Origin of the sequence: Sphingomonas pseudosanguinis (assembly GCF_014196255.1) — a bacterium.
GTDB classification, from domain to species: Bacteria; Pseudomonadota; Alphaproteobacteria; order Sphingomonadales; family Sphingomonadaceae; genus Sphingomonas; species Sphingomonas pseudosanguinis.
On record NZ_JACIDH010000003.1, the window covers coordinates 56146 to 171488 of the forward strand.

The window sequence follows — 115343 nt, forward strand, 5'->3', positions numbered from 1 at the left end:
GCCACCAGCCAGCCCTTGATCGGCCGCAGCGGCAACAGACAGCCCAGCAGCATGAACGGCAGCGACATGAACAGATGCACCCACCAGGGCGGATCATAGGCGACCTGCAACCAGACCACCACGAAGGTCAGCGGAAAGGCGACGATGCACAGCGAGAAGAAGGCAGGGCCGTCATCGGGCGCGGCAAAGCGATAGTCGAGCCCGCAACATTCGCATCGCGGCGCGATCTTCAGCCACGAGGTGAACATAGCCCCCTTGCCGCAACGCGGACACAGGCCCTTCAGGCCGCTTTCGATGATCCAGCGGAACTTGCTGGAATGCGAATCGGGGAGCATGTCGGCACCTCTACAAAGCCTGATGCATACATAATGTATTTTGCATGCATTGCCAAATCATTATGCATGGATAAAGTGCGTCACTTTCCCCTTCACCGTCATCGCCTCGACGGGTATCGCGGCGATGGACAGTCAACCACAGGATCAGGACCATGCCCCATATCACCGTCGCCGCGCTGCAAATCGGGTCGGACTATGCGGGCAAGGCCACCACGCTGGCCAATATCCTGCGCCATGAGGAGGCGATCGCCGCATCGGGCGCGCAACTGGTGGTGATGCCCGAAGCGGTGCTGGGCGGTTATCCCAAGGGCGAGCATTTCGGCACGCGCCTGGGCTATCGCCTGCCGGAAGGGCGCGAGGCCTTTGCCCGCTATCATGCCAATGCTGTCGACCTCGACGGTCCGGAAATCGCCGAGTTGGCCGACCTCAGCACGCGCACCGGCGCGACGCTGGTGCTGGGCGTGATCGAACGGGCGGGCGCCTCGCTGTTCTGCACGGCGCTGTTCATCGAGCCGGAGCGCGGGCTGGTCGCCAAGCATCGCAAGCTGATGCCCACCGGCACCGAGCGGCTGATCTGGTCGCAGGGGGACGGTTCGACCATGCCGGTCGTCGACAGCCGGGCGGGCAAGCTGGGCGCGGCGATCTGCTGGGAAAACCACATGCCGCTGTTCCGCACCGCCATGTACGCCAAGGGCGTCGAAATCTGGTGCGCGCCGACCGTCGACGAACGCGACATCTGGCGGAGTTCGATGCGGCATATCGCGCATGAGGGCCGCTGCTTCGTCATCAGCGCCTGCCAGGTTCAGCCCTCCCCCGCCGAACTGGGCATGACGATGGAGCATTGGGATGCCGATCGCCCGCTGATCGGCGGGGGCAGCATGATCGTCGGGCCGCTGGGCGATGTGCTGGCCGGGCCGCTGGAGCGCGAGACGGGGTTGATCACCGCGTCGATCGACATGGAGGACGTGATCCGCGCCCGCTACGACCTGGACGTGGTCGGCCATTATTCGCGGCCCGACGTCTTCAGCCTGCATGTCGACGAGCGCCCGCGCAGCGGTGCGGTGTTCACCGGCGGCGAATGACCGCGAACGGGTGGGAACCGGTGACACCACCGCTTCCCACACCGCCAACCTATCTTAGACGCGCTCAAGCAGCGCGGCGATCCCCTGCCCGACGCCGATGCACATGAAGACGAGCGCACGGCGACCGCCCGTCCGGTGCAGTTCCTCGACCGCGCTCATCGCGATCCGCGCGCCCGACATGCCCAGCGGATGCCCCAGCGCGATGGCGCCGCCATTGCGGTTCACCCGGTCGTCGGCGGGATCGATCTCCAGATCGCGCAAGGTCGCGATCGCCTGCGCGGCAAAGGCCTCGTTCAGCTCGATCACATCGATGTCCGCCATGCGCAGCCCGGTGCGCGCCAGCAGACGGCGGGCGGCGAGGACCGGGCCGATGCCCATGACGCGCGGCGGCACGCCCGCCGCCGCCATCGCCACGACCCGCGCGCGCGGGGCCAGTCCGTGGCGGACGGCCGCCTGTTCGGAGGCGATCAGCATCGCCGCCGCGCCGTCGTTCAGTCCGGAGGCATTGCCCGCCGTCACCGTCCCGTCGGCGCGGACGACCGGCTTCAACCGGCCGAGCGTCGCCATGTCGCTGGCGCGCGGATGCTCGTCGCGGTCGAAGACGATCGCCTCGCCCTTGCGCTGCGGGATGGTGACGGGGACGATCTCCGCCGCCAGCCGACCATTGGCCTGCGCGGCGGCGGTCTTCTCCTGGCTGCGCAGCGCGAAGGCGTCCTGCTCCTCGCGCGTCACGCGCCACTCGGCGGCGACATTCTCCGCCGTCTCCGGCATGGTATCGACGCCGTAAGCCGCACGCATCGCCGGATTGACGAAGCGCCAGCCGAGCGTCGTATCCTCGATCTTCTGCGCGCGGTCGAACGGCGTCTGCGCCTTGCCAAGCACATAGGGCGACCGGGTCATGTTCTCGACCCCGCCCGCGATCATCAGGTCCGCGTCGCCGCTGCGGATCGCGCGCGCCGCCGATCCGATCGCGTCCAGCCCCGATCCGCACAGTCGGTTGACCGTCGAGCCCGGGACGATATCGGGCAGGCCGGCGAGCAGCACGGCCATGCGGGCGACGTTGCGATTGTCCTCGCCCGCCTGATTGGCGCAGCCCAGGATCGTGTCGTCGACCGCCTGCCAGTCGACCTTCGGATTGCGCTCCGCCAGCGCCCGGATCGGGATAGCGGCGAGGTCGTCGGCGCGGACGCTCGCCAGGCTGCCGTTCAGCCGCCCGATCGGGGTGCGTACCGCATCGCAGATGAAAGCCGCGCTCATGCCGCCATCTCCAGATCGACGGCGAAGTCCGCGCCCGTCTTCGCCCGCACATCTTCCACGCTCACGCCGGGCGCCAGCTCGATCAGCCGCAGCCCCGGCTTGTCGCAGGCCATGACGCACAGGTCGGTGACGATCAGGTCGACACAGGCCTGCCCGGTCAGCGGCAGGGTGCAGGCGGGCAGGATCTTCGGGCTGCCGGTCTTGCTGGCGTGATCCATGACCACGACGATCCGCTTCACCCCGGCGACCAGGTCCATCGCGCCGCCCATGCCCTTCACCATCTTGCCCGGGATCGTCCAGTTGGCGATGTCGCCGCCGACGGAGACCTCCATCGCGCCCAGCACCGCCATGTCGATATGGCCGCCCCGGATCATCGCGAAGCTGTCGGCGCTCGAAAAGAAGCTGGAGGTCGGCAGGGTCGTGACGGTCTGCTTGCCCGCATTGATCAGGTCGGGGTCCGCCTCTCCCTCATAGGGAAACGGCCCGATGCCGAGCAGCCCGTTTTCCGACTGGAGCGTCACATCGACCCCGGCGGGGACGTGATTGGCGACCAGCGTCGGAATGCCGATGCCCAGATTGACGTAATAGCCGTCCTGAAGCTCGCGGGCGGCGCGGGCCGCCATCTCGTCGCGCGTCCAGCTCATGCCGCATTCTCCCGGTTCCGCACCGTCAGTTTCTCGATCCGCTTCTCGTTGATCGTACTCTTCACGATCCGGTCGACATAGATGCCGGGCGTGTGGATGGCATCGGGGTCGAGCGCGCCGGCCTCGACGATCTCCTCGACCTCGACGACCGTCACCTTGCCGGCGGTCGCCATGTTCGGGTTGAAGTTGCGCGCGGTCTTGCGGAACATCAGATTGCCTGCGGGATCGGCCTTCCACGCCTTGATGATCGACAGGTCGGCGCGCAGCCAGGTTTCGCGGACATAGTCCTGACCCTCGAACGTCTCGACCGGCTTGCCCTCGGCGACCACGGTGCCGACGCCGGTCCGGGTGTAGAAGGCGGGGATGCCCGCGCCGCCTGCGCGGATACGCTCGGCGAGCGTGCCTTGCGGGTTCAGTTCCAGTTCCAGTTCACCCGACAGATATTGCTGCTCGAACAGCTTGTTCTCGCCGACATAGCTGGAGATCATTTTGCGAACCTGCCGGCTTTCCAGCAGCATCCACAGACCGAACCCGTCCGCCCCCGCATTGTTGGAGATGACGGTCAGCCCCCGGACCCCGGACTGGCGGATTTCGGGGATCAGGCTTTCGGGATTGCCCGACAGGCCGAAGCCGCCCGACATGATCGTCATGCCGTCGAACAACAGTCCGTCGAGCGCCGCCGCCGGAGTGTCGTAAATCTTACTCTTCATCGTAACGCGTTTCCCATTCTGATCACTGGTCGGGCCCCCAATTGCGGCTCAGCGCGGCCCGAAGGTCTTGCGGGCGAAGGCCGCGATCGCGTCGGCCATGCGGTCGGGCTGTTCTGGGGCCATGGCATGGCCCGATCCGGCGATCTCCTGCACCTCGACCCGGTCGCCCAGCAGCGGCTTCATGACGTTCTTGACTACCACCGCATCATGCTGGCCCTGCAGGTCGAGGATCGGCACGGTGTTGCCCGCCGCATAATAGCTGTCGATCGGCGTGACGTTGCGGGCGTGCGCCTGCGCGTCGTGCGTTTCGGGATACCATCCGCCCAGCCACACCGACGGGTCGTTGCCCAGCGCGAAAAAGGCCTGCCGCAAATAGGTCAGCCGCTGTTCGCGGGGCAGCGCCATGTTGCCCGACCCGTCGATCGCCTCGCGCAACCGGCCATAGGGCTTTTCGGTCGAGCCGGGCGGCAGCTTGCCCGCCGAGGCGGCGGCCATCACCACGCCCTTGACCAGATCGAGGCGATCCACCGCCAGCATCCGCGCCGGCTGGCTGCCCCAGGCATGGCCGACGATGATCGCGGGGCCGGTCTTCTCGCGGTCCATCACCATCGCGACATCGGCGGCGAAGTCGTGCAGCGTCAGGCCCTCCATCGGCCCCTTGCTCCCGCCGATCCCGCGCGGCTGGGGACGGATCACGCGAAAGCCCTGTGCGGCCAGCCGGGCGGCGACCCGGTCATAGTCATGCGCGCCCCGCCCCAGCGACGGCAGGATGACGATGGGCCGGCCCCGCCCCTCGACGAGCGCCTCGATCCGAACGTCGCCCTTGCGGACCAGGGTCGTCCTGGGCGCAGCCGGGGCGGCCGTCGCCACGTTCGCCGTGCCGATCATCAGGACACAGGCGGCCAAGGACAGCCCGCGCAGCGTGGTGGACATGGTCATATCTTTCTCCCGGTGGTGAAGGGGCCGATCAGAACTGGACCTGCAACCCCAGGTTGAGCGTCTGCCCGCTGTCGACGCTGCCCGGCGCATCGCCGGGATTGGCGATGTGCCAGTCGGTGGCATCGAGCAGGACGCGGGTGATCTTGTTGATGTACCAGGTGCCGCCGAGCGTAGTGGAACGGCCCAGCCCGCCGAGCGGCAGGCCACGATAATCGGCCTCCTGATAGCGAGCGCGCAGCGCCAGCGCGCCCCAGCCGCCGGCGGTCACCGGATGGTCGATGCGCGCGCGCGCCCAGGTGCCGCGCCGCGCGTCGTAGGGCGGGGTCGAACCGAAGACGAACCAGCCGGCAGACAGGGCGAAGGCGTCGTGCGTATAATCGCCGCCCGGCCGGTGGAGCACCCGCCGCCCCCACTCGTTCTGGGTCCAGAACTTGCCGGCGATCAGCGCCAGCTCGGCACCATAGCCGGTATCGCTGGTCACCCCGGTGACGGGGCCGGGCCGCGCGCGGACCAGCGTGTTGAACCCGCCCGCGATCGCGCTCGACCGGACCAGCGATCCGGTTTCGTCGCCCAGCCGCTCATGAAAGCCCCAGCCGCCCAGATGCAGGGTCAGCCCCTTCGACAGGGTCGGCGCCCAATGCGCGCGCGACACGACGGTCAGCCCGTCATCGCCATCGCCGATATTGTTCGGGTCCTCACCGGTCACCTGTACCGAGGCGTGCCAGTTCTTCGCATAGAGCCGTTCCTGCACGCCCACGCCCCAGAAGCCGCGGCGGGGGATGATCGTCGCGGCGACCGTGTTGAAATCGGTGAAGGGCGTCGTGCCCAGCCCGACCGACCCGTCCATCGTCCGGTCGTTGAACCGGTTGCCGATCGCGGCATCCGCCTCCACCCCGAACAGCTTGTGCCGGATGTTGACGAAAGCGGATTTCCAGACGACCTGGTTCTCGGAGAATTCACCCTCCAGCGCCCAGGACAGATTGCCGACCGCTCCCTCCATGCCGAGGCGCGCCGAGCCGAGCGCGGTGCCGGTGATGTTGCGCCCCGGAAAGGCCCCGGCGGTGGTCGAGGCGTCGAGGAACAGGCGACCGCGCGGGCGGAACCACCAATGGCCGTCCACCGAGTTGAAGCGCGGCAGGCCGTTGACGAAGACCACCGCCGCCTGCTCGCCATTGCGTTTGGCGGGGGGCGGTGCGGCCTCGGAGTCGGTCGTCCGCTGCACGGTCAGCAGGATCGGCGGCGGCTTCACCTGGCCCTTGGTTTCCGCCACCTGCTGGTCCGGCGTGCGGACGGGCGTCGGGGACGCGGCCGGGATCGCCAACCGCGCCTCCAATATGCGCAGCCGCTCCTCCAGCGTATCGATCCGCCGCTGCTGCGTCTCGATCAGCATCTGGGCATCGTCCTTTGCGACCACCGGGGCAGCCGGCGCCGATGTCTGCGCCTCCGCCTGTGTGCCCATCGCCAACGCGCACGCACCGACACCGACCGCCGAGCGGCGGACGAAAAATTCCAGCATGACCTGTTCCCATCGTGACGGCGTCGCGCCGTCGACCTGTGGGCGGGGCGCGGTCACGGCCGCCGCCCCGCCATCCCTGTCGTTACTTGGCGTAGACCCGGCGCGCGAAAGTCGCGATCGCATCCGCCATCGCCTGCGGCTGTTCGGGGGCCATGGCATGGCCCGCATTCTTCAGCACGACGACCTGCACCCGGTCGCCCAGCATGCTTTTCAGCACACCCGAGAAGCGACGCGGCGCGACCGTGTCGTTCTCGGCCTGAAGGTCGAGGATCGGCGCGGTGCCGGCGGCGAAATAATCGTCGACCGGCGTGTTGTTGCGGGCATAGCCCTGCGCGTCATGCGTCTCCTTGTGCCAGCCGGTCAGCCAGACGCGCGGATCGTTGCCGGGCGCGAAGAACGCCTTGCGCAGATATTCCAGCCGCTTTTCCTCGGGCAGTTCGGTGTGGCTCGGCCCGTCGATCGCCTCGCGCATCTCGGCATTGATCGGCTTTTCCGTCGAACCCGGCGGCACCTTGCCCGCCGAGGCGGCGGCCAGCACGACGCCGCGCACCAGATCGGGGCGGTCGGTGGCCAGCTGGCGCGCGGGGAAATTGCCCCAGGCATGGCCGACGACGACCACGGGCCCGGCCTTTTCATGCTCGACGACCTTGGCGATGTCGCGCGCAAAGTCGTGGATCGACAGCTTCTCCATCGGCCCCTTGCTGCGACCGATGCCGCGCGGTTCGGGGCGCAGCACGCGGAAGCCGTCCTTCTGCAGATTGGCCGCGACCTTGTCATAGTCGCGCCCCGAGCGGCCCAGCGAGGGCAGCATGACGATCACGGGGCCACGCCCCTGGCTCATCACCTCGATCTGGACATTGTCGTAACGGACCAGATCGCGCTTGACGGTCTGCGCCATGACCGGTGCGGCGGGGGCGGCGACCGTGGCCATCACCACCATCGGGGCGGCGAGGTGCCGCATCATCTGGGTCATCATCGTCTCTCTCCTGTCCTGTTCTGTTCTGTGTCAGCGCGACTTGGGCGCGGCGATCGGCTCCAGCCCACTCGCCTCGATCAGCGGGCGCGCCTCCTTGCTGGCCAGATAGGCCAGGAAGCCGCGCGCGGCCGCCGCATGGCGGCTGTCCTTGGCGACCATGCCGGCAAAGCGGCTGACCTTCTGGATCTCGGCGGGCAGCGGGCCGAGATAGTCGACGCCCGGCGTCACCTTCAGCTCGCTGACCTGCTGCATCCCGATATCGGCCTCACCGCGCGCCAACAGCGTGCCGACCAGTTCCTTGCCCTCGGCCACGACGGTCTTGGCGGCGACCTGATCGGCGATGCCCAGCTTGGGCAGCAGGGTGGCGCGGATATAGACGCCGCTCGCGCCTTGCGAATAGGCGACCTTGCCCGCCGATAGCAGCGCCTGGCGCACCGCCGCCACGGTGGTGACGTCGGGATGCGGGCGGCCCTTGGGCACCGCGATGCCGATCTGCGACAGCGCCACCGCCTTGCGGCTGGCGGGATCGAACACGCCCGACCTGGCGACCGCGTCTAGCGTCTCCTCGGTGCCGATCGTCACGTCCATCGGCTCGCGGGCGCGGATACGCTCGGGGATGGATTCGGGGGAGGTGCCGAAGGACGGCCCCCAGGCGATGACCAGCGTGTTGCCTGTCTTCTTCTCATAGGCGGGCTTCAGCGTCTTCATCGCGCCCTGTAGCGCGCCGGTGGCGATCACATGGATCTCCTCGGCCGCCACGGCGCCCGGCAGGGCGAAGCCGCCCGCCGCGACCGTCATCGCCATGACCTTCACAATATTCATGCATCCTCTCCCGGATCGGATGCCCATGGGGCACCTCGCGTGTTGACGTAGAGCGCGTAGAGCGAGCCGGTCGCCGCCATGAACAGGCGGTTGCCGTGCGCGCCGCCGAAGCACAGATTGGCGCAGCGTTCGGGCAGGTCGATATGGCCGATGGCGGTGCCGTCGGCCGCGAAGATCCGCACGCCGTCCAGCCCTTCGCCGCCGCCCCAGCCGCACCAGAGATTGCCGTCCGCATCGATGCGCAGGCCATCGGGCCGCCCCGCCCCGGCATCGACCAGCAGCCGCCGGTTCGACAGCGTGGCATCGGCCCCGACATCATAGGCAACGATGCGGGCGGGCTGCGCGCGGGACTCGACCAGATACAGCGTCGCGCCATCGGGCGAGAAGGCCAGGCCGTTCGGCCCCTCCAGCCCCTCCGCCACACAGGTCAGTTCGCCACCCGCGTCCAGCCGATAGACATTGGCGGGCAAGGCCGCCGCACCGCGACGCCCCATATAGTCGCTCGCCAGGCCGAAGGGCGGATCGGTGAACCAGACCGCATCGTCGGCGGCGACCACGACGTCATTGGGCGAATTGAGCCGCTGTCCGTCATATTGATCAGCCAGCACCGTGATGCGCCCGTCATAGTCGGTCCGGGTGACACGCCGCCCGCCATGCTCGCACGCGATCAGCCGCCCCTGCCGGTCGCGGGTCAGGCCATTGGCCTTGCCGGCGGGCTGGTGGAACGTGGATAGCGTGCCCGTCGCCTCGTCCCAGCGCAGGATGCGATCCTCGGGCAGGTCGGTCAGCAGCAGATAGCGGCCGTCGCCGAACCACACCGGCCCCTCCGCCCAGCGCATCCCGCCGCCCAGCCTCTCGAGCCGGGCATGCGGCAGGCGGTAGCGCGCGAACCGGGGATCGAGCACCCGCACTGCCGGATCGGGAACCCGCAGCGAAGGTGTCCAGGGAAAGGCGACGGCTGCCGTCATCAGGCGTAGAGCCGTTGCGGATTGTCGACCAGCACGGCGCGCGCCGCCGCCTCGGTTTCGCAGACGTCGAGGATGAAGCCGAGCAGCGCGGCATCGTCGGGCACCGGCCCCTTGATGTTGGGATGCGGCCAGTCGCTGCCCCAGATCGCCCGGTCGGGGGCTGCCGCAAGCAGACGGCGGGCATGATCGATCGCCTGCGGCCACGGCCCCGCCGCCCCGCCCATCGCGCGGTCGACACCCGACAGCTTGATCCAGCGGTTCGGGCGGCGCAGATGCGCCTTCAGGGCGGCGACATGGCCGGCATCGACCGGGCGGGTCAGGTCGGGCCGCGCCATATGGTCGATGACGATCGGCGTCGCGACATCGGCCATCGCGTCCAGCACCGGCAGCAGCACCGACATCTCGCCGTGCAGCAGGACGTGCCAGCCGAGCGGGCGCACCCGCTCCGCCAGCCGGGTCAGCACCGCCGGATCGCGCGCGCCGGGCAGATGCCCCATCAGGTTGAACCGCGCGCCGCGCAGCCCGCCTTCGTGCAGCATGCGCAGCTGCGCCGGGTCGGTCGCCTCGTCGATCAGGCCGACACCGCGATACCGCCCCCCGCTCTCGGCGATCGCGGCCAGGATCGCGCTGTGATCGGTGCCGTAAGGTGCCGCCTGCACCAGCACGCCATGCCCGATCCTGAGGCGTTCGTGCAGCGCCGCCAGATCGGCGAAGGGCGCAGGCTCGGGCGTATAGGCGGCGTCCTTGGGCAGCGGAAACCGGCTCCACGGACCGTAGATATGGGTATGGCAGTCCCAAGCCCCCACCGGGACGGCGCGGTCGATCATCGACAGGTCTTTCGTCAGAGGAAGGCGCGCGCAGGCCGAGGCCAGTCCGGTGACCAGCCCCGCCGCGATCAGGCGGCGGTCGGGCAGGAAGGAGGTGAGCCTGCGCATCGGATCAGTCGCAGCGCGCGGTCATGCCGCCATCGACGACGATCTCGGTCCCGGTGACGAAGCGCGCCTCGTCGCTCGCCAGGAACAGCGCGGCATAGGCGGTGTCGCGGCCATCGCCCATGAAGCCCAGCGGGATGCGCTTCAACCGGCTGTCGAGCAGCGCGTCGACATTGCCGCCGGTCCGCTGTCCGGCCAGCCGCGCCTCGACCATCGGGGTATGGAGCTGGCCCGGCACCACCGTATTCACGCGGATGCCGCGCGGCGCATATTCGACCGCCGTGACGCGGCCGAGCTGGATCACCGCCGCCTTGGTCGCGGCATAGGCGACCTGCGGCGACCCCGTGAAGCGGATGCCCGAGGTCGAGGCGGTGTTGACGATCGCGCCGCCGCCGACCTTCTCCATCTCGGGCAGCGCGTGCTTGCAGGTCAGGAACACGCTTTTCAGGTTCAGGTCGATCTGCGCGTCCCACTTGTCCTCGGACAGCGCCACCGCACCGCCCGCCGCGCTGCCGCCGACATTGTTCACCAGCACGTCGACGCGGCCATATTGCGCGGTGCAGGCCGCGACCATCGCCTCGACCGCGTGGTTGTCGGTCACGTCGCAGGCATGGGCCGTCACCTCGCCGCCCAGGTCGCGGATGCGGGCCAGCGTCTCGTCCATCGCCGACAGGTCGCGGTCGACGGCGAAGACCTTCGCCCCCGCCAGTGCGAACAGCACCGCGACGGCGCGGCCATTGCCCCAGCCGGGGCCGACGCACCCTGCGCCGGTGACGATCGCGACCTTGCCGCGCAGGCGGTCATTGGGGATGAGTTCTTCGGACATGTCCATTCCTTGTGGATCGGCCGCCATCTCAGGCGAGGCGGGTGGGCAGTTCGGGCGCGACACCGGCGGGCGGCGGCACCTCGAACACTTTGATGGTCATGGAGATCAGCGTGTAATATCCGGCGATCCCGACCAGATCGACGACCCCGGTCTCGCCCAGCGTCGCGGCCAGCGCCTGATAGAGATCGTCGGGGATCGCGCGCTCGGCATGCAGGGTGCGCACGAAGCGATGGACCAGCCGCTCGTCCTCGCGCTCGAAAGGCGGATCGCGGTCGTCGCGGATCGCGTCGATCACCGCCTCGGACAGCCCGGCCTGCAGCGCGAAGGGCTTGTGCGCGGCCCATTCATATTCGGCCAGCCAGTGCCGCCCCATCGACAGGATGACCAGTTCCGACAAGCGGGCGGGCACGCTGCTGTCATAGCGGCAATATTGTCCCAGCGCCTGCGCGGCCTGTGCCAGTTCCGGGCGGTGCAGCCAGATGGCGAGCGGTCCACGGACGCCCTTGCGCGGGCCGGTCGCGATCGCATCGAACACCGGGCGCTGCGCCTCGGTCAGCGTCTCGGGGGTGACGGGGGGCAGGCGGTTCATGCGTGACCTTTCAGGGTGGCGGCGGGGGTGGCCGGCTCGTCGGTGGCGATCGGCGCGGCGGGACCGCGCACCAGGCTGCGTCCCGGACGATGGCCGGTCTCGCGCTCGAAGGCGTCGGGATCGAACCCGCCCTCCCAGCGTGCGATGAAGAAGACCGCGATCGTGTTGCCGACGATGTTGGTCAGCGCGGTGGCGGTCGCCATGATCCGATCGATGCCGAACAGCAGGCCCAATCCGCCCAGCGGCAGCGAGCGCACCGATTGCAGCGTCGCGGCCAGCTTGATGAAGGCGCCACCCGCCACCGTCGTTCCGCCCTTCGAGGTCAGCGCCAGGATCGCGAGCAGACCGATCTGCTGCCACAAGGTGAAGGGCGTGTCGGTCGCCTGGGCGATGAAGCCGATCGCGATCGCCATGTAGATGGAGGTGCCGTCGAGGTTGAAGCTGTAGCCGGCGGGCAGGACGAAGCCGACCACGACATCGTCGCATCCGCTGCGCTTCAGCTTTTCGAGCAGGCGGGGAAAGGCGACCTCGCCCGAGGCGGTGCCGAAGACCAGCAGCATCTCGTCGCGGATCAGGCGCAGCACCGGCAGGAACGGCAGGCCGATCGACCAGGAAATGCCCCACAGCACGACGAAGACGAAGATGGCCGAGGCGAGATAATAGACGCCGATCAGCTTCAGCAGATAGAACAGCGTCGCGCCGCCATAGCTGCCCACCGCCGCCGCCATCGCGCCGAACGCGCCGAGCGGAGCGAGCTTCATCAGGAAGCCGAGCATCTTGAACAGGATCGCCTGCGCCTCGCCGATGCCGCGCACGGTCAGCGAGTCCGGGCCGCAGACCCGGTTGATCGCCACGCCCGCCAGGATCGACACCAGCAGCACCTGCAGGATGTCGCCCTTGGCGAAGGCATCGACCAGCGTGTGCGGGATGATGTGCAGGAAGAAGTCGGTGACGTTCACCTTGCCCGCCGCGACGGCGGCTTCGGGTTCGACCAGATTGGTCGCGTGCAGTCCGACGCCCGGCTGCATCAAATTGACCATGACCAGCCCGACGACCATCGCGACCGTGCTGACCACCTCGAAATAGACCAGCGACTTGATGCCCAGCCGGCCGAGCGCGCGCATGTCGGAGACATGGGTCAGGCCGTGCACCAGAGTCAGGAAGATGATCGGCGCGAGCATCATCTTCAGAAGGGCGATGAAGGCCTGGCCCAGCGGGCGGAAGGCGACCGCCCATTCGGGTGCCGCAATCCCGAGGATGACCGCCGCGACCAGCGCGATCAGCACCTGCACATGCAGCTTCCTAAGATGTCTCACGTTCGACCTCTCCATGTCGCATGCCGCAGGGGGGGGCATGCCGGCATCCATGCTTCCGGCGCATCGGTCGGCCCATGCGGGGCCATCGATCATCGGTGCTGTTATCGTATTGATCCGGGCGGCGGGTTTTCCCGATCACCTTGGACGCCATCATCCTATGGCGGCCCGGACCACATATCAAAAACCATTTTTTGATGGTCAGCCATGCCGCATGGGTATAGCTTGCCGGCATGGATATTCGCGAATTGCGTTCGTTCGTCACAGTCGTCCATGCGGGCAGCATCAGCCGCGCCGCACAGGAACTCCACATCGCCCAGCCGGCGATCAGCCGCCAGATCGCCAAGCTGGAGGAGGAGCTGAAGACCCCCCTGCTCGTCCGCCATGGTCGCGGCGTCGCGCTGACCCCGGCGGGCGGGCGGCTTCTGGAACGCGCCGAGATGATGCTGCAATATCTGGGCGACACGGTGGCGCATGTGCATGACGAACAGGCGCATCAGCGCGAGCATCTGTCGATCGGGCTGACCCCGGCGATCGGCCAGATCATCGGCCCGACCCTGATCCGCCGCTTTCGTAAGACCTGGCCGCTGGCGCAGCTTCACGCGCGCGAGGGGTTGAGCACCTCGCTGCAATCCTGGCTGCTCGACGGGCAGATCGAGGTCGCGATCGTCTATAACCAGCCCTTGATGGAGGCGTTCGACCTGTGCCCGCTGTTCAGCGAGCCGATGGTCCTGATCGCACCGCCGGGCGAGCCGGAGCGACCGATCCGCTTCGCCGACATCGTCGACCGTCCGCTGATCCTGCCCGCGCTGCCGCACAGCAACCGCCGCCTGATCGAGCAGGCGGCGGTGCAGAACGGCGTTCGGCTGAACGTGGTGCTGGAGGTCGATAGCGCGGCGCTGACCCGGCAGCTCGTCCATGACGGCGTCGGCTATTCGATCACCGCGCAGCTGGCAGTGCGCGACTTCATGAAGGCGGGGCGGCTGGTCGCCCGGCCGATCGAGCGGCCCAGCCTGCGGTCGAGCGTCGCCATCGCCACCTTGCACAATGTCCGCAGCAGCCGCTTGGCGCAAACCTGGAACGAACTGATGGTCGAGGAACTGCGCAAGCTCGTCCTGCACGGCGCGTGGAGCGACGCGGCGGACTGGTTGGGCAACTGATCAGCGCACCGTCCGGTCCAGCCAGTCGGCGATCAGCGTGGCGATTTTGCCGTTATTCTTCTCCAGCATCATCAGATGGCCGTTGCCATGGATGCCCTGATCCTCCAGCCGGACGAAGCGGACGGGCACCCCCGCCTGCGTCAGGTAGCGCGCGGTGCAATGGTCGTAAGGCGCGTGATAGGACGCCTCCCCCACCACGATCATCACGGGCGTGCGGGCGAGACGGGACAGGCGGCGCGGCGTCCCCGTCTGGAGCCAGCAGGGTAACAGGTCGGGTGCTTCGGCGACGGACTGGCGCGCGATACGCAGCTCGGCGGGATCGGCGACCGCCGGCGCATAGGTCAGCCGGTCATAGGTCGGCCCCCAGCGCCGCGCCATCTTCTCGGGCGTCTTGCTGTCGGCGGAGGCGGGATCGTAGAAGGGCGGACCGTTCGGCTCGATCGCGACCACCGCGCGCACCAGATCGGGGGCGTCGTCCGCCACCTCCCACCCGAAGGTCCCGGCGCGCGAATGGGTCAGGATCACCGCCGGCCCGATCTTCCTGAGCAGCGCGCCCAGCGCCGCGCGGACCACCGCGTCGATCCGCTCTCCCGGTCCGGTCACGGTCGGCTGTTGCGAGGTATAGAGCTGCTCGAACACCGGATCGCCCACCCGGCCGGTGCCCGGCCATTGCGTATGCTTGCGCGTCTGCCGCACCGGCGACGTCAGCGCGGGCGCGGTGAACAGCCGCTCCATCTGCGCAGGGGGAATGGTCGTCGCGGGGCCATCGATCGCGGGGTGATAGGGCGAGCGGCCGCGCATCGGCTGGTCGACGATATAGACGGCATAGCCCCGGCGAAGCAGCATGTCCGCCCACCCCTCGCGCCCGTCCGGCGTGCCGGTGAAGGCGGTGCCGTTCTGGTAATTGCCATGGACCAGCACAACCGGCGTGGCATGGGTGCGTTTGGCCGGCAGGCGATATTCGACATACATGCTGTCGACGCGCAGAGTCGCGCCATTCTGTTCGACGTCCCGCCCGCCGACATAGAAGCTGCCTTGCGCGGCCAGCCGGAGCGGGACCGACGGCGCCGGTGCGGTGGCCGCGACCAGCAACGGGAGGAGGAGCAGGGACAGGCGTCGCATCATCATGATCCTTGCGAAGGACGAAGCGGAGCACCCGCCAGCGTCAAACCATAGCCGATCGGGAACAGTGGCGCGCGGCTGTCATGCGGCAGGTCGCCTGCCTGCGCCGCGACCGCCGCCTCGGAGGAGGGCAGCTCGAACGGCAACCGGCCTTCGGGCGGTACCCGCCCCATCAGCGCGTCGAGCAATGCGGCATCGCTCGCCCCGAATTCGCCGATCAGCCCTTTCGCCAGCGGAACCAAGGGGGTCAGGATGGCCGGCCGGTCGAGATAGACCACCGCCGTCGTCGGCACCTTCGCCGCCACCGCCCGGAACGCCGTCAGCGCGGGGTCGTCCGCCGCCCAGGCGAGGCTGCCCTCATGCTGCTTCGCGCCGTAGAAATATTGGGTATGCTCGCCGCGCCAGGGTGCCGTCATGCGCACCAGCGCGCGCTCGGCCTCCTCGGGCCGGGCGACGGGGATCAGGCCCTGCGCGCGGGCGACCGCCGGATCGACGCCGACCAGATAGATGCGCGTGCCGGGCGCGATCCGCACGCCATCCGCCTTCAATACGACCAGCGCGCGTGATTGCGCCCGCAAGCCCTCGGCGCGAAAGCCGGGCGCGCCGACGATTCGCGCGGCTTGCGCAGGGTCGACATAAGGGTTCTCGAACAGACCGAGCCGGAACTTGATCGCCAGCAGACGGCGCACCGATCGGTCGATCCGTGCCATCGCCACCCTGCCCCCGCGCACCGCAGCGACGATGGGGCCGGCGTCACCCGTGCCGCCGAACTGGTCGACGCCCGCCGCAATGCCGCGCACGAAGCGGTCCTCGACGCTCGCCGTCTCCAGCCCCCAGGCGGTCGAAAAGCCCTCGCGCGTCGGCGTCCGCCCCGCCGGAAAACCGTCGCGGCACAACGGACCGCAATCCTTGGTCACGCCCCAGTCCGAGAGTACGAAACCACCGAAGCGATAGCGCCCACGCAGCAGGTCGCCGAGCAGATAGCGGCTGAACGCCGCCCCGACCGCCGGATAGCGACGGCCGTCCCGCCCGGCGATCTTCAATATGGCATAGGTCGGCATCACCCCGGTCGCCCCGGCGGCGAACGCACCGCGAAAGGCATCGGCATGGGCGCGCAGGCTCCGCACGCTCAGCAGGGCATAGCGACCATACCAGCTATGCCCGTCATAGCCCTTGTCCGACGCGCCATAGCCGACCCAGTGTTTGACGACGGTCGAGACGCCGTCAGGCATCAGCCCGTTCCCGCCATGCTGAAACCCGCGCACATAGGCGCCGACCAGCCGCGAGACCGATGCGGAATCCTCGCCGAACGTTCCGTTGATCCGCGACCAGCGCGGCTCGGTCGCCAGATCGGCCATGGGCGACAGCGCCTGATGGAGCCCGACCGCGCGATATTCCTGCCGGGCGATGTCGCCGAACCGCTCGACCAGCGCGGGGTCGCCGATCGCGCCGAAGCCAGTCGCCTCGGGCCATTTGGAAAAGCCCGTGCCCGCGACGCTGGCGCCGTCCAGCACCTGGAAATGGTGGCGCGGATCGGTGCTGATCGTCAGCGGAATGGCGATCCGCGCGCCCGCCGCGATCCGCTGAAGCGCGTTATTCTGTTCGGCCAGCACCCGCCCCGATGCGGCCAGCCGGCTGATCAGCGTGACCACATGCCCGTCGCGGATCAGCGCGCCCGCCGCCGCCGGGTCATAGCCCTGTCCGTTTGCGGCCAGGGGCGCGGCGTCATGCACCATGACCCCGGCCTTTTCCACCAGCGTCATGCGCGTCGCCAGATCGGCCGCCCGCGCCTCGGGCGTCTTGCGCCAGTCCTCGAAGGGGGACAGCCGCCCGTCGCGATCCAGGTCGCGAAACCGCAAGCCGCCGCGCAGCAGAACCGGCACATCGCCGTCCGCCAGCACGGGCTGATGGCGCATGGCGGCTCCGCTGGCGAGCGGCGTCGCGATCCCGACCAGCAGGACCGCGACGCCCACCCCGACCGAAAGGCGTGTCCCGATCAGAACCGCACTCCCAGCGTCATCCCCGCATAGCGGTCCGCATCCTTGTTGTAATTCGCGATGAGATCGAACGGCGTACCCGTCGTCGCCAGCAGCGAATTGTGCGCGATCGAGGTCAGATAGTTGGTGTCGAACAGGTTCTTGACGAACAGCGTCAGCGAATAGCGGCTGTCCTCGGTCCGCACGCCAAAGGCCAGGTCGACCAGCGTATAGGACGGCTGGGCCAGCAGCGGGTCCTGCTCCAGGGAGAAGTTCTGCGCGCTCTGGAAGTTGATCGCGGTCTGCACGAAGCCGGTCAGCGAGGTGCCCGGGATCTGGTCTTCGTAACGCGGGGTGATGTTGATGCGATAGCGTGGCGAGGCGGGCAGCGTGCCGCCCCGGACGTCCTGCAACGGCCCCGAGGTGACGGTCGTGCCCCCGACCACCGTCCGCCGGCGATAGCAGCTGTTCACCGGAAAGCCGCCGGTCAGGATCGGCGCGGCCCCCTGGAACTGCAACGGGCAGTTCAGCCCGTCGATGTCCGCCGTCGCCTCGGCATAGGTCAGCGAAGCGTTGACGGTGAAGGCGCGGGTCGGGCGCATCACCGCCTCGATCTCGAAGCCCTTGGTCTGCGAGGAGCCGGCATTGGTGGTGACGAACTGGGTCACGCCCGTCGCCGGGTCCGACCGGTTCGCCTGAACCTGAAGATTGCTGTAGTCCGACAGGAACAGCGCGGCACTGAAGCTCAGCGAACGATCGGCGGTCTGGCCCTTGAACCCGATCTCATAGGCGTTGACATGTTCGGGCTGGATCGGGTCCTGCGTGGCGAAATTGGCGGTGATCTCGGTATCGAAGCCCGGCCCCTTATAGCCGCGCGTGTACGAGCCATAGAGCTGCGCGTTGCGGCTGAACTCATATTGCAGGCCCGCCTTGCCGGTCAGCGCGGTGTCGCGGGTGCGGCGGCTGCCCGAGACGGGGCCGCTGCCGGGGAAGATCGTCTCACCGCTCGCGACCGGCGACACGCGCGTGCCGCGCACGCCCACCGTCTCGCGCTGGATGCGCAGGCCGCCCAGCGCCTTCAGCCCGCCGACGATCCGGTAATCGACCTGGCCGAAGGCGGCGATGCTCTCGCCGTCGAGATGCGCGTCGCTGCGCGCCGATTGATAGACCGGCGTCGTCGCACAGGGCTGGCCGATTACCCCGGCCGAGCAGGTCGCACGACGCCGGGTGAAGTCACGGTCGATGTTCAGGTCGGAATAGAAGACACCCGCGACATAGCTCAGGTCGCCGCCGCCGTTCGAGGCGATACGCAATTCCTGCGTGATGTTGCCGAGCTGGACCGAACCGCCGCCGAGCGGCCAGTGCGCATAGGCGAAGGTCGGGCTGACGAACCGCACCGGCAATGACGGGATGCGATCGACCGACTGGTTCGCGTCGAGACGATAGTCCTGATAGGCGGTGATCGAGGTCACGGTCGCCGGCCCCAGGTCCCAGTCGGCCTGCAGCGAGGCCGTGGTCTGGCGCGAATTGCCATAGGTCAGCGTCTCGTCGTTGATCGCACGGTTGCGGCGCGAGGCGACGACGGGCGCGGTCAGCTGCGCGATGACCGGATTGACCGCGCTGATCAGCACCTGGGCGCAGCAATCCGCCTTGGTATCGCGGTGATCGACCGACAGCAGGAAGTTCAGGTTCGACGTCGCATCCCAGTCCAGCTTGCCGCGAACGCCCCAGCTTTCCGATCCGTTGACCATCCGGTCGGTGGCGTAATTGTACGTGATGCCGCCGACATTGTTGTAAAAGCCGGTCAGCCGCGCGCGCAGCGTATCGGTCAGCGGGCCGGACACCGTGCCCTTGGCGCGATATTCGTTCTGCTCGGCGATGGTCACGTCGCCGCGCGCCTCGAAGGTCGAGGACGGACGCGCCGTGGTGATGTTGAGCACGCCGGCGGTCGCGTTGCGGCCGAACAGCGTGCCCTGCGGCCCGCGCAGCACCTCGATCCGTTCCAGATCGGCGAAATCGGCAAAGCCCTGCGCCTGGCGCGCCGCGACCACGCCGTCGACGACCACGGCGACCGCCGCCTCGACACCCTGGCTGAACAGCTGGGTGCCGATGCCACGGACGCGGAAACTGGTGTTGGACGGGTTCGTCCCCTGCTGGAAGGTCAGCGACGGCACCGCCTGCACCAGGCTCTGGGTGTCGTTGATCTGGCGGCTTTCCAGCGCGTCGCCGGTAATCGCGGTGACGGCGAGCGGCACGTCCTGGAGCCGCTCGGTGCGCTTCTGCGCGGTGACGACGATGTCACCGGTGGTGGCAAGCGAATCCTCGGCCGGGGCGGGCGCGGCCTCCTGCTGCGTGTCGGCGGGTACGCTCTGCGCCTGCGCGTGCGCCACGCCCGGCATGGTCATCGCCAGCGCCAACACCGCCGTGGAAATACGGTAGTTCATCTCCAATCCCCTCCTGAATTGATGCCACCCTGATGGATGTGCCGCCTTTGGGGCGGCGTCTTATGATTGGTATGTCTTGGTCGCATGGCAGGCGTCGGGTGGCCGTCGTTGCGGCCTGACCCGGCACCGCGATGCGGTTATGGTGTGATCAGATCGACTTCGAGGAACACGACCGGGACCTTGCCGCGATTGGCCAGCGCATGGTCCTGCGTGAAGCTGGCATTGGACCCGCCCGCCTTGATCACGCGCGGCGTCGCGTCACCCGCAACATATTCGGTCAGGACGCCGCTCAGCACATAGGACACCGAAGGGCGATCGCCATGCGCATGCATCGGCAGCCCGCCACCGGGCAGGATCGTGACCTTGCGCATCCGCAGGTTGCGCGCTTTCGCCATATCGAAACCGGCGGGCAGTTCGACCTTCGCCGTCTCGACATTGGAGACGCCGGTCTTTTCGCGGGGGAGGTCTTGGGCCGACAGGCCCGCCATGGCGGTGACCAGCACGCAGGGCATGGCGACCTTGACGGCCATGCGTCGAAACCGTGTCACGCCCATATCCACACCCCTCCTGCGCGGTCGCCGACGGTTGTTCCGAACCCCTGATCGTCCGCTTTGCGGATCGATCCCTCGGTTCGCCGTTCCTTGCGATCCACGCAGCCATACAGCCGAAAAATGTCATAGATCAAAAACTAAGATTTTATGGCTTGCCATGCCCATCCGGCATGGCGGCTGCGAGGCATGCGAGCTCATCGCCCGGCTCCGCTTGACGACCATGGGCATCCCGCCGGCAAAAGCCGTGCTTCCGGCATGCCGAGAATTGCTCTATTCAATTCCTATCCATTTGATGGATAATAAGGCTGGAGGTGCAGGATGACACGTAAGCCGAATGCCGCCCTATCCGCATGGTCGCCGGGACCCGATGCTCACCCACGGCGGTCCCTCGAATGGCCGACGCTGGCGCTTGCGCTGGTCATCTATGGCGGATGGGTGGCGCTGACGGCCTTTCATGCCGTTTTGCCGACGCCGGTCGTCGTCATCCTCGGGGCATGGCTGGTCGCATGGCATGGCTCGCTTCAGCATGAGACGATCCACGGCCATCCCACCGCATCGGCGCGGATCAACGCCGCGATCGGCGCGGTGCCGCTGGCCTTGTGGTTGCCCTATGGCGTGTATCGCGACAGCCATGTCGCGCATCATCGCAGCCCGCATATCACTCATCCCGATCATGACCCGGAATCGCGCTATGTCGCCGGGCGGGGCTGGCCGCGCCGGATGGCCGCGCTCCAGGCGACGCTGCTCGGGCGGCTCGTCTTCGGCCCCGCCCTGGCCATCCTGTCGCTGACGGTCGACGAGGCCAGGCGGCTGCGGACCCGGCCGCGTGCGGTATGGCGCGACTGGGCACCGCATCTGATCGGGGTGGCGGCGATCATCGTCTGGCTGCACGTCACGGGGTTCGGGACGGGCCGGTATCTGCTGCTGATCGTCTATCCGGCCCTGTCGCTGACGCTGCTGCGCTCCTTCGCCGAGCACCGGGCCGACATCCCCGGCCCCAGTCGCGCCGCAACCGTGGAACGCGGTGGGCTGCTCGGCCTGCTCTATCTCAACAACCATCTCCACACCGCGCATCACGACCGGCCCGACCTCGCCTGGTACCGCCTGCCCGCGCATCAGCGGCGCCACCGCGCGCGACTGGCGGCGCAGGCGGGGGCGATGCACCGCAGCTATGGGGCGATCCTGCGCCGCTATGCCTGGCGCCGTCACGACGTGCTGGTCCATCCGGATGCGGAGGCGGCGCGGTGATCGCCTCACTCGGCATGTACGACCATCCGGCGCAGCGCTGGGCCAATGACGTGCTCTGGTCGGCACTGGCCACGCGGCTGTGCCACCAGGGCATCGACGCGCCGCCGACACTCGAACACGGCCAGCCGGTGGAGACGATATGGCGCGCGCCCGATCTGCTGCTGGCGCAATGTTGCGGCTATCCGCTGGTGGCCGATGACAGCCTCGACCTGCGGGTCGTGGCGGTGCCGCATTATGACGTGCCGGACTGTACGCCGGGCCGGCACGTCAGCCGGATCGTCGCCCGTGCCGACGACCGCGCACGCGCCCTGACCGAATTTCGCGGACGGATCGCCGCGATCAATGCGCCCCTGTCGAACACCGGCGCCAATCTATTCCGCGACGCCCTCGCCGATGTCGCCGACGCCGCGCCGTTTTTCAGCGCGGTGATCACCACCGGCTCGCACCGGCAAAGCGCGCTGGCGGTCCAGGCCGGAACCGCCGACATCGCCGCCATCGATGCGGTGACGCATGCCGCACTCGAACGCTATGAGCCGGCGGCGCTGGCGGGATTGCGGACGATCGCGCTGACCCGTGCCTCGCCGACCCTGCCCTTCGTCACCGCCCGCAAAACGCCGATGGCGGTGGTCGCGGCGCTACGTTCGGCGCTGGTCGAACTGGTCCGCGATCCGGCACTGGCCCCGTCGCGAGCGGCGGTGTTTCTGTCGGACATCGTGCCCGCCGGCGGGCATCGCTACACCGCGCTGGTCGGACTGGCCCGCAAGGCCGCAGCGCGCGGCTATCCCGCGCTGCGGTAGCCGGCCCCTATCGATCGTTCGGCCTCGCCCGCCATGCGGCCAGCGCGGCGATCGCGATCGCTGCGGCACCCATGGGTCGCCCGCGCCGCAGCAGGGCAAATCCCAAGGTCGCGACCGTCCCGTTCCCGGCCCAGCTCAGGAGTGTGCCCACGCGTTCCGGATCCGCCGAGGGCGGCGGCAACGGCTCGGCCTCCTGCGGCGGGGTGGTTTCGCTGTCCGCCAACGGCCCCTCCCCCTCGACCTGCCGCTCCAACTCGGCATTCAATTCCGCGCCGAGCAGGAATACATAGGCGGTCAGCCACAGCCAGGTCAGCGTGACGATCACCGCGCTCAGCGAACCATAGGTCGCGCCGTAATTGCCGAAATTGGAGACATAGAAGCCGAACCCCGCCGTCCCCGCCAGCCAGAGCAAGGTCGCACCGATCGACCCCGGCGACAGCCAGACCCAGCGCGGATGCCGGTGATCCGGCCCGAACCGGAACAGCACCGCCGCCGCCGTAATGACGAGCAACGCCAGCACCAGATAGCCGCCGATCCGGATCGCCACCAGGATGATGGCGGGCGCATCGGGGATCAGCCCGCCCAGGAACGCCAGCAGCATCGTGCTGCCGATCGCGATGAAGATCAGCGCGACGCCGCCCGCGACGATTCCGAACTGCAACAGGTTCAGCCGGACGAAGCCCCGGCTGTCCTCCGTGTCATAGGCGACGTTCAGGCCGGTGACGATCGCCGACGAACCCTTGGTCGCGCCATACCAGGCCAGCACCAGCGCGATGACCAGTCCCAGCCCCTGCTTGTCCTTCGAGCTTTCGACCACCGTCAGCAACTGGTCGCTGATGATCGACGCGGCATCGCGGGGCAGCGAGGCGAAGACCGCCTCGACATTGCGCCGGACCGTATCGGCATCGGCGAACAGGCCATAGCTCAGCACGACCGCGCCCAGCGTCGGGACGATCGCGGCGAAGACGTAGAAGGCGATGCCCGCCGCGATGATCCCGATATTGTCGTCGCCGACCTCGGCCCAGGTGCGCTTCAGGATCGCGAACCAGCCCTGCGCAGGGACTTGCAGCGGCGAGTGGGCACCGGTGCCGGCGCGGTGATCGGCGCCGGTCATGCCGCCGCCTCCCGCTCGGCACCGGCATGGTCGAGACAGGCCTCGACCGCCGCGCCCAGGGTGCCGACATAGACGTCCGCGCCCAAAGTATGCTGGATCTCGCGATCGGTCAGTGCCGCCTCGCCCTCGGGCCATAGCCCGACCAGGATCGGCACATCGCCGACACGCGAGCGGATGCGCCGGACCAGATAGCGCAGATGCGACGGCGATCCGCCGATCTCGAGATAGGAGATGCACACCATCCGCGCGCCCGATGCGTCGAGCCGGTCGATATTGGCGCGCGATCCCGCCTCATGCGGCACGCGATTCACGCCGAAGCCGCGTTTCGCCAGCAATTGCTGCAACATGGCGGTGACCGCATCGTCGAGCACGCCGCGCCCGGCGATGCACAAGATACTGCCCCCGGCCTGCCACGCGACCGGTGCGGCGGGCAGCGAGACGGGGGCCGTCTCGTCGAACCGCGCGCCGTTATCGGGCAACGGCTTCAACATGCCGCCGCGCGTTTCCTGGTCGTTGGCGGTATCGTCCTGATACTCCAACTCGCTGACCAGCACCAGCATCGAGTCGACCACCCGCCCCGCGCGGTCGCGGGTGATCGCCCCGCGCTCGACATCCGCCGCCGCCAGCTTCAACGCGGCGAGCGCCACCTCGTCATAATAGGCGGTCAGCGAACGGTCGGCGAGCTGACTCTCCGCCTGTTCCAGCGCCTCGTCAGGGTCCTCGGCCAGCATGCGCTGATAAAAGCTTTCGACCGGGGTCAGCGCCGGGCGGTCGCCGAGCAGCACGTCGAGGAATTCCAGGCTGGGGATATGCCGCCCCAGCACGACGAGCAACAGGGTCAACGGCATCGACAGGACCAGCCCGACCGGGCCCCATATCCACGTCCAGAACACCGCCGCCAGCACCACCGACAGCGGCGACAGGCCGGTCGAATGGCCATAGAGCAAGGGCTCGATCACATAGCCGATGATCGGCTCGAGGATGATGAACAGCGCGGCGACCATCAGCATCGTCGACCAGCCCGGATCGATCCCGGCCGCGACCACCAATGGCAAGGCCGCCCCCAGCAGCGCGCCGATATAGGGCACGAAGCGCAGCACCCCGGCCAATATGCCCCATAGCGCCGGCACCGGCAGCCCGATCAGCCACAGGCCGATGCCCACGGTCAGGCCAAAACTGGCATTCACCGCCAGCTGCGACAGGAAATAACGGCTCAGCCGGCGACCGGCATCATCCATCGCCGCCGTCGTGCGATGCAGGTCGGACGAGCCGAACAACCGGATCAGCCGGTCGCGCAAATCCTCCTTCTGCATCAGGATGAAGATCGCGACGACCAGGACGATGACAAAGGTCTCGAACGGCGCGACCACGGGTTCGAGATAGCCACCCACCTGCTGCAGAACGGGCATCTGCTTTTCGATCACGCGGACGTTCAGCGGATGGGTCCGGGTCCCGCGCACGACATTGGGGTCGGCGATGACCGGCGCCGCCGTCGTGGCATGTCCCAGGAAAGGCAGCGATTTGGTCAGGAAGCCGGTCGCCCCCTCCATCTTCGCCTGGATACTGGTGGCATAGCGCGGCGCCTCGTCGGTCAGCGACGCCGCCTGCACCCCGACCAGCGTCCCGATCCCGCCAAGTGCGCCCAGCGCGCTCAGCACCGCGACGAAGACCGCCAGCCCCTTGGGGAACTTCAATCGCCGCAGCAGCAGGACGATCGGCGACAGGACGAACGATAACAGGACCGCCAGCGTGATCGGAATCAGCACGTCCTTGGCGAGGAACAGCCCCGCCACCACGACGACCGCGACCGCCAGCCCCAGCAGCCCGTCCCGGCTCGGCACCTTGGCGGCGGCCACGCTGGCCCCGGATGCGCCCTGCGCCGATCGATCATCCATCTGCTTTCCCTTCGGAAAGCGCTAACTCGCACTGACCGACTTTGGTCCACGTCGGTAAACGCAAATGGCGCGCACGGGGCTTTCGCCAACCCCATGCGCGCCCTGTCGCTGCGTCCGCCGCCGGTCGGCGGCGGGATGTCGGCGGTTACTGGCCGGTCGCGTCGCGCTGCACCGCACTGCGGCCCTTGGCGGAGACGAGGACATTGCCCTCGCCCGAAAAGTTGGCGGCCGGCAGCGTGGCGACGCGGTCGCCCACCTGCACCAGCACGTCGCGGACGCGGCCATCGGCCTCGCTGCGCAGCGACCGGACCGTGCCGATCGCGCGGCCCCGGGCATCGACGACGTTCATGCCGGGACGCACATCGAAGCTGCCCGCGCCTTCCGCCGCCGCGCTGCCGGCCAGCGCCAGCATGCCGTTGCCCGCGCCGACATTGCCATTGGCGGCACCATTGCCCGAGGCGGCAACGCCGCCCGCCGCACCGCCGACCGCATTGCGCACGCCGCCGATCGCCTCGCGGCCACGGCCGGCCAGCCCGCGCGCCTCACCGGCAACACCCCGCGCGGTCGAGCGCACCGCATCGGTGCCGATCAGCTGGGCATCGACCGCGCCCGAGGCGCTGCCCGAACCGCGCGTCTCGGTCCGGCCGCTCCCGGCGGGCGACCGGCCATCGAGCAGCGTGCCACCCTCGCCGGCGGCGCTACCGCCCGCGCGGACCCGGCCGCTGCGGGTGTCGATCTGCCGGTCGGCGCGCAGTTCGCCGGCGCCCGAACGGCCGAGCGTTCCACCTGCGGCACCGCCCAGGCTGCCGCCCAGCGATCCGCCCAGACCGCCGCTGCCGCCGAGCAGCTGTGCGGAAGCCGGAGTCGCGGCGATCGCGAGGGCAAGGGCGGCGGTGGTGAACAGAGTGCGTGTCATCGCGTATCTCCTTGTTGGTCTGTCCGGAGAACGGATGCCGCCCGACGCTTAATCCCGGCGCACGTAAATTTTTTCCTCCAGGGCCAATCGACATTCCTGTTGCCACTCCCCTGGAAAGGGGAGAGGGTTAGCGGAGCTTGCCAACGGGCTTGCTCAACCCATCACCCAGCTCCGACTAAGCCTTGGCTTTCGCAAAGACCAAGTCTGCGCAACCCTCTCCCCTCTCCCAGGGGCGAGGGAAAAGAAGGGCATGATCGAATGTCGTTCCGGCCTAGCGCCGGGTCACGCAGTCTGCACACACCAGTCCCCGGCCATAGCCGCGCCCCTTGCGGGCCTCCCGATCGACGGTCGCGCGGCCGGCGGCGGCGAGGCGCGCGGCGACCAGTGGTGCGGCGAAGGAGGTGCCGCGCACGGTCTTCATCCGCCCGGCCGCATCCGGTGCGGCGAAACCGGCGCCCGGGGCGGCATAGTCTAGATGGCTGGCGCGCCCCGCCTCGATCAGCACCCGGTCGCGCGCATCGACCCCGGTGACGGCGATGACGCCGGGATAGGAGGCGGGATAGGCCGGCGGGGCGGTCGGGCCGTCATTGCCGACGGCGGCGACGATCGTCATCCCCTTCCCCTGCGCCGCCGCAACGACGCGCGCCAGCAGCGGATTGGGCGGGCCGACCAGACTGATCGAGACGGTCGCGACCCGCTCCTTCGCCAACCAGCCGATCGCGCGGGCGATCGCCACCGCGCCGCCGCCGGCCGGGTCCTGGCCATAGACATCGGCGGCCAGCACGCGCGCGCCCGGCGCACCCCGCCCGACCAGCCAGGCCACCGCGCTGCCATGATCGCTGGCACGCGGCGCACCACTGGCGAACCCCATCTGGCGCACGGCCGCATCGCCGACGCCGCCATCGATGATGCCGATGGTCGTGCCGGCCGGCGCGGGCGGCATCTGCATGGCCGTCGCCGCGCCGACCGCCATGCCGCCGCTTTCGAAATGGATCACGTCGGCGGCGGCATCCGCCGCCTGACGCCGCGCCCGCGCCAGCGCGCGGTCCAGCCGCACGCCCTGGGGCACCGCCATGCGCGCATAGCCGACGCCCAGTTCCTCGATGCTGGTGCGCTCGATGGTGCGGAAACCTTCGCGCTCCAGCGCGGCGATCTCCGCATCGCTGGGGTCGGTCAGCACCACCTCGCCCGCGCGCGCCGCATTGCCCAGATCGTCGCGCACCACCCGGCCGCCGCTGTCACGCACCAGCCGCAGGACCCGGTCGAGCCGCGCGGCCTCGACCAGGCGCTGCGGGGTCTCGACGACGCGGTCGACCGCACCCCGGATGCCATCGGGCAAGCCGGCGACAGGGGCCGGCAACGAGGGCAGGAGCTGCGCGCCGGCGGGGGCGGCGATCATCAGGGCCAATAGGGGCGGAAATCGGATCATCACGGACCTTCTTGACATGGATTAGCGCGCTGTCACGGATGAAACGTGCGTTGGCATCCGTTTCATCCCCATTGGAAAAGGAAGCGAAGCTGAGTTTCGAAAGCGACCTGACCGCCTTGCTGCCGCGTCTGCGACGGTTCGCGCGTTCCCTGACCCATGATGCGGCGGACGCCGACGACCTGACCCAGGTCGCGGTGGAACGCGCGCTCGTGGCCCGGGCCAGCTTCGCCGCCGGAACGCGGATGGACAGTTGGATGTACCGGATCATGCGCAACGCCTGGATCGACACGAGCCGCGCCCGCACCCGCGCCGCGCAGACCTTCGTCGCGGAGGAAGCGGGGGCCGCGATCGGCGACGATGGCGACCGCGCGATGGAGGCGCGCGCCGAACTCGACCGGGTGGGGCGCGCGATGGCCACCCTGCCCGACGAACAGCGCGAGGCGGTCGCGCTCGTGCTGGTCGAGGGGCTGGCATATAAGGAAGCGGCGGCAGTGCTCGACATACCGATGGGCACGCTCACCTCGCGGCTGGTGCGCGGACGGGCCGCGTTGATGGAAAGACTGGGGAAAGCGGCATGAGCATCGATCCGGAAACGCTGATGGCCTATGCCGATGGCGAGTGCGATCCGCTGACCGCGCGGCGGGTCGAAAAGGCGATGGCCGCCGACCCCGCGATCGCGGCGGAAGTCGAGGCGCACCGCGCGCTGCGGATGCAGCTGAGCAATGCGTTCGCGCCCATCGCGGACGAGCCGATCCCGGCGCGGATCGCCGCCCCCCTGACGTCCAACGTCGTCGCCTTCCCCGGCCGCCCGCGCCGCCGCTTCTCCGCCGCCTGGGCGGGAGCGGTGGCGGCGAGCCTGGTGGTCGGGCTGGTGCTCGGGCGCGGCCTGATGCCCGCGGGACCGGTCGCGACCGGCGCGTCGGGGCTGATCGCGGGCGGTGCGCTCGCCCGCGCGCTCGACACGCAATTGGGCAGCGACGGCGCGCGTGATGGCGTGCGGATGCTGGCGAGCTTCCGCGCGCAGGACGGCGCGCTGTGCCGCGTGTTCACCGCCACCCGGACCAGCGGCATCGCGTGTCGCGACGGTCAGGCCTGGGCCCTGCGGCGCACCATGACCGGCGTCACCGAGAACGGCGCCTATCGCCAGGCCGCCTCACCGACCGCCGCGCTGATGACCGACGCGCAGGACCTGATGGCGGGCGAGCCGCTCGACACGGCGGCCGAGCGGGACGCGGTGGCGCGGGGCTGGCGCTGACGCCCGGTCAGGTCGTGGCCGTATCGATGGCCTCCGACCTGACGCGGCCGTCGGCGAAGATCAGCCGGTGGTCGTGATAGCGCAGCAGAGCGTCGTCATGGATGACGCTGATGATCGTCGTCTGCGGCAACGCCGCACCCAGACATTCGTAGAAGTGACGCGCATTGTCGCCATCCAGCGCGCTCGTCGCCTCGTCGAGGACCAGCAGCGTCGGCCGCTGGAGCAGGATGCGGGCCAGCGCGATCCGCTGCTGCTCGCCGGGTGACAATTCCTCCTGCCACAGCCGCACGCCGTGGATGTCGTCCGCCAGATGGCCCAGCCGCACCTGATTGAGCAGCGCGGCGATGCTGGCATCGTCATGCGCCTCGGGCCGGTCGGGGAAACAGATGGCGGCCTTCAGCGTGCCGAGCGGCAGATAGAGGCGCTGCGGCACGACCATCGCGCGGCTGTCCTGCGCCATCGCCACCCGTCCGCGACCATCGGGCCACAGTCCGGCGAGCGCGCGGATCAACGTCGACTTGCCCGCCCCCGAAGGCCCGCACAGCGCCCAGCGCTCGCCCACGCCGACCCACCAGTCCCCGACCTCGACCAGTGCCGCGCCATGCGGACGATGCAGCGCCAGCCCCTCGGTCATCAGGACGACGCCCGGCGGTGTGCCCACGCCCACCGCGATGCCCGCCGGCCGCGCATCGTCGATCGCGTCGTCCAGCCCCTTGATACGGTTGAAATAGCTGACCTGCTGACCGATCAGCTGATAGCTTTTGACGAAATAGCCGAGCTGCATGCCCAGCTGGCCAAAGGCGTCGCGCCCCGCCATCAGCTGGCCGAAGCTCATGCCGCCGGCGAAATAGGTCGGCACCATGATGAACAGCGGCAGGACGGTGCCCATCCGGTCATAGACGCTGCCCGCCGCCGTGATGCCCAGCGATCCGTAGAGGACCGAGCGGAAGTTCAGCCGCACCGCGTCGAACGATTGTTCCAGCGCCTGCCGCTCGGTCGCGACCGCGCCCGCCAGGCCGATCTGCGCGGCATTGCGGCGGACATGGATCAGGCCGGAGCGGAAATCCGCCTCACGGTGCTGCTGGCGCATCATCGCGCGGATGAAGGGCTGACCGATCTTGGCGGTCAGGTAGGAGCCCACCAGCGCATAGGCGGCGGCGTACCAGACCGTGCTGCCGGGGATCGAAATCGCGGTGCCGCCCAGCGAGAAGCGGATCGGCGGCGCGGTTTCCAGCAGGATCATGGCAAAGGTGACGGCGGCGACCAGCGATCCGATCAACCGCATGACGATATGCAGCGCGCCGACCGTCGTGCCCACCGCCGAGGTGATATTGTTCAGATCCTCGGCAATGCGCTGGTCGGGATTGTCGATGATGCGCAGCCGCTCGATCTCGGCATAGCGGTTGCGGCGCATCCAGCGGTCGAGATAGTCGCGCGTCAGATAGGTGCGCCAGCGGATCGACAGCAGCCCATCGATCAGATTCTCGGTCAGGATCATGACGACCTGCATCGCCATGATCCCGAGGAAGACGATCATCAGCGGCACGAGCTGGCTGGCATTGCGCTGTTCGATGACGTCGAAGAACTGCCGCTGCCACTGATTGGTGCGCAGCAGGATGAAGGCCGTGCCGAACTGGAAGAAGAACAGCGTGATCAGCGCGAACCACGCGAACTTCCAGTCCGGCGACGTCCAATAGCCGCTGGCCAGCTGCCAGGCGTCGCGCCATCGCGCCTGGCTGGACTGGGGTGGGGCGAGGCCCGTCTCGCGACGGACCTCCCCGCTCTGGCTGGGTTGCGGCATCATAGGCTCAGAGGTCCCGTCGATCAGAAGAAGCGATAGCCGACCGTCAGGCGCCAGGTGCGGGTTTCGCCCAGCGGAAGATAGTTGGTGAAGCGCGTGGGCTGATAGGTGCGGCGGTCGAACAGGTTCCGCACGCCGATATTGATGTCAAGATCGCCGACCGACAGGAAGCCGTTGAGATGCGCGAGCACCGCCGCCGGCGTCCGGTACATGTTGAGCATGTCGATCGCAGAACTCGACTGCCCAGCGACCTGCCCGCCAATGCCCGCCTTGGCCCGCTCGCCGACCTTGTGCTCATAGGATGCGTACAGGCTGTAGACATCACGCGGCTGGCCGTTGACCGTGTTGCCCAGCGTCGCCGACGGCCGCAGGAAGCGGTACTTGGTGCGGGTGAAGGCGGCTGACAGCGACAGGCCGGGGATCGGATTGCCGCTGAGATTCACGTCGATCCCCTCGCCGATCTGACCGGGAATGGCGATTTGGAAACGACGATTGATGGGGTCGGGTACCATCAAATTGGTCTGCCGGATGCTGAACCAAGACGCGTTCAGGAGCGCGTGGTTGTCGAACAGGTCCCATTTGATGCCCGTTTCGGCATTGCGCGTCTGGTTGTCGGGTAGACGGTTGCGGAACCGGTCGGTCAGGAAGTTCTGGATATAGCCATAAGCGAGTGTGCCGAACACCGAGAGGCGGTTGGTGACGTCGATGACCGCGCCGTAATTGGGCACCGTCTTGCCGCCCTCATAGGGATTGTTGGGAACCCCGTTGAAGATCGAACGCGACTTCATCTCGTTGCGACGCAGACCCGCCATCAGGTGGATCGGCCCAGACCCGACCAGATACTGGCCGTAATAGCCGCGCTGGGTCATGATCGACGTGGCGGTCGAGTTGAAATTCACCGCCAGCGGACGCAGCGCCGGTCGCGTCAGGAAGTTGTACGGGAACATGGCGCCGTCGCTGGCATAGATCGCATCCACCGTCGCATCGACATGCGTCATGCCCGCGACCAGCTTGTGCGACACCGCGCCCGTATTGAACGTGATCCGAGCGAAGGTGTCGAAGGCATCGTTCTTCGACGTCTGTCGCACGCCGCCCGTCGCGATCAGCAGCAGCCCGGCATTGTTGAGAACCACGAAGGGCGAATATTGCGCCAGCGTGAAGTGGATCTTCTGATGCTGGGCACGGCCGACGACGGTCAGCCAGTCGGTCAGCTTCTGCGTGATTTCCGCATTGAACTGCGTCGTCTCGATCTGGACGCCCTGGTCCTTGCCGCCGACCAGCGGGCGATCGAACGCCACGTCGAACGGTTGCTTGGTCGCGGTGTTCAGCACGGTATAGGGCGGCATGCCAAAAATCTGGTTGCCCAGCGTCGCCGAGACGATGATGTCGGTCGTCGCGTTCTTGTAGCGCAGGCCGGGGGCGAACAGATAATCCTCGTTCCCGCGATAGCCGCCGAAATTGCGGTCGGCGGTCGCCGCCGTCGCGACGATGCGGGCGCTGAAGCGATTGTCGTTGGACAGCGCGCGATTGGCGTCGAGCGTGCCGCGGATCAGCCCGAACGAACCGATGTCGGACGACACATGCAGCCGCTCTTCCGCATTAGGCTTCTTGGTGACGATGTTGATCGTCCCGCCCAGATTGTCACCGCCCAGCAGGATGGCGTCGGGACCCTTCAGCACCTCGATCCGCTCGATATTGGCGAGGGGCAGCGTCGTACCGGCCGCGAACATGGCGCTGGAGGCGGAAGGCAGGCCGTTGACCGCGCCGTTGGAGTCGAACCCGCGCACCGTGAAGCTGACGCCGCCCTGCACCGTCGCGCTGTTGACGACGACGCCACCGGCATTGCTCAGCGCCTCGGCCAGCGTCTGCGACTGTTGCCGTTCCAGCAGCTTGGCCGAGATCACCTGCGTGTTGCGCGGCTGATCGCGCAGCGACTGGCCCAGACGCGACGAACTGGTCGCGCCGCGCACCAGCACGCTGGTCTCCGCCTCGTTGGGGCGCGCCGTCACGACGACGTCGTTGATGACCGCGATCCGGTCATCCTCGCCGATCTGCACGGCGACGGGCAGGCCGCGCGTGGCCTGCGCCACGGCGTCGCGCGCGCTGCGCGCATTGACCACCGGCTTGGCGACGATGCCGCCGACCGCATCGGGATCGATGTCGAGCGGCGTGCCCCATTCGGTGGCGATCCGCTGCAACGCCTGGGCGAGCGGCATAGCCGGCTGCGACACGCTGCGTTCCTGTGCCCAGGCCATGGCCGGCGCCGTGGCGGTGGCCAGCGCCAGCAGGCTGGCGACGACGATATGACGAGTAACCATGAAATTCCCCCCTGGTTGGTTTGACGATCGAAGGCGGCATCCCCCCGTTTCCCCTGCCTGTTTTCTGTCAGGATGCCGCCGCTCTTCAGCGTGCCGGTTCGATCACCTCCGGCACGCCAAGCCTCACATCGCGGAACTGGTCGCGAATCCTTTGCCAGTCGCCGACCACGACCCAATGGACGGTTCCCGGATCGGCGAAGGGGGCGGCGGCCCGCTCCACCTGCCCGGGCGTCAGCGCGCGCAGCCGCGCCGGCTGGCGCACGACATCGTCATGGGGCAGGCCGACGGACCGCGCGTCCGCCATCGCGGCCAGCAGATCGCCATTGCCCTCCAGCCGCGCGGCGTTCCTGTTGGCCGCCATCGTCGCGATACGATCGAGTTCGGCCTGTTCGGGCGGGCGGGTGCCGGTCAGCGCCCGCATCTCCCGGCCCAGTTCGACGACCGACTCGCCGCTATGATCGCGATCGACCGTGCCCGCGATGGTCCAGCGCCGCTGGCCGCGTAAGTCGTACACGCCCGAGCCGATGCCATAGGTCCAGCCCTTGCCCTCGCGCAAATTGGTCCCGATGCGCGAGGTCAGGTTGCCGCCATAGACCTCGTTGACGACCCAGGTCGCAGCGGCGTCGGTGCCGTCCGGCCGGTCGGCGGCGGGAAGCGCCTTGCCCGCGATGATATAGGTCTGGGTCGCGCCGGGCTTGTCGAGCACGGTGAGCGAGGGGGCCGCGCGGCCCGCCGCCGCCGGGATCGGTGTCGCGGGTGCGGGCGCCCCTTGCGCGGTCCAGCCGCCCAGCGCCTTTTCGAGAAGCGGCTTGAGCGTCGTCATATCCGTGTCCGCCGCGACATAGAGCGTCGCCTGATCGGGCCGCAGATGCCCGCGCATCCATTCGCGGACCGTCGCCGGATCGATCGCCTCCACCTGCCGGATCGCATCGGCGGCGGTCGCCGGCGGGGCATAGGGATGCCCGGTGCCGTAGATGGCGGTGTCGAGCACCCGGTCGGCCGCCGCACCCTGGTCGATCGCCTCGGCCCGCAGCACATCGGTTCGCGCCGATTTGAGCGCGGCGAGCGCGGCGGGGTTCATGTCGGCATGGGACAGCCCGTCCCCGAACAGCGCCAGCCCCTCGGCCAGCCGCGAGGCGTCCCAGGCATAGGTCAGATCGGCATGATCCAGTTCCACCTTGTCGCCGATCCAGCCGTTCAGTGCCCCGATCCGCTCGGTCCGGGCCAGCGCCCCCGCCGTCCTCGCCTTCGACGCCAACAGGTCCAGCGCGATCGGCGCGATCTCATGCGCATCGCCCGCGTTACCGCCCCGGTCGAAGCGCAGCAGCAGCATGTCGGTGATCGTGCCGGGACGCGGGACCAGCAGGACCTTCAGCCCGTTGGACAATTGCGCCTGCTCGGTCGGGGGGAACGGGATCGGCGTCATCGCGCCGAGCGGCGGCGGTCCCTTGGCGAGGTCATAGCCGCCGGACACCGCCTTCAGCGCCGGGCGGGGCAGAATGGCCAGATGATAGCCCGGCCGGCCATAGACCGCCGCCGCCACCCGGCGCACGCTGTCGGGCGTCGCGCTCCGGAGTTGCCGCAGATAGGTCTCGGCGTAAGCGACGTCCTCATTCCGCCGCGCGCCCCGCGTCAGCAGAAAGGCCTTGGACGACGTGCTTGCCTGAAGTCCCATCAGATACTGGATGCGCGCCGCCCGCGCGCTTTCCAGTTCCTCGACCGTCGGCCCCTCGGCCACGAAGCGGGCGAGCACCGCATCGACCTCCGCCTCGACGCGCGGCATCTGGTCGGCGGGAATGCCCGCCACGCCAAAGCCCATGCGGCTCGACAATTGCCCTTCGTCGAAGGTGACGAAGGCGGACTGGGCGATGCGCAGTTCCTCAACCAGACGGCGGTTCAGCCGCGACCGCGCGCCATTGGCGATGATATGCGCGATCAGGTCGAGCGCGGCGATCTCCGGCGACCCCGCCGGCGGCGCGAAATAGGTGACGTACAGCCGCCCGTCGGGCACCGTCCGGAACATCTGGCGGCGCAGCGGGCCGGGCAACGCCATCGACCGGGTCGACAGCCGATCGACCGGCAGCCTCGGCGCCAGTCCGCCGAAATAACGGGTGACCAGCGTGCGCGCCTCGTCCGCCGTCACATCGCCCGCCAGGATCAGCGTGGCGTTGGAGGGGCCATAATAGGTGTCGAACCAGCGCCGCGCGGTCTCCACCGTCACCGCGTTCAGATCGGCCTCCTCGCCGATGACGCTGTGGTGATAGGGATGATCCGCCGGATACATGTCACCCAGGATCGTCGCGTCCAGCCCGCCATAGGGCTGGCCACCGCGTTGCCGCTTCTCGCTCAGCACCACGCCGACCTCGCGCCTGATCCGGTCCTGGGTCAGCGCGTCGCCGACATGCCCCATCCGATCGGCCTCGAGGAAGAGCGTCCGCTCCAGCGCGGCGCGCGGCACCGTCTCGAAAAAGACGGTCGTGTCCTGCGTCGTGGTCGCGTTCATGTCGGTGCCGCCCATGTCCTGGACCGACCGGATCGCCGATTGATTCCAATGCGCGCTGCCGTCGAGCGCCAGATGCTCGAACAGATGCGCATAGCCGTGCTGGCCCGGCTGTTCGTCTTTCGAACCGACGTCATAGACCATCGTCGCACTGATCAGCGGCACATGGCTGCTGGTCTGGACGATGACCTTCAGCCCGTTGGGTAGCGTGAAGCGGGTGACGGGGTCGGTGATCGCGCGTTCCGGCAATCGCGCGGCGGGCCCCGCCTTTGCGCTCGCGCCCATCGTCCGTTCACGGGAAAGCACGCCCCCCACCGGGATCACATGCATCGCGGCGGCGGCCGTCAAAGCAACAATTGCAAAAGCTCGTGCCATCCCGCGAACATTACTGATTGCCACCCGCGTTTCCTGCGGTCAAAAGCAGAAAAGATGACCGGCCTGTCCCACTCAACCGACCAGGACACTTTCGCCGCGACCGGCGGTCCCGATGCCCCGACCGGACAGACCGCGCGGGTCATCCGGACGATCGCACAGGGCATTGCCGACGGCGTGCTGATCGCCGACGAGCGCCTGCCCTCGATCCGCGTCATGGCGGACACGCATGGCGTCAGCCGCGACACCGTACAGCGCGCCTATGACAAGCTGGTCGCGGGTGGCCAGATCTATGCCCGGCGCGGATCGGGCTTCTATGTCTCGCCGCCCGCGCTGATGCCCGCGGCACCGGCGATCCGCACCGCGCCCGTCGATCTCGCGCCGTTCCAGCTGTGCCACTCCACGCTGCCGCTCGACCGCTCGCCGGGCAGCGGCGTGCTGCGCCACGAGCCATCGGCGCTGGAGGAACTGAACCGGGTCCTGAAGAGCGTGGCCTCCTCCGGCCTGCGCACCACGGGCTATGGCGATCCCGCCGGCTATCTGCCGCTGCGCGAACAGATCCGCATCAAGCTGGGGCTGGACGGCATCGACGTACCGGTCGATGCGATCATGACGGTGCCGGGCTGTATCGCCGGGCTGGGCGTGGTGATCCGTGCCTTCGTCCGGCCCGGTGGCCGGGTGCTGGTCGAGGACCCGTGCTCCTTCGCGCATGTCGCCGCGTTGTTGTCGCAGGGGGCCGAAATCCTGCACGTGCCCCGCAAGGCCGACGGCCCCGACCTGGATGTGCTGCGCCTGCTATGCGAACGCTATCGCCCGGTGATGTTCCTGATGTCGTCGCTGATCCAGAATCCGACGGGCAACTGCGTATCGCTGCACACCGCACGCCAGCTGATCGAGATCGCCAAGGAATTCGAGATGATCCTGGTCGACGATGTCGGCCAGGGCGACCTGTTGCCCGCGACCGGCGGGCGACCGGTGGTGCCGCTGCTGCTGCTCGATCATCTCGACCGCGTCATCCATGTCGGCGGTTCGTCGCGCATCCTCTCGCCCGAGGTCGGCGTCGGTCACATCGTCGCGGGGGACCGCTATCAGGACATGCTGAACCGCTTCCGCCCCCTGAACGGGCTGGGCAACCTGCAAATCCAGGAGCGCGTGCTCTATCGCTTCCTGGATGAGGGGCTGTACCGCCGGCGATGCGAGCGGATACGCGGGCAGCTCGCCAAGGGGACGATCGCGCTGCGCCAGCATTTCGCCGGCATGGGGATCACCACGACGCCATCGATGGGCGGGCTGTTCCTATGGGCCGATCTGGGCGGCGGGGTCGACACGCTGGAACTGGCCAGGCGGTTGCTGGCACGCGGTTTCCTGAGCGCGCCGGGCAAGCATTTCCGCCCCGCCAGCACCGTCGCCTCGTCGGAAATGCGGTTCAACGTCACCACCACCAGCGAGGCAGCACTCCACGCGCTGGCGGACGGCCTGTCATCGCTCAGGGAGTGAGCGGCGCGCCAAATCGCGGCGCATGCGCGAAGTCGGCCTTGGCGAAGGGGCGGTCACGGAACATGTACCCATAATAGAATTCGCGAAGGTCGCGGTGAAAGGCACGGATACGGTCTTGATAGGCCAGTTGCGCCGCCAGATCGGTCCGCGCCAGCCGCGTCAGCAACGCCTGCACCCCGACCGAGGGCAGCACCCAGCCGAGACTGTTGGCGATCGCCGCGCGCCGTTCCAGCCCTTGGCGATAGGCACGCACGCGGTCCGCCACGCTTTCGTCGCCCAGCTGGTGGAAGGCGAAATACCATTTGTAATGAAAAGCCTGCGGCAAGGGTGGCGAGTCCGCCCATTGCGGGTGGCTGGCATAGAAGCGGCGCATGGTCTCCTCGCGCGGGATTTCCCAGGCGGCATGGACCCGCTCGCGCTGGGCGAGCGCGATCTCGCTCCCCTGCCCGACCGGGACCGCGCGATTGATCGCGACATTGGCGAAGGTCGGGATGACCAGCACCAGCATCAGCCACAACCCGGCCAGGGTCGCGGCATTGGCGGTCGATCCATGCCCCAGCCGCGCGACCAGGGCCGCAAGACCGATCCAGAACAGCAGATAGAGCGCGGCCACGATGACGATCAGCAGCATCGCGCCCACGCCGACCCCGGACAGGATCGCCCCCACCAGGAACGGGACGATCAGCGCGCCGAGCAACAGCGCGAACCGTACCATCGCGCGGCGGAACCACAGCCGCCGTCCACCCGGCATCGCATCCAGCATCCGCGCCCGCCCCGCCTCGCGCTCGCCGGACTTCAGGTCGTGGAACAGCGCGATGGCGAAGAGCGGCGCCAGGAACACCAGCACGAAGGAGAAATCGAACCGCCCCGGCAAGGCCAGTTCGGGGTTGAACGTATCCCCGTCATAAATTTGCGCCTCCAGCCCCAGCGCGCGGACGCGCAGGATATAGGGCGCGACATCGCGCATCCCGATTGCCGCAAAGGCCAGCGGGGCCGGCGAATCCCAGGTCGGGTGGAAGCTGTAATAGGCCGCGCTCCCGGCATCCTTGGTGCGATCGACATAGTCGGCGACCGCGCCGATATCCTCGGCCTGCGCCGCCGCCACCGCATCGATCGCGGCATGCTGACGCGCGACCTCGGCCATGCCCGCCGCCACCGCTGCTGCGCTGAGCAGCGCCATCAGGATCAGCGCGGCCAGCGCCAGACGCGAGCGCAGGAGCAGCCGTGTTTCGTGACGCCACAGGGTCATCGACGCGCTCCGAGACGACGGGTGGCAAGGACCAGCGCCGCACCGATCACCACCAACCAGCCGGACAGGACCGCCAGCCCCGGCAGGCTGGCGCGCACCAGCGCATCGGGGCCGGCGGCGCGGAAGCCGAATTCGGGCAGCTTGCGCCAATGGTCGGCGGTGATCCGCTTGCGCTTGTCCGCCCCGGCATCCTCGGCGGTATCGTCGGCATAGGTCACCGCCTCGGCCTGCAACCGGTTCAGCCGCTGGATCAGGTCGTAGCGATAGGCCTCGGCCTGTTCGAGGAAGCGACGATGCCCCTCGAAATCGGTGCCCGCCGCCGCCATCGACGTCTGGCGCAGCGCGATCGCCGGGCTGACCAGCCCGATCGCCCCGACCAGTGCATTCTGCGCCGCCTGCGCCGCGAAGTCGCGCGCGGCATAGTGATCGAACAGCCGACTGGTCAGCGCCTCGCCCTCCAGCGCCAACAGCCCCTTGTAATTGACCGGCAGGTCCTCGACGCGGGTCACGCCGTAGCGTGCCAGCGTCGCCTTCTTGAACTCCGCGAAATGCGGATCGTCGGGATTGTGGCTGTCGCCCAGGCGGCGCAGGTCGCGCGCGATGGCGACATCGGTCTGCAACCGGTTGGCCAGCGGATAGGCGCGATTGGCGATCTCGGGCGCGACGCGCGGCAACAGCACCACCGTGACCGCCCAGACCGCCAGCAGGGCCAGCAGCGCGTCACGCCGCCGCCGGACCAGCATCGACACCAAGGTGACGATGCCGACCCACAGTGCAAGATAGGCGGCATAAGCGAGGACGATCGTCGCCATCGGCCCGGCATAGGCCCCCGCCTGCCCCGCGATCAGCGCAAAGCCGATCATCGCGGGCACCGCGATCAGCAGCGCCACCGATCCCAGCGCCAGCAGCTTGCCCAGCACGATCGCACGCGCCGACGCGCCCTGCAGCATCAACGGGCGCAGCGTGCCGCGCTCGGTCTCTCGCGCCACCGCGCCATAGCCCAGGAAGATCAGCAGCAAGGGCGCGACCGCCTGCAACACGAAGGCCGGAGTCAGCTGCCCGAAGCGGATCAACGGCGAACTCTGGCGCACATCGCCGAAATTGGCGGTATTCTGGCGATGCCCCTCCAGAAACATGCTGTTGCCGGTAAAGGCGTCGACCCCGGGATCGAAGGCGGCAAGCGGCCCCAGCGGCCGGAAGATGAAATGGCCATAATGCACGACCCGGTGCGGGTGCCGATCTGGCTGCGCCTCGAAGGCATGGTCGGCATGCGCCTGATGCTGCGCGCGTGCGGCGGCGATCCCCTGTTGATGCGTCCAGGACGTGACGACCGCGACCAGCGTCAGGATGACCAGCAGGACGACAGCGGTCACCGCCACCCGGTTGCGCCGCATCAGCCGCAATTCATCACGCGCGATCAGCGACACCGCGCTCATGCCGCGAGCGCCCGTCCGGCGAACCGATCGCGAAGGCCGCGCACGTCGAACCGCGCCGGCCCCTCCGCCGTGACCTCCTCGACGATACGCCCGCCCTCCAGAAAGCCGATGCGATCGGCGACATCGGCGGCGCTCAGCAGGTCGTGCGTGACCATCAGCACGGCGGTGCCCCTGTCGCGCACCGCATGGAGCAGCGTATTGAAATCGGAGGTCGCGCGTGGATCAAGGCCCGAGGTCGGCTCGTCGAGCAGCAATACCGGCACCTCGCGCAGCAAGGCGACCGCGATGGCGACCTTTTGCCGCATCCCCTTGGAAAAGCCGGCGAGCCGCTGGTCATAGGCGCGCTCCTGCAACCCGGCCGCCGCCAGCGCCTCGACGATCGCAGCCCGCGCACGCGGCGTGCCCGACAGCGCGAGCAGATAATCGGCATTCTCGACCGCACTCAGATGTTCGTACAGCGCGACATTCTCGGGCAGATAAGCGATGCGACGCCGTGCCCCATCGGGATCGCGCGCGGGATCAATCCCGCCCACCGCGACCCGCCCGGCATCGGCCCGGACGAAACCCAGCAGCGCCGACAGGGTGGTCGACTTGCCAGCGCCATTGCCGCCCAGCAGCGCATAGACCTCCCCGCCCGCGACGTTCAGCGACAGGCCGTTCAGGACATGATGCGAACCATAGGACAGCTGGACGGCGTCGATCAGGATTTCGCTATTCGGGTTCGGCATCGCCGTCTCCTGCATCATCAAGGGCGTCGCGCCGAAGCGCGGTGGTCGAGGCATGCGCGCCGCCCGGATGGCGACCATTCCGCAACACCTCCAGCGCGTTACGCGCCGAATGCCGGTCTTTTACCCGGCGGCGTGGGGCATGCAATAGTTACTTTGTATCATCTCATGGCCAACGATGATCCTCCCCTGTAAGGGGAGGGGGACCAGCGAAGCTGGTGGAGGGGTGTCCCCGGTTGTGAGGGTACATCCAGCTCTCCGACGGGGACACCCCTCCGTCAGGCCTTCGGCCTGCCACCTCCCCTTGCAGGGGAGGAAAATTGTCACTCCACCTCGCGCGCGATGGGGTAGCGCAGCGGATAGGGATGGCCCGGCCCCGCCTGCGCATAGAGCCAGGCCAGCCGCGCATCGGGATCGGCGGCGAAAGCCGGCTCGGCCCGCAACTTCGCCTCGAACCGTGCCTTCGCCGCCGGATCGGTCGCCAGCAGCTTGTCGCCCAGCGCCGCCAGCACGAAGGCGTCGGTATTGGGGGCCGCGCCCAGCATCTCCGGGAAGAAACCCCAGGCCAGGAACGAATCCTGGCTTTCGGGCTCCAGCAGCGCCGCCGCGAGCAGCCCCAGCGGCTGGTCCGCCGGCACGCGCACGCTGCCGGCCGGCATCTCTGTCCGAGCAGACTCATGCACGAAGCCCGCCGTGATCGGATAGCGCCCCTCCAGCGGCTGGCCGAGCTTGGGGTCGACCAGACGCACCCGATCGAGCGTCAGGGTGCGCGGTGCCGCCAGCGTCTCGAACGCGATGCCATGGACACGTAGCCGGTCGATCACCTCGGTCTGCGCGGCCGGCACCCACCACGCCTTGGGCAGGCGGACGGTTTCGGTCGGCGTCTGGCCGATGATCGGCATGCGGAAGGTGATGGGCTTGCCGTTCCAGCGCTGCTCCATCCGCCCCGAGGCGGGCGACATATAGGTATCGAAGCCCACGCCCTTGAACCGCTCGATCCAGCCGATCGGCTTGGCCGCCGGGGTCCAGCGGGTCATGAGCGTGGCCGGACGGCTCGCGCGGTCCTGCGCCTTAGCCGCCGCGATCCGGTCCGCATCGGTCGCGGCGATCCTCAGTGCGGCCTCCAGCAGGACATAGGTGCCGAGCACCCGCTGGCGATAGGGTTTGAGCATGTGGTTCTCGACCAGCACGGTCGGCATCGCGATGAAGTCGCCATAGCCGGTCGAATAGCGTGGCCCCTCGGGGCTTTGGCGGATGCCCTTGTCCGGTTGGCGCGTATCGATCGGGCTGGGATATTTGATCGGGATATGCCCCGCCGCCGTCAGCGCGTTCGTCACCGCCGGGCCGAACCGCCCCTCCAGCCAGTCGGCGGTCGCACGGTGGCGCGCATAGGTGCCCCAGCCGGCATAGGTGAAGGTGACATCATACTGCATGTCGAAGCCTTCGCTGACATGACAGTCGATATAGAGGATCGGGTCGAGCGAGCGGATCAGCCCGATCATCGCGCGCGTCTCCGGTGCGTCGATCTTGCCATAGTCGCGGTTGAGGTCGATGTTGCGCGCGTTGGCGTCGCGCCCCTTTTGCGCAGGCCCCCGGATATGCGGGAAGTTGTAGGCGCTCATCTGTTCATGGCCGTCAATATTGTAGATCGGCACGAACACCAGATCGACCGTGTCGAGCAGGTCCGCCTTCCCCCGTAGCGCGATGTCGCGCAGCAGCATCAGCCCGGCGTCCTTGCCGTCGATCTCGCCCGCATGAATGCCCGCCTGTACCAGCACGACCGGCTTGCCCGCCCCGCCCTTGCTCGCCCGGACATAGAGGAGGTCGCGCCCCTCGGTCGTGCGACCGAACGTGGCGAGTGTGATCAGCGGCGAGGCGGCGTCCAGCCGCTCCAGCCAGGCGCGCACCTCCGCATAGCGCGGCGTCGTCTTGAAACCGGCGGCCTCGGCCGGCGTGATCCAGGGATCGCCCGGCCTGGCGATCAGCGCCTCGCTCTTGCCAGACCAGGGTAAGATCGGCGGCAGCGGTGCTGGCCCATCCTGGGCGAAGGAGACGGTGGTCATCGTGGAAAGCAACAGGCCCAAAATCGGGCTAACGCGTGAAAACAAGGATCGACTTCCGATGTGATGTCCAGGGCGGCGCGCCGGGACGATCCCGACGCCACCGCACCCGTTCGACATGGTTGCGTTGCGGCAGAACCTTATTATGAGACGTTGCAACATACCGCAACCGCATGGTGTCGATCCCGTGCCATCGCCTGGAGTTCCGATGTCCCCTGTCCTGTCCCGCCCGTCGCATCGGTCGATCTCCGCCCTGGCCTGGGTGCTCGCGCTGGGTGCCCTGCCCCTCACCGCCCAGGCGCAGGAGGCGGCGGATCAGCAGAGCTTCACCGATCAGGACGAATCGCGCGGCAGCGACATCGTCGTGCTCGGCACGCGCAGCACCGTCGACCGGACCCAGTCGTCCGACCGCGTCACCGAGCGCATGTCGCAGTCGAGCCGTTCGATCGAGCGCGACATCCTCGACGCGGCGGGCACCTATCGCCTCAGCGACGCGCTCGAACTGGTCAGCGGGTTCAGCCAGCAGAACAACCGTGGCGGCGTGATCGACAATTTCGCGGTGCGCGGCTTCCTCGGCACGCCCGATGGCGGCGCGGAATATTATCTGAACGGCTTTCTCGCCAATCGCGGCATGGCCCCGCCGCGCGATCCCGCCACGACCGAGCGGATCGAGGTGCTGAAGGGCCCCGCCGGCGCACTGTTCGGCGATGTCGATCCCGGCGGCCGCGTCAACATCGTGACCAAGGTGCCGCGCTTCACCCCACATGCCAATGCGATGGTCAGCTATGGCTCGTTCAACACGCGCCGGGTCGAACTGGACGCGACGGGGCCGCTGTCGCGTACGCTGGCCGCACGCATCGTGGTCGCGGGCGAGGATAGCGACGGGTGGCGCGACACCGTCACGCTGCGCCGCCGCGTCGTCTCCCCCTCGCTGACCTGGCAGCCGAGCGAGGCGCTGCGCCTGACCTATACCGGCGAGTTCAGCCAGTTCGACACGCCCTTCGATCGCGGCATCCCCGCCATCAACGGCGATGCCAACGCGCTGCCCCTGTCCAACTATTATGGCGAGCCGTCGAACGGCATCACCAAGTCGCGTAACAACCAGCATCAGATCACCGGCCTCGCCGAGCTGGGCGGCGGCTGGACGCTGAACGGCGGCATGGTCTGGCGCAAGGGCACGCTGCGCGGCCTGTCGGCGGACCAGTCGCGCATCGTCGGCACGTCGCTGTGGCGGCAGCGCCGCTCGCGCGATTTCAGCGTCGACGATCTGTCCGCCCGGCTGGAACTGGCCGGACAGATCGGGCAGCACCGGGTCAGCGTCGGGGTGAAGGGCTATCGCTTCTTCTATGGCGAGCGGTGGATGCGCATCAATCCGTCGGCGGCGGCCCCCTATGCCATCGACCTGTTCAACCCGGTCTATGGTTCGACCGCGGCACCTTTGCGGCCCTTCACCAACAATGACGAAAGCCGCTGGGCAGGCACCTTCTATGTGCAGGACATGTGGGACGTGACCGACCGCCTGACCCTGGTCGGCGGCGCGCGGATCGATCCCTATCGCCAGAAGATCGTCAACAACAATACCGGCTCGACCGGGCGCAACATCAACGAGCCGGTCAATTTCCGGGTCGGCGCGCGCTACCGCGTGACCGACGCCATCGCGGTGCATGCCAATTGGGGCGAGAATTTCTCGCTCAACACCGGCACCGACCGCAACGGCAACGGCTTCGGCCCGGAGACCGGGCGTGGTTATGAGGTCGGGATCGCCGCCAAGCTGCCGGGCATCGACATGGCCGCGACCTGGTTCGACATCCGCAAGAAGGATATCCTCACCACCGATCCGGTCGATCCCAACTTCCTGGCGCCGGTCGGCAGCATGGTCAGCCGGGGTATCGAACTCGACGCCTCGGCCCGGCTGGGCCAGCGCTGGCAGATCGTCGCCAACTATGCGTGGCTGGACGCCAAGGCCGACGACGCCACTTTCCCGACGCCCGCCGTGCTGAACGTGCCCGAACATTCGGGCACGCTGCTGGTCGTCCACCGCGTGCCCACGCCGCGCGGTGACTGGCAGTTGAGCGGGGGTGTCGCCTATGTCGGCGACCGGGCGGGGTCGCTCACCGCCAATCCGATCATCCTGCCCGAATATGTGAAGGTGAAGGCCGCGATCGAGGCGCCGGTCGTGCAGGGCCTGCGCTTCCGGCTGGAGGCGGACAACCTGCTCGACCAGCGTTATGCCGCGAGTTCGTACAGCGCCTTGTGGATCTATCCCGGCGCACCTCGCACCGTGCGCGCCTCGCTGCGCATGGAGATCTGACGAAGAGCGCGGCTGGCTGGGCCAATGGACATTCGAACATGCCTTTCATTTCCCTCGTCCCTCTTTGAGGGAGAGGGAGAGGGCGTGGCGGCATGAATGTCGATCGCCCCTAACGGGCGGCGTTCTTCGATCCGCCGCATATTCGTCACGCAGGTGAAACCTTCCCTTCCTACTGGCCCCGCCCATGGGCGCCGAGCGAGCAGCCCCGGGGGAAGGTTTCACCATGACATTCAAGACCGCCAGCGCCGTCGTGGCGCTGCACATCCTGTTCGCGCCCGCCGCCTGGGCGCAGGTCGCGCCGACGAACGACGACGCGACGCAACAGAACCAGCCCGCCGTCGACGCCGCGACCGGCAATGACGTGATCGTCACCGGTACGCGCGAACGCGGCCGGACGCAGTTCGACACGCTGGCCCCGGTCGATGTCCTGCCCGAAACGCTGATCCGCTCGGGCGTGTCGAGCGACCTGAACGACACGCTGGCGCAGCTGCTGCCCTCGTTCAACGTGCAACGCCTGCCCGCCGCCGATGGCCAGGCCTTTGTCCGCCCCGCCACCTTGCGCGGGCTGTCGGCCGACCAGACGCTCGTCCTGATCAACGGCAAGCGCTATCACCGCTCGGCGCTGCTCGGCACGCGCGGCGCACAGGCGCCCGACCTCGCCAGCATCCCCAGCTTGGCGATCAAGCGGATCGAGGTGCTGCGCGACGGCGCCTCGGCGCAATATGGATCGGATGCGATCGCGGGTGTCATCAACGTCATCCTCGACGACACCGCCGGTATGGAAGCTTACGGCCAGTTCGGCCAATATTATGCCGGCGACGGCAATGACTATCAGTCGGGCGCGCGCGGCGGCATCGCGCTGGACGATCGGGGCGCGATCGTCTTCACCGGCCAGTTCGAACATTCCGAGGCGACCTCGCGTACCCGCCAGCGCCCCGATGCGCTGACCTTCCAGGCGGCGAACCCGACGCTTGTCGTGCCCAACCCCGTCCAGCGCTGGGGCCAGCCCGATGAGGAGCGGGTGCGCGGCGCGGTCGACATGCATTACGACCTGACGCCGGGTGCAACCCTCTATGCGTTCGGCACCGTCCAGCAGGGCGAAGGCATCACCGATTTCAACTGGCGCAATCCGGCAGGGACCGGCAGCGTCTACAACGCCAGCAGCGCCTTTCCGGGGTTCAGCTTCCGCCGCATCTACCCGGTCGGCTTCACCCCGCGCTTCGGCACCCGCTTCGCCGACATCCAGGCCAATAGCGGCGTGCGCGGATCGCTGTCCGACGCCTTCTCCTACGACATCAGCGCATCGTCGGGCCGCAGCCGCATCGACTACACCATGCGCGAAAGCCTGAACGCCTCGCTCGGCCCCAATAGCCCGACCAGCTTCTATCTCGGCCGGCTGACGCAGATCGAGACGAACCTGAACGCCGACTTCGTCTATCGCCTGCCCATCGGCGGGATCGATCCGCTCAACATCGCCTTTGGCGGCGAGCGGCGGATCGAGCGCTATGTCGTCGGCACCGGCGACCCGGCCTCCTATGCGATCGGACCGGGCGCGGCGACGGGGTTGGCGCCCAATTCGAACGGCTTCCCCGGCTTCGGCCCGCAACAGGCCGGCCGGTTCAGCCAGACCAGCCATGCCGGCTATGTCGATCTGGCGTGGCGGCCGATCCAGCTGCTCTCGCTGGGCGCGGCGGGGCGGTACGAGGATTTCTCCAGCTTCGGCGACAAGTTCACCTACAAGCTGTCGGCACGGGTCGAGCCGGTCGCATGGCTGGCGCTGCGTGGCACCTATTCCACCGGTTTCCGCGCACCGACCCCGGCGCAGCTCAACACCCGCGTCGTCAGCCAGGGGCTCGACACGCGCACGTTGCAGGTGTTCAACCAGGGTCGTCTAGCGCCCAGCGATCCGCTGGCCGTCGCGCTGGGGGCCAAGCCGCTGCGCCCCGAAACCTCGCGCAACGCCACCATCGGGCTGGCGGTGCAGACCCATGTCGGGCTGAGCGCGACGGTCGATCTCTATCAGATCGATGTCGACGACCGCTTCAGCCAGTCGGCGACCATCGCCATCCCGGCCAGCCTGCCCAACCCCAACCGCTTCACCTCGATCAGCTATTTCACCAACGACTTCAACACGCGCACGCGCGGCGTCGATGTCGTCATCGGCTATAACCGCCAACTGGGCGAAGGCCGCGCCAGCGCGACGCTCGCCTATAATTACAACCGCACGACGGTGCGCAGCGGCACCAGCGCGGCGATTGCCAATGCGACGCAGCGGCGCATCTTCGAAGAACGCCTGCCGCGTCACAACGCGACCGGCACGCTGGGCTATGACATCGGCCCGGTGGGCGTGATGCTGCGCGGGCGCTATTATGGTCCGTGGACCGACGTGACCGGCAATGCGACCGGCGAGCTGTTCCAGCGGTTCGACGGCATCGCGCTGTTCGATGCGTCGGTCACCTATCGCCTGACGCCCAATATCTCGATCCGGGGTGGTGCTGAAAATCTGTTCGGCACCTATCCCGACGAGGCGACCAACCAGGCCAATCGCGGCCTGATCTACTCGCGCAACGCCCCCTATGATACCGATGGCGGGCGTTACTATGTCCGTCTGGGGCTGACCTTCTGATGATCGATCGGCGCGCGCTTTTGGCGGCTGGCATGGCGGCCACCCTTCCCCTGCCGGCGCGCGCCGCTGGCCCCGCCCGTCCTTCGCCCGATGACGAGGCCTTTTGGGCGAAGGTCGCGGGCGAATACGACCTGCCGGGCGACGTCGTCCAGCTGGAGAACGGCAATTGGGGCGCGATGGCGCGGTCGGTGCGCGCCGCCTATGAACAGGCGGTCGCGCGGGTGAACCGGGACACCAGCTATTATGCCAGGCGCGGGATGCTCGCCGATCTGGCGGCGGCGCGCGCGGCGGTGGCCGTCGAACTGGGCGTGCCGGCGGACGAGATCGCCTTCACCCGCAACGCGACCGAGGCGCTCAAGGCGTTGATCCTGGGCTATAACCGCCTGTCGCCGGGCGATGCGGTGCTTTACGCCGATCTCGATTATGACAGCATGCAGGCCTGTATGGAGAGCCTGGGGCCAAGACGCGGCGTGCGTGTCCGCCGCATCGCCCTGCCCGAGCCGGCGACCCGCGACAGCCTGATCGCCGCCTATGCCGAGGCGATGACGGCCGAGCCTAGGCTGAAGCTGATCCTGTTGACCCATCTCAGCCACCGCACCGGGCTGGTCATCCCGGTGCGTGAGATCGCCGCCATGGCGCGGGCGCGCGGGATCGACGTGATCGTCGATGCGGCGCATAGCTGGCAACAGCTCGACTTCGCGCTGCCCGATCTGGATTGCGATTTCGTCGGGTTGAACGGGCATAAATGGCTGGGCGCGCCGCTGGGGGTCGGCATCCTCCATATCCGCCGGTCGGCGCTGGCGCGGATCGACCGCGATCCGGCGGAGGAGCCCGGTGGCCCCGATACGGTGATGGCGCGGGTGCATACAGGCACGCTCGACTATGCGTCCTGGCTGACCGTGCCCGCCGCGCTCGCCTTTCAGCAGCGGATCGACCGGGCTGCTCGCGCCACCCGCCTGCGCGCGCTCCGCGATCGCTGGGTGAAGCGGGCACGGGCGATCCCGGGCATCAGCGTCCTGACGCCCGACGATCCGGTGCTGCACGGCGCGATCACGTCGTTCCGGATCGACGGCGTGACCGATGCCGCCGGCAATGCCGCATTGGCCCGGACGCTGCTGGACCAGCACCGGGTCTTCACGGTGCACCGCACCGGCCCCGCCAAGGGCGCGTGCATCCGCGTCACGCCGGCGCTGTTCACCAGCACAGCCGATGTCGATCGCCTGGCGGCGGCGCTGCCGGACCTTTTATCCTCCCCGGCACGGGGAGGTGGCAGGCCGAAGGCCTGACGGAGGGGGGCTTCGGTATAGGACGTCCCTCGCCGCACGCCCCCTCCACCATCGCTTCGCGATGGTCCCCCTCCCCGTCCCGGGGAGGATCTATTTTGGCGCGACCCGTTCGACGATCTGGCGGATGGCCTCGCGGTCCAGCGGCTCGGTATCGATCGAATTATGGATACCGATCCCCTCGACCAACGCATCGAGCGCGCGCGCGGTCAGCGGGTCGAAGAACCGCTCCAGCGCGGCGCGGCTGTTGTTCATCCAGCGTTGCATCACCCGCGACACCGGCGGATGCCGCGCGGCGAAGGCATAAAGCTCGTAGCTGAGCAGCAACGTGCGCGGCTCCGCCCAGACCGAGCCGGCGATGATGTCGATGATCGCCGCGCGCGCGCTGGCGCGGTCGATCGCCTCCGCCATGCGCGCCCCGAACGCCGCCGAGGATTGCTCCGCCAGTTGCAGGAACGCCGCGGTCAGCAATTCCTCCAGCGAGGCGAAATAATAGGTCACCGACCCCAAGGGCACGCCGGCCGCCGCCGCGATCCGGCGATGGGTGGTGCCGGGCACGCCATGTTCGGCGACGACGTCCAGCGTCGCGTCGACGATCCGCTGCCGCCGTTCGGGGTCGTTTCGCCGTGCCACGCGATCGGCCATGCCGGAACTCCATTGCATTGCATGTGTACAAATGTACACATGCCGTCCGAACGCGGCGGACGAAAGCCCGCCCTAGCGCAAAAGAGGATGATACGCATGAAGGAGGCCACGCTGTCACGCCGGACGATCATCGGCGGTGCCGCCGCCCTGACGATCCCCGCTCTGGCGGAGGCGAAGGATGGCGGGCAGCCCACGGGCCGCACGATCCTGGGCCGGCGCGACGGCCGCTGGCTGAACGCGCCGCGCCAATGGAGCACGGACGGCAGCGGCGACCTGACGCTCACGACCGACCAGGGCACCGATTTCTGGCGGGAGACCCATTACGGCTTCACGCGCGACAGCGGCCATTTCCTGGGATTTCCGGCGGCGGACGCCTTCACCGCGCAACTCCGCATCCGGGGTCGCTATGACAAGCTCTATGATCAGGCGGGCATCATGGTGCGGGTCGACGAACGCCGCTGGGTCAAGGCGGGGATCGAGCTGTCGGATGGACAGGCGATGCTCAGCAGCGTGCTGACCGATGGCCGGTCGGATTGGGCGACCGGTCCCTATGCGCAGGATGCCAGCGACTTCTGGATGCGTGCGACCGTCGCCAAGGGCGTGTTGCGGTTGCAGGTGTCGGCGGACGGCAAGGCCTGGCCGCTCGTCCGGCTGTCCCCCTTCCCGGTCGCGTCCGCCTATCAGGTCGGGCCGATGGCCTGCACACCCGAACGCAGCGGCCTGGCCGTCCGCTTCTCCGACCTGACGATCACCGCGCCGCTCGGCAAAGACCTTCACGACCTGAGCTGATCCCTATGAGCCAGAAGCAGAAGATGTTGGCCGGCGAACTCTATGTCGCCGACGATCCCGAACTGGCCGCCGACGCCGCGCGCGCCGCGCGGTGGATGGCGCGCTACAATGCCGCGTCCGATGCCGATGGACCTGCGCGCCATGCGATGCTGGTCGAGGGGCTGGGCGAAGTCGGGAAACGGGTGACGGTGCGGTCGCCCTTTCACTGCGACTATGGCTATAATATTCGCTTGGGCGACGGCGTGTTCCTGAACTTCGGCTGCGTCATCCTGGATGTGGTCGCGGTGGAGATCGGTGCGGGTACCCAGATCGGCCCGGGCGTACAGATCCTGACCGCCGACCATCCGCGCGACCCGGCCCTACGCGCGCAGGCGCTGGAGTTCGGGCGGCCGGTGCGGATCGGGGCCAATGTCTGGATCGGGGGCGGCGCGATGATCCTGCCGGGCGTCACCATCGGCGACGATGCCATTATCGGCGCGGGCAGCGTCGTGACGCGCGATGTCCCCAGGGGCCTGACCGTGATGGGCAATCCCGCGCGCCCCACCACCCGATGAGCGACCCCCGCCCCGTGCCCGCCATCGACCGCACGGGCGACGGCAAGGCGCATTTCGAAGTGCTCGACGGGCTGCGCGGGACGGCGGCGATGCTGGTCGTGGCCTTTCATATCCAGGGCATCACCGTGCTGTTCGATCCGGCGCGGCTGATGCTGCCGCACGCCTATCTGGCGGTCGATTTCTTCTTCGCCCTTTCAGGGTTCGTCATCGGCTATGCCTATGATGATCGCTGGGACGCGATGTCGGTGCGCGGCTTTATCGGCCGGCGTCTGCTGCGGCTGCATCCTTTGGTCGTGCTGGGCACGCTGCTCGGACTGATCAGCTATCTCGGCGATCCCTTTGCCGGCGGGCGACAGGCCGCGCCGCTGCTGTTGGTGCTGCTCGCCTTTGTCGCCGGGCTGGTCGCGTTGCCCGCGCCGCCGCTGCCCAATCGGCTGGGGGACAGCCATCCGCTCAATGCGCCGGCCTGGACGCTGTTGCAGGAATATATCGCCAATCTGGCCTATGCGCTGGTCCTGCGGCGGCTGGGCGTGCGGGCGCTGGTCGCGCTGACCGGCCTTGCGGCGCTGGCATCGGCGGCGACCGCGCTGACGCTCGGCTCCTATGACACAGGTTGGGGATTGGACAATTTCTGGGGCGCGCCGGTGCGGCTGGCCTATCCCTTTCTCGCCGGGTTGCTGCTCTATCGACTCCGCGACCGGTTGCCGGCGGTGCGGCTCGGATTTCCGGTGCTCAGCCTGATCCTGGTCGCGCTGTTCGCCGCGCCGGTGTTCCCCACGGTCGGGGCGATCAAGCTGAACGGCCTCTATCAGGCGACCTGCGTGCTACTGGTCTTCCCCGCGATCATTCTGGCGGGACGACATTCGCGCGGCGGGCCGGCAATGATCGGGCTATGCCGCCAGGCGGGACGGCTCTCCTACCCGCTCTACATCACCCATTATCCGTTCGTGTATCTCTACATGAACTGGGTGGCGACCCGGCCGGCGCCTGGTGGGACGACCGCGATCATCGCCATCGCGCTCTATCTCTTCACGCTGGGCTTCGCGATCGCGGCGCATCGCTATTGGGATGTGCCGTTCCGCGCCTGGCTGAAGCGCCGGGTACGGGCCTAGCGTCGTTCCAGGATGCGCGCCGGATTGCCGACCGCGACCGCGCCGGTGGGCACGTCGTGGAGGACCACGGCATTGGCGCCTATAATGGCATCGTCGCCGATCCGGACCGCCCCCAGGATCACCGCGCCCGCGCCGACCTGTACGCGGTCGCCGAGGATCGGCGCCTCCATCGGGCGATCCTCGCTGCGATTGCCGAGTGTGACGTTCTGGCGCAGCACGCAGTCGTCGCCGATCACCGTCGCGCCATGGACGATGATCCCGCCGAAATGCTCGATACGCAGCCGCCGACCGATCGTCGCGCTATCGGGCAGCGAGATGCCGCACACGCATTCCGCCCATTTGCCGCCCAGCTTCGCGGCCCCGCCCCAGAGCGAACGGACGATCCCGCGCGGACGGGCATAGCGCGCCGCCGCCAGCCGATAAATGGCCAGCGCCCACAGGCCCTGCGCCCACCAACCTTCGCGATAGACGGCCCGATCCTCGCGAATCCGGGCGAAGGGGCCGGGCGAAGGGCTCACGCCGCCGCGACGCCGTCGGGCGCGGGCGCGCGGTGTCGCTTGGCGCCGCTCGCGATCCGGTGTCCCAGCCGGGTCAGCGGCTGTTCGAGATAGAAGGTCGACAGATGCGCTCCCGCAAAGGCCAGCACGAAGCTGCCGATCCGCTTGGTATAGCGCACGGCGACATCGCCGCTGCCCATCCATCCCGCATAGGTCAGCGGGTGCAGCACGTAGAGCGCATAGGAGATACGCGCGATATAGCGCAGCACCCCCCCGCCGAGCAGCCGCGCCAGCCAGCCGCGCTCCATCGCCAGACTCAGCCCCACGATCGACGCCGCCATATAGGGCCGCAGATAACAGATATAGGGAAAGCGCGCGACGACCGGCTCGAGCATCCCCAGCGTCAGCACCGCGACCAGCCCCAGGATCACGACCGGCCGCGCCGCCCAGGCGGACGGGCGCCAGCCATGATGGATCGCCAGCGCCATCGTCGCCCCGGCCATGATCTCGTCGATACGGTCCAGCGTCGCCACCCCGAATGGGACGTGGTGCACCACTCTATAGGCCGTCACCGCCAGCGCCAGGGGCGGCAGCAGCCACAAGGCCCGCCGCCCGCCCAGGCCCACCAGCACGGCGACGAAGGCATAGAATTGCATTTCGAGCGACAGGCTCCAGAAATGCGGGGCATAGGCCAGCGTGGCCTCGCTGGCATTGGCGTAGAACAGCAGATTGGGCAGGATCACCGACCAGGGCGCACCCTGCCCCGCGATGACGAGCAGGATGTACAGCCAGGCCAGCGGCAGGATGCGGAAGACGCGCTTGATGACGAACGGCACGACCGCGTCGTCGCGCAGCAGCGTTCTGGTGATCAGGAACCCCGACAGGGTGAAGAACAACGCCATACCCGTCGCCGCGACCGCGACATTGCCCCCCCAGGCGACCGGGCCGAGCGGCAGCATATGGCCCGCCATCACGCCCAGGATCGACAGCCCCCGCCAACCATCGAGCGCCGCCAGATGCGCGCGCGCCTCGGGCCGGGCGGGAGGAACGGCCCGCGACGCGGGTCCGTGCACAGGGTCATGCATCAAGCCCACTCCGATCCTGGTCGCCTGATACACGCACATAACCCATTCGGGACGATCCTCCTGTCACCGGACAGCCAGCCGCTATCGGGTTCCCCGCACAGGATAAAGCCGGACGAATACGGCCCGCCGTCATGCCTGACCCGTTATGACACGGTGCAGCAATAACAGGCATTGCACGGACAAGACCGCTTCGACCAAAGCCATGCTGCCTTGACGATGCTTGGGGGTTCCGTTGGCGATCGGCTATTTCATCAACCAGTATCCGAAGGTGAGCCACAGCTTCATCCGGCGTGAGATCCTCGCGCTCGAGGCACGGGGTGAGACGATCCATCGCTGGGCGCTGCGGGGCTGGGACGCCGATGTGGTCGATCCCGTCGACCTGGCCGAGCGCGACCGCACGCGCTATTTGCTGCAAGGCGGCGTGGTGCCGTTGCTGGTCGCCGGTCTCGTCATGCTCGTGCGGCATCCGGGACGCTGGCTGGCCGCGATGCGGCTGACCGCCAAACTGTCGCGCCGCACCGACCGCTCGATCCCGCATCACCTGATCAGCTTCCTCGAGGGCGCACGGCTGGCGCGCGAGCTGAACGCGGCGGGCATCCGTCACCTCCACACCCATTTCGGCACCAACGCCGCCGAGATCGCGATGCTGGCCGCCACCATGGCCGGCATCCCCTACAGCATCACCATTCACGGGTCGGAGGAGTTCGACCGGCCGGTCCAGATCAAGCTGGGACTGAAGGTCGAACGCGCGGCCTTCGTCGCGGTGATCACCGAATTCTGCGCCTCGCAGGTCTATCGCTGGTCACGGCTGCAGGACTGGGCCAAAATCACGGTCGTACGCTGCGGCCTGCTCGCCGACTTTCTGAAGGCCCCGCCCGCCCCGTCGGTCGAGGCGCCGCACTTCGTCCATGTCGGGCGGCTGTCGGGGGTGAAGGGCCAGCTGCTGATGCTGGAGGCGCTCGCCGAAACCCGGCACCAGGGCGTGCCCGCGACGCTGACGCTGGTCGGCGACGGCGAAATGCGCGCCGATGTCGAGGCGGCGATCGCGCGGCTCGGGCTGACCGATCATGTCACCATCACCGGCTGGGCCGACGAGGCCGAGGTCCGCGCCCAGATCGTACGCGCCCGCGCGATGGTGATGGCCAGCTTCGCCGAGGGACTGCCGATCGTCATCATGGAGGCGCTGGCACTCGGCCGCCCGGTGCTCGCCACCAATGTCGGTGCCATCGCCGATCTGGTCCGCACCGGCGAGACCGGCTGGCTGTACAGTCCCGGCTCGGTCCACGCGATGGCCGATGCCATGGTCGCCTGCGCGCGCGCTGATCCGGAGACGCTGGCGCGTATGGGCGCGGCCGGGCGGGCGCTGGTCGCCGAACGCCATGACCAGATGCGCGAGGCCGAGAAGCTGCACGCGCTGCTGCGCGCCAGCACGGATCGCCCGAAGGTGGCGGCATGATGCCCGCACGGGCCTGTTCGGAAATGGGACGAATCCACGGCGAACCGCGGGTCGGCGCGGCGCGCAACCACCCGGCCCGCCGATTGTTCGAGGCGCGCCGGACAGCGTATACGATACCGGTTGTATCAGGGGTTTGGGTACATGCGTAAATTCTGGTTCTGCCTGGCGATGCTGGCCGCATCCGCCGCTGCGGGCGCGCAAACGGGCGCCCCGTCGTCCTCGGCCAAGCAGGCCGCTACGACGACGGCGACCGCCACGGCCACCGCCGAGCCGATCGCCGACTATAAGCTCGGCGTCGCCGACAAGGTGCGCGTCATCGTGTTCAACGAGGAAACGCTGTCGGGCGAGTTCACCGTCAGCGACAGCGGCACCCTGTCGCTGCCGCTGATCGGCGACGTCAAGGCGACCGGCCGGACCCCGCGCGAGGTCATCCGCGACATCGAGGCGAAGCTGGCGGACGGCTATCTGCGCGAACCGCGCGTCAGCATGGACGTGCTGACCTATCGCCCCTTCTACATCATGGGCGAAGTCACCAAGCCGGGCGAATATCCCTATTCCAACGGCCTGACCGCGCTCAACGCCGTGGCGCGTGCCGAGGGATTCACCTACCGCGCCAACAAGCGCAAGGTCTTCATCAAGCGCTTCGGCGAGACCACCGAACACCAGTATAAGATGGACCCCAACGTCGTCGTCTATCCGGGCGACACGGTGCGGATCGGCGAGCGTTACTTCTAAATCATCGCCCGTTGGGGAACGGGACAACAGGGGACACCATATGTCGACGAACGTGCGAAAGATGCTGGCGATCGCCGCCATCGGCGCAGGCCTGACCGCGCCTGCGGCGGCGCAGCAGCAGGCAGCGGCCCCGGCGCCGGCCGCCACGGGCACGCCCGCACCCGCGACGGCGGAGCCCGATCCCGCCGCCGTGCAGCGCGTCGTCGAGGCGGTCAACGCCGCCATCGCCGCGCAGCCCGCGACCGCCACCGCGCAGGACATCGAGGCGGCGGTGATGTTCGCCATCTCGCAGCAGCAGCAGCCGCCCCCCGTGTCGCTCGCCGCGCTGAACTTCGTCGTCAATCAGCAGGGCAATGCCGCGCGCAAGGTCAAGGTCGCGCTGGTCAATGCCCGCGCCGCCGTCCGGCGCGGACAGGCCGGCACGGGCGGCACCGGCGGGGCGGCGGGCAATGCCGCCAGCCTGGCCGCCGGGCCCAGCGTCGGCGGTGGCGGCGTCGGCGTGAACTACACGACCCAGAATTAAGACCAAAAAACCATAACAGACATGAGCCGGATCTTCGGGGAGCCGGTTCCAACTCATGGGGACACCAATGTTTCGCTATTGGATGGCGGGCGCGGCCGCTTGCGCGCTGATCCTGCCGGCTGCGGCTCAGGCACAGATGAATGGCAACGCCATCGAAACCGTGGTTCCGATCAGCTTCGATCGCGGCCGCAACGAAAGCGTGCTGGAGCGTGGCCGCCCCGAAACCAACCCCATCGGGTACAAGCTGGGCGGCTTCACCGTCCTCCCGTCGCTCGACACGCAACTGGGCTATACCGACAACGTCTATCAGACGACGTCGAACGAGACGGCGGACGGTTTCCTGCGCCTCGTCCCGCGCGTCACCGCCCGGTCCGACTGGTCGCGCCACAGCCTGCAGCTGAACGGCTCGGCCGACATCTACCGCTATCTCGACGCCAAGCCGCGCAACCAGGACGGCTGGTCGATCGGCACGATCGGGCGGCTGGATGCGACCAGCGACGTCGCGATCACCGCCGCGCTCGACACCGCGCGCCGCTATGAATCGCAGTTCTCGGGCGCCGCGCTGGTCAATGTGCGCAGCGTCACCCCCTTTCAGCAGAGCCAGGCGCGCCTGATGGCGGAAGGGCGCGTCGCCCGCGTCCGGATCGTCGGCAGCGCCGATTACGCGAAATACGACTTCCAGTCGGTCCGCACGCTGAGCGGCTTCCTGGTCTCGCAGGACAATCGCGACCGCGACGTGGCGCGCGGGGCGGTGCAGCTGGAATATGGCCTGACCCCCGATACCGGCGTGTTCGGCCAGGTGACCTACACCGGCACCAGCTATGACCAGGCGCTGGCCCCCGGCATCGCCAACCGCGATTCGAAGGAAGTCCGCGCGCTGGCCGGCGTCTCGCTCGACCTGACCGCGCTGCTGCGCGGATCGGCCGGCATCGGCTATATCGATCGCCGCTTCACCGCACCGATCTACCAGAATATCAGCGGCTTCTCGTTCGATGCGAAGATCGAGTATTTCCCGTCGCAGCTGACCACCGTCACCTTCAACGCGTTCCGCGACATTCAGGATTCGACCTTCGGCGGCAGCGGCTTCTTCAACACGGGCGCGGCGATGCGGTTCGATCATGAACTGCTGCGCAACCTGCTGCTGTCCTACGGCGTCTCCTATGCCCAGAACGATTTTATCGGCGTGCGCGGCAAGGCGCGCGTGTCGCAGGTGTCGGGTGGCGCAAACTACCTCGCCAGCCGCCTGCTGACCGGTCGCCTCGACCTCAGCTATGCGCGGCGCAGCAGCGACTTCATCGGGCTGAACGGCCCCGCCCTCTCCGAATTCCGCGCCCTCGCCGGCGTTTCCATCCATCCGTAAGGCTTTGAAGACCATGCTCATGGACCATAGCGCAGAGCCGTTCGCCGATACGGCCCCCTCCACCGGCCCGGGGGTCGTGCGCGCGCTGTGGAGCGCGACGATCAGCATGTTCCGTCGCCGCTGGCGCATCTTCGCGGTGGTGGCGATCGTCACCTTCGTCGTGGCCGCCGCGCTGATCCTGATGATGCCCTGGAAATATCAGGCGGTGGCGCGGGTGAAGATCGATCCCTCGACCAGCGCCGCGCTCGGCCAGATGAGCGGCGAGCGGCCCGACCAGAACATCTTCGACACCGAAGTCAACGTCATGCGCTCGCGCAACATTGCGCTGGCGGTGGTCGACCGGTTGAAGCTGGCGAGCGATCCGGCCTTCACCAAGGGGATGAAGCCGCTGCCCGCGACCGCCACCCCGGCGCAGCGCGAGAAGCGCGACACCGAGCTGGCCGACCGTCTGCTGGGCAAGCTGAGCACCGCGCGCGACAAGATGACGTACATCGTCAATGTCGGCTTCACCGCCAGCGATCCGCGTCTGGCCGCCGATGTTGCCAACGCCTTCGCCAACGAATATATCGCCTATAGCGTCGGGCGCCGCACCGGCACCGCCAGCCGCGAGACCAGCTATCTCGATCAGCGGCTCGCCGCGCTGAACCAGCAGGCGATGCAGGCCGATGCCCGGCTGGCGCAATATCGCGCGCAGACCGGCATCGTCAGCGGCGGCGACGCCACCGTCACCGACCAGCAGATCAGCCCGCTCGCCTCGCAGCTGGCCACCGCCGAGTCCGAGGCCGCCGCCGCCCAGGCGCGGCTGCGCGTTGCGCGCGCCCAGATCGCCTCGGGCGGGATCGATGCGGTGTCGGCCGTGCTCAATTCGCAGGTCATCGCCGATCTGCGGTCGCAGCGTGCGCAGGTGATCCAGCGCCAGGGCGAAGTCTCCGCCCGCTATGGTCCGCGTCACCCCGAGACCATCAAGGTCAACGAACAGCTGACCGCGATCGACCGTCAGATCAAGGATGAGGCCAGCCGCATCATCGGCGGCCTGGAGAGCGAGGCCAATGCGGCCCAGGCGCGCGCCGCCAGCCTGCGGGGCGACATGGGTCGTCTGCGCGGGCAACAGTCGACCGACACCCGCGCCAGCGTGATCGCCGACAATTACCAGCGTCAGGCCGATGCCGCCCACGCCGCCTACAACAAGCTGGCCGAACAGGCGCAGCAGATGAACCAGGTCGCGCGCAGCTCGCTGAGCCAGGCGCAGGTCATCGAGAGCGCGGTGACGCCCGAGGCGCCCTCCTCGCCCAATCGCCGCATGCTGCTGATGCTGGCGGGTCTGGGTGCGATGGTGCTGGGTGCGATGTCGGTCGTCACGCGCGAAGTGCTGGCCAGCGGCATCTACTCGACCCGCGATGTCGAGGCGCTGGGCCTGCCGGTGCTGGCGAGCGTGCCGCGCATCCGGTCGAGCAAGCTGCGCAACGCCGCCGGCGAACGCTGTGCCGCCCCCGCCCTGCTCCTCGAAAAGCCGATGAGCTCCTATGCCGAGACCTTCCGCGTGCTGCGCCACGCCTTGTCGTCCGGCCCCGCGCGGCAGGGCGCGCGCGTCGTCGCGCTGCTCTCCAGCCTGCCCGACGAGGGCAAGACCAGCAGCGCGCTGGCACTGGCGCGGATTTGCGCGCTGGCGGGCGAGAAGGTGCTTTTGATCGACACCGACCTGCGTCGTGCGGGCATGCTGGCCGCCGCCAATATCCGGCCCGAGGCGGGGTTGATCGAGGTGCTGACCGGCCAGCGTCCGGTCGATGAGGTGATCATCCCGGATCAGCTGCCGGGCCTCGACCTGCTGCCGGTCGCCAGCAACTCGTTCATGGCCGAGGACCTGTTCAGCGGCGAGGGCATGCAGGCGCTGCTCCGCGACATGGCCGCCCGCTATGACCGCATCATCCTCGACACCGCGCCGCTGCTCGGCGTGGCGGAAAGCCGGACGATCGCCCGGCTGGTCGATGCCGCCATCCTGGTCATCAAATGGGGCGACACGCCGGTGAATGCGGTGAAGTCGGCATTGAACGGGCTGGCGCAGGACGGCGTACCGCTGATCGGCGCGCTGTTCTCAATGGTCGATGCCGGCGAGGAAGCGTACGGCGCGCTATATTATTCGTCCAAATACAATGCCTATTATCGCTCGGAATGAGCGGCGGCCCGCCATCGCCCATGCGGCCAATGCCGCGGCGATGGCGGCGCTGGGCGCGGCGCTGGTCTTCACCGTCTCGACATTGAGCAGCGAGGCGCGTGTGGTCCGCACTCGCGAGGCGTCGGTCCGGCAGGCGGCGGGGCTCGCGACCGAGGCCGACGACCAGGACTATCTGCGATCGAACGTCCCCGCGAAGGACCTGCCGGCCCGCGCCGCGCTGCTACGCGGCGTAATGCGTGCCCGCGCCGCCGCTGCCGACCCCGCCGGGGCGGCAGGGATGCTCGATCAGGCCCGCGCGGACATCGCGGTCGCACGCGCCAGCCGGCCGATCTGGGGCGAGGCGGAGGTCGCGCGCGCCTATCTCGAACTGCTGGCGCACGGCGCGGAGTCGCCGCAGGCGATCCAAGCGCTGGCGCAAAGCTATACCGCCGCGCCTTATCTGCGCGACAGCGCGCCGTGGCGCATCCGTTTCGGCGTGACCGTCTGGCCGCGCCTGGATGCCGCCACGCGCGATCATATCGTCAACGAGACCGCGTGGCTGGCCCAGGCCTCGGGCCGCAACTATGCCTATGCGCTGGGGCTGGTCGCCGGCTCGCCCGCCGAGGCGTTGGTCAAGAGCCGCATCCCCGCCTGATCCTCCGCCGCCTCCTCGACGAAGCGCGAGGCGCGGCCCCAGACCAGCCCGGCCAGCACCGCCGCCGCCGAGGCGAGCGCGGGCATGTCGAGCGCGACATCGGTACTGGCGCACACGACCATCATGCCCAGCGCCGCGACCAGCGCGACCACCACCGGCTCGCGCAGCCGGTGCGCACGACGGAAATAGGGGAAGAACAGCGCGACCACGAGCAACGCCATGATCGCCAGATAGGGGTAACCGCCCGTGATCAACAGCGACAGCACGATGTTGTGGGTCGAATGGACGAACCAGGCGATATGCGCCTCATGGATCGAGGCGAAGCCGTGCAGCGCCGCATCGTCCAGCCCGCCGGGACCATAGCCCAGCGGCGCGGCCGCGACGAGGCGGGAATAGAGGTTCCACAGCTCGGTCCGCTCGACCCAGTCGCCCTGGATGTCCGCGACCCGGTCGAAGGTGGCATCGCCCAGCAGGCCGAATACCACCACCAGCACGCCGATGATGCCGGCGCCGACGATCAGCCCGCGCACCGCCCCCCGCTGCCGCCGCAGCCAGAGCCGCCCGAACTGCCAGGCCAGCAGCGCCAGCGCGATCAGCATGACTAGCAGCGCGGTGCGCGATCCCGTGATCGCACAGGCGCCGATCCCGCCGAGGAGCGCGATGGGCGCGACGATATGAATGATGAGCGGCGCCGACATGCTGCGGTCCAGCGCCAGCGAGAAGCCGCGTCCGGCCGCGAGCACCGCCAGCACCGCGAAATAACAGGCCGCCGAATTGGCGTTGAGGAAGGTCCCGGTGAAACGCTCGCGCAGATCGCCCTTGTCGATCCCCCACACCGCGTTCGGATCATAATGCCGGAACGCCAGCGCGATCGCGATATTGACCAACCCGAACAGCAGCCAGCGATCGACCGTCAGCCGGACGCCGCCGCGCCGCCAGCCGATGGCGGCGGCGGCGGTCATCAGGGCCAACCCGCCCAGGAAGCGCGCGCTCGCCTGGGGCAACAGGTCGGGCGCGCTCCAGTGCCGGCCAAAGGGATCGGCCGCGAACCAGCTCGGGCTGGCGATCCACGCCCAGGCGAGCAGCCCCAACCCGAGCGGAACCGCGAAACGTCGCCAGAAGGCGGTGCTCGGCCATAGCAGCGCCAGGATGACGAGGCCGCCGACCAGCTCGACCGCCGCCGCGATGGTGGCGAGGAACGGGCCGTCGACGCCGAGTGCCACGACCTCGGCAAAGATGATGGCGGCCAGAAGCGTGCCGGCGACCCTGATCCTGTTGTCCGTCGCCGTCATCACCCGTCCCCAGCACGCCCCGCCGCCCGACCCGGCGGCGGGGCGGTGCGTCAGGGGTTTTCGAGGTCCTCGACCGTCACGACATCGATCACCGCCCGATTGGCATCGAGATAGGCCATCAGCTGGTCGAAGGCGGGCTGCCAGTTGGACAGCGCGCCGCTCAGCCCGTCGTGAAATACCAGGAACCCCACACCTTTTTGCGCCATGGCGCGATCGACATGGTTTTTCCAGTAGCTGGTATAGATTGACGCGTTGTTACCCCATTGGAATTCCCCCGCGCCCATCGCGCGAATGCGCATCGGATCGCCCCAGGGATAGGTTTCGACCTGCCCGAACTCGCCGAAATAATAGGCGCGCATCGACCGGAACGCCTGGCGGAACATCGGATAGGCGATCATGTCGGTCACGCCGACATTGCTGAAATAGCTGCCATGCCCGCCGCCGGTCAGGCCCAGCGCGTTCTGCCAGTTGCGCAACCGCGCCATCTCGGCGGTGCGCTGGTCGGCGGTGATCACGTCGATCCCGCCGGGGCCGCTATTATTCTCGGTCGACCAGGCCTGGCTGGCGATCTGCCACCCCAGATTGTCGTGCAGGGTCTTCAACTGCGCGACCTGCAGCTTGCCCGCCTTGCCGGTGTCGGTCGCCGCCGAGACATAGAGGACCCCGCGAAAGCCATAACGCGCCATCGCCCGCGCGGCATAGTTGACGGTGTTGGGATATTGATCGTCGAACGCGATGATCATCTTGGCCTTGGTCAGCGCGTTGGCGACCAGCTCGACATTGCCGACCGCCATGGTCATGCCCGCCGAGTTGTTGGGCGCGGCCTCCACCATCGCCCAGGTCAGCGCGGTCAGGTCCGCGCCGCTACCGACCGGCGTGAAGGCGCTAACCGGAATCGTGAACGATCCCCAGCGCTGCTCCTTGTCCTTCTGCCCCTCGCGGATCAGGCCCGCCGCGTTGAACTCGTGATAATTCGCACCCGGATTGGCGGGACCGCCCGTCGAATAGAGGCGGATCTTGTAGGTGCCGAGGCGCGGATCGACATTGGCGATCGGCTTGGTCCAGATGCGGACCAGCTGGCCGGTCGCATTGACCGGGCCGGCCATCGTCGTCAGCGGCCGCAGCATCCGCGATCCGAACCCGTTCATCGTCAGCGTCAGGCGCGTGTCGCCATAGAGCGGATCGGCGGCGACATCGCTGACATCGGAAGGCGCCCCCGTAAGCCGGCCGACCTGATCGAACGAGGCCAGCACGGCGGTCGGCGTCGCGATCCGATAGCGTTGGTGGATACGCCCGCCGACCGGCGGGGCCTTGTCGCCATCGGCCGGCTGCTGCGGCCAGTCGGGGCTGGGGATGGCGGTGAGCGGCGCCGTGCCCGGGGCCAGGGTCTGGGCAAGGCCGGGCGGGGTCGCCGAGGCGGTGAGCAGCGCCAGCCCGAGGAGCAGCCGCTTCATGCCGGCACCCGCGCCAGCTGCGCGTTGCAGCCGGTCGTCCCGGACAGGCTGATGTCGACCACGGCCCCCGCGCCCAGATAGATGTTGGTGCCGCCGCCCGTGTCGGACGCGGTGCGGGTCAGCAGCGGCAGCATGGTGACGCCGTCCGCCGCCAGATAGCGCAGCGTCAGGCTGCCATAACCGCCGCAGCTCTGGTTCAGGATGTACAGCCCGCCAAGCGCCGTGACGGGCGCGGCCGCGACATTGTTGCCCGCCAGCACCAGCCGCTCGGCACGCGTGGCGACCGGCATCGGCGTGTCGCCGGACACGGCGGCGCAACGCCCATCGGCTTGCGACGTGCAGGGTGCGGTCAATGGCGCATAGCCCGCCGGCGCGGCCACCTGCTGCGCGTGTGCCGTCCCGGCCGAACAGCCGAGCAGCATCGCCATGATGCCCGCCGCCCCCATTCGGGTCTTCGTCCTCGTCATGCTTTCCTCCCACGATCAGGAGTTCGCGATATGTTCCAGATTCGACGCTGTAGGACAGCCCCAATCCGACATTTCTACAGCGCCGCCGTCATCGGCGGATCGACGCGCGCGACGGTGCCGGGCAGGCACTGATCGGCCTTGTCGCGCCGGATGCGGGCGCAGTCCCACATCGCCTTCTGCTCGTCGCCACGATGGCTGAACGAGAACAGCACACCCGCCGGCCGCGCCTCGGTCACCGCGACCGGCACGCGCTCGGGCTTGTCCCAGCCATAGACGAGGCAGGTCTGGCGCTTACCGCATACTTCCACCGCCTTGATCGCGAACCGGCCGGGATAATCGGCGGGGTCGAGATAGAGATAGAAGATACCGCGCCATTCGTCCGACCGGACGATGGCGCCGCTCGCAACGACAGGGACCGCGGCGTCGGCCGGCATCGCCGCCACGGCAGTCGCCGGATCGGTCGAAACCGTCGCCACCGGCGCCTCCCCCTTGGCCATCATCGCCGACAGCGCGGCCAGCCCGCGCGGTGCCTCGCCGGCCTGCGGTCGTGCCTGGAGCATCGCCGGTGCACCGGCGGGCCCGCGCCAGCGGAAGAACAGGTGGCGATGAAAGGCGAGCACCTTGTCCATCGCCCCGCTCCAGCGCGGCACGACATAATCGGCATGATAATGGGTCGCGCCGCCGACCGCACGGAACACGCCGCCGTTCAGGGCCCAGCGCGCGGTCGCCTGCGCCATCGTCAGCGCGGCGGGCGACGGCACTCGGCGGTGAAGCGAGCCGTCGCACATGAAGCTGAACTGGCATCCCGTCGACCGCTCGGCCCCTTGCGTCACGACGCCGCACACCGTTTTGGGAAAGGCGGGGTGGCGCACCCGGTTCAGCACGACCTGCACGACCGCCGCCTGGCCCAGCGGATCGCTGCCCGCCTCATAATAGGCCGCCGCCGCCAGACAGGCCTCGGCCGCCGCACGGTCACCCGTGCTGCCCGCCCAGGGAAAGGGTCGCGCCGCCGGATTGGGGCCACGCGCGAACGGGGTCAGCGCGTTGACCCGCCGCGCGATGTCCGCCGAGACGTCCAGATTGGCGACCGGCGCGACCACCGGCACCCCGGTGACGGTGGGCAACGCCTCCACCTCGCGCACGACCTGCGCCGCGATTACCGAATCGCTGCCCGCCACCCGGTGATAGCCACCGCCATTCCACGGCGACCAACCGAACCAGACCGCGCAGCCGACCAGCGCGCAGACCATGGCCCCCAGCGCCAGCAGCACGTCGCCGCGCCGATCCTCCCAGATGGTGAGCAGCGTGCGGGTCATCGCCGACACGCCTCAATAGGCATTGCGGTGGACGATCACGCGGACCGTCGACAGCATGATCAGGATGTCGCGCCAGATGCTCCAGTTGTTCAGATATTCCAGATCGGCCTGGAGCCGGCTGACCAGATCCTCGCGCTTGTGGGTCGCACCGCGAAAGCCACGGACCTGCGCCAGCCCGGTCAGCCCCGGCTTGCAGGCATGGCGATGGTGATAGCGCGCATCGACATGCCAGAAGAGCTGATCCCCCGCGAGCGACCCCAGCGCATGGGGGCGCGGGCCGACCACGCTCATCTCGCCGCGCAGGACGTTGAGCAGCTGCGGCAGTTCGTCGATGCTGGTCGCGCGGATGATGCGGCCGACGCGGGTGATGCGGTCGTCGTCGCGGCTGGCCGAACGCCCGCCCTTCGCATCGCTGGTCTCGACCCGCATGCTGCGGAACTTGTACATCAGGAACAGACGGTTGCCATAACCGACCCGTTGCTGGCGGAAGAAGACGGGGCCCGGGCTGTCCAGCTTGACCGCGATGGCGACCAGGATCAGCAGCGGCGCCAGGAACGCCAGCGCGATCGCAGCCAGCAGCAGATCGACGCCGCGCTTCAATATCCGGTCATAGGGGCTGAGCGGATTGGTCGACACCAGGATGGTCGACGATCCCGCGACCAGCGCCTGGCCGACGCTGCCCAGTTCGTCGAGTTCGGGAATCAGGATGTCGGCACGTACGCTGATCCCTTTCAGCGCCATCGCCCAGTTGCGCCGCCGTTCGGGGCGGCAAGCGACGCTCAGCTGGTCGACATCGGCGAAGCGCCGCGCGAGCTGGTCGAGCAGATAGGGGTCGTTGAAGGTGTCGGCATCGATCCGCTCGACCTCGATTACCGACTGGCCCGCCGGCATGTCCATGCTGACCCCGTCGAGCAGCAGCACATGGTTGACCGCGCCGCCGCGAAAGGTCTTGGTCGACAGCGCGACGATGCCCGCGCGCAGCACGATCGCGATGCCCAGCGTCAGCGCGATACCATAGCCGAACAGCAGCCGCGATGCCTGGCCGATGGCGTGCAGGATGAAGCCGAAGAACAGCAGCAACAGCACCGCCTTGGCCAGCGCGATCACCATCGACAGGATCGAGCGCCGCCAATCGTTAAGATAATCGGGCCGCAAATTGCCCAGATCGAGAAAGCAGAACAGCGGTATCAGCCCCGCGATCAACGTGATCGCCTCGGACGACAGCGCGACGTCGAACCGCAACTGGCTCGCGATGCCGATGCCCAGCATGACGGCGAACGCGTCCAGGGTCAGGATCGCGGCGTAGAATCGTAGACGCAGGGCGCGCGTGGCGGTCCGCTTGCCGGCACCCGCCTGCGGCGTGTCATCTACACGTGAAAAGCTGACATATTGCACGGCTGCTCCCTCAGGGGCCGGCTATAATTGGCGCTCCGAAGTATCGTCCACGGGTCGACGCACACCCCAAATCCCATTGCGGGGCAGATTGACGGAGTAATGGCGAGCGCCACTTTGCTGCAATGCAGCAAGAAATCCCAATGAAATACGTGCGTTACGCCGCACATTGCATGGTATTTCGCCCGTTAACCCACTTGTTAAGCTTTCCGCAATGCTGCCATATTACAAGGCAGGAGAAGGAAGGACGCCATGATCCATCATCACGAGTTCGACACCAGAACCTCCACCGCGCATGCCGGTGCCGTGAACGATGAGATCGCGGCCAGCGTCCTGCCGCTGGGCGAGACACCGCCCTCCTCCGCCAAGACGCTGTCGGTGGTCAATCTGGTGACGATCACCGCCGCCGCCAGCCTGTGCTGGGGCATGATCGCGCTGGCCGTGATGGTCCTTCGCTAAAGGAACGGCCAAACCGGCAAGATCCTGCCGGAAATTATGGGTTAACAACGGGTAAACCTTTGTCCTCCACCGCTGCGTAAGCGGTCGGGCCGCATCTCGTCCTCCAGGCAAGGAGGTAGAGATGCGATACCAAGTGCGCTTGGCGATGGCGGCTATCACGGTGATGTTCGCGACCGCGAATCCCGCCCCGGCGCATGCCGCGCCGTCTCGCTTCCTGGTACGCGGCGACACGATGGCCCCGCCCACGGGCTTCGTCGCGATGTGTCAGACGGACGGAACCTTCTGCCAGGCGCAGCAGGACGCCGCATCGCCCGCCGACGCCGCACCCAGCGGCACCATGCCGGCATGGCGCGGGCGAATCGCCACCGGTCTGCCCGCCGTCACCATGGCCGTGGCCAATATGATCGCAATCGCCCTCCCCGATATTCTGGGTGGCCTGAGCCATCCGCCCGCCCCGGGCATCGCGGTCACGACGCATCTGGGTCTGCCGCGCGCGCTTCGCAGCGCGGCGCCATCGGCCTTGCTGACCACCGCTCCGACCGAGCCGGGCTTCGGCCGCAAGCTGCGCCTTGCGCTCCCGGATCGGATCGTGCCGCTCTGCGACGTGGGCGTTTCCGGTTGCGATCAGGCCGCTGGGACCGGCGCGCTTCCCGGCACCGCCATTCGGGCGGCGGCCATTACGCTGTTCGATCCACGTGACGCACAGCCGCAAGAGCTGCCCGAGCTGCCCGAGCTGATCGTCGAGCGGTCGGCGCCCGTCGCGACGATCGCGGTCACCGCCCCCGCCCGCCCCAAGCCGTCGCCCGATGCGGAGGCCAGGCTGCTGCAATCGGTCAACAAGCTGGTCAATGGCCGCGTGGTCCAACGATCCGACATGCAGATCTATGCCACCGATGAGAAGTGGCAACGCAGCGGCATCGGCAGCCAGGCGCAGGGCGACTGCGAGGATCTGGCGATCGAGAAACGCTATCAACTGGTCGCGCAGGGCTATGACCCGGCGCGGCTCAGCTTCGCGGTGGTGTTCAGCCCGCAGACCGGCCTGCATACCGTGCTGGTCGCCCGCACCGATGACGGCGACATGGTGCTGGACAGCGCCACGCCATGGGTTCGCCGGGTCGATCAGACAAGCTATAGCTGGGTCAGCATCCAGTCGCCCGAAAACGGCATGCGCTGGCAGAGCGTCCGGACCTGAGGCGCGGGTCCCGGATCAGTCCGCCGGTTTAAGGACGGGCGGTGCGGCGGCGATCCGTTCGCCGGGACCGCCGATATGGTCGGGGCCATTATTGAGCACGCGGACGAGACGGTCGCGGATCGTCCGCCGGTCCGCGAACAAATGGCTGATCATCTGCTTGTCGCACCCCTGCGGCAGCACGGCCAGCGACATGGTCTTGTCGGTCGCATCGACAACATAGCCGCCGAAGCGCTGATAGGCCCGCGCCAGCACGCGCCCTTCGCGCGTCAGCGGCAGCGCCTCGACATCGACCGAGGGCGGCAACGCGAGCAGCGCGCCCATAGGCACCAGTCCCTGATAATTATTCTTGCCGCCGCCATCGCTGTGCGTCGCCGGCCAGACCTTCTGCTCGGCGATGGTCGCGCCCTTGCGCAGCTGGGTAGTGGACAGCAATACGGCCACGGCATGCGGGATTTCGCCCTTGGCCAGCTCCTCGCAGCGGACCAGCCCGCCCGCCAGCGAGCCGCCAAAGGCACGGATACCCTCGGACTGCCCCTCGACGCTGGCGATGCCGGGGCCGCGCAGGTCGGTGCGGACTAGATAGACGGCATGATAGTCGCCGGCGCCCGTCCGCTTGCCCTGCCACGTTTCATAGGCATAGCGGCCGGCGGGATCGATCACGATGGCATGACCATCGGAGCCGCCCAGAAACTGGAGGCCGGTCGGCGTCGGAAAAGCGACCGAGCCGTTCGACACCGGCTGCCCGCTCGTCCAGCCGCTGCCCGCGCGGACATCATAGCGCCATGTCGCGACCGGAGCGCTGGTGCTGGCGCGGTACAGGCCGATCGCATCGGCCGCGATCCAGGGATAGGAGCCGCCGGGGCCGCCGCTATTGTCGGTATGCAGCATCTGGCTCTCGGCCGCGTCCGCCGCCTGATAATCCGCGCCGCGCCCGATCGGGGTGTTCCAGATACTGTCATTCGCAAAGGGCTGCTCGGCGGGATCGCGCACCCCGGGCATGGTCGTCTGTGCCAGCGCGACCGGACCCGCGCCCAGGGCTGTCAATAGCAAGGCGACAAGGGGCGCCCGCAAAATCCGCATCACGTTCCGCCCTTGTGTCCGACAATGGATCATGACCGGCTCCATATTGTGTCGCCATCCCGCCTACCATGACGATAGTTTCATCGGGGATCAGGGATATTATAGATCGTAATGCGAATATCAGTCGTCATACCCGCGCGAAACCGCGCGAAGGTTATCGGCCGCGCCATAGAATGCGCCAACCGGCAAACGGTTGCACCCGTTGAGATCATCGTTGTCGATGACGGCTCCGATGACGATGGCGCGACCGTCGCCGCCGCACGCGCCGCCGAGGTCGCGGGGATTCCGGTCAGCATCTTAGAACTGGACGCCCGCGCCGGTGCGCCCAATGCGCGCAACATCGGCGTCGCGGCCGCCAAGGGCGACTGGATCGCGCTGCTCGATTCGGACGATGGCTGGGCGGACACCAAGCTGGCCGAACAGATCGCGCTGATCGCGGACGATGTCGTGGCAGTCTTCACCGACACGCTGTTCCACGACGGCAAGGGCGGCGGCACGACCAAGTTCGGCAAGGACGTCGATGACCTGTCGGCGCTGCTCTACGAAAACACGCTGGGCGGTTGCTCGGCGGTGATGATCCGCCGCTCGGCCTTCGATGCGGTCGGCGGCTTCGACATCAGCCTGCCCAGCTGTCAGGACTGGGACATGTGGCTGAAGCTGCGGGGCGCGGGGCGCATCGCGCTGTGCCACCGGCCGCTGACCCATTATTATTTCGATGGCGACGACCGCATCTCGCGCAATCCCGTCTCGGTCGCCAAGGGGCACCGCGTCCTCTATGATCGCATCCTGTCCGACTATGCCCCGGCCGACCGGACCGCGGACATTCGCCGTTTCCAGCGCTTTCACCTGGCGCAGACGCTGGTCTATTCGACCGGCATCCGGCGCGGCGCGCTCACGCCCGCCCTGCGCAATCTGGTCGCACCGCATGGCCGCACCACGCGCCGCTCGACCGTTCATCTGATCGGCACCGCGCTGGGGCTGATCCGCCCCTGATCCGTGCCGTCAGGCGGGGCGGCGCATCGGGCGCCGCGCCGCCTTGCCGATCCAGCCCGTCACCATCGCCATCAATTCGCGCCCCGGCTCCGACAGCAGTTGCGCCGGGATGGCCGCGGCATAGGCGGCGATGGCCAGGATCACGAGGTGCGGCAGGGGCGACAGCCCCGCCGGCAGCACCATCTGCGTCGCGGCGGCAGCGCCCAGCGAGACGATGGTGACGATATGCAGCTTGGCGATGTCCCACATGCGGACTGAGGTATCGCGCGCCGACAGCCAGAACAGCAGGGGCGAGCGCAGCGCCTCGCCGATGAAACAGGCCTTGGCCACACCGATCGCGCCCCAGGGCAGGCCGATCAGGAACCCGATCACCACCGTGGCCGAAGCGAACAGGCCCCAGTTCATCATGACCTTGGACCGGTTGGTCGACATCATCAGCCACGGTGCCGATTCGTTGACCAGCAGCATCGCGGCGGTGCCGGACAGCCAGGCGAAGATCGGCCCGACCGCCTGCCACTTGTCGCCCAGCAGAAACCGCACCGTCGCATCTGATCCGACCGCGGCGGCCATCACGCCGGGCACCGCGCAGGTCATGATCCCCTGCAGGAAGATCAGATAGGCCCGGCGATAACGCTGCGGCTCCTCGCGCGTGCGCGCCAGCACCGGCAGGATAATGCGCGACAACGGACCGCTGAAATTCTGGAGCGGGGCGGCCATCAGCCGATAGGCGCGGTCATAATAGCCCAGCGTCGCCGGACCCCAGACGCGCGCGATCAGCACCTTGTCGATGTTGCGCGTGATGAACAGGGCAAAGCCATAGATCGACACGCCGCCGCCGAAGCGGACCATCGGCGCGATGCTGGCCCATTGAAAGGTGAAGCGCGGCCGCCAGCGCTCGAAATACATGAACGAGAAGGTGTTCATCACCGTCGAGGCCAGCGCCCCCGCCAGCAGCGCCCAATAGGATCGCAGGATCAGCGCGGCGGTCACGGTGAAGGTGAACATCGTGACGCTGCTGATGATGTCGACCAGATTCTGGGTCTGGAACCGCATCTCGCGATTGAGCAGCGCATTGTAGAGCGGGTTGGGCGCGGTCGCCGCGATCAGCAGGCCCGAGGCCGCGACCAGCACGCCCGCCTGCGTGTTGTCATAGAACATAGCGACGAACGGCCCCGCCGCCACCAGCGCTAATGCGAGAACGAGGCACAGGCCGATGTTCAGCCAGAACAGCGACGACAGCTGGACATCGGACACCTCGTCCGACTGCACCACCGCATGATCAAAGCCAATGTTCTGAAACATAAAGGCAAATCCGGTGACGGGCGCGGCCATCGCGTAAATGCCGTAATCGGTCGGCGACAGGATACGCGAGGCGACGATCACCGTTCCGATCGTCGCGCCGACGCGCAACACTTGCGTGACGATCGTCGTGACCGTGCCGCCCAACACCTTGCGACGATAACCGTCCTGCTTTTGCACGTTCTGTCCCCGGCTCAATTCGATCGCCTCTAGCCTTCGCACGATCGGCGCGCCATGCGCGGCAGAGTGTCAGCCTGAGACACTTTGCGAATCTTGTTGGTCTCGGGCGCTGGATGAAGAGGACGAAGGCAACCGTGGCGACCATCGATATCGTCATGCCCGTGCGTAACGGCGCCGCCTATATCGGCGATGCCATCCGCTCGTTGATCGACCAGACCGAACGGGACTGGCGGCTGCGCGTCTTCAACCATGGCTCGACCGACGACACGGGCGCGATCGTCGCCGCACTCGCCGCCACCGATCCTCGCATCGAGCAGGTGCCCTGCGCGCCGTCGCTGACCCTGTCCGAGGTCCGCAATCTGGGCTTCGAACGCGCCGAGGCGCCGTTCATCGCGCTGCACGATGCCGACGATCTGTCGCTGCCCGAACGCCTGTCGCGCCAGCGCCGCTTTCTGGAGGATCATCCCGATCTGGCGCTGGTCGGCGGGCAATATGAAACCGTCGACGCCACCGCGACACGGTCGCTGGGCGTCCGTCGCCTGCCGCACGCGGCCGATCGTTTGCGCATCGCCTGCCTGTTCAACAACCCGATCGCGCAGCCGACGGTCATGCTGCGTCGATCGGTGATCGAGCGGCACGGCGCGCGCTATGGCGACGGGTTTCTCGAAGCGCCGGGCGTGCCGTCGCTCCACGTCCCCACGCTGGCCGAGGATTATTGGCTGTTCGCGCAACTCGCGCTGCTCGGCCTGTGCGCCAACCTGCCCGACACGCTGATCCGTTACCGCCAGCATGGCGGCAATATCAGCATCAGCAAGTTCGACGCGCAGATGGCCGTGTCCGAAGACATTTCGGACCAGCTGATGCGGCTGCTCGCCGCGCGGCATGGCGAGGCTTGGCAGAGCGTCCTGCCCTTCTGCAACCATGGCGCGCGGCTGGCCCCGGTGGCCGATCGCCGCGCCCTGCCCGCCGCTTGGCGGCGCTTGCGCGCCACGCTGCTGCGCATCTTCGGGGACACGCCGGGCGTGCAGCGCGAACTGGCGTTCCGCGATGTCCTGTCTAACCGGACGCTGCCCCTGATGCTCGGCCGCTTTGCGTGCCTGCGGCTGCGCGGCGGTGTCGACAGCGACGAGATGGCGACCATCCGCCACATCCTGTCCGCCTATAAGCCTGCCGGGTTGCGCCGCGCCGCCTGATCCGGCGTCAGACTTTGGGACGGTCGCGCCATCTTCGCGCCTGTTCGCAACCGCAGCACATGGCTAGAGGGCACGCCGGTCAGGGGAACGGTCATGACGATATTGGGCGATGTGCTGCTGATCTTGGGGTTTCTGGCGCTCATGCCGGCCGCCCTGCTGTTCGCCGCCGAGATTTTGAGCGGCTTGCGACGCCCCGCCCCGCTGCCCGCCGGAGATGCGCCCGCCTTCACCGTCCTGATCCCCGCCCATGACGAGGCCGGGGTGATCGCTCCGACGCTGCGGTCGATCGCGGGGCAGCTTCGCGCTGGCGATCGCATGCTGGTGATCGCGGACAACTGCACCGACGACACCGCCGCCATCGCCGCCGCCCATGGCGCGGACGTGACCGAGCGGCAGGATCGGGTCCGGCGCGGCAAGGGTTATGCGCTGGCACATGGTTTGGCGCATGCGGCATGCTGGGCCAATCCGGTGACGATCATCGTCGATGCCGATTGCCTGCTTTCCCGCGACGCGCTCCACCGGCTCGCCGCCATGGCCGCGCGCGAGGGGCGGCCCGTTCAGGGCGATTACCGGCTGGAGGCCGCCCCCGGCGGGTCGCTGGCCAGCCGGTTCAGCGCCTTCGCCATTCGCGTGAAGAATTACGTCCGCCTGCTCGGCGGCAAGCGACTGGGCGTACCGTGCGTCCTGACCGGCAGCGGCATGGCCTTTCCGACCGCATTGCTATCGCGCGTCGAGCTGGGATCGGGCGAAATCGTCGAGGATCTGCTGCTGGCGGTCGACCTGACGCTGGACGGCGCGGCCCCGCGCTTCTGTCCCGAGGCGCAAATCACCAGCCCGTTGCCCGCGACCCGCGAAGCGGCCGAAGCGCAGCGCGCGCGCTGGGAGGGCGGCTATCTGTCGATCATGCGGCGCTATGTCCTGCGGCTGGCCTGCACCGGATTGCGGCGCGGCGATATGTGCGTGCTCGCATTGGCGCTCGACCTCGCCATTCCACCGCTCAGCCTGTTGATCGCGGGGCAGGGTGCGCTGGTGATCCTGGCGGCGCTCTGGGCGCTGTTGTCGGGCCATGCGCTGCCGCTGGCCATCGGTGTCGTGCAGATGGCGCTGGTCGTGGGTGCCATCGCGCTCGCCTGGCACCGCTATGGTCGCGATCTGCTCAGCATTGGCGATCTGGCGCGGTTACCGCTGACCGTGCTCGCCAAGCTGGGATTTTATCGCCGCATCCTGCGCGCGCCGCAGCGCGGCTGGGTCCGGACCGAGCGCGGCGCGGAAATGAAGGGACGCGAATAATGGCCGCCACTACCGATTTCCTCGGCTTCCGTTTCGAACGCGGCAGCCGCGAGGCGCTGTTCGACCGGATGGTCGGCATGAGCGCCCGGCCCTTCGGCTATGTCGTCACCCCCAATGTCGACCTGGTCAACCGCGCCGCCCGCGATGCGGAGGTGCGTGCACTTTATGACGGCGCGGCGGTGCATCTGTGCGACAGCAAGGTCCTGACCCTGATGGCCAAGGCCAAGGGCGTCGCGCTCGACTGCTATCCCGGCTCCGATCTGGTCGCCGACCTGATGAACCGGGGCGGCGCGGGACAGCGTATCGCCATCGTCGGCCCGAGCGCGGACGACTGGCGCGCGCTGGTCGATCGCTTTCCGGGCGTGGCGCTCCACCATATCCCCTCGCCCGCCGTCATGACGCCTGGTTCGGCCGCGTGGCAGACCTGCGTCACGCGCGCCGCCGCCGCGCCCTGGGACATATTGCTGATCTGCCTCGGCTCACCCAAGCAGGAACGGTTCGCGCGGGCCGTCGGCGCGCTCCGCCAGACGCCCGGCGTCGCTTGGTGCGTCGGCGCGTCGATCGACTTTCTGACCGGGCGGCAGGTCCGCGCGCCGCGCTGGGTGCGCGCGTGCAACCTGGAATGGCTGCACCGGCTGGCCAGCAATCCCGGCCGGCTGTGGCGACGCTATCTGGTCGAGGGGCCGCAGATCATCCGCCTGCTGATGCGCTGAGAAACTGTTTGAAAACGTGCTGGAGGCACGTTTTGCGGCTCCGGCCCGCTCCCCCACCCGGCCTCCCATCAAGGATACTCTGTGGGGGGCCGGGTGGGGGAGCGGGCCGGAGCCGCCCGAAACTCGCTTTTGGCGAGTTTCCAAAACGACGCTAAGCGCCCCGCCTCACGGGCGGGCGGGCACCACGCCCTTGGGCGCGGCGGACAGGCGGCGGATCAGGTCGACCTCGGCCTGGCGATAGGGCGTGCCGTCGGCGCGGAACACCTCGTGGAACCAGATGGTCGGCTCCTCCAAGACATAGGGCTTTTTCCAGCTGTCCCAGGGCAGCCGCGTCTGCGTCTTGCCGTCGACGAAGCCCCAGTTCATCATTGCGACATTGTACCGCTTAGCGATGGGCAGCGACCCATCGAAGGTCGATCCGTTGCCCCGCGCCATATATTCGGTGCACAGGATCGGCCGGTTATAGGGCAGCAGCTGGCGAACCCGCCGCTCGAACGTCTCGGGCCAGCTATAATCGTGGAACGAGATCACATCGGACTGGCTGAGCTGTAGCTTGTCCATCGCCGAACTACGCCCGCCCGGCGTCCAGTCGTCGCCCTGCCACACGCCCGAGGTCAGCGGCTGCGACGGATCGGCGGCGCGCGCCCAGTCGAACACCTGCGCCAACAGCGCGCGGACCAGCGGCTCCTTGCCCTCCTGCCCCTTATACTGGTCGGCGCCGTTGTCCGGCTCGTTCCAGACGTCCCAGCCGAGCACGCGCGGATCGTCCTTGAACGCGCCGATCACCCCCTGCACATAGGCGCGGTAGCGTGGCCAGCCGGCCCGGTCGCGCAGGCCCGCCATGCCCGGCCCCTGCACCCAGCCCGAATTATGGACACCGGGGATCGGCGGATGCTGCGGCCCCGATTTGGGATCGGGGTCCCAGCAGCTGTCGAACAGCACGAACAGCGGGCGGATGCCATGCGCCTTGGCCATCGTCAGAAAGGCGTCGATCCGCTGCTTGAACCCCTCGGGGTCCTGCGCCCAGAGTTGATCGTGCAGGAAGACCCGCATCGTGTTCATGCCGATGCCCTGCGCCAGCCCGAGTTCGTCATCGATCCGCTTGGGGTCCCAGGTCGCGGCCTGCCACATCTCCAGCTGGTTGATCGCCGAGGCGGGCGTGTAATTCGCCCCGACCAGCCAGGGTTGCGCGGCATACCAGGCCTTGGCCTCAGCCTCGCTCCAGCGGGCACGCGCCTGCGCCGGCGCGGCGACGAACAGGCTGGCGACGGCGGCCCCCAGCAGCAATGCGATCCTCATCCATCCTCTCCCGCTTCGCCCCGTCATCGTGTCCGCGACAGGGTCGCTTCATGAAGGCTAGGCCGATTTGCGGCATTGTTACAGGCTTTTATCCGACTAATATGCACATGGAGATCATCGTCATCCGGCCAGTATCCGGCATCATGTCGGACGAAAGCAAAACGCGCCGGGGGCATGGGGAGGACAGGATGCGGATACGTCACGCCATCATCGCGGCCGGCTTGGGGCTCGCCGTCACCGCCTCGGGCATCGCCCGCAACCCGCAATTCCAGGGGGCCGATCCGCACGCGATGGTGATCGGCGACGAGCTATGGGTGTTTCCCACCGGCGGCCCGGGCGGCAGCTGGGAGGCGGACCGGTTCGGTGCCTTCTCCTCGCGCGACCTGAAGACATGGCGACCACGCGGCGAGCTGATCCGGCGCGACCAGATCGGCTGGATCAAGGATGACGGTGCGCGCGACCATTTCCTGTGGGCGCCCGGCGTCGCGACGCGCGGCGGGAAATACTATCTCTATTATTCGGTCGGCCCGCAGAACCCAACGCCCAGCCGGATCGGCGTCGCCGTCGCCGACCGGCCCGAGGGTCCGTATCGCGACAGCGGCCGCCCGCTGATCACCGGCGGCGACGGGTTCGAGGCGATCGATCCGATGGTCTTCACCGATCCGCGCAGCGACCGCAGCTATCTCTATGCCGGCGGCAGCGCGGGCGCGCGCCTGCGCGTCTGGGAACTCCAGCCCGACATGGTGACCATCGCGCGCGAGGTCCGGGTGGACCAGCCGCCGCACTTCACCGAGGGGGCGTTCCTGCACGAACGCAACGGCGTCTATTACCTGTCCTACAGCCATGGCCGGTGGAACGGTCCCGACTATTCGGTCCATTATGCCACCGCCCCCTCGCCCACCGGCCCGTGGCGCTATCGCGGCGCGATCCTGACCAGCGACGCGCGGCATCAGGGGCCTGGCCATCACAGCTTCGTCCGCATGCCGGACGGCAAATGGCTGATCGTCTATCACCGCTGGGACCGCCGCCCCGGCCCCGCCCCCTTCCAGGGCGAGCGGCAGGTGGCGATCGATCGCGTCACCTATGCCCCGGACGGCACGATCCGCCCCATCCGCATGACCGACGCCGACGCGCCGGTGCTGGGGTCGCGATGATGCGCGCGCGCCTGTCGCTCGCCGTCCTGTGCACGCTGGTCTCCACCGGTGCCATGGCCGCCACCAGCCATAGCTGGGGCAAGCCCGGCGCGACGCGCGAGGCGTTCGAGCGCGGCAGCCGCGACTGCATGCTCAAGGCCGCCCGGCGCGACGTCAGCAGCGACAAGCCGACCGAGAAATATCTGCGCGGCTTCGAGGCGTTGGAGCGCGAGAACAACATGCCGCCGATGCCAGCCATCCCCGGCGACGATCAGAATTTCGTGCGCAGCGAGCGGCAGGTGCTGCTGCGCCGCATGTATCGCCCCGACCAGCATGTCGATACGCTGCAAGGCCAGTTACAGGCGGAGGTCGACCGATGCCTGATCGCCGCCGGTTATATCCGCTTCACGCTGACCCGTGCGCAGGAGCGGACCCTGCGCCACCTGCGACCAGGCTCGGAGGCGCGCGAGGCGTATCTCTACACGCTGGGTAGCGACAGCCGGATCGTCGAGGCGCAGAAGGTGATGGAGCCATAAAACTCCTCCCCGATACGGGGAGGTGGCAGGGCGAAGCCCTGACGGAGGGGGGCCTCCGCAAAGGACGTCCTCAACCGCACGCCCCCTCCACGAGTTTCGCTGGCCCCCTCCCCTTCCAGGGGACGAGTCGCCCTACCCTCACCACCGCTGGTCCCAGCCCAGCGTGAAGGTCCGCCCCCGCCCCGCGAAAAAGGCGAGATTATCGTCGGGCAGCCGCGTGTCGCTGTTATAGTCGATATACTGCCGATCGAAGATGTTCTGCGCGCTGAGATAGAAGCCGCCGATCCGCGTCTGATAGCGGACCATGGCATCGGTCACCGTATAGCCGCCGAAATCGTTGCGCGGATCGGGCCGCGCCTTGCCGCGGAAGTTGCGCGCGAAATACATCTGCGTCTGCACCCGCGCGGTGACAGGACCGGAGGCGAGGTCGGCCGCCACATTCATCCGGTCGGGCGAGATATTGGTGCCGTCCAGATCGGTGTCGACGATGCCATCGGGCGCACGCGTATCGCTGTCATAGCGGCCGATCAGATGCGCATAGCCGGTCGACAGCCGCAGCCCCTCGATCGGGAGGCGCATGCCGAGGTTGAGTTCGAGCCCCTGTATCTCCACCCGCTGGCGCTGCACTTGAAAAATGCCGTTGCCCAGTGCCAGCAGGACCTGACCGTTGTTGCTGGTCGACCAGAAATAGGTAGCGCCCGCGTCCAGCGGCCCGCGCTTCACCTCGACGCCGATCTCGCGATTGTTGGAGATGACCGGATCGATCGCGCGGAAGTTGCCGAGGTCGGTGCCCGGCGTGCCGACCGCACGGGTGATCCGGCCAATATCGGCCATGGTGAAACCCTCGGCATAGCTGGCATAGGCGCGGATGCCGGCCACCGGCTCGACGATGACACCGCCGTTGAGCAGCAGCTGGTCGAAGCCCGGCGTGCCCCCCTTGACGCTGACGCCGCCATAGGTCGCCGGATTGCGCCCGTCATAGGTGGTGGAGGCAAGCGTGCGATAGTCCGCGATGCGCACCTTCACATTCTCCCACCGCACGCCGCCGGCCAGCCGGAGGCCGCCGTCGAACAGCTTCAGATTGGCTTGCGCGAAGGGCGCCAGGCTCTGAAAATCGGCGGGCGGCACCCAGACACGGTCGGTAAGGATCAGCCGTTGCTCGGACTTGTCCCACAGCGCGTCGAAACCGATCGTCGCGACCAGCGCCTCGAACCCCGGCACCGCGCGCTCATAGCTGGCGCGCGCCCCCCATTTCTTCGAGCGATTCTCCGACTGGTCGAGCAACGTCCCGACCGGCGCGATGGCGGGGTCCTGGAAGGTCGCGATCGCATTCGGCTCACCGCCGAACGTGTCATAGGTGCGGTTGACGAAAATCTGCGCGACCAGATTGCCGCCCGCCACATCGCTATCGGTATAGGATAGCGACGCCGCCTCGGCGCGATTGGCCGCCGGGATGCCCGGCGGATCGCCGCGCACCGCGCTGGTCGGCAGACCGGTGCGGCGATTGCCGCCCAAGGGCACGAACCGCCCCTCGCCCGCCAATTGGAACCGGTTGAGGATCAGGTCGAGCCGGCCCGTGTCGCGAAGCTGCGCGCCCAGCCGGGCGAACAGGTCATGGGCGCGCGAATCCTGTGTCTCCCCTTGCGTCAGGTTGATGCCGATGCGCCGGTCTTGCGCGTCGTAGAAGACACCGCGCCGTTCATACGAGCCGCCGATCGTCGCATCGAAGATGCCCGCCTTATACTGGACCAGCCCGGCGACCTTGCCGCCCAGCGAGTCCGACTCGAACCCGTCCGCCGCCGTCACCTGCGCCAGCGTACGCCCCGACCAGCCCTCGGTGCGCGGCGGGGCGACCGTCACCTGGTTCACGATACCGCCGGTGCCGCCCACGCCCTGCAGCGCATTCGATCCATAGATCAACTCGACCCGGTCGATGAAGAAGCCATCGATGGTGAAGCCGTCCCGGCTACCGTCGCGCAGCGGCGTCGTCTGCGGGATGCCGTTGATCGCGTAGAGCGGCGAGCGGCCACGCAACGTCTCGCCCGCGCCCGACAATTTGCCGCGCGTCGGCGAGAAACTGGGCGTCAGCACCGCGACCGCATCGGTCACGCTACCCGACATCGCGATCTGCTGGTCGAGCGCCGCCTTGTCGATGATGTCGATGGTCAACGGCAGGGCGTTGGGCGGCAGGACGGTGCGCGCGGCGGTGACGACGACCTCCTCCTCCGTCCTGTCCGTCGGCTCGCTGCTTTGTGCCTGCGCGACGGGCGCCAGTATCGCCAGCCCCAGCATCGTCCCGCCCACCCATGCCGCCCGCACCCTGGCGCGTGACACGCCCCCCGACCGCTTCGTCATTCTGTCCCCGCAACCATTGACCTTATCGCCGCGAGCTACTAACGCGAGTGATTATCAATAACAAGGCTTGGACCAGTGCTATCGACGCGGAACATCCTGTTTCAGCTCCACTGGTTCCTGGGGATCACGGCGGGTCTGGTGCTCGCGGTCATGGGCGTCACCGGTGCACTGATCAGCTTCGAGGGCGAGATTCTCGCGGCGATCAATCCCGGCGTCGTCACGGTCGCGCCCGGCAGGACGCCGCCCTTGCCCGCGCCTGTGCTGATCGACCGGATCACCGCGCAGGTGCCGGGCATCCGCATCGGGCGCCTGATCGTCGACAGCGATTCCAGACGCGCCGCCACCGTCACCTACACGGTCGGCAAGGAGAAGCGGGGCAAGGGCGGCGAACGCCAGCGCCGCTTCGTCGATCCGGCGACCGGCCAGATCCTGGGCGAAGCGCGGGGCGAGGGCTTTTTCGAGACGGTCGAGAACCTCCATCGCTGGCTGGCGCTGCCCGGTCATGGCAATGGCATCGGCCGGCAGATCACCGGCTTTGCCGCGCTGTCGCTGATCTTCTTTGCGCTGTCGGGCCTTTATCTCCGCTGGCCGCGCCGACCGCTCGACTGGCGCAATTGGCTGGTGCTCGACCTGCGCAAGACCGGGCGCAATCTCTACCGCGCGCTGCATGCGGTCATCGGCGGCTGGGTGCTGGTCTTCTATCTGATCAGCGCCGGCACCGGGTTATGGTGGTCCTATGGCTGGTATCGTGACGGGGTCCAATATCTGTTGGGTACCGAGCGCGCGGCGGCGCACGGGCCGAAGGGCAAGCCGGGCAAGGATGCGCCCCCCGCCGACCTGCCGCTCGCCTGGGCCAGCTTCGCCAGGGCGACTGCCGGCCGAACCTATGAACAGGTGACCGCCACCGTCCGCGACGGCACGGTGCAGTTCCGCGCGAAGCTGCCCGGTGGGCGGCATGACCGCGTGTCCGACGAACTCAGCGTCGACGGCGCGACCGGCAAGGTCGTCACCGACCAACGCTATGCCGCACGTCCGCTGGGTCAGGATATTTTGACCAGCGTCTATGAAATTCATCGGGGCGCCTATTTCGGGCTGATCGGGCGTATCCTGATGGCGCTGGCCAGCCTGACCATGCCGTTGTTCACGATCACCGGCTTCCTCCTCTATTTCGCGCGGCGGCGGCGCAAGGCGGCGCTGGGCGCGGTGCTGGCCGAGGCTCCGCCAACGACGGCGTCGGCGGATCACGCCACCACGCTGGTCGCCTATGCGAGCCAGACCGGCACCGCCGAGCGGATCGCCCGCCTCACCGCGCAGGTGCTGCCCGACGCCGCCGCCGTGCCGATCACCGAGCTGGATGCCGACCGGCTGGCCAAAATCCGCCAGCTGTTCGTCGTCGCCAGCACCTATGGCGAGGGCGAGCCGCCCGACAGCGCACGCGCCTTCGCCCGGACGATGGCCGACGCGCCGCCCGCCCTTCCCGACCTGCGCTATGCCGTGCTGGCGCTGGGCGACCGCGAATATCAGGATTTCTGCGCCTTTGGTCATCAGATCGACCGCTGGCTGCATGCCGGTGGGGCCGAGCGTCTGTTCGATGCGATCGAGCTGGACGGCGACGATGCCGATGCGCAGCGGCTGTGGCAGCAGCAGCTCGCCAGCCTGGGCGGCCGCACCGATCAGCCCGACTGGGCACCCGCCCCGATGCGCGACTGGCGACTGGTCGAGCGGCGCCTGCTCAATCCGGGCAGCAGCGGCGGACCGACCTGGCACATCGCGCTGGAACCCGCCGATGGCCATGCCGACTGGGGGGCGGGCGACATATTGGAAATCCTGCCGCAGCAGGACGAACGCCGCGTCACCGCCTTTCTGCGCGCTACCGGATTGGCCGATATGCCGACGCTTCGCGAACGGCTGCGGACATCGATCCTGCCGGCGGATGCCGGGCCGGGCTTCGATGCCGACACACTGCGCCCGCTGGCGCACCGCGAATATTCGATCGCTTCGCTTGGGGTCGGCGGCCGTGCCGAGCTGATCGTCCGGCTGTGCGAGGCGGAGGACGGGCTGCCGGGTCTCGGGTCGGGCTGGCTGTGCGAGGGCGCACCGCTCGGTTCGATCGTCTGCGGCCGGGTCCATGCCAATCCCGCCTTCCATTCGCCCGCCGACGCCGCGACGCCGATCGTGCTGATCGGCAACGGCACCGGGCTGGCGGGGCTGCTCGGCCATCTGCGCCAGCGCGCCGCGACCGGCGGCGGGCCGGCCTGGCTGTTCTGGGGCGAGCGGCATCCGGACGCGGACGATTACCATGCCGCCGAGCGCCGGGCCTATGTCGAGGAGCGTGTGCTGACCGGGAGTGCGACCGCCTGGTCCCGTCTCGGCACCGGCCCACGCTATGTGCAGGATGCCGTCGCCGATGCGGCCGGGACGATCCGCCAAGCCGTGGCCGAGGGCGCCATCCTCTATGTCTGCGGCAGTCTGAAGGGCATGGCAGGCGACGTGCACCGCACGCTGACCGGGATATTGGGCGACGACCGGCTGGAAGAGCTGGCGGCGACCGGCCGCTATCGCCGCGACATTTATTGACCGCTTGGAGCGGGATGACATCGCATCGAGGCAACGCGAGCCCCTCCCCTTCAGGGGAGGGGTTGGGGTGGGGCGTCGCGGCAAACGACCCGCCTGTGGAAGCGCCCCACCCCCGGCCCAGTGGCAGGTAAACGATGCGCCGCATCGTTTAGGTCATGCCGGGGGCATGACCGACCTGCCACTCCTGAAGGGGAGGGGTGAATTTGTGTCATATCATCCGGATGTAGAAACTGTTTGAAAACGTACTGGGGCCACGTTTCCAAACGGACTTTCAGCCTTCGTCGCGGCGATAGCCCAGCTGCGCGGAGATGCGCGTGGTCGTCTCCGCCAGCAGCTTGCGCGCCTCCGCCAACGTCACCGACTGCGATCCGTCGATCGTCTCGAGGAAGGGGATGGTCAGCGCGGCCATGAACTCGCCGCCAAAGCCGAACACCGGATAGCTGATGTCGGTGACGCCGCGCGTGATCGGGCTTTCGCGCAGCTCATAGCCCTGTGCCCGCACCCGGTCGATCGCCTCGTGCAGTCCAGCGCGTCCGATCGGCCGCCCCTGTACCAATTCCAGCCGGTCGATGATCCGCGCCACCTGCCCCCCCGGCGCGAAGGCCAGCAGCACCTTGCCCGAACAGCTGTTCAATATGTCGATCGACGCGCCCATCCGCAGCGCGAAGCCGCGCGTGCCGGGATTTTCCTCGCGCGCGATGACCAGTCCCGCCCCGCCCTCGATCACGACCAGGTGACAGGATTGCCCGGCGGTCAGCGCCAGCGCCTGCATCTCTGGCAGCGCCGCCGCCGTCAGCCGCCGTGCGGGCGTCGCGCGGTATGCGATGTCGAGGAACTTGTACGTCACCCGGTAACGGTCGTCGGCGGGCGACTTTTCCAGATAGCGCGCTTCCTCCATCACCACGACGATCCGGAACAGCTCGCCCAGCGACCGGCCCAGCGCCACCGCCATCTCGCTGACCAGCAGCCCCTCGGGATGGTCGGCCAGCAGCTCGATGATCTGGAACGCCTTGTCGAGTGCGGGCGCGGCATAGCTGCCCTTGCGCACCCGCCCCTCGGCCCGCCCCCCGTCCGCCTTGCTGTCTTGCGTCATGTCATTCCCCATGGGCCACGGGATTAGGATGGCGGTGCTGGCTCGGCAAGCGTGGGGCGAGCGGCCGATCAGATCGTCACGATCGCCTTCAACACGCTGTCGGCCTCGGCGATCAGTTCGGGCATGCGCGCGGGCGCCTCGTCCAGCGTCAGCCGATGGGTACGGATCGCGTCGGTCGGGATCGCACCGCTGCGGATGCTGGCAATGACATGGTCGAAATCGACCGACAGCGCGTTGCGACTGGCGATCAGCGTCGTCTCGCGCTTGTGGAATTCAGGGTCGGCGAAGACCAGATCGTCCTTGCACACCCCGACCAGCGTATAGCTGCCGCCATGCGCGACATGATCCAGCCCGGCGCGCATCGCATGGATATTGCCGGTCGCGTCGAACACATGGTCGAACATCTCGCCATCGGTCATCGCCGACAGCGTCGCGCTCAGATCGCCATCGGCCACCACCCCTTCGTCGAAGCCGAAATGCCGGGCGGCATAGGCCAGGCGCGGCGCGCGCGTATCGACAAGCACCACCCGCGCCGCGCCGGCGATCCGCGCGAACAGCGCCACACCGACGCCGATCGGCCCCGCCCCCACGACCACCGCCGTCTCGCCCTTCGCCAGCGCCGAGCGACGGACGGCATGCGCGCCGATCGCCAGAAACTCGACCATCGCCGCTTGGTCGAGCGACAGGCCGGTGGCATCGACCACCGCGCTTTCGGGCACCGCCAGCCATTCGCACATGCCGCCATCGCCGTGCACACCCAGCACGCTGATCCGCGCGCAGCAATTGGGCTTGCCCCGGCGACAGGCGCGACAGGTGCCGCAGGCGATATAGGGATTGACCGTCACCACCTGCCCGGCGGTGAGAGGCGACCCGGCCGGCGCCTCGACCACCTCGCCCGCCAGCTCATGCCCGATAAGGCGCGGATATTGGAGGAAGGGATGCTTGCCCGCATAGATATGATAGTCGGTCCCGCAAATGCCCGCCCGGCGCATGCGCAGCAGCACCTGCCCCTCCTGCCGCACCGGCGCGGGGCGATCCTCCACCCTGATCTCCAGCGGCTGCACACAGACCAGCGCCTTCATTCCGACCCCTCCTACATTCTTCTGCGCAACCATGCTCTCATATATGGCATTGAAGCGCCAGAGGGTGACCGCTAGGTTGCTGATCGGAAAGGCTTCGAAGCGATCGGGGCCACCATAGGAGAGAGGAGCCGACATGGCCCGACGGGTGTGTTTCGCGCTGGATCTGGTCGCGGATGCCGATCTGATCGCCGACTATGAACGCGCGCACGCCGCCGGCGCGGTCTGGCCGGCGGTGACCGAGGCGATCCGCGCCAAGGGGTTCGAGGCGATGGAGATATGGCGCACCGGCGACCGGCTCTTCATGATCGCCGAGGTTGCGGAAGACTGGCCGCGTGCCATCCCCGACGATCTGGCCGAAACTGATGCCCGATGGGAAGCGGCGATGGACCGGTTTCAAAAGCCCCTGCCCCAGGCCGATGCGGGCGAAAAATGGGTGGCGATGGAGCGGATTTATTCGCTCGCCGACCAGTAATTGGCTGCATCGATACGGCGGACCTTTTACAGCCCCAACCGCTGTTCAGCCTGAGCGAAGTCGAAGGCCACGCCACAACGCTTGCGGATAGCCAGTCCCTTGGCCTTCGACTTCGCTCAGGCTGAACGGATGACGGAATATTGTCGGCGCTAGGCCACGCGCGGCAGGCAGGACGGGCCGTTCGACCCCGACGCCTTGTAGGTCAGGACGAATTCCTGATGCCCCAGCGCCTCGGACTTGGTCTGCGCGCCGCCCGACACCGCGACGATCAGGTCGACGATCTCCGCGCCCACCGCGTCCAGCGTCGCCTCGCCATAGAGGATACGCCCGGCGTTCACGTCCATGTCGCCCTCCATCCGGGCATACATTTCCGGATTGGCCGCGACCTTGATCACCGGCGAGATGGCGGAGCCGACCACCGAGCCGCGCCCCGTCACGAACAGGTTGATATGCGCCCCGCACGCGATCAACTCGCCGATCTCGGCATTGTCGACGATGTTGGGAAAGCCAAATTTCGGATCGCCCGGCGGCACCACGTCGAGCAGATAGAGGCCCGGTCCCGGCGCCTGTTCGGCGGGCAGGATCACGCCCGAAATCGGCCGGCTGCCCGACTTGGCATAGGCGCCCGCCGACTTCTCTTCCTGGCTCGACAGGCCGCCTTCGGCATTGCCCGGCGCGAAGCTGCCATAGCCCATCGCGCGGTAATAGCGCTCCGCCTGCGCGACCGAGGCGATCAGGTCCTGCGCGACCGCCGGCGTCGCGGCCCGCTCGGCCATATGGCCTTCGCACCCGATCATCTCGCCGGTTTCCTCGAAGATGCAGACCGCGCCGGCATCGACCAGCGTGTCGAAGGCGCGGCCCACCGCCGGGTTGCCAGTGATGCCGCTCGTCCCGTCCGACCCGCCGCAGATGGTGCCGATCACCAGTTCGGACAGACGCATCGGCGCGCGCACGGCTTGCGCATCGGCCGCCGCGCGCACCCGCGCGACGGCGGCGATCCCCGCCTCCATCGCGCCGCGCGTGCCGCCCGATTGCTGGATCACGATCGTCTCCACGGGGCGCCCCTGTTCGCGCGCATTGGCGGCCAGCGCCTCGCGGTTGAAGCTTTCGCACCCCAGCGACAGCAGGACGACGCCGCCGACATTGGGATGCGTGGTCAGCGCCTTCATCATCGCCAGCGCATAGTCATTGGGGTAGCAGCCGGGAAAGCCGATCAGCTGCACGCGCGGGTCGTCCATCCGGTCGACGATCCGCCGCGCGACATGATGCGCGCACTCGACGAGATAGACGACGACGATCGCGTCGCGAATGCCCTTGCGCCCGTCGGGCCGCGCCCAGGCCTGCCAGGTCCGCTCGGCCATGTCGCCCGTCATGCGTGATCTCCATGCGCGTCGCGCAGATGCGCGGGGATATAGTCGCTTTGCATATTGTGCATGTGGACCCAGCCACCGGCGGGCGCATCCTGCGTCATCGACCCGATCGGCATGCCATATTTGATGACCTTGTCACCGGTCCCCAAGGGCATGACCGCCAGCTTGTGCCCCAGCGCCACACGCTCGGTGATGGCGAGTTCGTAACCATCGACGGTGATCCGCTCGCCCGGCTCGACCGTGCGGCAACAGACCGCGACATTATCCCGCGGGGTCAACCGGATCGCCGCGACGCTCATCATGATACTCCTGGCAAGGGCGCATCGGGGCGGACCAGCCCCGCATGCCGCAATTCATTCCAAAAATCCTGTGGGATCGGCGCGTGATAGAGCCGGATCGTGTCCGCCACCTGTTCCGGATTGGCGAGGCCGGGGATGACGCTCGCCACCTGCGGATGCGCCAGCACGAAGGCGAGCGCCGCCGCCGCCAGCGACACGCCATGCCGCGCCGCCACCGCCTCCAGCGCGCGGACCCGGTCCAGCACGCCCTGCGGCGCAGGGGCATAGTTATAGCGGGGAATGGCCGCCGCCGCGCTGCCGGTCGCCAATATGCCGCTGTTATAGGGACCACCGACGATCAATGCCGTGCCCGCCGCCGCACAGGCCGGGAAAAACCGGTCGAGCGGCGCCTGTTCCAGCAAGGTATAGCGCCCGGCGAGCAGGATGACGTCGAACCGCGCCTCCTCCATCAGCTCCAGACAGACATCGACCTCGTTGACGCCCAGCCCGAAGCCCCGGATCGCGCCCTCATCACGCAACCGCTCCAGCGCCTTCAGCCCGCCGCCCTCGACAAGCTGCGCGCGATACTGCGCATCCGCCGCGCCATGCGTGACCCGGCCGATGTCGTGGACGAACAACAGATCGACCCGCGCCAGCCCCAGCCGTTGCAGGCTATGCTCATGGCTGCGCAGGATACCGTCATGGCTATAGTCATAAGCCATGCGGAACGGCATGGCGGTGTGGAAGCCGTCACGCTCGCGGTCGTCGGTGATGGTCGCATCGGGCGCCATCAGCCGCCCGACCTTGGTCGAAACGATGACGTCGTCCACCCCGCGCAGGCCGTCGCCGACCCGGCGTTCGCTCAGGCCCCGGCCATAATGCGGCGCGGTGTCGACATAGCGAAGCCCCGCCGCCAGCGCGGCCTCGAGCGTCGCCGCCGCCTGCGCATCGTCGATCGCGGCATAGAGATTGCCCAGCGCCGCCGCCCCGAACCCCAGTTCGGGCAGCGCAAAGCCGGACGAACCCACCGGGCGACGTGGAATGGCGCTCACAGGTCCAGCCCCAATCGATAGATGCGATTGGCGTTGCGCCCCCACAAGTCGCGCCGCTCGTCGTCGGAAAAGCCGGTCAGCAGCGTCTCATAGGCGCCAAGTGTCCGGTCCAGCTCGGCCGCCAGCCGGTCGGTGGGAAAATTGGTCGCGACCATGACCCGGTCGGTGCCGAAGCGCTCGATCACCTCGGCCACGACATCGCCGAATATCGCCGGGTCGAAGCGCGGAGCGATGAACCCCGCCCCCGACAGCTTGATTGCGGCCTGCGGCATGGCGGCAAAGGCGATCAGACCGGCGCGCCATTCCTCCCAACCGTCCGCCGGAATCGGCAGCGCGAGATGGTTGAGGATGACCGGCACCTCGGGATGCCGCACCGCCACCTCGGCCAGTCCCGCCAGTTGCGGCGGAAAGCCATGAAAATCATAGCTCAGGCCATAGCGGCCCAGCAACGCATAACCGGCCTGCCAGCGCGGGTCGCGGGTCGGGTCATGGGGATAAGCGCGGCGCGATGCATCGCGCGGGTGCCAGTTGATCAGATGGCGGACGCCCTTCACTCGCACATGCGCCGCCTGCCACGCCAGCCGCGGCTCGACCGCCGGATGGTCCAGCTCGACACGCGCGACGATGCCGCTGGGCAGTCCGTCCGCATCGGCGACGCGGTTCAGCCAGACGGTCTCGTCCGCCCCCTGCGCCGGGTCCGCGCCCGCATCGACATGCACCGCGCCGACGAGGTTCCACGCCGCCAGCTCGGCCCGATAATCGGCAACGCGATAGGTCCCCGCGATCGCCGCGTTCTCCGGCGCATCGAGCCACGGATAGCGCAGCACGTCGCGGTCCCACAGATGGACATGCGCATCGACGAAGGGCGGCCGCTTGGCGCTCACGCCATCGTCCAGCCGCCATCGATGACGTGCATCTGCCCGGTGGTATAGGCGCTCTCGTCCGAGGCGAGGTAGAGCGCCAGCGCGGCGATCTCCTCCGCACGGCCCAGCCGGCCCATGGGCTGGCGCGCGACGAAGGCGGCGCGTGCCGCCTCGGCGTCGCCAGTGGCGGCCAGCCGCTCGTCCAGGCTGGGCGACTGGACGGTGCCCGGGCAGATCGCGTTGCAGCGTATGCCCTTGCCCACATAATCCAGCGCGACCGAGCGGGTGATGCCCGCCACCGCGCCCTTGGACGCGCAATAGGCATAGCGATTGCCGACGCCGATCACCGCGCCCGCGACCGAAGCCATGTTGACGACCGCCCCGCCGCCCTTCGCGATCATCGCGGGCAGGAACGCCTGCAGCATATGGGTGATGGCATGGACGTTCAGGTCGAAGGACAGGCGATAGCCATGATCCTGCGTCGCCAGCAGGTCGCCCGCATCGACATAACCGGCGCAATTGAACAGCACATCGACCGCGCCGACCCTCTCCCCGAACGCGGCGATCGCGGCGGGGTCGAGCAGGTCGAGCACTTCGGTTTCGCACGTCGTCAGCGTCGCCAGCGCCTCGGCATTGCGGTCGACCGCGATCACCTTCGCGCCCTCGGCGGCAAATAGCTCGGCGGCAGCGCGGCCGATGCCCTGGCCCGCGCCCGTCACGATCGCCCGTTTCGCCTGTAACCGACCCATATCAATTCGTCTCCATTCGGCGGCCCGCCCACCAGGCGAAGGCCGCGACAACCGCAAAGCTCACGACCGGGACCAGCATCGCATTGGTGATCCCGGCCAGGTCCGACACCAGCCCCATCAGCGCGGTCAGACCGGCGCCACCGATGATCGCCATCACGATCAGCGAGGCCCCCGCCCGGCGCAGCGGCCCCAGCCCCTCGATCCCCAGCGCAAAGATCGTCGGGAACTGGATCGACATGAAGAAACTCGCCGCCACCAGCGCGATGAGGCCCAGCCAACCGCCCGCCAGCGCGGCGACCGCGATCAGCGCGATCGACACGCCGGCGAAGATCAGCAGCAGTCGGACGGGCGCGAGCCGCGCCATCAGCGCGCTGCCGAGGAACCGCCCGGCGGCGAACAGCGCCAGCGACAGCAGCAGCGCATCGGCTCCGCCGCGCTCGTTCAGCCCGACATTGGCCTGGGCATAGCGGATCGTGTAGCTCCATACGCCGACCTGCGCGCCGACATAGAAGAATTGCGCCACCACCGCCGCGATCAGGCGGGGGCGGCGGAAGACGTCGAGGAACCGGCCTTCGCGTCCGTCCTCATCGGTCGTCGCCGCATTGGCGGGAAAGACGACCAGTGCGGCGGCCAGCGCGAACAGCAGCACGACGATGGCGATCACGACATAGGGCGGCGCGATCGCCTGCACCTCGGCGCGGTAGAAGGCATTGCGCGCGGCCGCGTCCATCGTCGCCAGCGCGGCCTCGTCATGTTCGATGCCCGACAGGATGAAATAGCGTCCGACCAGAATGCCGGTCAGCGCGCCGAGCGGATTGGCCGCCTGCGCCCAGTTCAGCCGCCGCGTCGCGCCCGCCGGATCGCCAAGCTCGCCCATCAGCGGATTGGCCGATGTCTCCAGAAAGGCCAGCCCCGCCGCGATCACGAACAGGCCGAGCAGGAACAGCTGATAGACCCCGGCCGACGCCGCCGGATAGAAGAGCAGCGCGCCGGTGCCATAGAGCAGCAGCCCCAGCACGATCGCCGCCTTATAGCCATAACGCCGCATCACGACCGAGGCGGGCACCGCGAGCAGGAAATAGCCGAGATAGAAGACCTGCTGGACGAAGCTGGTCTCGAAATCGCTGAGCGTGAAGGCCTTGCGAAACTGCGCGATCAGGATGTCGTTCAGGTTGTTGGCCATGCCCCACAGGAAGAACAGGCTGACCGTGATGACGAGCGCGGGGAGATAGCGGCGGGGAACGCCGATGGCCCCGGCGGCGGGAGCCCCGGCGCTGGCACGGCCGAGCGGCATGTCGGCGTGCATGGCCATCAGGACCTTCCTCCGCCACGGTCGAACGCAGTCCCTGCCGCCATGAGACGCTCCTTCTCCATGAAAACTATCTTTTATGAGCGTGAGGATAAGGGGAGGTGTCGCAAATTGGCAAGCGCTATCGGATGAATTGGTCCTGTCCGTCGTCGACCGCCCGATGCGGGCATTCTACATGGTGGATGGCGGTCGGTTGCCGCTGTCCGTCTAGATACAGGGTCAGGTCGGCATAAGCGGGCATGGTCCGCCAGATATGGCGGGTCAACCGCTCATAATGCTGGACGAAACGGGCCAGTTGCGCCGCATCCATGCCGCGCCCCGCCAAGCCGGCCTCCTGCTCGGTCCGCCAGCGCAACACGGTCGGCCAGTCGGGTGGCACCAGCAGCGCCAGAATGTCGATCGATGCGAACAGCGCGGGATAGTCGCGTGCCAGCGCGGCATGGACATGGGCGCGCCAGAGGCCATCGGCATCCTCCTCGGCTTCTAGCCGGTTGACCGGCGCGACCAGTTCGGCCGGGTCCTGCGGCACCGCGCCGACGCACCAGCCCTCGAAGATCAGCAATTCGCAATCCGCCGGCGCGCAGGGCCATTCTTCGGCCGGCATGCGGTCGTCACACGCCTTGTCGAAGCGCGGCAACGGAACGGGCTTTCCGGCGCACAAGGCCCCGATCGTCGCGATCCCCAGCGCCACGTCATGCGTCCCCGGCACGCCGCGCGTTGCCAGCAACGGATGGACGCGCCGGCCGAGTTCCTGTCGATCGGCATGGGTGCGGTAGAGATCGTCGAGCGACAGCACCGCGCTACGTGGAAAACGCCGCGCCAGCCGGGCGGCGATGGTCGACTTGCCGCTCCCTTGCGCGCCGCACAGACCCAGCACCAACGGCCTTACCCCATCGCGGCGCGCCAGCCGCCGGGCGACCAGTGCCGCGATGGCGTCGTCAGGCGACACGATCCCCCGGCGCTTCCCTGCGGAAAAAGGCGTCGAGATTGGCGACCGCGCGCATCCCCATCGCCGTCCTCGCCTCGATCGTGGCGCTGCCCAGATGCGGCAGCAGCACCGCGCGCGGATGCGCCAGCAGGCCGGGATGCACGACCGGTTCGTGCTCATAGACGTCCAGCCCGACGCCCGCGATCCGCCCCTCGGCCAGCGCTTCGGCCAGCGCGGCCTCGTCGATCACCGATCCGCGTGCGGTGTTCACCACGATCGCATGGCGCGGCATCACCGACAGCAGCGCCGCATCGAGCAGATGCCGGGTCGCCTCGCCGCCGGGCAGATGGAGCGACAGCACATCGCTTTCCGCCGCCAGCGCCTGAAGCGACGTGGCGCGCTCTGCCCCGAGTGCCGCCTCCACCTCGGGGGCGGCGCGCGAACGGCTGGCATAGCGGATGCGCATGCCCAGCCCACGCGCCTTGGCGGCGGTCGCCTGACCGATCCGGCCGAAGCCGACCAGCCCCAAGGTCCGCCCCGCCAGTCCCTGTCCGATCAGATGCGAGGGTCGCCAGCCGGTCCAGCGCCCGTCGCGCAACTCCCGCTCGCCTTCGCCCGCGCGGCGGCTGGCCATCAGCATCAGCAGGATGGCGATCTCGGCCGTCGCCTCGGTCAGCACATCGGGGGTATTGGTGACCACCACCCCCGCCGCGCGCGCTGCGTCGAGATCGATATGATCGACGCCCGCGCCATAATTGGCGATGATCCGGACGCGGCGATCGGGCCGACCAAGCAGTGCCGCGTCGATCCGGTCGGTGATGGTGGGCAAAAGCGCATCATACCGCGCGATCGCCGCCGCCAGTTGCGCGGGTGTCGGCGGCTGGTCCCCGGCGTTCAGCGTCACGTCCCAATGCGCGCGCAGGTGCCGCTCCACCGCCTCGGGCAGGCGGCGCGTGACGTAGAGCGAGGGCCGGTCGGTCATGATCGTCGCTCCCGGCCCCACCCCATCATCAGGCCGCCGCGACGAAGCGCTGCTGCTGCTCGCCCAGCTTGTCGATGCCCAGCCGCACCGTCTGGCCGGCGCGCAGGAAGACCGGCGGCTTATAGCCCATGCCCACGCCCTTGGGCGTGCCGGTGGTGATGATGTCGCCCGGCTCCAGCGTGCAAAACTGGCTGACATAGGACACGATCTCGGCGACCGTGAAGATCATGTCGGAGGTGTTGCCGTCCTGATGCCGATGGCCGTCCACTTCCAGCCACAGGCGCAGGTCCTGCGGATCGCCCACCTCGTCGGCGGTGACCAGCCAGGGGCCGGTCGGACCGAAGGTGTCGCAGCCCTTGCCCTTGTCCCAAGTGCCGCCACGCTCCAGCTGATAGGCGCGCTCGCTGACGTCGTGGACGACGCAATAGCCGGCGACATGGGCCAGCGCGTCGGCCTGTTCGACATAACGCGCGCGGGTGCCGATCACGACGCCCAGCTCGACCTCCCAATCGGTCTTTTCCGAGCCCCGCGGAATCTCGACATCGTCATTGGGGCCGACGATCGCGCTCGACCATTTGCCGAAGACGACGGGTTCGGCCGGGATCGGCAGATTGCTCTCGGCGGCATGGTCGCGGTAGTTCAGGCCGATACAGACGAACTTGCCCGGCCGGGGGATGCACGAACCCAGACGCGGCTCGCCCTCGACGACCGGCAGGCTGGCGGGATCGAGCGCGGCGATCTCGGCCAGGCCCTCGGGCGACAGCCGCGCGCCGGTCAGGTCACCCAGCGCCTCGGGCAGCGCACGGATTCGGCCATCGGCATCGAGAAGCCCTGCGCGTTCCTGTCCCGGTTGACCATAACGAAGCAGCTTCATCGATTCGGACTCCTCGGATCGCGGGCGCCGGTCGCGCCCCGTTACCCGTCCTCCTTATCGGGGCAGCTGCCACGCTGTCACTTGCAAATATGATCGCGCACTTTCTCATGCATGGCCGCGCGCAGACTCGCCGAGCAGCGAGAAGAAGCGCCGGGCGACCTGGCAATGCGCGACGTCCCATTCGGGATGCCATTGCACCGCCAGCACATCGGCGCCGCAGCCCGGCGCCCGAAACCCTTCGATCAGCCCGTCCTCGCTGTCGCGCGCCTCGACCACCAGGCCATAGCCGAGCCGGTCGATCCCCTGCTGATGCACCGAGTTCACCTCGACCCGGCGATACCCGCCCTGCCCCGCCAGCCGGCCACCGGGGGTGAGGTCGACCGGGTGATGATGGCCGAACAGCGACTCGTAATCCTCGTCCCACGACCCGCGATGATGGCGCGGCAGGCCCCCCAGGCAGGTTAGCGAGCCGCCGAACAGCACGTTGATCTCCTGCATCCCCCGGCAGATGCCATAGACCGGCTTGCCACGCTCGATCATCTTGCCGCCCAGCGACAGCGCGACGGCATCGCGCTCGGGGTCGCTGACGCACGGCGCTGCGGCATCGGTGTCGCCATATTGCGCCGGGGCGACATGCGAGCGGCCGCCGGTCAGCAACAGCCCGTCGAGCATGTCGGCCATGCTGGCGGGATCGACTGCCTCGCGCACGGCGGGCACGATCACGACATTGGCGCCGCACAGTTTGACCAGCGGTTCGATGAAACGCGTCGCCACCGCCTGGATCGGGCGGCCGGCGACCTCATTGCCGCACATCAGACCGATGACGGGCTTGCGCACAGGGGTCATGCGGTCATCTCCAGTTCCTGGCGCAGCGCCCGCGCATCGGCACGGGGGAGCGCCCGAGCCTCGGGCTGCACCAGGACGCTGTCGGGCTCGACATCGGCCAGCAGCCAGACATTGCCGCCGATCACCGACCGCGCGCCGATCGTCACCCGGCCGAGAATGGTCGCGCCGGCATAGATGATGACATCGTCCTCGACGATCGGGTGCCGCGCGAACCGGTCGTGCGGCGACCGGGGCGCGGTGCCCAGCGCCGATCGCGCGCCCAGCGTCACATGCTGATAGACACGCACCCGCTCGCCGATGATCGCGGTCTCGCCGATGACGACGCCGGTGCCATGATCGACGAAGAAATGCCGGCCGATCGTCGCGCCCGGATGGATGTCGATCCCGGTGCGCTCATTGGCGAGTTCGGACATGATCCGCGCGACGATGGGGGCGCCCAGCGCGTTCAGTTCATGCGCGATGCGGTGATGCAGGCTGGCGACCGCACCGGGATAGCAGAGCAGGATCTCGTCGACGCTCTGCGCCGCCGGATCGGCCAGGAAGGCGGCCTCGACATCGCTGTCGACCAGATCGCGGATGCGCGGCAGCGTCGCGCCGAACAGCCGGGCGATCAGCGCGGCCTGCTCAGGCGGAAAGGTCGCATCCGCATCCTTCTGCCAATAGGCCAGCTCCGCGCCGATTTCCCGTTCCAGCGCGGTCAGCCCGGCGAGCAGCTTGGCCGCGACGAAGCGATCCTCCTCGGCCGCGCTCCCACGGAAATGGCCCAGCCGGCGGGGATAGAGCGCGGCGGCGATCAGCGCGACGACATCCTCGACGCCCGAGCGAGACGGAAAGCGTTCGACATCGCGCCCCGCATCCTGCCGCGCGCGCCACGACTGGCGCGCGACGCGCAGCGCAGAGACGATACCGTCGATCCCCGCCGACCCGGTGGCGGGGCTGTGCTGGTCTGCGATGAACGGCCTGCTCGACATCATGATCCTCCGAGCCTCATCATATCCCATCGTCGCCATAGGATATAACAGATTTGCTACGTCCCGATAAAGCGCCTCCATTGCTTAACCCATGGTTGCGCACGCCGCCGGGCACGGGCAAGGACCATCCGCCACCATGGTTCGGCCCAGCGGGAGGGAGACCGCGGGGTCGATCGTCGCCGTCCTTTCCCGGAGCCTTCCGACGATGCCCACCCCGCGCCAGACCACGCTGACCCGGTTCCTGATCGAGCAGCAGCGCCGATCCGAAGAGACCTGCCCCCCCGAACTCCGCCTGCTGATCGAAACCGTCGCGCGCGCGTGCAAGGCGGTGAACCAGGCGATCTCCAAGGGCGCGCTGGGCGATGTGCTGGGCTCGCTGGGCAGCGAGAATGTGCAGGGCGAGGTCCAGAAGAAGCTGGACGTGATCGCCAATGACCTGCTGCTCGACGCCAATGAATGGGGCGGGCATCTGGCGGCGATGGCGTCGGAGGAGATGGAGACGATCCACCGCATCCCCAACCGCTTCCCACGCGGCGAATATCTGCTGCTGTTCGATCCCATCGACGGGTCGAGCAATGTCGATGTCGACCTGTCGGTCGGCACCATCTTCTCGGTCCTGCGCGCGCCCGAGGATTGCGCGGGCCGCGAAGTGACCGAGGCCGATTTCCTGCAACCGGGCCGCGCGCAGGTGGCGGCGGGCTATGCCATTTACGGGCCGCAGACGCTGCTGGTCCTGACGGTCGGCGACGGCGTCTATGAATTCACGCTCGACCGCGAGATCGGATCGTGGCGGCTGACCGACGGGCCGATGCGGATACCGTCGGGCAATCGCGAATTCGCGATCAACATGGCGCGCCGCCGCCAATGGTCGCCCGGTATCGCCCGCTATATCGAGGAGCGCATCCTCGGCACCGAGGGGCCGCTGGGCGAGGATTACAACATGCGCTGGACCGCCTCGATGGTGGCGGACATCCACCGCATCCTGAAGCGCGGCGGCGTGTTCCTCTATCCGGGCGACCATCGCGAGACGGGCAAGGCCAAGTTGCGCCTGCTCTATGAGGCCAATCCGATGAGCTTCCTGATCGAACAGGCGGGCGGCGCATCGATCGACGGCGCGGAACCGATCATGGACGTGGCCCCCATCGGCCTGCACCAGCGCGTCGGCGTGGTGCTGGGCGATGCCGAGGAGGTGGCGCTGGTCGCGGAATATGGACGGACTGGTTAAGGGCTGAACGACGCTAACGCCGTCCATATTCCTCCCCTGTAAGGGGAGGTGGCAGGCCGAAGGCCTGACGGACGGGTGTGGCCGCTGGCAAGGTAAGACCTTCCTCTCAACCGGTGACACCCCTCCACCATGCTGCGCATGGTCCCCCTCCCCTTGCAGGGGAGGAATGAAATTCGTTTTTAACAAGCGCTCTCATGAAGCTTTTCAAGACACGCTCTCCATTCGGCAATTACCCGCCCCCGTTCAGCCTGAGCGAAGTCGAAGGCCAAGGGACGCCCCAAGCCGTTGCACAGCCACCCATCCTTCGACCTATATTCGAACCGCTGGCATCAAGATCTTGCGGCTTTCGTAAAATCAGCGGAACGCATCGCCATTCGCGCCAAAATCATATCGCTTTCTCGCGACGTTTTTGAAAAGCCATTCGCATATCATGCTTGTCTATCGACTCCTGAAAACAAGACCCATTGGCGCGAACTTTCGAAAATTGCCGGTTTATCCGCGATACCTGGTGATCGAACCGGTGACGCGGTAGCGGGTGTTGGCGTTGCCGCACGTCTCAAAAATCATCCCGCGCTGGCGTTTGGCGCAGCGCTTCTCAATCAATTTTCCGGACAATCTAAAGATTATTACAGCTTCTATGCGGGGAGAATATTGAATGAACTTGCGCTCCGAGGGATTCCCGCATCGTCGGTCAAATAAGATGATGAGCTTCGCCATCCTGGCTGGCCTGATCATCACGAGTTACGCAGGCTTAAAAACCTTACCCTTGCCAAGCTTTCTATCGACCGGCTGGCTCACAGGCTTGGTCCTGATTGCCGGCGGAAGCCTATTCTGCCGATGGAGGGCCAAGATGCTTTTGCCCGATCTGAACAACACCGCGAGTGTCGGGCGGTTCGCGGTCGGGGTTCTCGTTGCACAAGCCGTTTGCCATGTCGCGGCTATGACCGGGGCCTAAAGTCAGGCCAGATCGGGCTCGGCAAACAGGCGGCCCGCTCCCTATCCCCGCCCCACCGACTCCCGCACCACCAGTTCATGCGGCACCACCCGGTCCTCCACCGCGCGTGACCGTAGCGACGTCAACACCTGCTCGACCGCGCGGAAGGCCATGTCGCCCACCGGCTGGCGGATGACAGTCAAGGGCGGCCAGAGCCGCGCTGCGATCGCGGTGTCGTCGAAGCCGGTGACCGCCAGATCGCGTGGCAGGGACAGCCCCATGCGATGCGCCTCGCCGATCAACCCGGCGGCCATGTCGTCACTACTGCACAGGATCGCGCTAGGCCGGTCGGGGCGCGACAGCAGGACGCGCGCCGCCGCCGCGCCGCTGGCCGGTTCGAACTCGCCGCGTATCTCCAGCGTCGGATCGATGGCCAAGCCGCTCGCCACCAGCCCGTCGCGAAAGCCCGCCAGCCGCTCGTCCGCCACCGAGAAGCGCGCCAGCCCCGCGACGAAACCGATCCGGCGATGTCCCTGCCCCGTGACATGCCGGGTCAGCGCCGCCATCGCCGTCCGATTGTCGATCCGCACCGTCGAAATGTCCGGCAAGGCATGGCCCGTCGCGATCGCCGCCGCCGCGACGCCAAGTTGCTCGAACAGCCCCGACCCGCTGAGCAGTTCGGCGAAGGGCGGCACCAGGAGCACGCCCGCCGCGCCGCTCTGCACCAGCGCGCGTACCGCCGCCTCGGCCGCTTCGCGGGTCAGCCCCTCCTCGGCCTGGGCGATAAATTGCAGGCCGCGCGCATTGGTCGCGCGCAGGGCGCCGAGCAACACGGATTCGATGAAGGGCGTCCGCCGGTCGCTATAGATCAGCCCCAGCGTCGTCGCGCGCGCCTTGGCCAGCCGGCGTGCGGCGATATTGGGGCGGTATCCCAGTTCCTCGACGGCGGCGAGCACGGCCGCGCGCGTCGCCGGCCCGACCTTGCCGGTGCCGTTGATGACGTTGGACACGGTCATCGCCGACACGCCGGCGCGTTCGCCGACCGCGCGGATCGTGACTCCCTCGGGCTTGCGCATGGTCATGACCGGCATGGCGGTAACGGGCTTTTCCGTCACCGGCCAGTGCCCGCCATGGACCGGGGAGCCCCGTGCGTCAGACCGCGCCCGCCTTCAGCCCCTTGACCGCATGGTCGACCGCCCGCGCGGTCAGCGCCATGAAGGTCAGCGAGGGGTTCACGCACGAGATCGAGGCCATCTGCGCGCCATCGGTGACGAACAGGTTGGAAGCGTCATGCGCCTGGCTCCATTTGTTGAGCACCGAGGTGCGCGGGTCCGCGCCCATGCGCGCGCCGCCCATTTCGTGGATCGCGTCGCCGGGAATATGCTCCTGCTCGCCGCTGGTGACGTTCTTCATCCCCGCCGCGCGCAGCATCGCCTCGCCCTCGCGCCGCGCGTCCGCCATCATCTTCAGCTCATTGTCGCGGAAGGTGACGTCGAACTTCATCAGCGGCACGCCGAAGCGGTCGACCTTGCTCGGGTGGAGCGAGACGCGATTGTCCTCGTATGGCAGGCATTCACCGAATGCGCCCATGCTGAACTGCCACGGGCCATAGCGGCGCATGCCGTGCTTCATCTCGGCACCGAAGCCGACCGGCTTGGCCGCGTTGCGATAGGCCGATCCCTGATAGCCATAACCCCGCTTGAAGCCGAGGCCCTCGTCGCCCTTCAGATTGCGGAAGCGCGGCACATAGACCCCGCCCGGCCGCCGGCCATATTCGATCAGGTCGTCCATGCCGGGGATCTCGCCCGACACGCCGACGCGGAAGATATGGTCCATGACGTAGCGGCCGAGCGTCCCGCTCGAGTCGAAATGGCTCCGCTCCGAACCGGCCGCGCGCGAGTTCATCAGAATCTGCACCGACGCCATCGACGATGCGCAGACGAAGACCAGGTTCGCGGTCGCCTGCATCGCCTGACCGGTTTTGGCATCGATATAGCGGACGCCGGTCACCTTCTTCCTGGCCGCATCATAGTCGATGCCGGTCACCACCGCATCCGACTGCAACGTCAGCCGCCCGGTCGCGCGCGCCGCCGGTAAGGTCACCGCCTGGGTCGAAAAATAGGCGCCGAAGGAACAGCCATTGCCGCACTGGTTGCGGAACTGGCATTTGGTGCGGTTCTGGTCGGGCTTGTCCTCGGTCATGTTGGACAGGCGGGTATTGATCAGCTTGCGGCCCGGAAACTGGCCCTCCAGCCGCTCCTTCAGCCATTTTTCCGCGACGTTCATCGGGATCGGCGGCTGGAACTCACTATCGGGCAGATAGGGCAGGTTTTCGCGCGAGCCGGACACGCCGATATATTTCTCGACATAGGCGTACCAGGGCTCGACATCCTCATATCGGATCGGCCAGTCAGCCGCGACGCCCTCGCGCTTGTTCGCCAGGAAGTCATCCGGGCTCCAGCGGAACGACCAGCGTCCCCAGATCAGCGACTTGCCGCCGACCGCGCCGGGCCTGATCCAGTAGAATTTGCTCCCCTCGTCATAGGCATAGGGGTTCAGCCGGTCGTCATTGTAGAATTTGCGATTGCTTGGTGCGACATAGCCATGCTTGGCGATGAAATAGTCGCTGTCCATCAACGGCTTGGGCATGATGTTGCGCGCCGGCACCTCAAAGGCGGGCTTGCCGTCATAGGGATAGCCCTCGCCATGTTCGACCATGACGCCCCGGTCGAGCATCAGGACGCGCAGGCCCTTTTCGGTCAGTTCCTTGGCGGCGAACCCGCCGCTGATGCCCGACCCGATCACGATCGCGTCGAAACGGTCCGTCGCCGCCATGGCTGTCCTCCCTAATCTCTTATGTCGTTATATTGGTGCGTCATTGCGAGCGGAGCGAAGCAATCCAGGGCGTCTTGCCCGCGGCTCTGGATTGCTTCGCCGTGCTCGCAATGACGGGATGTGGCATGGTTTAGAACCGCAACGCCCGCAGCGTCCGGTAGCTGGTCGTGATGTCGGGCAGATAGGGCGCGGGCGCCTGGTCGTTCTCGACATAGAAATGCTTCACGCCCGCCAGCCCGTTGAGCTTGAAGATCGAGGCGAAGTCGGTCTGGCCCGCGCCCACCGCCGTCATGCTGCCATCGGCACGCGCATCCTTGACATGATAGGCATAGATGCGCCCGGCCAGCCGCCGGATCAGCGCCTTCACATCCTCGCCCGCGTGCAGCGCCCAATAGAGATCGATCTCCAGCTTCACGAGCCTGGGGTCGGTCGCCTTCAGCAGCCGCTCGTACAGGCTGACGCCGCCCGGCTTCACGGTGAACTCGAAATCATGATTGTGATAGGCGAAGCCCAGCCCTGCCTTCTTCAAGCCTTGCGCAAAGCGGTTGAAATTGGGCAGCGCCGCATTCCATCCCGCCTCGGTGCGATGCTCGTCGGTCATATAGGGCAGGATGACGGTGTCCGCGCCCAGCGTCTTGGCCATCGCCACGCTCTGGTCGAACTTGTCGCGCAGGCTTTCATAGGGGACATGGATCGACGGTGCCTTCAGCCCCAGCCGGTCCTGCGTGCGGCGAAGCATGGCATGGTCCATCGCGTCATAGCCGCCACCGCCATATTCGATCTCGCGATAGCCGATCCTGGCCACCGCCTCGAGCGTCTTGACCGGATCGGCGGCGAACAGCTCGCGGATCGTATAGAGCTGCAAGCCGATGGGCCCAAGCTGCGCCGCCTGCGCCTCGCCCGGCAGGAACCCGGCCGCGCCCAGACCCAGCCCGGCGCCGATGAGCGAACGACGATCGATCATGCCGAATATACCTTGTTGACCTGAGAATAGGGGAAGGCACCATTATATTCGCCGGGCACGGGCAGATATTCGCGCTCCTGCGTGATGCCGATTTCGGACGTGTAATAGCCGGTGATGACGAGCTGCCGGAACGGCTCGAAAAAGGCACGGCCCTCGGGGATGACGCCCTCCATCGCCTCGGTCAGCAGCGTGTCCTGCTGCTGCGCGGTCGCCTTGGCGGCGGCGAGCTTGTTGACGCTCTGGCTGCGCGCCTCGATCGCGTTCAGCCCGTTGACGATCGGCACCCGGTCCTCGGGCAGCGACCAGTCGGCCAGCATCTTCTCGATGAACGCCGGCACCTCGGCGGCGATCGCGCCGGGGGTGTCGGTGGTCGGCAGCACCCGCTCGGCCAGCGCGGTCATCGTCGCGCGTTGGGTGGGGGTGAAGACCGCGACGCTGGGCGGCCCTTCGGAAAGGACGGGGATGGCACCGCGCGTCTGTTCCACGGCGCCCGCCGCACGGGCGATGGGCGCGAACAGCGCGGAGCCGAACATGGCGGTGATCCCCGCCAGCGCGTGGCGGCGGTCGATATGGGGGTGGGCGATCATCGGGCATCCTCCGGCAGGTCCTGCGCGATCGCCTCGGGCGGCAGCGGGCGGACCCATATATTACGGAACGAAACGGGCGAATCATGATCCTGAAGCTGGATCGGCGCGGCATCGCCATGCGCCTGATACTGGCCGATCTGCCGCCAGACGGTGGTGCCCAGCATCGCCTGATGATTCTGGACCAGCACCCCGTTCAGGAACGCGGTGACATAGGCGGGGCGCAGTAGCTTGCCGTCCGCCGCGAAGCGCGGCCGCTCGAAGACGATGTCATAGCTCTGCCATTCGCCCGGCTTGCGCGACGGGTTCACCAGCGGCGGCTTCCAGGCATAGACCGCACCGACCGTGCCATCGGCATAGGTCGGGTTGTCATAGCCGTCGAGGATCTGAACTTCGTAGCGCTGCATGAACCAGATGCCGCTATTGCCGCGATCCTGCGACGCTTTCTGCGGCGGGGTCGGCGAGCGGAATTCGAGGTGCATCTGTACATCGCCGAAGCTCTGCTTGCTGACCAGCACGCTCTCCGCCTTGCCGTCGCGTGGCGGCACGGTCATCGCGCCGTCTTTCAGCACCCACGGCTTGCCGCTGGGCGTCCACGCATCCATCGAGCGCCCGTCGAACAACACCACCGCATCGGACGGCGCGCCGCCGGGTTGCGCGGCGGGCGTCACGACCTTGGGCGCGGGTCGGTCGGGGTCATGGACATGCCATTTGCCACCGGGCAGGATCGGCGTGTCGCGGAACCCCAGCCCCGGCTTGTCTTGCGCCACCGCGACGCTCGCCACGGCCAGTGCGATCAACGGCAATATCCGCATCGCTCCCCTCCTCATATTCTCGGATCGATCGCGCGATAGGCGGCGATCAGCTTGTCTTCGCCCGCCCGGCCCTTGACCGAATTGCCATGCTCCATGCCGATCACCCCGGCATAGCCCTGCGCCTTCAGGAAGCGGCAGACATTGGCGTAGTTGATCTCGCCGCTGCCCGGCTCGTTGCGGCCGGGATTGTCGCCGAACTGGATATAGCCGATCTCGTCCCAGCACAGCTTCATCGTCGGGATCAGATTCCCCGACTGAATCTGCTCGTGATAGAGGTCGGCCAGCACCTTCACGCCCGGGCTGTTCGCGCCGCGCGCGACCGCATAGCCCTCCGCGATCGACTGCATGAAGACGCCCGGATGGTTGGTCCGCGTATTGAGCGGCTCCATCACCAGCGCCATCCCATGCAGCGCGACGATGTCGCCCGCGCGGCGCATTACGTCGATGACCCGCCCCATCTGGATCGCGGGGTGCAGACGCTTGTCCATGAAGCCGGTGACGACCGTCATCCGCGTCGCGCCGACCCGTTTTGCGACATCGACCGCGCTGGTCACATCGGCAAGAAACGCCTGTCGCTCGGCATCGTCGTCACCACCCAGCAAGGGCCGCGATTCCGACCATTTGGGCATCGACGCGACGAACACGCCCATCGTCATCTTGCGGTCGCGCAGCGCCTTGGCGATCGCCTCCTGCTCCGCGATGGGGCGGAGGCGGTACTCATTGTCCTCCCAGGCCCAGAAGCCCTGATCGGCGGCATAGGCGATCTGCTCGACCGAGCTGTCGCCCCGGCTGGCGAAGCTGCCCAGATGCGGCGCGAAGCCCAGGGTGAAGCGCGCGGCATTCGAAGATCGACCGGCCTTCTGTCCCGCCAGCGTGGTGGCGGGGACGGCGGCGGCCAAGCCACCGATGACGGTACGACGCGACCAGTTCATGCGACGCTCTCCGCGACAGGGCGGCGGGGACGGCGGCGCTCGGCCAGCCAGATTCCGCCGAAGACGAACAACAGGATCACCGGCACGATCGCCAGCCGCGCGAAGGATTGCGATGCCGCCGCATCCTCGACCTGGCGCAGCGCCTCGCCGGTCAGCCGGGTGAACGCCTCCGGTCCACCGGCCAGCTCGACCTTGGCGGCGTCGAACATCGCGCCGAGGCGCGGCAGCACGAAGAAGCTTGCCAGCGCACCCGCCGATCCGACCAGCCCGAGCGCCCAGGCACCGCCGCGCGGATAACGCTCGGCGACCGAGGCGAGCATGGTCGGCCACATCGCGCAGACGCCCAGCCCCCACACGGTCGAGGCCAGGATCGCCGCCACCGGCGACTGCGCGCGCGACAGCAGGAACAGACCGATCCCCGCCAGCAGGCTCGACACCCAGAGCAGCCCCGGATTGGACAACCGCCCCGCGATCCGCCCGGCGAAATGGCGGAACACGAACATCAGCGCGCTGACATAGACCAGCAGCAGGATGCCGCGCATACCCACCCGGCTGCTGAGCGCCACGTCGAGCCACTGGCCCGGCGCGAGTTCGGAGGCGGCGGTCAGGAACATCGCGGCGAACCAGACGAAGAAGCTCGGCCGCTTGAAGACTTCGGCGATCATGCCGCCGAAACCGACGTCACGGACTTCGCGGGGGACCGGCGGAAAACGGGTGGTCGCCGCCATCACCAGCACGCCGAGCGCCGGGATCAGCACCAGCGCCATGATCGCCTGCCACGACAGCGCCTCCGCCAGGAACACTCCCGCCAGACCGCCGACGATCAGCCCGCCGGGATACCAGGCATGAAGCACGTTCAGGCGATGCGTCGTGTCTTCGGGATAAAGCCGTGCGGTCAACGGGTTGATCGACGCTTCCGCCAGACCCCAGCCGATACCGCTGAGCAGCATCCCGCCCCAGACGACATGATAGACGCCCATGCCGCTGGCGACCGAGCCCGCCCCGATGATCGCCGTCGTGCCGACGAGGAAACACAGGCCGCAGCCGATCAGCATCTGGCGCGCACCGATCCGGTCGAGCAGCGCGCTCGCCACGAACAGGGTCGCGGCAAAGCCCAGAAAGGCCGACCCCAGCGCCGATCCGATCAACTCCCCCGCCTCGACCGGCGCGATCGGGTCGATCCACTGCGCCTTCAGGCTGCTCGCCACCGCCGCACGCAGCGCCGCGCTGGCGGCGGCCGTGAACAGGGCCAGCACGCTCAGCCAGAATAGCCGCGACCGATTCTCCGGTATCGCTTCCATGCCCCTCTCCCGCTTATCTTTTTTGTCAGACTTGACCGTCCGGAGCGAATGGTCAAGCCATTGAATTATTATCCGTCATTGCAAGCGAAGCGCGGCAATCCAGGGCGTCTTGCCCGGGCACTGGATTGCTTCGCTGCGCTTGCAATGACGGAGAGCATATTTCAAATTCCCAGCCAGCGCCGATTGGCGGCCGGATCGCCCCCACCGGCGAAATCGTCGAAGGCGCGCTCGGCCCGCCGGATCATATGCGCGGCGATGAAGGGCGCCCCCTCCCGCGCGCCGTCCTCGGGATGCTTCAGGCAGCATTCCCATTCCAGCACCGCCCAGCCGGCATAGCCATATTGCGTCAGCTTGGAGAAAATGCCGCCGAAATCGACTTGTCCGTCGCCCAGCGAGCGGAACCGCCCCGGCCGGTCGACCCAGTCGCCATAGCTGCCATAGACGCCCGCGCGGCCGGTCGGATTGAACTCGGCATCCTTGACGTGGAACATGCGGATGCGGTCGTTATAAACGTCGATGAACTGCAGATAATCCATCGCCTGCAGCACGAAATGGCTGGGGTCGTAGAGGATGTTGGCGCGGGCATGGCCGCCGACCGCCTCCAGGAACCGCTCGAACGTCACGCCGTCATGCAGGTCTTCGCCGGGATGGAGTTCGTAGCAGAGGTCGACACCTTCCTCCTCGAACGCGTCCAGGATCGGCCGCCAGCGCTTGCCGAGTTCGGCGAACCCTTCCGCCACCAGCCCGGCGGGCCGCTGCGGCCAAGGGTAAACGAAGGGCCAGAGCAACGCGCCCGAGAAGGTCGCGTGCGCGTTCAAGCCCAATCGCCGGCTGGCCTTGGCGGCGTAACGCAGTTGCTGGACCGCCCATTCCTGTCGTTCGGCCGGCTTGCCCCGCACCGCCTCGGGCGCGAAGCCGTCGAACGCCGCATCATAGGCGGGATGGACCGCGACCAGTTGCCCCTGCAAATGGGTCGACAATTCGGTGATCGCGACGCCCGCCTCGGCGCAGCGCCCGGCCAGATCGTCGCAATAATCCTGGCTTTCGGCGGCCAGCTTCAGGTCGATGCAGCGCGCATCCCAAGTCGGGATCTGCACGCCCTCATAACCCGCTTCCGCCATCCAGCCCGCCGCCGAGTCGAGCGTGTCGAACGGGGCGGCATCGCCCATGAACTGTGCCAGGAAGATACCCGGCCCGCGCATCGCCGAGGATGGGGCGGTCTCGGTCACTTCGCGGTCTCGGCCTTGAGGTACGCGATCAGCGCGGCGCGCTTGGCGGGGTCGGCGACGCCGATCGGCATGCGCGTGCCCGGCACCTTCTTCATCGGCGCGGCGATGAATTCATTCAGCGTCTTGTCATCCCATTTCAGCCCCGACGCCTTCATCGCGGGTGAATAGTTGAAGCCGGCGATACTGCCCGCCTGCCGCCCGAAGACGCCGTTCAGATTGGGGCCGACCCCGTTGCGCCCGCCCTTGTTGAGCGTGTGGCACGCGCGGCACGCGGCGAACGCCTGCGCCCCGGCGGCGGGCGCGGTCTGCGCGGTCGAAGGTGCCTGCACCGCCAGCATCATCGCGATCGTGCCCGGCAGGGCGGCCAACCAGACGAGTTGCCTCATCCTCTCTCTCCTGAAATTTTCTTGTCCAGACTCGCTGGTTCTACACGGAGTTTACCGGTAAACCCGTGGCTTGCAAGTATCGAATGTCGCCTTTCGAGCGACGCGCATGACGGGAGAGGATGATGGCGGGACGCAGGCTGAAACTGGCGATGGCGGGCGGCGGCGAGGGCGCGTTCATCGGCGGCGTGCACCGGATGGCGGCGGCGCTGGATGGCGACTGGCAGTTGGTCGCGGGTGCGTTCAGCAGCGACCCAGCACGCAACCGGCGCACCGGCGAACAGCTCGGCCTCGACCCTGCGCGGGTCCATGACACGCTGGATGCGCTGCTCGCCGACGAACGCGCGCGCCCCGAGGGCGAACGGATCGACGCGGTCGCGATCGTCACGCCCAACCATCTCCACGCCCCCATGGCGATCGCCGCGCTCGATGCGGGCTTCCCCGTGTTCAGCGAAAAGCCGATGGCGATGAACCTGGCCGAGGCGCAAGCCATCGCCGAGGCGGCGCGGGCGTCGCGCCGGCTTTACGCGCTGGCCTTCACCTATAGCGGCTATCCGATGGTCGAAGAGGCGCGCGCCCGCGTCGCGCGCGGCGATTTCGGTCGCGTCCGGCTGGTCCATGTCGAATATGTCCAGGGTTGGCTGAGCAGCCCGCTCGACCGCGAAGGCAACAAGCAGGCCGAGTGGCGCACAGATCCCGCGCGGGCGGGTCTCGGCGGCGCGCTGGGCGATATCGGCACCCATGCCTTCCAGCTGGCCGAGCATGTCTCCGGCCTCACGGTCGAGGCGCTGTCGGCGGATGTGACCACTCATGTGGCGGGACGGATGCTCGACGACGACGTCAATGTCCTGCTGCGCTTCGCCGAGGGCGCGCGCGGCACGCTGCGCGCCACGCAGGTGGCGGCTGGCGAGGAGAATGGCCTGCGCATCCGCATCCACGGCGAGAAGGGCGGGCTGGAATGGTCGCAGATGGAGCCGAACACGCTGACCCTGCGCTGGCTCGACCGCCCCGCCGAGATCGTCCGCGCCGGCGGCCCGGGCCTCAGCCCCACCACCCTGCCCCGCCTGCGCACTCCCTCGGGCCATCCGGAGGGCTATATCGAGGCGTTCGGCAACCTCTACCGCGCGGTCGCGGGAAGCCTGCGCGACGATGCCCCGACGGGTGGCGCATTGGGTGAGCCCGACTGGTTTCCGGGGCTGGAATCCGGATTGCGGACGATGGCGTTCGTCGAGGCGGTGCTGGAAAGCGCGCGGTCGGACGAGAAGTGGACCGTGTTTCCCGCGCTAGCCGACTGAGTGCGTTGAGCCGGCTTGACGCAATTCCCATCACATCGATACGTTTTGAAAACGATCGATGGGGAGTTGATCATGCGGTGGTTCGGCATTGGAATGGCGCTGCTGGTCCTGGCGGGTTGCAGCAAGGCGCCCGATCAGGATCAGGCCGGCGAAACCGCGAGCAAGGCCGGCGGCCTGGCCTTTTCCTATCGCTACGACGTGCGCCTGCCGTCGGCGCGGATTTCCGATGCACAGGAGTTGCAAGCGCAGGCATGCGAGCGGCTGGGCGCACGGTGCCGTATCACCGGCATGGCGTTCAACGTCGACAGTTCGGGTCGCGCCTCCGCCAGTCTGGATATGAGTGTCGCCTCGGCCATCGCCCGTACCTTTGGCCGGGAAGGCGTCAAGCGGGTCGAAGCGGCGGGCGGCGCGCTGACCGGTGCCGAGATCATCGGCAAGGATACCGTGCCCGACATCCAACAGGCCGATGCCAGCGCCGCCGATGCCCGGACCGATCGGAGTGAAATCGACAAAAGGCTGGCGATTCAGGGCCTGCCGGCTGCCGAACGAAGCGAATTGCTGACCCGCCGCGCCGCGCTGGAGCGGCAGGAACGCGACAATCTCGCCGCCAAGGCCGCCACCCAGGCCAGCGTCACCTTCACGCCCATCAGCTTCTATTACGCCGCCGGGTCCGGCGTCGGACTACAGGCGCAGCTGAGCGAGGTAGCGAACATCGCCTATGCCTCGCTCAGCTGGACGATCACGACGGTCCTGACCCTGCTCGCCTATCTGGGGCCGCCCCTGTTGCTGGGGCTGCTCCTGGCGGTGGCATGGTTTCATGTCGGGCGGCGCTGGTTCGCCCGGCTGTTTCCCGCCGATCGGGACCGCTGAGCCGGTCAGACCCGCCCGCGCACGATCCCGGCCGCGCTGGCGAGCACCGCGACGTCCTCGGCGAAGCCCGTCTTGGTCTGGCCGTAGCGTCCCAATGCGGCCATCCGCCCGCGCCAGCCGGGATAGGAAGCGACCACCGCCGTCACGCCGCCGATCGCCGCACCCAGCCAGCGACGCTTGGGGTCGACCAGCGCCGCGCCGGCGATCGCCGAGGTCGTGAAGCGCGCGACCAGACCGATCGGCACGATCCGATCGGGCGCGGTCTTCTGCTTGTCGCCCGCCATTTCACCGATCGCGAGCGCCAGCGTGCCGACGACGACGACCGGATTGGCCAGCCAGCGCAGCACGCCCTTGCCCGGCTTCAATTCGCCCCGCGCGGCGGCGATCGACACGGCGGCAAGCGGCGTCATCGCGCGCTGTCCGCCGACCAGACCCATTTTGAACGATGCGAGCATGACCATGACCTCATGTCTTGGAAACAGATCGCCCCAACGCTCGCCCCCGTCCGGCGGGTTCCCCCTTCCCTTCAACACCCCGGCTTTGGCATCATCCGCGCCATGATCCGCATCCTGACCGCCGCCGCGCTGCTGGCGCTTGCCGCCTGTTCCTCCAACGACCAGCCCGAGGGGCTGAGCGAGGCGGAGAACCGCCAGCTGAACGAAGCCGCCGCGATGCTCGACGCCAAGGCGGTCGATCTGAACGCGATCGCCCCTTCGGACGTTGAGGCGACGACATCCACCGATAACGAAAGCTGATGCCGTCATGACCGATACGCCGCTCCGCCGCCTGGGCTCGACCGACCTGATGATCGCGCCGCTGGTGCTGGGCGGCAACGTCTTCGGCTGGACCGCCGACCGGGACGCGAGTTTCGCGGTGCTCGACGCATTCGTCGACCAGGGCGGCACGATGATCGATACCGCCGACGTCTATTCCGCCTGGGTCGACGGCCATCGGGGCGGCGAGTCCGAGACGATGATCGGCGAATGGCTGAAGGCCAGCGGCAAGCGCGACCAGGTGCTGATCGCGACCAAGGTCGGCATGCTGCCCGGCGAGGGCGGCGAGAAGCTGGCCCCCGCGCGCATCGCCGCGGCGGCGGAAGCGTCGCTCAAGCGGCTCCAGACCGACCGCATCGACCTGTATTTCGCGCATCAGGATGACGAGGATCAGCCGCAGGAGACGGTGATGGAGGCCTTCGCCAGGCTGGTCGAGGCGGGCAAGGTCCGCGTGATCGGCGCCTCCAACTTCCATGCCGCCCGGCTGATGCGCGCCAACAACGCCGCGCGCGACGCCGGCCTCCCGCGCTACCATGTGCTGCAGCCCGAATATAATCTGGTCAGCCGCCACAAATATGAGGGCGAGCTGCAGGATTACTGCGTCACCGAGAATATCGGCGTCGTGCCCTATTACGGCCTCGCCTCGGGCTTCCTGACCGGCAAATATCGCAGCGAGGCCGATCTGTCGCAAAGCGTGCGCGGACAGAAGATGGGCGAACTGCTTCACGGCAAGGGTGCGGAGGTGCTCGCCGCGCTCGACGGCGTGGCCGAGGAAACCGGGGCCACTCCGGCGCAGGTCGCGCTCGCCTGGCTGATGGCACAGGCCGGCGTCACCGCGCCGATCGCGAGTGCTACCAGCGTCAAGCAGTTGTCCGAACTCACCCCCGCCATGCGGCTCCGACTGTCGGAGGATCAACTCGCGCGGCTAAATGCGGCCGGATCGTAACCACATAAAATATGTTAGTCGGCGGAAACCATCACGATGACCAAATCATTAAAGCCGCATGACTTCTACACCACGTACCATCATGGTGGTCGATGATCAGTTCCTCCTGCTGCTCCATACGCAATTCGCGTTGGAGGATGCGGGATACCAGGTCGTTCAGGCAAGCTCGGCGGACGAAGCGCTGCGCATGCTCGACAGCAATCCGGGCATCAGCGCGATCTTCACCGATGTGGTGATGCCCGGGTCGCTGGACGGTGCGGCCTTGGCCGCGCGAGTGCGGGATAGCCATCCGCACGTCACGGTGATCGTCACCTCCGGTGAACCCGGATATGATCCGGCGACGCTGCCGGCCGAGGTTCGCTTCCTCCCGAAACCCTATACCGGCCACGAGGTCATTCGCCTGATCGGCGACCTGTCGGCCGGAAACGATCTGCGTCAGGCCGCCTTCGCCTGAAAAGTGGCGGGGCGGCCGATCAGATAGCCCTGAATCTGTTCGCAGCCCAGCGCCTGCAGCACCGCATATTGCTGCTCGCTCTCCACACCCTCGGCCACGACGGGGATGTTCAGACTGCGCCCCAGGCCGACCGAGGCCCGCACGATCGACAGCGCCGGCCCCTCCTCGTTCATCCCGGCGATGAAGCTACGGTCGATCTTGATCTTGTCGAACGGGAATTGCTGCAAACTGCTGAGCGACGAATAGCCGGTTCCGAAATCGTCCATCACGATGCGGACCCCGGCGGCGCGCAGGGCCCGCAAATTGGCCATGGCGGTGTCGCGCTCGTCGATCAGCACGCCCTCGGTCACCTCGACTTCCAACCGGCACGGGGCAAAGCCTAGCGCCTCTATCGCCGCCAGCATCCGCGCCGCCAGCGCCGGGTCGCGCAGCTGGACGGGCGACAGGTTGATCGCCAGCATCCATTCGATTGGCCATTGCCGCGCCACCGTCAGCGCCTCAACGAGCAGATGCTGGCCGATCTCGGCGATCAGGCCATCCTCTTCGGCGATGGCGATGAAGACATCGGGCGACACCGCCCCCAGGACCGGATGGGTCCAGCGGGCCAGCGCCTCCTGCCCGATGATCCGCCGCGTCGCGCAGTCCGCGATCGGCTGGAACGCCAGATGCAGTTCGCCGCGCGTCACCGCGTCGCATAGTTCATGCGCCAGCCAGCGGCGCTGCCGGCGCTCCTCGTCCATCGCCGCGTCGTAATGGCGCGCGCGATTGCGACCGTCCGCCTTCGCGCGATACAGCGCGATGTCCGCACAGGCATGGAGTTCATCCCCCTCCAGCGCATGATGTTGCGACAGGGCGACGCCGATGCTCAGGCGGATCACCGGGGTGGCGGCCTCATGGCCCGCAATCGCGAATATCCGCTCGACCAACGCGGCGGCGTCACGCTCCCCATCGGACAGGACATGGATGATCGCGAACTCGTCGCCGCCGATCCGCGCGACCACATCGCCCTCGCGTGCCGCCGTCGCCAGCAGCGCGGCGGTGCGGATCAGCATCTTGTCCCCGGTCGCATGGCCCAGCGTGTCGTTGACCCCCTTGAACCCGTCCAGATCGATCGCGAGCAGCGCGACCCGCTGCCCCGCCAGCAACAGCGCGGCCAGCCGTTCGGAAAAGACCACGCGGTTCACCAGCCCGGTCAGCGGATCGTGATGCGCCAGATACTCGACCTGACGCTGAATCCGCGCCCGCTCCGCGCCCGCGCGCGACAGCGCCTCCAGCCCGCGCGTCAGTTCGCCGATCTCGTCATGGTCGGCCGCCATGGGCAAGGGGGCGAGCGGCTGGCCGGCATTCATCGTCCGGATCGCCGCGACGATGTCGAGCAGCGGCCGCACGATCCGCCGCCGCAGCCAGACGATCAACAGGGTGACGAAGAACAGGATCAACACGCCCGCCATCGCCACCTGGATCAGCGCATGGCGCGCCAGCTGCTCGACCTGCGTTCCGCTGATCGCGAGCTGCCGGTTGAGCAGATCGTGCGAGGTCTGCCGCGCCTGTTCCAGCGCGTGCAGGCTGGCGACGAAGGCGGGCATCCCGGCCTTGACCGATGCGGCTCCCTGGCGTGCGCCGGCCATCAGCGCCATCGCCGCCGTGGCGAATTGGCGTTGCACGCGATGCTCGGCGATCAGCGCGACATGGATCGACCGGGGCATGTCGGGCGAGACGGTGACGGGTGTCGACAGGCCGGCGACCGTCTCACGCTCCAGCGGCCGCCAGCGCGCATCGGCGACGGCACGCCCCTTTTCCACGTCGCGGGTCAGATCGCCGATCGCGATGCGCAGCGCGCGCAGCCGGGCGTCCTCGGCATCATGTCGTGTGATCGTCGCCGTCAGATGGCGGTTCGCCTTGACCGTCGTCAGCAGCTGGCTGCCCAGCACCAGGCCCAGTCCGCACAGCGCGAGCGACACCAGCAGGCCGATGGTCAGCATCACCGCGAAGCGGAACTGCAAGGACCGATGGCGATGCGACAAAGCTCTCATCGCGCGAACCCTAGTTCCATGATGCTTAAAAATGGTGAAGCCATGGTCAGTCGCCCGCGAAGACGAGCGGCGCGACCCGCCGTTCACGCTCGGTGGTCAGCAGGCTGCGGCCCATGGGGGGATGCGATCGCTGCGGGCAGTCGGGGCGGGTGCAGCGCCGGCACCCCGGCCCGATCGGCGTCGCCGCTCCCTTCAGGTCGCGCCCCCGCGCCGCCGCCAGTCCATCGGCCAGCGACGCCTCCACCCCCAGGACGATGACGAAGCGCGCGGTGACCCCGCTGATCGAACGTCCCGCCTTCTCGATGCCCGAGGCCATGGTCAGGAGCCGCACGCCGCCCTCCATTTCGACCAGCTCGGTCAGCGTCTCGCCCGGCCGGTCGACCAGGGACAGCGCCCGCCACAAGGGGCAGCGCCCCTCCGCCTCGACCAGCGCGGGATGCGCGGGGCCGGCATAGCGTTTCGACACCTGCCCCGCCCGATCCAGCCGCATCAGGAAAAAGGGCAGGCCGCGCGCGCCCACGCGGCCGAGCGTCGTCAGCCGGTGCGCCAGTTGCTCGCGCGACACGGCGAAGCGGCGCTCCAGGACGGGCAGGTCATAGCCCGTCGCCTCGCACGCGCGCAGGAACCGCGCATAGGGCATGACCAGCGCGGCGGCGAAATACTGGCCCAGATAGCGGCGGAACAGCCGTTCGGCGGTGCGGTCACCGAACGCCGCGCCGCGCGTCAGCGCGTCGATCTCACCCCGCGCCTCCAGCAGCCCCAGCTGCATCGTCAGCGCGAAGACGCGTGCGGGCCCCTCCAGCATTTCCGACAGCTGGATCTGGCGGGCATGAAGGTCGAGGCGAACGAGCGTGTCCGGCAGGATGTCGATCGGCAGGATGCGGATAGACAGCGCATGACGCACGCGCAGCCGCTCGGTAAGCGCACCGTACAGATCGGCCGCCCCCATGCGGAGTTCGTCGGCCAGCATTTCGGCGGCGGCATCCAGATCCGGGAAGTGATTGCGCCAGCGTTCGATCTCGCGGCGGACCATCATCGTCGAATCGATCGCGACCGGAGTGGCGGCCCGCGCGCCCTCCCCGCTCCAACGGTCGAAGGCACGGGCGAACGCCTCCGCGCCGCCGGGTGCTGCGGCCAGCCATTCCTCCAGCTCGGCGCGGTCGATCTCCAGATCGGCGAACATGGGATCGGCCAGCCGCCGCCGCATCGCCGCCGCGCCGCCGCCCGGCGCATCGGCCGTCAGCGCGCGCGGATCGAAGTCGAACGTCTCGACCAGCCGGACCAGCAACGCCGCCGACACCGGCCGCTGGTTGCGTTCGATCAGGTTGAGATAGCTGGGCGAGATGTCGAGCATCTCGGCCATCGCCGCTTGCGACAGACCCTGCTGGCGACGCAGCCGCCGCACTGCATGGCCCGCGATCAGCTTTGCCGTACTCATGTCGCCGCTCCCTCTCCGACGATGCTGCGCCCCGCCAACCAGCTTGTCAATTCTTTACATTGCGACTTTTGATAGCTTGGCGATGATGACGTCATCACCCGCCATTTCTTACCACTTGCTGTTCTACGTCGCCCTCACCCGTCAATCTCATCATCAAGGACAGTGACTTTGTAAAGGATATGCCATGACGCTCAGCTTCTCCGACCTCATTCCCGCCCCCGCCGGGCGGTTCGACGGGATCGAGCGCCCCTACAGCCCGGCCGATGTCCAGCGGCTGCGCGGGTCGGTGGCGATCGAGCATACGCTGGCACGGCGCGGCGCGCTGAAGCTCTGGGAGCTGTTGCGGACCGAGGATTATGTCCATGCGTTGGGCGCGCTGTCGGGCAATCAGGCGATGCAGATGGTGCGCGCCGGGTTGAAGGCGATCTATCTGTCGGGCTGGCAGGTGGCGGCCGACGCCAACACGGCGGGACAGATGTACCCGGACCAGTCGCTCTACCCCGCCAATGCCGGGCCCGAACTGGCGCGGCGGATCAACGCGACACTGGCGCGCGCCGACCAGATCGAACATGCCGAGGGCGGCGTCACCCGCGATTGGTTCGCCCCGATCGTCGCCGATGCCGAAGCGGGGTTCGGCGGGCCGCTCAACTGCTTCGAGATCATGAAATCCTATATCGCGGCGGGTG

Annotated in this window: 103 protein-coding genes (2 of these 103 only partly in view); 38 read left to right on the forward strand and 65 right to left on the reverse strand. The window is 68.0% G+C overall.

Annotated features, from left to right (window positions below; genetic code table 11):
* A protein-coding gene (locus GGR48_RS06260; protein WP_183951037.1) for a DUF983 domain-containing protein crosses the window boundary here: on the reverse strand, positions 1-335 show its 5' portion. 94 nt of this gene lie to the left of the window's left edge; 335 of the gene's 429 nt are visible here — the first part of the coding sequence; its start codon is at positions 333-335; its stop codon lies beyond the left edge, outside the window.
* Between the two features lie 152 nt (positions 336-487).
* Between GGR48_RS06260 and GGR48_RS06265 the strand changes: the two genes are divergently transcribed.
* Positions 488-1417 (forward strand): carbon-nitrogen hydrolase family protein, encoded by a 930-nt coding sequence (locus tag GGR48_RS06265; RefSeq protein ID WP_183951038.1) that lies wholly within the window; start codon positions 488-490, stop codon positions 1415-1417.
* A gap of 54 nt (positions 1418-1471) precedes the next feature.
* Here the strand turns inward: GGR48_RS06265 and pcaF are convergent, their stop codons facing one another.
* Genes pcaF through GGR48_RS06325 form a run of 12 tightly spaced genes read right to left on the reverse strand, consistent with a single transcriptional unit; the run spans position 1472 to position 12912 of the window.
* The gene (gene pcaF / locus GGR48_RS06270; RefSeq protein WP_183951039.1) at positions 1472-2674 is read right to left on the reverse strand and encodes a 3-oxoadipyl-CoA thiolase; all 1203 of its coding nucleotides are present in this window, start codon (positions 2672-2674) and stop codon (positions 1472-1474) included.
* Positions 2671-3318: a 3-oxoacid CoA-transferase subunit B gene (locus GGR48_RS06275; protein ID WP_183951040.1), complete on the reverse strand. Its 648-nt coding sequence runs from the start codon at positions 3316-3318 to the stop codon at positions 2671-2673. The genes pcaF and GGR48_RS06275 overlap by 4 nt, the downstream gene beginning before the upstream one ends.
* On the reverse strand, positions 3315-4028 hold the full coding sequence (locus GGR48_RS06280) for a CoA transferase subunit A (protein WP_183951041.1): 714 nt from the start codon (positions 4026-4028) through the stop codon (positions 3315-3317). Before GGR48_RS06280 ends, GGR48_RS06275 begins: the two co-directional genes overlap by 4 nt.
* 48 nt (positions 4029-4076) lie before the next feature.
* Positions 4077-4967 carry an alpha/beta fold hydrolase gene (locus tag GGR48_RS06285; RefSeq protein WP_206362480.1) on the reverse strand — a complete coding sequence of 297 codons (891 nt, stop codon included), beginning with the start codon at positions 4965-4967 and terminating at the stop codon, positions 4077-4079.
* Positions 4968-4995: 28 nt separating this feature from the next.
* Entirely contained in the window at positions 4996-6540 is a 1545-nt protein-coding gene (locus tag GGR48_RS18370) for a porin (RefSeq protein WP_183951042.1), read from the reverse strand.
* A 25-nt stretch (positions 6541-6565) separates the two neighbouring features.
* Complete coding sequence (locus GGR48_RS06295; protein WP_206362481.1) at positions 6566-7459, reverse strand: alpha/beta fold hydrolase; 894 nt, start codon at positions 7457-7459, stop codon at positions 6566-6568.
* Positions 7460-7489: 30 nt separating this feature from the next.
* Positions 7490-8281 carry a substrate-binding domain-containing protein gene (locus tag GGR48_RS06300; protein WP_206362482.1) on the reverse strand — a complete coding sequence of 264 codons (792 nt, stop codon included), beginning with the start codon at positions 8279-8281 and terminating at the stop codon, positions 7490-7492.
* The gene (locus GGR48_RS06305; protein WP_183951044.1) at positions 8278-9249 is read right to left on the reverse strand and encodes an SMP-30/gluconolactonase/LRE family protein; all 972 of its coding nucleotides are present in this window, start codon (positions 9247-9249) and stop codon (positions 8278-8280) included. Before GGR48_RS06305 ends, GGR48_RS06300 begins: the two co-directional genes overlap by 4 nt.
* A complete protein-coding gene (locus GGR48_RS06310) occupies positions 9249-10184 on the reverse strand; it encodes an amidohydrolase family protein (RefSeq protein ID WP_206362483.1) in 936 nt (311 codons plus the stop codon). Before GGR48_RS06310 ends, GGR48_RS06305 begins: the two co-directional genes overlap by 1 nt.
* A 4-nt stretch (positions 10185-10188) precedes the next feature.
* On the reverse strand, positions 10189-11007 hold the full coding sequence (locus GGR48_RS06315) for an SDR family NAD(P)-dependent oxidoreductase (RefSeq protein WP_183951045.1): 819 nt from the start codon (positions 11005-11007) through the stop codon (positions 10189-10191).
* Positions 11008-11035: 28 nt separating this feature from the next.
* Positions 11036-11596: a carboxymuconolactone decarboxylase family protein gene (locus GGR48_RS06320; RefSeq protein ID WP_183951046.1), complete on the reverse strand. Its 561-nt coding sequence runs from the start codon at positions 11594-11596 to the stop codon at positions 11036-11038.
* Positions 11593-12912, reverse strand: coding sequence for a cation:dicarboxylate symporter family transporter (locus GGR48_RS06325; protein WP_183951047.1), 1320 nt, complete (start codon positions 12910-12912; stop codon positions 11593-11595). The genes GGR48_RS06320 and GGR48_RS06325 overlap by 4 nt, the downstream gene beginning before the upstream one ends.
* A gap of 230 nt (positions 12913-13142) precedes the next feature.
* On the opposite strand from GGR48_RS06325, the gene GGR48_RS06330 reads away from it, so the two are divergent.
* Positions 13143-14069, forward strand: a complete 927-nt coding sequence (locus tag GGR48_RS06330; RefSeq protein WP_183951048.1) for a LysR family transcriptional regulator — start codon at positions 13143-13145, stop codon at positions 14067-14069.
* Here the strand turns inward: GGR48_RS06330 and GGR48_RS06335 are convergent, their stop codons facing one another.
* The 4 genes from GGR48_RS06335 to GGR48_RS06350 form a co-directional block, all read right to left on the reverse strand.
* A complete protein-coding gene (locus GGR48_RS06335; RefSeq protein WP_183951049.1) occupies positions 14070-15191 on the reverse strand; it encodes an alpha/beta hydrolase in 1122 nt (373 codons plus the stop codon).
* Between the two features lie 2 nt (positions 15192-15193).
* Positions 15194-17164, reverse strand: a complete 1971-nt coding sequence (locus GGR48_RS06340) for a glycoside hydrolase family 3 protein (protein ID WP_338110509.1) — start codon at positions 17162-17164, stop codon at positions 15194-15196.
* Between the two features lie 23 nt (positions 17165-17187).
* Positions 17188-19611 carry a TonB-dependent receptor gene (locus tag GGR48_RS06345; RefSeq protein ID WP_240456036.1) on the reverse strand — a complete coding sequence of 808 codons (2424 nt, stop codon included), beginning with the start codon at positions 19609-19611 and terminating at the stop codon, positions 17188-17190.
* Positions 19612-19748: 137 nt separating this feature from the next.
* Positions 19749-20159, reverse strand: coding sequence for a cupin domain-containing protein (locus GGR48_RS06350; RefSeq protein WP_183951050.1), 411 nt, complete (start codon positions 20157-20159; stop codon positions 19749-19751).
* 321 nt (positions 20160-20480) lie between these two features.
* Here GGR48_RS06350 and GGR48_RS06355 point away from each other — a divergent pair, with 321 nt between their 5' ends.
* Both GGR48_RS06355 and GGR48_RS06360 read left to right on the forward strand, forming a co-directional pair.
* Entirely contained in the window at positions 20481-21410 is a 930-nt protein-coding gene (locus GGR48_RS06355) for a fatty acid desaturase (protein ID WP_183951051.1), read from the forward strand.
* Positions 21407-22207 carry a phosphate/phosphite/phosphonate ABC transporter substrate-binding protein gene (locus GGR48_RS06360; RefSeq protein ID WP_338110510.1) on the forward strand — a complete coding sequence of 267 codons (801 nt, stop codon included), beginning with the start codon at positions 21407-21409 and terminating at the stop codon, positions 22205-22207. Before GGR48_RS06355 ends, GGR48_RS06360 begins: the two co-directional genes overlap by 4 nt.
* Before the next feature lie 7 nt (positions 22208-22214).
* Here GGR48_RS06360 and GGR48_RS06365 read toward each other — a convergent pair whose 3' ends face one another.
* The 4 genes from GGR48_RS06365 to GGR48_RS06380 form a co-directional block, all read right to left on the reverse strand.
* Complete coding sequence (locus tag GGR48_RS06365; protein WP_183951052.1) at positions 22215-23321, reverse strand: YihY/virulence factor BrkB family protein; 1107 nt, start codon at positions 23319-23321, stop codon at positions 22215-22217.
* On the reverse strand, positions 23318-25216 hold the full coding sequence (locus tag GGR48_RS06370) for an AI-2E family transporter (protein ID WP_183951053.1): 1899 nt from the start codon (positions 25214-25216) through the stop codon (positions 23318-23320). The genes GGR48_RS06365 and GGR48_RS06370 overlap by 4 nt, the downstream gene beginning before the upstream one ends.
* Before the next feature lie 145 nt (positions 25217-25361).
* On the reverse strand, positions 25362-26132 hold the full coding sequence (locus GGR48_RS06375; protein WP_183951054.1) for a PRC-barrel domain-containing protein: 771 nt from the start codon (positions 26130-26132) through the stop codon (positions 25362-25364).
* A gap of 271 nt (positions 26133-26403) precedes the next feature.
* On the reverse strand, positions 26404-27561 hold the full coding sequence (locus tag GGR48_RS06380; RefSeq protein ID WP_240456037.1) for a S8 family serine peptidase: 1158 nt from the start codon (positions 27559-27561) through the stop codon (positions 26404-26406).
* An 89-nt stretch (positions 27562-27650) separates the two neighbouring features.
* Here GGR48_RS06380 and GGR48_RS06385 point away from each other — a divergent pair, with 89 nt between their 5' ends.
* Both GGR48_RS06385 and GGR48_RS06390 read left to right on the forward strand, forming a co-directional pair.
* Positions 27651-28139 carry a sigma-70 family RNA polymerase sigma factor gene (locus GGR48_RS06385; RefSeq protein WP_183951174.1) on the forward strand — a complete coding sequence of 163 codons (489 nt, stop codon included), beginning with the start codon at positions 27651-27653 and terminating at the stop codon, positions 28137-28139.
* The gene (locus GGR48_RS06390; RefSeq protein ID WP_183951056.1) at positions 28136-28816 is read left to right on the forward strand and encodes an anti-sigma factor; all 681 of its coding nucleotides are present in this window, start codon (positions 28136-28138) and stop codon (positions 28814-28816) included. Before GGR48_RS06385 ends, GGR48_RS06390 begins: the two co-directional genes overlap by 4 nt.
* 7 nt (positions 28817-28823) lie before the next feature.
* On the opposite strand, the gene GGR48_RS06395 is transcribed toward GGR48_RS06390, so the two are convergent.
* The 3 genes from GGR48_RS06395 to GGR48_RS06405 form a co-directional block, all read right to left on the reverse strand.
* Positions 28824-30617: an ABC transporter ATP-binding protein/permease gene (locus GGR48_RS06395; RefSeq protein ID WP_183951057.1), complete on the reverse strand. Its 1794-nt coding sequence runs from the start codon at positions 30615-30617 to the stop codon at positions 28824-28826.
* Between the two features lie 23 nt (positions 30618-30640).
* Positions 30641-32935 (reverse strand): TonB-dependent siderophore receptor, encoded by a 2295-nt coding sequence (locus GGR48_RS06400; protein WP_183951058.1) that lies wholly within the window; start codon positions 32933-32935, stop codon positions 30641-30643.
* A gap of 85 nt (positions 32936-33020) precedes the next feature.
* Entirely contained in the window at positions 33021-35720 is a 2700-nt protein-coding gene (locus tag GGR48_RS06405) for a M16 family metallopeptidase (protein WP_183951059.1), read from the reverse strand.
* 144 nt (positions 35721-35864) lie between these two features.
* On the opposite strand from GGR48_RS06405, the gene GGR48_RS06410 reads away from it, so the two are divergent.
* Positions 35865-37304, forward strand: a complete 1440-nt coding sequence (locus GGR48_RS06410) for an aminotransferase-like domain-containing protein (protein ID WP_183951060.1) — start codon at positions 35865-35867, stop codon at positions 37302-37304.
* Here GGR48_RS06410 and GGR48_RS06415 read toward each other — a convergent pair.
* The 4 genes from GGR48_RS06415 to GGR48_RS06430 all read right to left on the reverse strand — a co-directional run bounded on the left by GGR48_RS06415 (position 37294) and on the right by GGR48_RS06430 (position 42777).
* Positions 37294-38553 (reverse strand): ABC transporter permease, encoded by a 1260-nt coding sequence (locus GGR48_RS06415; RefSeq protein WP_183951061.1) that lies wholly within the window; start codon positions 38551-38553, stop codon positions 37294-37296. The two genes, GGR48_RS06410 and GGR48_RS06415, sit on opposite strands and share 11 nt — an antisense overlap.
* Positions 38550-39989, reverse strand: coding sequence for an ABC transporter permease (locus GGR48_RS06420; protein WP_183951062.1), 1440 nt, complete (start codon positions 39987-39989; stop codon positions 38550-38552). Before GGR48_RS06420 ends, GGR48_RS06415 begins: the two co-directional genes overlap by 4 nt.
* Entirely contained in the window at positions 39986-40732 is a 747-nt protein-coding gene (locus tag GGR48_RS06425) for an ABC transporter ATP-binding protein (RefSeq protein ID WP_240456043.1), read from the reverse strand. The genes GGR48_RS06420 and GGR48_RS06425 overlap by 4 nt, the downstream gene beginning before the upstream one ends.
* A 305-nt stretch (positions 40733-41037) precedes the next feature.
* On the reverse strand, positions 41038-42777 hold the full coding sequence (locus GGR48_RS06430) for a M14 family metallopeptidase (protein WP_183951063.1): 1740 nt from the start codon (positions 42775-42777) through the stop codon (positions 41038-41040).
* A 205-nt stretch (positions 42778-42982) separates the two neighbouring features.
* Here GGR48_RS06430 and GGR48_RS06435 point away from each other — a divergent pair, with 205 nt between their 5' ends.
* From GGR48_RS06435 to GGR48_RS06445, 3 genes are all read left to right on the forward strand, one after another.
* On the forward strand, positions 42983-45085 hold the full coding sequence (locus tag GGR48_RS06435) for a TonB-dependent receptor (RefSeq protein WP_221211411.1): 2103 nt from the start codon (positions 42983-42985) through the stop codon (positions 45083-45085).
* Between the two features lie 223 nt (positions 45086-45308).
* The gene (locus GGR48_RS06440) at positions 45309-47711 is read left to right on the forward strand and encodes a TonB-dependent receptor plug domain-containing protein (RefSeq protein WP_183951064.1); all 2403 of its coding nucleotides are present in this window, start codon (positions 45309-45311) and stop codon (positions 47709-47711) included.
* Positions 47711-48997, forward strand: a complete 1287-nt coding sequence (locus tag GGR48_RS06445) for an aminotransferase class V-fold PLP-dependent enzyme (RefSeq protein WP_183951065.1) — start codon at positions 47711-47713, stop codon at positions 48995-48997. Before GGR48_RS06440 ends, GGR48_RS06445 begins: the two co-directional genes overlap by 1 nt.
* A gap of 90 nt (positions 48998-49087) precedes the next feature.
* Here GGR48_RS06445 and GGR48_RS06450 read toward each other — a convergent pair whose 3' ends face one another.
* The gene (locus GGR48_RS06450; protein WP_183951066.1) at positions 49088-49639 is read right to left on the reverse strand and encodes a TetR/AcrR family transcriptional regulator; all 552 of its coding nucleotides are present in this window, start codon (positions 49637-49639) and stop codon (positions 49088-49090) included.
* Positions 49640-49735: 96 nt separating this feature from the next.
* On the opposite strand from GGR48_RS06450, the gene GGR48_RS06455 reads away from it, so the two are divergent.
* The 3 genes from GGR48_RS06455 to GGR48_RS06465 are packed head-to-tail and all read left to right on the forward strand — an operon-like array spanning position 49736 to position 52094.
* Positions 49736-50428, forward strand: coding sequence for a DUF1349 domain-containing protein (locus GGR48_RS06455; protein WP_206362484.1), 693 nt, complete (start codon positions 49736-49738; stop codon positions 50426-50428).
* A gap of 5 nt (positions 50429-50433) precedes the next feature.
* On the forward strand, positions 50434-50982 hold the full coding sequence (locus GGR48_RS06460; protein ID WP_183951068.1) for a sugar O-acetyltransferase: 549 nt from the start codon (positions 50434-50436) through the stop codon (positions 50980-50982).
* Complete coding sequence (locus tag GGR48_RS06465; RefSeq protein ID WP_183951069.1) at positions 50979-52094, forward strand: acyltransferase family protein; 1116 nt, start codon at positions 50979-50981, stop codon at positions 52092-52094. Before GGR48_RS06460 ends, GGR48_RS06465 begins: the two co-directional genes overlap by 4 nt.
* Here GGR48_RS06465 and GGR48_RS18375 read toward each other — a convergent pair.
* On the reverse strand, positions 52091-52612 hold the full coding sequence (locus GGR48_RS18375; protein WP_183951070.1) for a DapH/DapD/GlmU-related protein: 522 nt from the start codon (positions 52610-52612) through the stop codon (positions 52091-52093). The genes GGR48_RS06465 and GGR48_RS18375 overlap by 4 nt on opposite strands.
* Positions 52609-53676: an acyltransferase family protein gene (locus GGR48_RS06475; RefSeq protein ID WP_183951071.1), complete on the reverse strand. Its 1068-nt coding sequence runs from the start codon at positions 53674-53676 to the stop codon at positions 52609-52611. Before GGR48_RS06475 ends, GGR48_RS18375 begins: the two co-directional genes overlap by 4 nt.
* 232 nt (positions 53677-53908) lie before the next feature.
* On the opposite strand from GGR48_RS06475, the gene GGR48_RS06480 reads away from it, so the two are divergent.
* The 6 genes from GGR48_RS06480 to GGR48_RS06505 all read left to right on the forward strand — a co-directional run bounded on the left by GGR48_RS06480 (position 53909) and on the right by GGR48_RS06505 (position 60557).
* Positions 53909-55132, forward strand: coding sequence for a glycosyltransferase family 4 protein (locus GGR48_RS06480; RefSeq protein ID WP_183951072.1), 1224 nt, complete (start codon positions 53909-53911; stop codon positions 55130-55132).
* 141 nt (positions 55133-55273) lie between these two features.
* Positions 55274-55867, forward strand: coding sequence for a polysaccharide biosynthesis/export family protein (locus tag GGR48_RS06485; RefSeq protein WP_183951073.1), 594 nt, complete (start codon positions 55274-55276; stop codon positions 55865-55867).
* Positions 55868-55907: 40 nt separating this feature from the next.
* Complete coding sequence (locus tag GGR48_RS06490) at positions 55908-56390, forward strand: hypothetical protein (protein WP_183951074.1); 483 nt, start codon at positions 55908-55910, stop codon at positions 56388-56390.
* 67 nt (positions 56391-56457) lie between these two features.
* Positions 56458-57750, forward strand: a complete 1293-nt coding sequence (locus tag GGR48_RS06495; protein ID WP_183951075.1) for an outer membrane beta-barrel protein — start codon at positions 56458-56460, stop codon at positions 57748-57750.
* Between the two features lie 19 nt (positions 57751-57769).
* Positions 57770-59923, forward strand: coding sequence for a GumC family protein (locus tag GGR48_RS06500; RefSeq protein ID WP_240456038.1), 2154 nt, complete (start codon positions 57770-57772; stop codon positions 59921-59923).
* Positions 59901-60557 (forward strand): hypothetical protein, encoded by a 657-nt coding sequence (locus GGR48_RS06505; protein ID WP_183951077.1) that lies wholly within the window; start codon positions 59901-59903, stop codon positions 60555-60557. The genes GGR48_RS06500 and GGR48_RS06505 overlap by 23 nt, the downstream gene beginning before the upstream one ends.
* Here the strand turns inward: GGR48_RS06505 and GGR48_RS06510 are convergent.
* The 5 genes from GGR48_RS06510 to GGR48_RS06530 all read right to left on the reverse strand — a co-directional run bounded on the left by GGR48_RS06510 (position 60491) and on the right by GGR48_RS06530 (position 66481).
* Positions 60491-61849, reverse strand: a complete 1359-nt coding sequence (locus tag GGR48_RS06510; protein ID WP_183951078.1) for an O-antigen ligase family protein — start codon at positions 61847-61849, stop codon at positions 60491-60493. The genes GGR48_RS06505 and GGR48_RS06510 overlap by 67 nt on opposite strands.
* Before the next feature lie 50 nt (positions 61850-61899).
* Entirely contained in the window at positions 61900-63303 is a 1404-nt protein-coding gene (locus GGR48_RS06515) for a polysaccharide deacetylase family protein (RefSeq protein ID WP_183951079.1), read from the reverse strand.
* A complete protein-coding gene (locus GGR48_RS06520; RefSeq protein ID WP_183951080.1) occupies positions 63300-63770 on the reverse strand; it encodes a hypothetical protein in 471 nt (156 codons plus the stop codon). Before GGR48_RS06520 ends, GGR48_RS06515 begins: the two co-directional genes overlap by 4 nt.
* Positions 63771-63844: 74 nt before the next feature.
* Positions 63845-65086 carry a cell wall hydrolase gene (locus GGR48_RS06525; protein WP_183951081.1) on the reverse strand — a complete coding sequence of 414 codons (1242 nt, stop codon included), beginning with the start codon at positions 65084-65086 and terminating at the stop codon, positions 63845-63847.
* Positions 65087-65098: 12 nt separating this feature from the next.
* Positions 65099-66481, reverse strand: coding sequence for an exopolysaccharide biosynthesis polyprenyl glycosylphosphotransferase (locus GGR48_RS06530; protein ID WP_183951082.1), 1383 nt, complete (start codon positions 66479-66481; stop codon positions 65099-65101).
* A gap of 249 nt (positions 66482-66730) precedes the next feature.
* On the opposite strand from GGR48_RS06530, the gene GGR48_RS06535 reads away from it, so the two are divergent.
* Together GGR48_RS06535 and GGR48_RS06540 are read left to right on the forward strand one after the other, a co-directional pair.
* Positions 66731-66937 (forward strand): hypothetical protein, encoded by a 207-nt coding sequence (locus GGR48_RS06535; protein ID WP_183951083.1) that lies wholly within the window; start codon positions 66731-66733, stop codon positions 66935-66937.
* A 121-nt stretch (positions 66938-67058) separates the two neighbouring features.
* Entirely contained in the window at positions 67059-68129 is a 1071-nt protein-coding gene (locus tag GGR48_RS06540) for a transglutaminase-like cysteine peptidase (protein ID WP_183951084.1), read from the forward strand.
* A 15-nt stretch (positions 68130-68144) separates the two neighbouring features.
* On the opposite strand, the gene GGR48_RS06545 is transcribed toward GGR48_RS06540, so the two are convergent.
* Positions 68145-69173, reverse strand: a complete 1029-nt coding sequence (locus GGR48_RS06545) for a hypothetical protein (protein WP_206362485.1) — start codon at positions 69171-69173, stop codon at positions 68145-68147.
* Positions 69174-69320: 147 nt separating this feature from the next.
* Here GGR48_RS06545 and GGR48_RS06550 point away from each other — a divergent pair, with 147 nt between their 5' ends.
* Entirely contained in the window at positions 69321-70202 is an 882-nt protein-coding gene (locus GGR48_RS06550; protein WP_183951086.1) for a glycosyltransferase family 2 protein, read from the forward strand.
* 9 nt (positions 70203-70211) lie between these two features.
* Here GGR48_RS06550 and GGR48_RS06555 read toward each other — a convergent pair whose 3' ends face one another.
* The gene (locus tag GGR48_RS06555) at positions 70212-71681 is read right to left on the reverse strand and encodes a lipopolysaccharide biosynthesis protein (protein WP_338110511.1); all 1470 of its coding nucleotides are present in this window, start codon (positions 71679-71681) and stop codon (positions 70212-70214) included.
* A 134-nt stretch (positions 71682-71815) separates the two neighbouring features.
* On the opposite strand from GGR48_RS06555, the gene GGR48_RS06560 reads away from it, so the two are divergent.
* From GGR48_RS06560 to GGR48_RS06570, 3 genes are all read left to right on the forward strand, one after another.
* Positions 71816-72874, forward strand: a complete 1059-nt coding sequence (locus GGR48_RS06560) for a glycosyltransferase (protein WP_183951087.1) — start codon at positions 71816-71818, stop codon at positions 72872-72874.
* 93 nt (positions 72875-72967) lie between these two features.
* On the forward strand, positions 72968-74164 hold the full coding sequence (locus GGR48_RS06565; protein ID WP_183951088.1) for a glycosyltransferase family 2 protein: 1197 nt from the start codon (positions 72968-72970) through the stop codon (positions 74162-74164).
* The gene (locus tag GGR48_RS06570; protein WP_183951089.1) at positions 74164-74877 is read left to right on the forward strand and encodes a WecB/TagA/CpsF family glycosyltransferase; all 714 of its coding nucleotides are present in this window, start codon (positions 74164-74166) and stop codon (positions 74875-74877) included. Before GGR48_RS06565 ends, GGR48_RS06570 begins: the two co-directional genes overlap by 1 nt.
* Positions 74878-75042: 165 nt before the next feature.
* Here the strand turns inward: GGR48_RS06570 and GGR48_RS06575 are convergent, their stop codons facing one another.
* Positions 75043-76176 carry a glycoside hydrolase 5 family protein gene (locus GGR48_RS06575; protein ID WP_183951090.1) on the reverse strand — a complete coding sequence of 378 codons (1134 nt, stop codon included), beginning with the start codon at positions 76174-76176 and terminating at the stop codon, positions 75043-75045.
* A gap of 188 nt (positions 76177-76364) precedes the next feature.
* Here GGR48_RS06575 and GGR48_RS06580 point away from each other — a divergent pair, with 188 nt between their 5' ends.
* Together GGR48_RS06580 and GGR48_RS06585 are read left to right on the forward strand one after the other, a co-directional pair.
* Complete coding sequence (locus tag GGR48_RS06580; protein WP_183951091.1) at positions 76365-77330, forward strand: family 43 glycosylhydrolase; 966 nt, start codon at positions 76365-76367, stop codon at positions 77328-77330.
* Positions 77327-77845, forward strand: a complete 519-nt coding sequence (locus tag GGR48_RS06585) for a hypothetical protein (protein ID WP_183951092.1) — start codon at positions 77327-77329, stop codon at positions 77843-77845. The genes GGR48_RS06580 and GGR48_RS06585 overlap by 4 nt, the downstream gene beginning before the upstream one ends.
* 138 nt (positions 77846-77983) lie before the next feature.
* Here the strand turns inward: GGR48_RS06585 and GGR48_RS06590 are convergent, their stop codons facing one another.
* Positions 77984-80200 (reverse strand): TonB-dependent receptor, encoded by a 2217-nt coding sequence (locus GGR48_RS06590; RefSeq protein ID WP_420854062.1) that lies wholly within the window; start codon positions 80198-80200, stop codon positions 77984-77986.
* A gap of 75 nt (positions 80201-80275) precedes the next feature.
* On the opposite strand from GGR48_RS06590, the gene GGR48_RS06595 reads away from it, so the two are divergent.
* Positions 80276-82777 carry a PepSY domain-containing protein gene (locus tag GGR48_RS06595; RefSeq protein WP_183951093.1) on the forward strand — a complete coding sequence of 834 codons (2502 nt, stop codon included), beginning with the start codon at positions 80276-80278 and terminating at the stop codon, positions 82775-82777.
* A 271-nt stretch (positions 82778-83048) separates the two neighbouring features.
* On the opposite strand, the gene GGR48_RS06600 is transcribed toward GGR48_RS06595, so the two are convergent.
* Positions 83049-83870: an IclR family transcriptional regulator gene (locus tag GGR48_RS06600; RefSeq protein WP_183951094.1), complete on the reverse strand. Its 822-nt coding sequence runs from the start codon at positions 83868-83870 to the stop codon at positions 83049-83051.
* Positions 83871-83938: 68 nt separating this feature from the next.
* Positions 83939-84952 (reverse strand): zinc-binding alcohol dehydrogenase family protein, encoded by a 1014-nt coding sequence (locus tag GGR48_RS06605; RefSeq protein ID WP_183951095.1) that lies wholly within the window; start codon positions 84950-84952, stop codon positions 83939-83941.
* Between the two features lie 133 nt (positions 84953-85085).
* Between GGR48_RS06605 and GGR48_RS06610 the strand changes: the two genes are divergently transcribed.
* Positions 85086-85424, forward strand: a complete 339-nt coding sequence (locus tag GGR48_RS06610; protein WP_183951096.1) for an L-rhamnose mutarotase — start codon at positions 85086-85088, stop codon at positions 85422-85424.
* Between the two features lie 149 nt (positions 85425-85573).
* Here the strand turns inward: GGR48_RS06610 and GGR48_RS06615 are convergent, their stop codons facing one another.
* The 11 genes from GGR48_RS06615 to epsC all read right to left on the reverse strand — a co-directional run bounded on the left by GGR48_RS06615 (position 85574) and on the right by epsC (position 95646).
* Positions 85574-86797: a UxaA family hydrolase gene (locus GGR48_RS06615; protein WP_206362486.1), complete on the reverse strand. Its 1224-nt coding sequence runs from the start codon at positions 86795-86797 to the stop codon at positions 85574-85576.
* Positions 86794-87093 (reverse strand): UxaA family hydrolase, encoded by a 300-nt coding sequence (locus tag GGR48_RS06620; RefSeq protein ID WP_244954851.1) that lies wholly within the window; start codon positions 87091-87093, stop codon positions 86794-86796. Before GGR48_RS06620 ends, GGR48_RS06615 begins: the two co-directional genes overlap by 4 nt.
* Complete coding sequence (locus tag GGR48_RS06625; protein ID WP_183951098.1) at positions 87093-88124, reverse strand: aldo/keto reductase; 1032 nt, start codon at positions 88122-88124, stop codon at positions 87093-87095. Before GGR48_RS06625 ends, GGR48_RS06620 begins: the two co-directional genes overlap by 1 nt.
* On the reverse strand, positions 88121-89008 hold the full coding sequence (locus GGR48_RS06630; protein WP_183951099.1) for an amidohydrolase family protein: 888 nt from the start codon (positions 89006-89008) through the stop codon (positions 88121-88123). The genes GGR48_RS06625 and GGR48_RS06630 overlap by 4 nt, the downstream gene beginning before the upstream one ends.
* Positions 89005-89736: an SDR family oxidoreductase gene (locus GGR48_RS06635; RefSeq protein ID WP_183951100.1), complete on the reverse strand. Its 732-nt coding sequence runs from the start codon at positions 89734-89736 to the stop codon at positions 89005-89007. Before GGR48_RS06635 ends, GGR48_RS06630 begins: the two co-directional genes overlap by 4 nt.
* A 1-nt stretch (position 89737) precedes the next feature.
* Entirely contained in the window at positions 89738-91042 is a 1305-nt protein-coding gene (gene fucP, locus GGR48_RS06640) for an L-fucose:H+ symporter permease (protein ID WP_183951180.1), read from the reverse strand.
* A 124-nt stretch (positions 91043-91166) separates the two neighbouring features.
* Complete coding sequence (locus tag GGR48_RS06645) at positions 91167-91994, reverse strand: AAA family ATPase (RefSeq protein WP_183951101.1); 828 nt, start codon at positions 91992-91994, stop codon at positions 91167-91169.
* On the reverse strand, positions 91984-92955 hold the full coding sequence (locus GGR48_RS06650) for a 2-hydroxyacid dehydrogenase (protein ID WP_183951102.1): 972 nt from the start codon (positions 92953-92955) through the stop codon (positions 91984-91986). Before GGR48_RS06650 ends, GGR48_RS06645 begins: the two co-directional genes overlap by 11 nt.
* Before the next feature lie 28 nt (positions 92956-92983).
* Positions 92984-93829: a fumarylacetoacetate hydrolase family protein gene (locus GGR48_RS06655; RefSeq protein WP_183951103.1), complete on the reverse strand. Its 846-nt coding sequence runs from the start codon at positions 93827-93829 to the stop codon at positions 92984-92986.
* A 105-nt stretch (positions 93830-93934) separates the two neighbouring features.
* Positions 93935-94675 carry a gamma-glutamyl-gamma-aminobutyrate hydrolase family protein gene (locus GGR48_RS06660; protein ID WP_183951104.1) on the reverse strand — a complete coding sequence of 247 codons (741 nt, stop codon included), beginning with the start codon at positions 94673-94675 and terminating at the stop codon, positions 93935-93937.
* The gene (gene epsC, locus GGR48_RS06665; RefSeq protein ID WP_183951105.1) at positions 94672-95646 is read right to left on the reverse strand and encodes a serine O-acetyltransferase EpsC; all 975 of its coding nucleotides are present in this window, start codon (positions 95644-95646) and stop codon (positions 94672-94674) included. Before epsC ends, GGR48_RS06660 begins: the two co-directional genes overlap by 4 nt.
* Before the next feature lie 205 nt (positions 95647-95851).
* On the opposite strand from epsC, the gene GGR48_RS06670 reads away from it, so the two are divergent.
* The 3 genes from GGR48_RS06670 to GGR48_RS17920 all read left to right on the forward strand — a co-directional run bounded on the left by GGR48_RS06670 (position 95852) and on the right by GGR48_RS17920 (position 97826).
* On the forward strand, positions 95852-96871 hold the full coding sequence (locus GGR48_RS06670) for a class 1 fructose-bisphosphatase (RefSeq protein WP_183951106.1): 1020 nt from the start codon (positions 95852-95854) through the stop codon (positions 96869-96871).
* A 285-nt stretch (positions 96872-97156) separates the two neighbouring features.
* Positions 97157-97570 carry a hypothetical protein gene (locus GGR48_RS06675; RefSeq protein ID WP_183951107.1) on the forward strand — a complete coding sequence of 138 codons (414 nt, stop codon included), beginning with the start codon at positions 97157-97159 and terminating at the stop codon, positions 97568-97570.
* Between the two features lies 1 nt (position 97571).
* Complete coding sequence (locus GGR48_RS17920; protein WP_206362487.1) at positions 97572-97826, forward strand: hypothetical protein; 255 nt, start codon at positions 97572-97574, stop codon at positions 97824-97826.
* Between the two features lie 41 nt (positions 97827-97867).
* Here the strand turns inward: GGR48_RS17920 and GGR48_RS06680 are convergent, their stop codons facing one another.
* The 9 genes from GGR48_RS06680 to GGR48_RS06720 all read right to left on the reverse strand — a co-directional run bounded on the left by GGR48_RS06680 (position 97868) and on the right by GGR48_RS06720 (position 106851).
* Positions 97868-98920 carry a substrate-binding domain-containing protein gene (locus tag GGR48_RS06680; RefSeq protein ID WP_183951108.1) on the reverse strand — a complete coding sequence of 351 codons (1053 nt, stop codon included), beginning with the start codon at positions 98918-98920 and terminating at the stop codon, positions 97868-97870.
* 37 nt (positions 98921-98957) lie between these two features.
* The gene (locus tag GGR48_RS06685; protein WP_183951109.1) at positions 98958-100640 is read right to left on the reverse strand and encodes a GMC family oxidoreductase; all 1683 of its coding nucleotides are present in this window, start codon (positions 100638-100640) and stop codon (positions 98958-98960) included.
* A 130-nt stretch (positions 100641-100770) separates the two neighbouring features.
* Positions 100771-101604 (reverse strand): sugar phosphate isomerase/epimerase family protein, encoded by an 834-nt coding sequence (locus GGR48_RS06690; protein WP_183951110.1) that lies wholly within the window; start codon positions 101602-101604, stop codon positions 100771-100773.
* Positions 101601-102191, reverse strand: coding sequence for a gluconate 2-dehydrogenase subunit 3 family protein (locus GGR48_RS06695; protein WP_183951111.1), 591 nt, complete (start codon positions 102189-102191; stop codon positions 101601-101603). The genes GGR48_RS06690 and GGR48_RS06695 overlap by 4 nt, the downstream gene beginning before the upstream one ends.
* Positions 102188-103003, reverse strand: a complete 816-nt coding sequence (locus tag GGR48_RS06700) for a 3-keto-disaccharide hydrolase (RefSeq protein WP_183951112.1) — start codon at positions 103001-103003, stop codon at positions 102188-102190. Before GGR48_RS06700 ends, GGR48_RS06695 begins: the two co-directional genes overlap by 4 nt.
* Positions 103004-103014: 11 nt before the next feature.
* Positions 103015-103935 carry a hydroxypyruvate isomerase family protein gene (locus GGR48_RS06705; protein ID WP_183951113.1) on the reverse strand — a complete coding sequence of 307 codons (921 nt, stop codon included), beginning with the start codon at positions 103933-103935 and terminating at the stop codon, positions 103015-103017.
* Positions 103932-105236, reverse strand: coding sequence for an MFS transporter (locus GGR48_RS06710; RefSeq protein ID WP_183951114.1), 1305 nt, complete (start codon positions 105234-105236; stop codon positions 103932-103934). The genes GGR48_RS06705 and GGR48_RS06710 overlap by 4 nt, the downstream gene beginning before the upstream one ends.
* 161 nt (positions 105237-105397) lie before the next feature.
* Positions 105398-106438: a sugar phosphate isomerase/epimerase family protein gene (locus GGR48_RS06715; RefSeq protein WP_183951181.1), complete on the reverse strand. Its 1041-nt coding sequence runs from the start codon at positions 106436-106438 to the stop codon at positions 105398-105400.
* 23 nt (positions 106439-106461) lie between these two features.
* Complete coding sequence (locus GGR48_RS06720; RefSeq protein ID WP_240456039.1) at positions 106462-106851, reverse strand: c-type cytochrome; 390 nt, start codon at positions 106849-106851, stop codon at positions 106462-106464.
* Between the two features lie 122 nt (positions 106852-106973).
* On the opposite strand from GGR48_RS06720, the gene GGR48_RS06725 reads away from it, so the two are divergent.
* Positions 106974-108143 carry a Gfo/Idh/MocA family protein gene (locus GGR48_RS06725; protein WP_476749643.1) on the forward strand — a complete coding sequence of 390 codons (1170 nt, stop codon included), beginning with the start codon at positions 106974-106976 and terminating at the stop codon, positions 108141-108143.
* A gap of 93 nt (positions 108144-108236) precedes the next feature.
* A complete protein-coding gene (locus tag GGR48_RS06730) occupies positions 108237-109013 on the forward strand; it encodes a hypothetical protein (protein WP_221211414.1) in 777 nt (258 codons plus the stop codon).
* Between the two features lie 5 nt (positions 109014-109018).
* Here GGR48_RS06730 and GGR48_RS06735 read toward each other — a convergent pair whose 3' ends face one another.
* Positions 109019-109468 carry a DUF4126 family protein gene (locus GGR48_RS06735; protein ID WP_240456040.1) on the reverse strand — a complete coding sequence of 150 codons (450 nt, stop codon included), beginning with the start codon at positions 109466-109468 and terminating at the stop codon, positions 109019-109021.
* A 102-nt stretch (positions 109469-109570) separates the two neighbouring features.
* On the opposite strand from GGR48_RS06735, the gene GGR48_RS06740 reads away from it, so the two are divergent.
* The 3 genes from GGR48_RS06740 to GGR48_RS06750 all read left to right on the forward strand — a co-directional run bounded on the left by GGR48_RS06740 (position 109571) and on the right by GGR48_RS06750 (position 111186).
* Entirely contained in the window at positions 109571-109768 is a 198-nt protein-coding gene (locus tag GGR48_RS06740) for a hypothetical protein (RefSeq protein ID WP_183951118.1), read from the forward strand.
* 7 nt (positions 109769-109775) lie between these two features.
* Positions 109776-110732, forward strand: a complete 957-nt coding sequence (locus GGR48_RS06745; protein WP_183951119.1) for an aldo/keto reductase — start codon at positions 109776-109778, stop codon at positions 110730-110732.
* Between the two features lie 82 nt (positions 110733-110814).
* A complete protein-coding gene (locus tag GGR48_RS06750; protein WP_206362489.1) occupies positions 110815-111186 on the forward strand; it encodes a response regulator in 372 nt (123 codons plus the stop codon).
* Here GGR48_RS06750 and GGR48_RS06755 read toward each other — a convergent pair.
* Both GGR48_RS06755 and GGR48_RS06760 read right to left on the reverse strand, forming a co-directional pair.
* A complete protein-coding gene (locus GGR48_RS06755; protein ID WP_183951121.1) occupies positions 111168-113219 on the reverse strand; it encodes a putative bifunctional diguanylate cyclase/phosphodiesterase in 2052 nt (683 codons plus the stop codon). The genes GGR48_RS06750 and GGR48_RS06755 overlap by 19 nt on opposite strands.
* Positions 113220-113265: 46 nt before the next feature.
* Positions 113266-114657, reverse strand: coding sequence for a helix-turn-helix domain-containing protein (locus GGR48_RS06760; RefSeq protein ID WP_183951122.1), 1392 nt, complete (start codon positions 114655-114657; stop codon positions 113266-113268).
* A gap of 184 nt (positions 114658-114841) precedes the next feature.
* Here GGR48_RS06760 and aceA point away from each other — a divergent pair, with 184 nt between their 5' ends.
* Positions 114842-115343: the beginning of an isocitrate lyase gene (gene aceA, locus GGR48_RS06765; RefSeq protein ID WP_183951123.1), read on the forward strand. It continues 779 nt past the right edge of the window; only the first 502 of its 1281 coding nucleotides appear in the window; the start codon lies at positions 114842-114844; the stop codon falls past the right edge of the window.

Coding starts and splice junctions, on each gene's coding strand:
- GGR48_RS06590 (WP_420854062.1), bottom strand. CDS start 80,200: ATGACGAAGCGGTCGGGGGGCGTGTCACGCGCCAGGGTGCGGGCGGCA.
- GGR48_RS06445 (WP_183951065.1), top strand. CDS start 47,711: ATGATCGATCGGCGCGCGCTTTTGGCGGCTGGCATGGCGGCCACCCTT.
- GGR48_RS06505 (WP_183951077.1), top strand. CDS start 59,901: ATGCCTATTATCGCTCGGAATGAGCGGCGGCCCGCCATCGCCCATGCG.
- GGR48_RS06690 (WP_183951110.1), bottom strand. CDS start 101,604: ATGATCGATCGTCGTTCGCTCATCGGCGCCGGGCTGGGTCTGGGCGCG.
- GGR48_RS06370 (WP_183951053.1), bottom strand. CDS start 25,216: ATGGATGATCGATCGGCGCAGGGCGCATCCGGGGCCAGCGTGGCCGCC.
- GGR48_RS06760 (WP_183951122.1), bottom strand. CDS start 114,657: ATGAGTACGGCAAAGCTGATCGCGGGCCATGCAGTGCGGCGGCTGCGT.
- GGR48_RS06605 (WP_183951095.1), bottom strand. CDS start 84,952: ATGAAGGCGCTGGTCTGTGTGCAGCCGCTGGAGATCAGGGTGGAGGAT.
- GGR48_RS06315 (WP_183951045.1), bottom strand. CDS start 11,007: ATGTCCGAAGAACTCATCCCCAATGACCGCCTGCGCGGCAAGGTCGCG.
- GGR48_RS06300 (WP_206362482.1), bottom strand. CDS start 8,281: ATGAATATTGTGAAGGTCATGGCGATGACGGTCGCGGCGGGCGGCTTC.
- GGR48_RS06585 (WP_183951092.1), top strand. CDS start 77,327: ATGATGCGCGCGCGCCTGTCGCTCGCCGTCCTGTGCACGCTGGTCTCC.
- GGR48_RS06365 (WP_183951052.1), bottom strand. CDS start 23,321: ATGACCGGCGCCGATCACCGCGCCGGCACCGGTGCCCACTCGCCGCTG.
- GGR48_RS06655 (WP_183951103.1), bottom strand. CDS start 93,829: ATGAAGCTGCTTCGTTATGGTCAACCGGGACAGGAACGCGCAGGGCTT.
- pcaF (WP_183951039.1), bottom strand. CDS start 2,674: ATGAGCGCGGCTTTCATCTGCGATGCGGTACGCACCCCGATCGGGCGG.
- GGR48_RS06355 (WP_183951051.1), top strand. CDS start 20,481: ATGACACGTAAGCCGAATGCCGCCCTATCCGCATGGTCGCCGGGACCC.
- GGR48_RS06620 (WP_244954851.1), bottom strand. CDS start 87,093: ATGAGCGTCGCGGCGATCCGGTTGACCCCGCGGGATAATGTCGCGGTC.
- GGR48_RS06745 (WP_183951119.1), top strand. CDS start 109,776: ATGACCGATACGCCGCTCCGCCGCCTGGGCTCGACCGACCTGATGATC.
- GGR48_RS06705 (WP_183951113.1), bottom strand. CDS start 103,935: ATGAACTGGTCGCGTCGTACCGTCATCGGTGGCTTGGCCGCCGCCGTC.
- GGR48_RS06660 (WP_183951104.1), bottom strand. CDS start 94,675: ATGACCCCTGTGCGCAAGCCCGTCATCGGTCTGATGTGCGGCAATGAG.
- GGR48_RS06570 (WP_183951089.1), top strand. CDS start 74,164: ATGGCCGCCACTACCGATTTCCTCGGCTTCCGTTTCGAACGCGGCAGC.
- GGR48_RS06740 (WP_183951118.1), top strand. CDS start 109,571: ATGATCCGCATCCTGACCGCCGCCGCGCTGCTGGCGCTTGCCGCCTGT.
- GGR48_RS06575 (WP_183951090.1), bottom strand. CDS start 76,176: ATGAGGATCGCATTGCTGCTGGGGGCCGCCGTCGCCAGCCTGTTCGTC.
- GGR48_RS06455 (WP_206362484.1), top strand. CDS start 49,736: ATGAAGGAGGCCACGCTGTCACGCCGGACGATCATCGGCGGTGCCGCC.
- GGR48_RS06715 (WP_183951181.1), bottom strand. CDS start 106,438: ATGCGCGGGCCGGGTATCTTCCTGGCACAGTTCATGGGCGATGCCGCC.
- GGR48_RS06400 (WP_183951058.1), bottom strand. CDS start 32,935: ATGGTTACTCGTCATATCGTCGTCGCCAGCCTGCTGGCGCTGGCCACC.
- GGR48_RS06515 (WP_183951079.1), bottom strand. CDS start 63,303: ATGAAGCGGCTGCTCCTCGGGCTGGCGCTGCTCACCGCCTCGGCGACC.
- GGR48_RS06720 (WP_240456039.1), bottom strand. CDS start 106,851: ATGAGGCAACTCGTCTGGTTGGCCGCCCTGCCGGGCACGATCGCGATG.
- GGR48_RS06685 (WP_183951109.1), bottom strand. CDS start 100,640: ATGGCGGCGACGGACCGTTTCGACGCGATCGTGATCGGGTCGGGCATC.
- GGR48_RS06610 (WP_183951096.1), top strand. CDS start 85,086: ATGGCCCGACGGGTGTGTTTCGCGCTGGATCTGGTCGCGGATGCCGAT.
- GGR48_RS06540 (WP_183951084.1), top strand. CDS start 67,059: ATGCGATACCAAGTGCGCTTGGCGATGGCGGCTATCACGGTGATGTTC.
- GGR48_RS06425 (WP_240456043.1), bottom strand. CDS start 40,732: ATGCAGGAGACGGCGATGCCGAACCCGAATAGCGAAATCCTGATCGAC.
- GGR48_RS06725 (WP_476749643.1), top strand. CDS start 106,974: ATGGCGGGACGCAGGCTGAAACTGGCGATGGCGGGCGGCGGCGAGGGC.
- GGR48_RS06275 (WP_183951040.1), bottom strand. CDS start 3,318: ATGAGCTGGACGCGCGACGAGATGGCGGCCCGCGCCGCCCGCGAGCTT.
- GGR48_RS06465 (WP_183951069.1), top strand. CDS start 50,979: ATGAGCGACCCCCGCCCCGTGCCCGCCATCGACCGCACGGGCGACGGC.
- GGR48_RS06440 (WP_183951064.1), top strand. CDS start 45,309: ATGACATTCAAGACCGCCAGCGCCGTCGTGGCGCTGCACATCCTGTTC.
- GGR48_RS06475 (WP_183951071.1), bottom strand. CDS start 53,676: ATGCATGACCCTGTGCACGGACCCGCGTCGCGGGCCGTTCCTCCCGCC.
- GGR48_RS06405 (WP_183951059.1), bottom strand. CDS start 35,720: ATGGGCGCGAGCGCAAAGGCGGGGCCCGCCGCGCGATTGCCGGAACGC.
- GGR48_RS06600 (WP_183951094.1), bottom strand. CDS start 83,870: ATGACGCAAGACAGCAAGGCGGACGGGGGGCGGGCCGAGGGGCGGGTG.
- GGR48_RS06485 (WP_183951073.1), top strand. CDS start 55,274: ATGCGTAAATTCTGGTTCTGCCTGGCGATGCTGGCCGCATCCGCCGCT.
- GGR48_RS06320 (WP_183951046.1), bottom strand. CDS start 11,596: ATGAACCGCCTGCCCCCCGTCACCCCCGAGACGCTGACCGAGGCGCAG.
- GGR48_RS06580 (WP_183951091.1), top strand. CDS start 76,365: ATGCGGATACGTCACGCCATCATCGCGGCCGGCTTGGGGCTCGCCGTC.
- GGR48_RS06435 (WP_221211411.1), top strand. CDS start 42,983: ATGTCCCCTGTCCTGTCCCGCCCGTCGCATCGGTCGATCTCCGCCCTG.
- GGR48_RS06450 (WP_183951066.1), bottom strand. CDS start 49,639: ATGGCCGATCGCGTGGCACGGCGAAACGACCCCGAACGGCGGCAGCGG.
- GGR48_RS06375 (WP_183951054.1), bottom strand. CDS start 26,132: ATGACACGCACTCTGTTCACCACCGCCGCCCTTGCCCTCGCGATCGCC.
- GGR48_RS06755 (WP_183951121.1), bottom strand. CDS start 113,219: ATGAGAGCTTTGTCGCATCGCCATCGGTCCTTGCAGTTCCGCTTCGCG.
- GGR48_RS06750 (WP_206362489.1), top strand. CDS start 110,815: ATGGTGGTCGATGATCAGTTCCTCCTGCTGCTCCATACGCAATTCGCG.
- GGR48_RS06410 (WP_183951060.1), top strand. CDS start 35,865: ATGACCGGCCTGTCCCACTCAACCGACCAGGACACTTTCGCCGCGACC.
- GGR48_RS06565 (WP_183951088.1), top strand. CDS start 72,968: ATGACGATATTGGGCGATGTGCTGCTGATCTTGGGGTTTCTGGCGCTC.
- GGR48_RS06695 (WP_183951111.1), bottom strand. CDS start 102,191: ATGATCGCCCACCCCCATATCGACCGCCGCCACGCGCTGGCGGGGATC.
- GGR48_RS06535 (WP_183951083.1), top strand. CDS start 66,731: ATGATCCATCATCACGAGTTCGACACCAGAACCTCCACCGCGCATGCC.
- GGR48_RS06550 (WP_183951086.1), top strand. CDS start 69,321: ATGCGAATATCAGTCGTCATACCCGCGCGAAACCGCGCGAAGGTTATC.
- fucP (WP_183951180.1), bottom strand. CDS start 91,042: ATGCACGCCGACATGCCGCTCGGCCGTGCCAGCGCCGGGGCTCCCGCC.
- GGR48_RS06330 (WP_183951048.1), top strand. CDS start 13,143: ATGGATATTCGCGAATTGCGTTCGTTCGTCACAGTCGTCCATGCGGGC.
- GGR48_RS06510 (WP_183951078.1), bottom strand. CDS start 61,849: ATGACGGCGACGGACAACAGGATCAGGGTCGCCGGCACGCTTCTGGCC.
- GGR48_RS06430 (WP_183951063.1), bottom strand. CDS start 42,777: ATGACCACCGTCTCCTTCGCCCAGGATGGGCCAGCACCGCTGCCGCCG.
- GGR48_RS06650 (WP_183951102.1), bottom strand. CDS start 92,955: ATGACCGACCGGCCCTCGCTCTACGTCACGCGCCGCCTGCCCGAGGCG.
- GGR48_RS06420 (WP_183951062.1), bottom strand. CDS start 39,989: ATGAGCGCGGTGTCGCTGATCGCGCGTGATGAATTGCGGCTGATGCGG.
- GGR48_RS06520 (WP_183951080.1), bottom strand. CDS start 63,770: ATGACGAGGACGAAGACCCGAATGGGGGCGGCGGGCATCATGGCGATG.
- GGR48_RS06635 (WP_183951100.1), bottom strand. CDS start 89,736: ATGGGTCGGTTACAGGCGAAACGGGCGATCGTGACGGGCGCGGGCCAG.
- GGR48_RS06525 (WP_183951081.1), bottom strand. CDS start 65,086: ATGACCCGCACGCTGCTCACCATCTGGGAGGATCGGCGCGGCGACGTG.
- GGR48_RS06335 (WP_183951049.1), bottom strand. CDS start 15,191: ATGCGACGCCTGTCCCTGCTCCTCCTCCCGTTGCTGGTCGCGGCCACC.
- GGR48_RS06415 (WP_183951061.1), bottom strand. CDS start 38,553: ATGACCCTGTGGCGTCACGAAACACGGCTGCTCCTGCGCTCGCGTCTG.
- GGR48_RS06310 (WP_206362483.1), bottom strand. CDS start 10,184: ATGCGCAGGCTCACCTCCTTCCTGCCCGACCGCCGCCTGATCGCGGCG.
- GGR48_RS06500 (WP_240456038.1), top strand. CDS start 57,770: ATGGACCATAGCGCAGAGCCGTTCGCCGATACGGCCCCCTCCACCGGC.
- GGR48_RS06460 (WP_183951068.1), top strand. CDS start 50,434: ATGAGCCAGAAGCAGAAGATGTTGGCCGGCGAACTCTATGTCGCCGAC.
- GGR48_RS06305 (WP_183951044.1), bottom strand. CDS start 9,249: ATGACGGCAGCCGTCGCCTTTCCCTGGACACCTTCGCTGCGGGTTCCC.
- GGR48_RS06345 (WP_240456036.1), bottom strand. CDS start 19,611: ATGAACTACCGTATTTCCACGGCGGTGTTGGCGCTGGCGATGACCATG.
- GGR48_RS06285 (WP_206362480.1), bottom strand. CDS start 4,967: ATGACCATGTCCACCACGCTGCGCGGGCTGTCCTTGGCCGCCTGTGTC.
- GGR48_RS06670 (WP_183951106.1), top strand. CDS start 95,852: ATGCCCACCCCGCGCCAGACCACGCTGACCCGGTTCCTGATCGAGCAG.
- GGR48_RS06395 (WP_183951057.1), bottom strand. CDS start 30,617: ATGCCGCAACCCAGCCAGAGCGGGGAGGTCCGTCGCGAGACGGGCCTC.
- GGR48_RS06280 (WP_183951041.1), bottom strand. CDS start 4,028: ATGAAGAGTAAGATTTACGACACTCCGGCGGCGGCGCTCGACGGACTG.
- GGR48_RS06265 (WP_183951038.1), top strand. CDS start 488: ATGCCCCATATCACCGTCGCCGCGCTGCAAATCGGGTCGGACTATGCG.
- GGR48_RS06730 (WP_221211414.1), top strand. CDS start 108,237: ATGGCGCTGCTGGTCCTGGCGGGTTGCAGCAAGGCGCCCGATCAGGAT.
- GGR48_RS06380 (WP_240456037.1), bottom strand. CDS start 27,561: ATGATCCGATTTCCGCCCCTATTGGCCCTGATGATCGCCGCCCCCGCC.
- GGR48_RS06735 (WP_240456040.1), bottom strand. CDS start 109,468: ATGCTCGCATCGTTCAAAATGGGTCTGGTCGGCGGACAGCGCGCGATG.
- GGR48_RS06710 (WP_183951114.1), bottom strand. CDS start 105,236: ATGGAAGCGATACCGGAGAATCGGTCGCGGCTATTCTGGCTGAGCGTG.
- GGR48_RS06700 (WP_183951112.1), bottom strand. CDS start 103,003: ATGCGGATATTGCCGTTGATCGCACTGGCCGTGGCGAGCGTCGCGGTG.
- GGR48_RS06495 (WP_183951075.1), top strand. CDS start 56,458: ATGTTTCGCTATTGGATGGCGGGCGCGGCCGCTTGCGCGCTGATCCTG.
- GGR48_RS06615 (WP_206362486.1), bottom strand. CDS start 86,797: ATGACGGGCGACATGGCCGAGCGGACCTGGCAGGCCTGGGCGCGGCCC.
- GGR48_RS06490 (WP_183951074.1), top strand. CDS start 55,908: ATGTCGACGAACGTGCGAAAGATGCTGGCGATCGCCGCCATCGGCGCA.
- GGR48_RS06390 (WP_183951056.1), top strand. CDS start 28,136: ATGAGCATCGATCCGGAAACGCTGATGGCCTATGCCGATGGCGAGTGC.
- epsC (WP_183951105.1), bottom strand. CDS start 95,646: ATGTCGAGCAGGCCGTTCATCGCAGACCAGCACAGCCCCGCCACCGGG.
- GGR48_RS17920 (WP_206362487.1), top strand. CDS start 97,572: ATGATGAGCTTCGCCATCCTGGCTGGCCTGATCATCACGAGTTACGCA.
- GGR48_RS06295 (WP_206362481.1), bottom strand. CDS start 7,459: ATGATGACCCAGATGATGCGGCACCTCGCCGCCCCGATGGTGGTGATG.